Below are 114,021 nucleotides of genomic sequence, written 5' to 3'. Positions count from 1 at the left end.
ACGTCGTCGCTGTCCTCGCCGACGACGGGGATGCGCGAGAAGCCGGAGCGCAGGAAGAGCGACATCGCGCTGCGCAGGGTCTTGTCGGCGTCGAGCACGACCATGTCGGTGCGCGGCACCATGACCGCCCGCGCCAGGGTGTCGCCGAGCTCGAAGACGGAGTGGATCATCTCTCGCTCGTCGGCCTCGATGACGTCGGAGTCACCGGCCCGGTCGACGAGGTCGCGCAGCTCCGACTCGGTCTGGAACGGCCCGTCGGTGTAGCCCTTGCCCGGCGTGACGGCGTTGCCGAGCACGACGAGCAGCTTCGCGACCGGGCCGAGCACACGGCGCAGGCCGACGGCGAAGGGCGCGCTCCAGAGCGCGACGGTGTCGTAGTGCTGGCGCCCGAGCGTGCGCGGCGAGACGCCGACGACGACGAACGAGACGATCGCCATGATCGCGATGCTGAGCAGGGCGCGGCCCCACGTCGAGGTGACCTGCCCCGCGACCGCGAGGGTGACGAGCACCGCCGTCGTCGCCTCGGCGACGACGCGCAGGAACGCGATGACCGACAGGTAGGCCGGGGAGTCGCCCACGACGGTGAGGAGCGACGTCGCGCCGGATCGCCCCTCGTCGAAGAGCTCCTGCGCGCGCACGCGCGACATGCGGAAGATGGCGGCCTCGGCCGCGGAGAGCAGGAACGCCACGACGATGCTGACGAGGGCCGGGAGGACGAGCTGCGGGAGCATCGGGTCTGCCGTCCGCGCTCAGGCGCCGGGGCGGTTGCGAGTGGCGAGGAACGTCAGCAGGAGCTGGCGCTGCAGCTCGAACATCTCGCGCTCCTCGTCCGGCTCGGCGTGGTCGTAGCCGAGCAGGTGCAGGATGCCGTGCGTCGTGAGCAGCAGCATCTCCTCGATGGGGGCGTGCCCGGCCTCGACCGCCTGCTTGGTGGCGACCGACGGGCAGAGCACGATGTCGCCGAGGGTGCCCTCCTCGGGCTCCTGGCCCTCGCGCCCGGGACGCAGCTCGTCCATGGGGAAGCTCATGACGTCGGTGGGCCCGGGCAGGTCCATCCACTGCACGTGGAGCACCTCCATGGCGTCCTCGTCGACGAGCTTGATGCAGAGGTCGGCCTGGGGGTGCACGCGCATCTGCTCCATGACGTACTGCGCGCAGGCGAGCAGCTCGAGCTCGTCGACGTCCGCGTCGGTCTCGTTGAGGACGTCGATGCTCACGCCGGGTCCCCTTGTGCCACAGCGGCATCCGATCCCGTATGCCGGGGCGCGCGCTTTCCGGTGCGACCCGCGGCGGGCGGCGCCTCCTGCGACGCCTTCCGGGCCCGCTTCTGCGCCCGGTTGTCGTCGCGGTCGTACGCGTCGACGATGGCGCTGACGAGGCGGTGCCGCACGACGTCGTGCGAGGTGAGCTCGGCGAAGTGGATGTCGTCGACGTCGCCGAGGATGTCGCGCACGATCTTGAGGCCCGAGCGGGTGCCGCCGGGGAGGTCGACCTGGGTGATGTCGCCGGTGACGACCATCTTCGAGCCGAAGCCGAGGCGGGTGAGGAACATCTTCATCTGCTCGCTCGAGGTGTTCTGTGCCTCGTCGAGGATGATGAACGCGTCGTTGAGCGAGCGTCCGCGCATGTAGGCGAGCGGCGCGACCTCGATGGTGCCGGAGGCCATCAGCTTGGGGATCGTCTCGGGCGAGACCATGTCGTGGAGCGCGTCGTAGAGCGGCCGCAGGTAGGGGTCGATCTTGTCGTTGAGCGTGCCGGGCAGGAAGCCGAGGCGCTCCCCGGCCTCGACGGCGGGGCGCGTGAGGATGATCCGGTTGACCTGCTTGGCCTGCAGCGCGGCGACGGCCTTGGCCATCGCGAGGTACGTCTTGCCGGTGCCGGCCGGGCCGATGCCGAAGACGATGGTGTGCTGGTCGATGGCGTCGACGTAGCGCTTCTGGTTGAGCGTCTTGGGCCGGATCGTGCGGCCCCGGCTGCTGACGATGTTCATCGTCAGCACGTCGGCGGGGCGCTCGACGGTCTGGTTGCGCAGCATCGAGATGGATCGCTCGACGGCGTCGCGGTTGAGCGGCTGCCCGGTCTCGACGATGACGAGCAGCTCGTCGACGAGGCTGTCGATGATCTCGAGCTCGCCGGCCGGCCCGACGAACGTCATCTCGTTGCCGCGGACGTGCGTGTCGACGAGCGGGAACTGCCGCTCCATCGTGCGCAGCATCTCGTCGCGAGGGCCGAGGAGCGTCACCATCTCGATCGGCGGCGGGATCTGCCGGGTGAGCACCGGCGAACCGTCTGCGGTGTCGGGTGCTCCGTCGGCAGAGGTGCCCTCGGGGCGGTCGGACTCGGGGAGGCGAGGGTGCGCGTCATTCATCGTGGGACCGAGTCTACGTGTCGCGGCGCGCGCTCCTCACCACGAATTCCGCGAGATCCGCGCTCTGGCGCACCCGCGACGGCTCGTGGACGTACATCATGTGCCCGGCCTCGTAGTAGGCGTGCTCGATGTTGGCGACGAGCTCGTCGGGCAGCTGGAGGTGGGCGACGACGTCCTCGGCGGCGAAGTGGGGCGTCGCGCCGTCGTAGTAGCCGTAGGCGACGTGCACGCGCAGGTGCGGGTTCTGGCGCATCGCGCGCTCCAGCTTCGGCGAGACGTCGATGGGACGGCCCTCGAAGTCCTTGAAGCTCCACGGGTGCACGAGCCGCGAGATCTGCTCGTAGTGCAGGTCGCTGCGGTAGCCGAGCTCGTCGCGCACGTAGTGGTTCCAGGCCGCGGCATACGGCCCGGCGATGGCGTCGTGCGACGGGTCGGCGTCCATGTTCTCGGCGATCGCGGCGGCGGCGGGACCGGTGAAGCGCGCGTCGAGCCGCCCGACCGAGCGCCGCTCGTCACGGAGCAGCTCGGTGAAGTAGCGCCAGTGCTCGATGCGCAGGTCGGCGCGGTCGACGTAGTCCTCGGTGAGGCCCGACAGGCGCGCGAGGGTCGAGACCGCCTCGGCCCGCTCCTCCCGACCCAGCCGGGAGCCGCGGGAGAGCACCCACGGGTAGTCGCGGGCGGCATACGCCTCCGCCTCGTCGAGCACGGAACGGAGCGACCGGCGGCCGTGCTTGCCGTGGTAGTGGGCGACGGCGGCATACGTCGGCAGGTAGAGGGCGTGGGCACGGTCGTTGCGCTGGTTCTCGAAGTCGACCGAGCTGAGGTCGAGCACGCTGCTGATGAGGATGAGGCCGTTGAGGTACATCCCGTAGCGCGACTGGAGGTGCTCGGCGAGCGCCGCACCACGCAGCGTGCCGTAGGACTCGCCGGCGACGAACTTCGGCGACATCCAGCGGCCGTGGCGCGACGTCCAGAGCCGGATGAGATCGGCGACGGACTCGACGTCCTTCTGGTAGCCGTGGTACTCCCCCGGCTTGCCACCCTCGACGGCGCGCGAGTAGCCGGTCGACATCGGGTCGATGAAAACGAGGTCGCTGACGGCGAGGAGCGACTCCGGGTTGTCGACGAGGTCGTAGGGCGGCGGCACGAGGGCACCGACGTCGCCGGTGACGACGCGCCGGGGGCCGAGCAGGCCGAGGTGGAGCCACACGCTCGAGCTGCCCGGCCCGCCGTTGAAGGCGAAGGTGACCGGGCGGGTGCGCGCGTCGGCGTCGTCGAGCACGTAGCTCGTCATCGACAGCTCGGCGCGGGCCCGGTGGCCACCGAAGGTGCCCTCCGTGTGCTCCTCCTCGCGGAGCACGACGCGCCCGGTCGTCGCCGTGTAGCGCAGCCGGCGCCGACCGACCTTGAGCGTGTGCGACGTCGTCACGAGGTCGTCGGTGGGCTCGGCCCGCTCGGTGGGCTTCGCCGCGGCGGTGGACGTCTCGGCGCCGGGGGCGACCGAGGACGGGCCAGGGGCACCCGGGACGGCGGGAGCGGTCGTGGCCCCGTCGTCGGGCGTCGAGGTCGCGCTCACACCATGCTCCCCTCGGTGAAGGCGGCCCCGGCGAGCACGTGGACGTGCGCGTGGAAGACCGTCTGCCCGGCACCGGCCCCGGTGTTGACGATCATCCGGTGCGCGTCCGCGACACCCTCCTGCTCGGCCACGCGGGCGGCGAGGCGGAAGACGTCGGCGAGGTCGTCGCCGGAGGCGGCCGCGAGCGCGCCGACGGTCGGTTCGTGCCGCCGCGGCACGACGAGGACGTGGACGGGCGCCGCCGGGCTGATGTCGCGGAAGGCGACCGACCGCTCGCTCTCGGCGACGCGGTCGGAGGGGATCTCCCCCGCGACGATCTTGCAGAAGAGGCAGTCACTCGGGGTCTGCGAGGTCATGGCGCCACCCTAGGCACCGGCGGCGCCGGGCGCACGGGACGACGCGCAGCGACGCCGACCGGACGAATGCCGCACACCGTGTCAACCGCGGCGTCCCCCTGCGCGTCAGAGGTGCGTGAGAACGTTGGGTATGCCGGTCGGCCAGCGCAGCGAGCCCGACGACCCCGACGACCGGGGCGGGCTCGCCGAGCGAGCTGAGCCGGGCGGGCTCGCCGAGCAACCCGAGCGGACCGAACGGATCGAGCTGCCGAGCGACCCCGACGCCGCGGTCGCCGAGCTTTACCACGCCCACTGGCACCGACTCGTGCGCCTGGCGTGGCTGCTGCTGCGCGACCAGCTCGCCGCCGAGGACGTCGTGCAGGACGCGTTCGTCGCGACGCATCGCAGCTGGGCCTCGATCCGCGACGGCGGCCGCGTCGTGGGCTACCTGCAGACCGCCGTCGTCAACGGCTGCCGGTCCGCCCAGCGGCACGCGGTCGTCGTCGACCGGCACGCGGCCCGCGAGGCGGCCGCCGCCGACGCCCCCGGGCGGGCGAGCCACGGCAGCGCGGAGACCCAGGTCATGCGCGCGGCCGACCGCGAGGCGGTGCTCGAGGCCCTCGCGGCCCTGCCGCCCCGGCAGCGCGAGGTGCTCGTGCTGCGCTACTACTCCGACCTCTCCGAGGCCCAGATCGCCCGGGCCCTCGAGATCTCCGCGGGGGCCGTCAAGACCCACGCGCACCGCGGGCTCACCGCCCTGCGCCGCACCGTCGACCCCCTGGAGCTGACATGACCACCGACGAGACGCGCCCCGGTCGGAGCTCCGGCCGGAGCCACGGCCGCATCGACGGCCGCAGCGACGGCCGCAGCGACGGCCGCCGGGGCAGCGGGAGCAGCGAGCGGCCCGAGGCGAGCGACCGCGAGCCGGCACTCATCGGCGCGGGCCTGCGACCCGTGGAGGACCGGCTGCGCCGGGCCCTCGACGACGAGGCGCGAGCCATCGCCCCGGCCGACCGGCTGGGCGCGATCCTCGCCGACGCGAACGCACCGGGGGCCGGGGCCGGCGCCCCCGACCGTCGCGCCCGCCGCTGGCTCGTGCCGGCGGCTGCCGCGGCCCTGGCGCTGCTCGTCGCAGGCACGGCGTGGGTGGTGAGCCGCCCGGGCGCCCCGACCTCGCCCCCGGTGGCCTCGACGCCGACCGCGGCGTCGACCGCGACGGCCGGCCGCTCGTCGGGCACGCCCTCGCCCGGCCCGTCGACCAGCCCGTCGAGCGTGCCGACCCAGACCGCCACCGGCCCGACGGCACCGGCGAGCTCCGGCCCGTCGGCTCCTTCAGGCACCGCGACGAACGCGCCGCCGGCCACGACGACGGCCGTCCTGCCCGTCTACTACCTCGGCCCCCTCGTGGCCGGCTCCGACCAGGTGCGGCTGTTCCGCGAGTTCGTGCCGGCCGCGGTGGCCGCGCCCGCGACCCCCGAGTCCAAGGCCCTCGGGGCGCTGCGCCTGGCGACCGGGGCCGTCCCCGCCGGCTCGGGCTACCGCGCCGCGTGGGCGGGCGTGACCGTCGAGTCGGTCGCCGTGGGGGGCGACGTCATCACGGTGCGCCTCTCGTCGGGCACGACCGACACGTCGGGCCTCGCGGCCGAGCAGCTCGCCTGGACCGTCCAGGCGGCCCTCGGCCAGAGCCTGCCCGTCCGGTTCGAGCTCGCCGACGGCGGGTCTCTCGTCGCGCCGGGCCACCCGGTCTCGTCGACCGTCACGCGTCCGACCGACGCCCTGGCCGTGCTCGAGCAGGTCGCCCCGATCTGGGTCGACGAGCCGCGACGTGGCGCCGATGTCACGGCGGGCGCCGCCCTGCGGGTGTCGGGTGTCGCGAGCGTCTTCGAGGCGAACGTCGAGTGGGAGCTGCTGCGCGGTGGGGCGCGCGTCGACTCCGGCTTCGCGACGGCCTCGGAGGCGGCCCCGGCGCGCGGCACGTATGCCTTCCGCACCAAGGCCGTGCCGGCCGGCGACTACGTGCTGCGCGTCTTCGCGACGAGCGCCGAGAGCGGCGCCCCGATCGCCGAGCAGCGCGTGCCCGTCACCGCCCGCTGAGCGCCCCGGCGGTGTGCCGTCAGCGCCAGCGGGCGCGCGCGCTCAGCACGGCGAGCGCGGCGGGCCCGGCGGAGGAGGCGCGCAGGATCGTCGACCCCAGCCGCACCGGCCGCGCCCCCGCTTCGGTCAGCACCTCGAGCTCGTGCCCGGTGATGCCGCCCTCGGGTCCGACGACCACGAGCACGTCGCCGTCCACGGGCAGGTCGACCGCGGCGAGCGGCTCGGTGGCGTCCTCGTGGAGCACGAGCGTCAGGGCGGCCGACCTCACCCGCCCCGCGAGGGCGGTGAGGTTGACCGCGGGGGTCGTCACCGGCATTCGTGAGCGGCGCGACTGCTTCGTCGCCCGGGTCACGACGGCCGCCCACTTCGCGAGCGAGCGGGCCGCGCGGTCACCGCGCCAGACGACGACGGAGCGCTCGGCCTGCCACGGCACCACCTCGTCGACGCCGAGCTCGGTGGCCGCCTCGACGGCCTGCTCGTCGCGGTCACCCTTGGCCAGGGCCTGCACGAGCACGAAGCGGGGCGCGGGTTCCGGCTCGACGTCGACCTCGAGCACCGAGCCGCGCACCCAGCCGCGATCGACGTCGGTCGCCTCGACGAGGAGCCGGCGGCCGGCACCGTCGCCGACGTAGCAGCGCTCGCCCGGGCGCACCCGCACGACGGTCGCCGCGTGGCGTCCCTCGTCGCCCTCGAGCAGGAACGACCCGCCGACGACCGCGGCCGCCACCGCACCGGGCTCGCCGAGGAAGAGCTGGTGGGTCACCGGAGCACCCGCCGGGCCACGCGGCTCACTTCTCCTTGAAGGCGTCGCGCAGCTTGCCGAAGAGACCCTTGTTCGCCGGGGTCAGCCGGCCCTCGGGGCGCTCCTCGCCGCGCAGCGCCGCGAACTGGCGCAGCAGCTCCTGCTGCTCCTCGGTGAGGCGGGTCGGGGTCTGCACGTTCGCGTGCACGAGCAGGTCGCCGCGGCCGCCGTGCCGCAGGTGCGTCACGCCGAGGCCACGGAGCGTGAAGACGTCACCGCTCTGCGTGCCCGGCTTGATCTCGAGGTCCTCCATGCCGTCGAAGGTGGAGAGCTTGAAGCTCGTGCCGAGCGCAGCGGCCGCCATGGGCAGCTCGACGCTGCAGTGGAGGTCGTCGCCGCGACGGGTGTAGGTCTCGTGGTTGACGACGCGGATCTCGACGTAGAGGTCGGCCTGGGGCCCGTTGCCCGGGCCCACCTCGCCCTCGCCGGTCAGCTGGATGCGGGTGCCGGTGTCGACGCCCGCGGGGATCTTCAGCTTGAGCGAGCGCCGGGTGCGCACGCGGCCGTCGCCCGAGCAGTCGTGGCAGGGGTCGGTCAGCGTCGCGCCGAAGCCCTGGCAGTTGACGCAGGGCCGCGAGGTCATCACCTGGCCGAGGAAGCTGCGCTGGATCTGCTGCACCTCGCCGGCGCCGTTGCAGATCGGGCAGGTCTGCCGCCCCGTGCCGGGCTCGGCGCCGTCGCCGCCGCACCGGCCGCAGCCGACGGCGGTGTCGAGGGTCAGCTCCTCCTCGGAGCCGAAGACGGCCTTGGCCAGGTCGATGTCGAGGCGCACGAGGGCGTCCTGGCCGCGCTGCACGCGCGACCGGGGTCCGCGGGCGCCGCCCGCCTGACCGGCGCCGAAGAAGGCGTCCATGACGTCGCTGAAGGAGAAACCCTGGCCCGCACCGAAGCCGGCGCCGCCGCCGGAGGCGAACGGGTCGGCGCCCATGTCGAACGACTGGCGCTTCTGCGGGTCGGAGAGCACGTCGTAGGCCTGCGAGACCCGCTTGAACTCCTCCTCCGCCTCGGCACCCGGGTTGACGTCGGGGTGCAGCTTGCGGGCGAGCCGGCGGTAGGCCTTCTTGATCTCCTCCTGGCTCGCGTCGCGCGAGACCCCGAGGACGGCGTAGTAGTCGTTCAAGCTGGGCATCCTTCTGGTGCGTGGTGCGTTCGGTTCCGTCGGTCACGGCGTGGCGTCGTCGGCGCCGGGAACGGTGGTGGGCCGGTCGGTGGGTCCGGCCGGGTCGGGCGGGTGGTCAGGTGGCCTGGTTCGCGTCGAGGATCTCGGAGACGTAGCGGGCGACGGCGCGGACCGAGGCCATCGTCGTGGGGTAGTCCATGCGGGTCGGGCCGAGCACCCCGAGGCTCGCGACGCGCTCCGCCCCGGAGCCGTACCCCATCGAGACGAGCGAGGTCGTCTGCAGGCCGGTCACGGGGTTCTCCGAGCCGATCCGCACGGAGACGAGCTCCGGGTCGTCGCCGAGCTGGCCGAGCAGCCGCAGCAGGGTCACGTGCTCCTCGAGCGCCTCGAGGATCGGCCCGATGGTGCGCGGGAAGTCGGTGCCGGCGCGGGCGAGGTTGGCCTGGCCGGCGAGCACGACCCGCTCCTCGCGCTCCTCGACGAGGGCGTCGCCGAGCGCCGAGACGACGGCCTCCATGGCCGCCCGGTCGGTGTCGTCGGCGCCGTCGGTGCCGGCCGCAGCCGCGGCGTCGTCGACGAGGTGGCGCAGCCGGGTGGCGGCGACCGTGAAGGGCACGCCCGCGGCCACCTCGTTGAGCCGGGTGCGCATCGAGGCCACGAGCCGCTCGCCGTCGGCGTCCGCGAGCACGCGGCCGGTGTCGACGACGCGCTGCTCGACGCGTCCGGTGTTGACGATGAGCACGATCATCAGGTGGCTCGTGCCCATCGGCACGAGCTCGATGTGCCGCACCGTCGAGCGGGTCAGCGACGGGTACTGCACGACCGCGACCTGCCGGGTGAGCCCGGCGAGGAGGCGCACGGTGCGGTCGACGACGTCGTCGAGGTCGACGGCGCCCTCGAGGAACTGGCTGATGGCGCGCCGCTCCCCCGGGCCGAGCGGCTTGACCGCGCTCAGCCGGTCGACGAAGACGCGGTAGCCGGCATCGGTCGGCACGCGCCCGGCGGAGGTGTGCGGGGCGTGGATCAGCCCCTCCTCCTCGAGCAGCGCCATGTCGTTGCGCACCGTGGCGGCGCTGACGCCGAGGTGGTGTCGCTCGACGAGGGCCTTGCTGCCGACCGGCTCGGAGGTCTGGACGTAGTCCTGCACGATGGCGCGCAGCACCATCAGCCTGCGGTCCTCGCTCAACGTGTCCCTCCTTCGCAGCCCGGTCACCGCCTCGCACAGCGGTCGACGACCGACTCTGGCACTCTCGGTCGACGAGTGCCAAGTCTACGTCGTGGGCCGTGGATCTCCGACTCCACCGTATGCCGCCCGCCCGCCACCCGCGTGGCGCCGCGGCGCGAGCCGGCCGGGCCGCATACGCTCCCTTGCCGTGCCTCCCATCGACCGATACGGATCCGACGTGCTGAGCGGCGACTGGCGCGCCCCGAAGCGGGGGCGCTCGACGCCCCTGCCCGCGGAGCCCGACCTCGTCGTCGAGGAGGTCGAGACCGGCTGGGTCGGCGCCGTCGTGCGGGTCGAGAAGGCGGGCGGCATGCACGTCGTGCACCTCGAGGACCGGCGGGGGCGCACCAAGGCGTTCCCCCTCGGGCCCGGCTTCCTCGTCGACGGTGCGCCCGTGACGCTGACCCCGCCCGCGGCCGCGGCGAGCGCCCGCCTCGCCGACGCCCGGCGCGCCGAGTCCCGCACGGCGAGCGGTTCGGTCGCCGTCCAGGGCGCCCGGGCCCGGGTCGCCGGTGGCTCGCGGATCTACGTCGAGGGCCGCCACGACGCGGAGCTCGTGGAGAAGGTCTGGGGCGACGACCTGCGGGTCGAGGGCGTCGTCGTCGAGCTGATGGACGGCGTCGACGACCTCGCCGGCATCATCGCCGAGTTCGAGCCCGGGCCGGGCCGCCGGCTCGGCGTGCTCGTCGACCACCTCGTGCCGGGCACCAAGGAGGCCCGCATCGTCGAGCAGGCCCGCGCGCTGCCCGGGCTCTCGCGGCACGTCAAGGTGCTCGGCCACCCCTACGTCGACGTGTGGCAGTCGGTGCGCCCCGAGCGCCTCGGCTGGCAGCAGTGGCCCGTCATCCCCCGCGGCACCTCGTGGAAGCACGGCATCTGCGCCGAGCTCGGCTGGCCGCACGCCACCCAGGCCGACATCGCCCGGGCGTGGAAGCGGATCCTCGGCACGGTGCGCAGCTACTCCGACCTCGAGCCGACCCTCCTCGCGAGCGTCGAGGAGCTCATCGACTTCGTGACCGAGCCCGGCGCCTGACACGCACGTGGGTCCGGCACCGCTGCTGCGGCGCCGGACCCACGGCTGCCCTGACGGGCGCGAGGAGCTGAGCCCGGTCCCACCCGGCCGGCTCAGGTCCTCACTTCTTGAGGTACGCCTGCACGTCGACGACGAGGTAGGCGGACGCCGAGGTGTGGAGCGTCACGGTGCCGTCGGCCCCGACGGGCACGACGACGGTGTTGACGAGCGTCCGGCCGCTGCCGACCGTGACGTCCGCCGTCGCGGGGCGGCTCGTGCCGCCCGGGTAGGCGGTCACACCCGTCGCCGCGGTCGGCGCGATGGGTGTGACGGTGAGCGAGACGGCGCGCACGCCGACCGTCGGCACGCCGCCACGGCCGAGCACCGGGACCGTGACGGTGCGACCGGCGGCCACCCGCCCGGTCGGCGCGCCGAGGCCCGATCGCGTGTCGAGCAGGCGCGTCGGCGGGACCGGCACGAGGTCGGCGCCGACCTTGACCCAGCCGAGCACGTCGACGAGCAGGTCGGTCTGCGCGGTCGAGTGGATCGTCACGCTGCCGCCCGTGCCGAGGCGCGTCAGGACGGCGCCCGTCATGTCGACGCCCGCGTCGTAGCGCACGTGCGCGGTCGTCGGGCGCGTCGACCCGGTGGGGTATGCCGTCAGCCACCCTCCGGCGCTCGGCGTCGTGGCCGACAGGTCGAGCACCACGGCCGTGGCCCCGGTGGCCGGCACGAGGCCCCGGCCCGCGAGGGGCAGGTCGACGCTGCCGCCCGCCGGCACGCGCACCTTGGCGACGCCGGTGCCGGTGCGGGTGTCGAGCACCCGCGTGGGCGTCACGGAGACGAGGTGGCCCGTCGTCGGGTACCAGCCGACCACCGTGACGACGAGGTCGGTCGAACGCGAGGTGTAGAGCCGGACCCGGCCGTCAGCCCCGACGCGGGCGGGCACGTGCTCGCGCAGGGTCGTGCCCGCGGGGAAGGAGACGCTCCGCGAAGCCGGCTGGGCCGAGCCGGAGGGGTACGCCGTGAGGTAGCCCGCGCTCGCCGCGCCGGTCACCGTGACGTTGAGCAGGGCGGTCCCCACCCCCGAGGGGATGCCGGCCCGGCCCGCCACCGGCACGCTGACCGACGTCCCGCCGGCCACCTTGCCCGCCGCGACGCCGACACCGGTGCGCGTGTCGAGCAGGCTGACCGGCGTGACGGGCCGGTACGCGTCGACGTCGACGACCGGTGCGGCCTGGTCGCGCAGGTGGATGAAGCCGTTGGGCCAGCGACCGCCCGTGCGCGTGACCTTGCGCCAGCGGAAGTCGCCACCCCAGTTGTCCTCGGAGATGAGGATCTCGTCGGCCGAGACGACCTTCTCGACGTAGGCCACGTGGCCGGTCGAGGAGAAGGAGGTGTTCCACCAGGCCACCGCGCCGACGGCCGGGTCGTCGTTCGTCTGGCCCGGGAACGACGGGCCCCAGTTGTAGGCGTTGCCCGACAGGGTCGAGGGCTTGGTGTTCGGCAGCCCGTTGCGCACGAGCCGGTAGGCGACGTAGTTCGTGCAGTTGTGCCCGGTCGACTGGCGCCAGTAGCTGGTCGAGCGCACGGCCTGGTAGCCGGCGTTGCCGTAGCCCGCGCCCGCGCACGGGTCGTATCCCGTGCAGAGCACGACCCACTCGGACGAGCGGGCCGTGCCGGCCAGGCCGATGCCCGAGGCGACGAGCGCGATGACGGTGAGCAGCAGCGCGAGGGGGCGCGCGCGCCCGGTCCTGCGGGAGGTCGTGGCCCGCGGGGTGGGGCGGGGGCTGTCAGGGTGGTGCGGGTCCTGCGAGGCGACGCGCACGGGGGCGTGCGCGGGGGTGGGGGTCGCCAGTGGCATGGGTGCTCCCGATTCGGCAGGGGGTCGGCAGGGATCCGAGGGGGGTGGGATCCCGGGGGTGGGCGGGGGACGCTTCGCGCAATCTAGGACAATCTGTGCAAGAGGGCACTGGTTTCCCAGAAAAACCACGCGACACGCCCTTCACGTGCCTCGATCGACCCAGCGGGCATGCTAGGGCCCCGCTCGCCACCGCACCAGGGTGTCAGCGCCGGGCCGACCGCCTCCCGGGGGCGACCACGGTGTCGATGACGCGCTCCTTGAGCCGCGTGAAGGGGGGACGCACCCACGACGTCGAGTCCGGCCGGGTCGGCGTGCGCAGCACGGCCTTGGCGTGCGAGAAGAGCTCGACCGAACGACGACCGTGGTAGGCGCCGGTACCGCTCGCGCCGACGCCGCCGAACGGCAGGCCGGGCACGGCGAGGTGCGCGAGCGGGATGTTGACGCCGACGGCGCCGGACGAGGTGTCGCGCACGAACCGGCGCTGCACGTCGTCGTCCGAGGTGAAGACGTAGAGCGCGAGGGGCTTGTCCCTGCGGTTGACGAGGGCGACCGCCTCGTCGAGGCCGGCCACCTCGACGAGCGGCAGCACCGGGCCGAAGATCTCCTCCTGCATGACCGCCTCGTCGGGGTCGTCACCGTCGGCCTCGACGACCGTCGGCTCGAGGTAGCGCGCAGCCGCGTCCGACCGGCCCCCGACGACGACGCGTGAGGGGTCGATGAGCCCGGTGAGGCGCTCGAGGTGCCGCGCGCTGACGATGGTGCCGTAGTCCGCCGACACCTGCGGATCGTCACCGAAGGACTCGCGAATCGCCTTGACCAGCAAGGGTTTCAGCGCCTCGAGGGTGGCGCGGCTCGCGATGACGTAGTCCGGCGCGACGCAGGTCTGTCCGGCGTTGGTGAACTTGCCCCAGACGAGGCGACGGGCCGTGACCTCGAGGTCCGCGTCGTCGGCGACGTAGGCCGGAGACTTGCCGCCGAGCTCGAGCGTGACGGGCGTGAGGTGCACCGCGGCGGCCTGCAGCACGATGCGGCCGACGGTGCCGTTGCCGGTGTAGAAGATGTGGTCGAAGCGCTCGGCGAGCAGCGCGGTCGTCTCCGGCACGCCGCCCTCGACCACGTGCACGGCGTCCCGGTCGAGGTGCTCGCGGAGCAGCCGCGCCAGGGTTGCGGAGGTCGCCGGCGCGACCTCGCTGGGCTTGACGACCACGGCGTTGCCGGCCGCGAGCGCGCCGACGAGCGGCGCCAGGGTCAGCTGCACGGGGTAGTTCCACGGCGCGACGACGAGCACGACGCCGAGCGGCTCGAGCACGACCTCGGCGCGCGACGGCGCGAGGAAGAGCGGCACCCGCACCCGGCTCGGCGCGAGCCAGCTGCGCAGGTGGCGCAGCGTGTGGTCGATCTCGCGCACGACGAAGCCGGTCTCGGTGACCCAGGCCTCGGTCGCCCCCTTGCCGAGGTCGGTGTGCAGGGCCGCGGCGAGGTCGTCGGCGTGCTCCACGAGCAGCCGTCGCAGCGCCTGCAGCTGCGCGACGCGCCAGGCCCGGGGCTTGGTGACGCCGCGGTCGAACGTCGCCCGCGCGGTCGCGACGACGGCCCGCGCGTCCGGGACGTCCGGGACGTCCGAGGCGTCGGGGTGGCGCTCCTGCGTGGTCTGCGGCTCGGCCATCGGCTGCCTTCCTCGTCGGGGTCTAGCCCGGCGACCCCGGGGCGGCGAGGAGCCGGTGCACCACGGTGTCGGCGAGCAGGCGCCCCCGCCGGGTCAGGACCAGTCGGGCGTCGCGCACGACGGCCACACCCTCGACGAGGCCGTCGGCGATGAGGCCCGCCACGGCGGTGCGCCCCGATCCTCGCAGATCGTCGAGCGGCAGACCGTCGACGAGCCGCGATCCGAGCAGCACCCGCTCGTCGTAGCGCTGCTCGTCGGTCAGCGACTCACGCGCGTGCGCCGGCGAGAGACCGGCACCGAGCCGGGCGGCATAGGCGCTCGGGTGCTTGACGTTCCACCACCGCACCCCGCCGACGTGGCTGTGGGCGCCGGGGCCGACGCCCCACCAGTTCGTGCCGGACCAGTAGGCGACGTTGTGCCGGCAGCGGCGGCTCTCGTCGCGCGCCCAGTTGCTCACCTCGTACCACCCGAAGCCGGCGGCGCCCAGCAGCTCGTCGGCGAGCTCGTACTTGTCGGCCTCGTCGTCGTCCTCGGGCGCCGGCACGACGCCGCGACGCACCTGCGCGGCGAGCTTGGTGCCCTCCTCGACGACGAGGGCATAGGCCGACACGTGGTCGGGCCCGAGCGCGACGGCCGCCTCGAGGCTGCGTCGCCAGTCGTCGAGCGACTCCCCCGGCGTGCCGTAGATGAGGTCGACGCTCACCTGCAGGCCCGCCGCTCGCGCGGCGTCGACGGCCCGCGCGACGTTGTCGGGGTCGTGGGTGCGCTCGAGGGTGCGCAGCACGTGCGGGACGGCTGACTGCATGCCGACCGAGACCCGCGTGAAGCCACCGTCGGCGAGCTCGCGGAGCGAGTCCGGCGTCACCGAGTCGGGGTTCGCCTCCGTCGTGACCTCGGCGTCGGGCGCGAGCCCGAACCGCGCACGGATGCCGTCGACGACCTTCACGAGGTCGCCCGAGCGGAGCATCGTCGGGGTGCCTCCCCCGACGAAGACCGTCGAGACCGCCGGCACCTCGGCCGACCCGGCGCCGAGCACCGTACGGGCGAGGTCGAGCTCGCGCAGGGCCGCGTCGGCGTAGGAGTCGATGCCGATGCCCGCGCCGGGGCCACCGAGCTCGGTCAGCGTGTAGGTGTTGAAGTCGCAGTAGCCGCACCGCACGGTGCAGAACGGCACGTGGACGTAGATGCCGAGGTCGGTGGCCGCGAGGTTCGCGAGCGCCGGGGCCGGGAGCTCCCCCGACTCGGGAGCTGGGTCACCGTCGGGGAGGGCGGAGGGCGGCATACGCCCATCCTCTCAGCCGGCGCGGCAGGTCCCGTCCAGCGCCTGCGGTCGTACGCTGCTCGCATGCCCGGTCCGGCCGGGGTCTCGTGCGAACCCCCACCGCCGCCGCCCACGTCGTTCCCGACGTTCACCGCGGCGCCCGACCCGTCCGTCGCGGCGGGTGAGAGCTGGACGGCCGACATCCGTTCGACGTGCGGCGAGCTGACGCTGCGCCTCGACCCCCGGCGCGCTCCGCGGAGCCTCGCGTCCTTCGTCGCGCTGGCGCGCGCGGGCTACTGGACCGACAGCGTGTGCCACCGGCTCACGACGCCACCGGCACCGACGGCGTTCCTCCAGTGCGGCGACCCGTCCGGGCGCAGCACGGCCGAGCCCGGCTACGACCTGCCGCTGGAGAACGTCCCGGCCGACCGCACCTACCGGGTCGGCGACGTCGGGATCGCCCGGGGTGACGGGTTCCCCGGGACGGCCGGCGAGTTCTTCCTCGTGCACCGCGACTTCACGGTGCCGGCCGGTGCGCCCGTCTACTCCCTCGTCGGACGGGTCACGGCCGGCCAGCAGGTCGTCGCAAACATCGCGGGCATCGGCGGTGAGGACTTCCGCAGCGACGGGCCTCCCTTCACCTCGATCAGCGTGCTCACCGTCTCGGTGCACCCCGGTTGAGGGTCGGGTCGGACCCCGAGCGAGGGTCCGGCCTCAGCCCGAGTGGGTCGTGACGCCGTAGCGCTCGCGCGAGGCGAGTGCCCACCGGGCGGCGGGCACCGACACGAGGGCGATGACGACCATGAAGGCGGCGAGCACGAGCCAGCCCGTCTCGCCGAGGTCGACGCAGAAGTACGTGACGACCGGCGGTCCCACGACGGCGAGCACGCTGAAGCCCAGCCCGGCGAAGCCCTGGTACTGCCCCTGCCGCTCGTGCGGCGCGAGACCCATCTGCAGGCCCCACTGCCCACCCGAGCCGATCATCTCGCCGACGACGTGCACGAGCGAGCCGGCCACGAGGGCGACGATCGCGACCCACGCGGTGCCCCGCTCGGCGAGGCCGACGACCGCGAAGCCCGCGGCGATCCACCACGCACCCCGCACGAGCGCCCGCGCGCCCGCCTCGACCGAGTCGGCCCGCCGTGAGAGCCGCACCTGGAAGAGGGCGACGGCCGCCGTGTTGATGATGAGCAGCACGGCGACCATGACCGGGGGCGCCGCCGTGCGCGCCGAGATGAAGAGCGCGAGGCCGAGCTCCATGACGAAGAAGTGGAGCGAGAAGAGCCCGGTGATGATCGTGATGACGACGTAGGGCCAGTCGCGCAGCACCGCCAGGCGCGGCTCCCCCTCGGCGCGCGTGTGGGGCGGCAGCAGCGGCAGTCGCGTGGTGGTCCACGCGGCGAAGCCGGTGAACGCGGCGTTGAGGAAGAAGACGCTGACGTAGGCCCAGGGCTCGTCGATGACGAGGGCGGCGCCCCCGAAGACCGAGCCGAGGCCGAGGGCGGTGTTCGTCACCGCGCGCAGGTAGGCCTTGAACAGCACGCCCCGGCCGCCCGTCGCGAGCTGGGCGATGACGCCCTGGTTGACGGCGCCCGCGCTGCGCTCGAAGAGGGCGAGCAGCCCGAGCAGCACGGCGAGCGCCCACGGCGTGCGGGCGAAGACGGGCGGGGCGCTGAAGATCGCCGCCCCGGCCATGCAGACCGTCAGCACCTGCCGGGGTCCGCGCACGTCGCCGAGGTGACCGGCGGGCACCTGCACGACGATGCCGACGATCGCCGAGACCGACATGGCGAGCGCCACCTCGGTGGCGCTGAAGCCGACCTGCCGGGTGAAGTAGAGGGCGCTGGTGGTCAGCACCGCGCCGGCGCCGAACCGGTTCGCGAAGGAGCCGAGGGCGAGGATGCGCAGGTCCCGGTCGACCGGGACACCCCGGTGGGTCAGCGGTGTGCTCGTCGTCGCCGTCACGGCCTGCTCCTCGTCCTCCGATGTATCTCGACGTCAAGATATCTGGTCGCGGGTGGGCCGTGCACCCGGGTTTCCGGCGTCACCTAGGCTGCCACGGTGGACAGCCCCAACTGGATCGAGCTCGACGGCGTCGTCAACATGCGCGACCTCGGGGGGACGGTGACCGCCGACGGTGACGTCGTGCGCCCGCACCGCCTCCTGCGGTCCGACAACCTGCAGGACCTCTCCCCCGCCGCCGTCGAGGCCCTCGTCACGCGCTTCGGGGTCACCGACGTCGTCGACCTGCGCACGCACGTCGAGCTGGCCAAGGAGGGCGACGGCCCGCTGCGCGCCGTGGAGGGCATCACCCACCACCACCACACGCTCTATCGCGAGGACACCGACGAGTCGGGCATCCCGGCCGCCGAGCGGGCCCTGCCCTGGGAGAACGACGAGCGGCGAGAGCTGACGAAGGCCGCGGGCGACCCGGACCGCGACCGGGCGCACGACCGCTTCTGGTCGGAGCACTACCTCTCCTACCTCGCCACCCGGCCCGACTCCGTCGTCGCGGCCCTCGGCGCCATCGCCTCGAGCCGCGGCGCCGCGGTCGTGCACTGCGCGGCGGGCAAGGACCGCACCGGCACCGTCGTCGGGCTGGCGCTCAAGGTCGTCGACGTGCCGGACGAGCTCGTCATCGCCGACTTCGCGGCGTCCGCCGAACGCGTCGGGGCGATCATGGACCGGCTGCGGTCCCGACCGGCCTACGCGAACAACCTGCGCGACAAGACCGTCGCCCAGCAGTCACCGACGACCGACACGATGCGCCTGCTCCTCGGCGCCCTCGACGAGCGCCACGGCGGGGTGCACGGCTGGCTCCGCGAGCAGGGCTGGACGGCGGCCGACACCGACCGGATGCGCCGCAAGCTGCTCGCCGACTGACCGCGTGCCCGCGACCGCCCGGCGGCGGTCGGATCGCCTCCGGACCGGTCGCGAGCACGCCATGCCTTCACGGTACGACGGCGAATCGCCCTGCGGGAGCTACTTCTTCGACTTGCCCGAGTCGCCGTCGCTCGACAGGGCGGCGACGAAGGCCTCCTGCGGCACCTCGACCCGACCGACCATCTTCATCCGCTTCTTGCCCTCCTTCTGCTTCTCGAGCAGCTTGCGCTTGCGGCTGATGTCGCCGCCGTAGCACTTGGCGAGCACATCCTTGCGGATCGCGCGGATGTTCTCACGGGCGATGATGCGCGAGCCGATGGCGGCCTGGATCGGCACCTCGAACTGCTGGCGCGGGATGAGGTCCTTGAGCTTGCTCGCCATCATGACGCCGTACGCGTAGGCCTTGTCCTTGTGCACGATGGCCGAGAACGCGTCGACCGTCTCGCCCTGCAGCAGGATCTCGACCTTGACGAGGTCGGCGACCTGCTCGCCGTCGGGCTCGTAGTCGAGCGAGGCGTAGCCGCGCGTGCGCGACTTCAGCTGGTCGAAGAAGTCGAAGACGATCTCGGCGAGCGGCAGCGTGTAGCGCATCTCGACGCGGTCCTCGGAGAGGTAGTCCATGCCGCGCAGGTTGCCGCGCTTCTGCTGGCACAGCTCCATGATGGCGCCGACGAACTCGCTCGGCGCGAGGATCGTGGCCCGCACGACGGGCTCGCTCACCTCGCGGATCTTGCCGTCGGGGTACTCGCTCGGGTTCGTCACGTGGACGGCCTTGCCGTCGTCCATCGTGACGTCGTAGACGACGTTCGGCTGGGTCGAGATGAGGTCGAGCCCGAACTCGCGCTCGAGGCGCTCGCGCACGATCTCGAGGTGGAGCAGCCCGAGGAAGCCGACGCGGAAGCCGAAGCCGAGCGCAGCGGAGGTCTCCGGCTCGTAGACGAGCGCGGCGTCGTTGAGCTTGAGCTTGTCGAGCGCGTCGCGCAGGTCGGGGTAGTCGGACCCGTCGATGGGATAGAGGCCGGAGAAGACCATCGGCTTGGGGTCGCGGTAGCCGCCGAGGTCCTTCGTGGCGGGCTTGCTCGCGTTGGTCACCGTGTCACCGACGCGCGACTGGCGCACGTCCTTGACGCCGGTGATGAGGTAGCCGACCTCGCCGACGCCGAGACCCTTCGAGGGAACGGGCTCGGGGCTGATGACGCCGATCTCGAGCAGCTCGTGCGTGGCCTTCGTCGACATCATGACGATCTTCTCGCGCGGGCTGAGGTTGCCATCGACGACGCGGACGTAGGTCACGACGCCGCGGTAGGTGTCGTAGACCGAGTCGAAGATCATCGCGCGGGCCGGAGCCGAGGGGTCACCGACCGGGGCCGGCAGGTCGCGCACGATCGTGTCGAGCAGCGGCTCGACGCCCGCGCCGGTCTTGCCCGACACCTTGAGGCAGTCCTCGGGCTCGCACCCGATGAGCTTGGCCAGCTCCTCGGCATACTTCTCCGGCTGGGCGGCCGGCAGGTCGATCTTGTTGAGCACCGGCACGATGGTGAGGTCGTTCTCCATCGCGAGGTAGAGGTTCGCGAGGGTCTGGGCCTCGATGCCCTGGGCCGCGTCGACGAGCAGGACCGCGCCCTCGCACGCCGCGAGCGACCGCGACACCTCGTAGGTGAAGTCGACGTGCCCCGGGGTGTCGATCATGTTGAGGGCGTAGGTCGTGGTGGCACCGGACTCGTCCTCGAGCGCCCACGGCATGCGCACGGCCTGGCTCTTGATCGTGATGCCGCGCTCGCGCTCGATGTCCATGCGGTCGAGGTACTGCGCGCGCATGGCGCGGGAGTCGACGACCCCCGTCAGCTGGAGCATCCGGTCCGCGAGCGTCGACTTTCCGTGGTCGATGTGCGCGATGATGCAGAAGTTGCGGATCAGGTCCGGCGGCGTTGCGTTGGGTGCCAACGCGGAGCGGGCCATGGGCGACACGTGGGACGAACCTCGCAGAGTCAGGGAGACGGGGTGGCGGCGGTCTCGGCTGGGGCCGCGACAGCACAGTCTCCCATGCCGCGGCCGGTCGGCGCCCCCACCCCGGTCGCGGCCTGCCGGCGCGTGCGCCGCTCGAGGCCGGCGGACAGCAGGGCCACCCCGACCCCGAGCACCGCGAGACCCGCGCCCACGAGGCTCGGCGCACCGTAGCCCCAGCCTGCCGCGAGCACGAGGGAGCCGAGCCAGGCGCCGAGGGCGTTGGCGGTGTTGAGCGTCGAGTGGTTGAGCGCCGCCGCGAGCGACTGTCCCTCGTGCGCGACGTCCATGAGACGGGTCTGCAGCAGCGGCACGACGATCGAGGGCAGCAGTCCGAGCACGAAGACCATGAGCACGGCGAGCCACAGCACCTGCGCGGCCGTGCCGAAGACGGCGAGCAGCACGGCGATCATGCCGAGCGCCACGACGATGCCGCGCAGCACCCCGAAGCGGTTCGCGACGCGCCCGCTCAGCACCATGCCCGTCACCATGCCGACGCCGTATGCCGCCAGCACCCACGGGATGTAGCGCTCGTCGAGACCGGCGAGCTCGGTCATCGTCGGGGTGATGAAGGAGTACATCGCGAACATCCCACCGAAGCCCACGACGCCGATGAGCAGCGCGAGCCACACCTGCGGCCGTCGCAGGGCACCCACCTCGGCCCGCATCGACTCCTCGCCGCTCGGCGGCTGGTGCGGCAGGAAGACCGCGATGGCGGCGACGGTCACGACGGCCACCGCGCCGACGAGCACGTAGGGCAGGTGCCACGAGAAGCGCTGGCCCAGCAGGGTCGCGAGCGGCACGCCGACGACGTTGGCCACCCCGAGCCCGCCGAGGATCGCGGCCACGGCCGCGGTGCGCCGCTCGTGCGACACGAGCGACGCGGCGACGACCGACCCGATGCCGAAGAAGGCGCCGTGGGGCAGCCCGGCGAGGAACCGGGCGGCCATCACGGTCGGGTAGGTGTCGGCCGCGACGATGGCGAGGTGGGCGACGGCGAAGAACGCCATGAGCGCCATGAGCAGGCCCTTGCGCGGAGCCTTCGCCGCCGCGACGGCGATGAGCGGGGCCCCGACGACGACACCGAGCGCATACGCCGACACGTAGTGGCCCGCGGTCGCGATGTCGACGTTCGTGCCATCGGCGATCTGGGGCAGCAGGCCCATCGTCACGAACTCCGTCGTGCCGATGGCGAAGCCGCCCAGGGCGACGGCGAGGAGGGCGAGGGTGGTGCGGCGGCGGGCTGGGCTCACAGGGGTGTCTCCGGGTGGGCGATCGGTGAGGCGGTCGGGCGGTCGGGCGGGCTGCGAGGGCACGCCCTGACGCGGGAGGGGCGGATCGCCGTCGACCCGGTGCAGCCCAACGGTAACGGCGGCGCGGCTACGGTGATTCCCATGCCCAGCACCCTCGAGCGCCTCCTCAGCGGCCTGCGCCGCCTCGTGCGCGGCTCCACCGCCCCCACCCGCCGCCCCTCCGGGGGGTCGCGGCAACCCTCGGGGACGGCGCCCGCCCGCACGGGCGGTGGTGCGGGCGCCGCCTACCCCGGCGACGCGACGCAGCTGCCCGACACGACGTATGCGCCGCGACCGGACGGCCGCCCCGACCCGGGCGAGATCGTCTGGACCTGGGTGCCCTACGAGGAGGACCACAGCCAGGGCAAGGACCGCCCCGTGCTGCTCATCGGCCGCGACGGCGGCTGGCTCGTCGGGCTGCCCCTGACGAGCAAGGACCACGACCGCGACGAGCAGCAGGAGCGCCGCTCGGGCCGCGAGTGGGTCGACATCGGCTCCGGCGCCTGGGACGGCCGCGGACGCCCGAGCGAGGTCCGGGTCAACCGGCTCGTGCGGGTCGACCCGGCCGCCGTGCGCCGCGAGGGCGCCGTGCTGCCGCGCGAGCGCTACGACACGGTCATCGCGGCCGTGCGCGCCCGCCACCGCGGCTGAGCAGACGCCGGGCGGCGCGCCCCGGATGCAGGACGGGCCCGTCACCGTGAGGTGACGGGCCCGTCCAGGCGAGGGTGTGCGTCAGAGCGACGCGACCTTCTTGGCCATGGCCGACTTCTTGTTGGCGGCCTGGTTCTGGTGGATGACACCCTTGCTGACAGCCTTGTCGAGCTTCTTCGAGGCGGTCTTGAGGGCCTCGGCAGCGGCGTCCTTGTCACCGGAGGCGGTGGCCTCACGGACCTTGCGGACCCAGGTGCGGAGCTCGCTCTTGACGGCCTTGTTGCGCTCGGTGCGCGTCGCGTTCGTCTTGATGCGCTTGAGCTGGCTCTTGATGTTTGCCACGTTGAGAGTTTCTTTCGTTCGGTCGGATGGTTGCCGTTAGAGGGCGGCAAAGCTGCTCGGGACCGGGAGTGGGGACAACCCTGCGTGAGCAGCTCTGGATGGTGCATGCATGCGCGCACGACCTGAGCGCGCACGCAAGGGTCAAAGTTACCAGCGGGCGCGGTGCGGGCCAAACCGGCGCCGGACCGCGCGGACCGGCCGCACCGGCACGACCGCACGCGCCGGTCGTTCGGCGCCGCTCACCGGGCCGCGCGCGCCCGGGCGATGGTGAGGATGGCCCGCTCGACGGCATACACGGGGTCGCGGCCGCCGCCCTTGACCTCGAAGTCGGCAGCGGCGACCGCCTGCACGGCGACGGCGAGGCCGTCGGGGCTCCAGTGGCCGACGGCGCGGCGGGCCTTGTCGATCTGCCAGGGCGCCATGCCGAGGCTCTTCGCGAGCGACGCCGAGCTGCCCCGACCGGCCGCGCCGACCTTGATGAGCTGGCGCAGCTGTGAGGCGAGGACGGCGACGATCGGCACGGGGTCGACCCCCGTCGCGATGGCGTGGCGCAGCAGGCGCAGCGCCTCCCCCGAGTGGCCCGCGACGGCGGCGTCGGCGACCCGGAAGCCCGTCGCCTCGACCTTGCCGCCGTGGTAGGTGTCGACGACAGCGTCGTCGACGGTGCCCTCGGTGTCGGAGACGAGCTGGGAGCAGGCGGCCGCGAGCTCGCGCACGTCCTTGCCGACCGCCTCGATGAGGGCGCGCACGCCCTCGGTCGTGATCTTGCGCCGGGCGGCCGAGAACTCCTTGAGCACGAAGTCGGTCTTGTCGCGGTCGGTCTTGATCGCGGGGCACTCGACGACCCGGGCCCCGGCCTTCTTCATCGTGTCGAGGACCTTCTTGCCCTTCATCCCGCCGCCGTGCGCGACGACGAGCCCGAGGTCGGGGTCGGGCACGGCGAGGAGCGAGAGCAGGTCGAGCTGCAGCTCGTCGGGCGACTCGTGCAGGTCGCGCACGACGATCCACTTCGTGCCGCCGAAGAGCGAGGGGCTGGCGTGCATCTGCAGCGCGCCCGACTCGTAGGTGGCGGGGTCGATCCGGATGATCTCGGCGTCCGCCTCCTTGGCCGCCACGAGCACCCCGGCGACGGCACGCTCGACGAGGACGCCCTCGGGGCCGGTGACGAGCACGAAGGGGGGAACGGCCGGGTCGGTCATGGCGTCAACTGTGTCATGCGGGCCCGACAGGGGGCCCGTCCGTCCCGTCCTTCGCCCCGACCCCGTGGAGTCAACTCATGGTCGCCCTCGTCTTCGCCGTCGTCCTCGCCGCCGTCGGCCTCGTCCTGCTCCGGCTCAAGGACCACCCGAAGAAGCTGAGCCGGTACGCCGCGGTCCCCTTCGCGCTCGCCGTGATCCTCGTCGCGAGCGCCTCGTACTACCGGCTCGACGCGGGTGAGGCCGCCGTGACGAAGACCTTCGGCACGGTCGGCGACGAGGCGATCAGCGCGACGGGCATCCACCTCAAGGCCCCGTGGCAGGACCTCATCCGCTTCGACATCCGCAACCAGACGATCGCGCTCGACGAGGACGGCGGGCGCGTGTCCACGGTGACGAGCGACAACGCCACCGTCGCCTACGACGTGACGATCCGCTACTCGCTCAACCCGGGCAAGCTCTCCGAGATCGTGCGGCAGTACCCCGACCAGGACTCGTTCATCTCCCGGGCCGTGCTCCCCGGCGTCTCGTCGGTGACGCGCGACGCCCCGACGACCTTTACCGCCGCGACGGTGCGCCAGTCGCGCGCGCAGCTCGCGCTCCGCATCACCGAGGGCCTCGAGAAGCGCCTCGGTGAGGTCGGCGTCACCGTCGAGCAGGTCGACCCCCGGGCGATCACCCTCGACCAGAACGTGCAGGCGAACTACGACAAGGTGCAGAGCTCGCTCGCGAACGCCGAGGCGGCCAAGGCCGACCTCCAGACCGCGCTGGCGAACGCCGAGATCACCAAGACCGAGGCCCAGGCGACCTCCGACGCCGACCAGATCATCCGGTGCGGCGCCACCTCGACGCAGGTGCAGGAGGTCATCAACGGCAAGGAGGTGACGGCCGTCAAGGTCGTGCCGGTGCCCTCGGAGAAGTGCCAGAACCGCCTCAACGAGCAGGTCCTCATGAGCAAGTACATCGACATGCTCAAGGAGCACGGTGACTCGCTCATCGTCGTGCCGCAGGGCACGCAGAACCTGCTGCAGCTCCCCACCGCCCCCACCACCAAGTCCCAGCAGTAGCCGGCGCACCCCCGGGGTGCTTCAGTCGAAGAGGGCGCCCGTCGCGATCGTCAGGCCGAGCTGCTCGAGGCGCGCCGAGATCGACTCCTCCGGCAGCTCGAAGTGGTCGACGAGCTCCTCGAGCTGCATGCCCGACTCGGCGGCGTCGCGCAGCTCCTCGTCCTGCTCGTCGGTCCACGCGTGCCCGCCCGTGACGGCGCTGCGCGACGACGCGGGGGCCGGCGGCGGCGCGGCGACGGGCCGCGGGTGCTCGGTGCCGTCGGCATCGGCGCGCGCCCCGGTCAGCGAGCGGAGCGCCGGCTCCTCGACGGTGACGGGGGGCGGCGCCATCGCGTCGAGACGGGCGAGCGCCGCGAGCACCATGGCCTTGTCGGTCGTCGGGTAGAAGGGCGGCAGCGAGCGCTGGAGGAAGCCGGCATACCGCGCCGTCATCATCCGGGAGTCGAGGAAGGCGACGACGCCGCGGTCGTCGGCGCGGCGCACGAGGCGGCCGGCGCCCTGGGCGAGGCGCAGGGCGGCGTGCGTGGCCGACACGGCCATGAAGCCGTTGCCGCCCATCCGCGCGATGGCCTGCGAGCGCGCCGAGGCGAGCGGGTCGTCGGGCCGCGGGAACGGGATCCGGTCGATGAGCACGAGCTGGCACGACGAGCCGGGCACGTCGACGCCCTGCCACAGGGTCAGGGTGCCGAAGAGGCAGGTGCGCGGGTCGCGGGCGAACTGGCGCACGAGCGTCGTGATCTGGTCCTCGCCCTGGCAGAGCACCGGGATGTCGTCACCGAAGCGGGCCCGCATCACCTCGGCCGCGTTCTGGGCCGCGCGCATCGAGGAGAACAGCCCGAGGGTGCGTCCGCCGGCCGCGCGCACGAGCTGCTCGATCTCGTCGAGCGTGTCGTCGCCCGTGCCGTCGCGGCCCGGCGCCGGCAGGTGCGCGGCGACGTAGGCGATGGCCTGCTTCGGGTAGTCGAAGGGGCTGCCGACGTCGAGGCCCTGCCAGCTGGGGGCGCCGTTGCCGCGCAGGCCGATGGTGCCGGCGACGGCGTCGAAGGTGCCGCCGAGCTCGAGGGTCGCCGAGGTCAGCACGACGGTGCGCTCCTCGAACACCTTGTCGCGCACGAGCATCGCCACGCTCATCGGGGCGACGCGCAGCACCGGGCCGCGGCGCGGGTCGCGGTTCAGCCAGACGACGTCGAGCTCGCGCTCCTCGAGGACGCGCTCGGCGTTCTCGTGGATCTCGTCCACGGCGGCCCGGGCGATCTGGCGGGCGCCGTCGGCCTCCTGGCCGGGCGGCGGCTTGAGGTCGCTCTGCACGGTGCGGGCGGTGTCGCGCACCCGGGCCAGCGCGAGACCGACGGAGTCGGGCACGCCGAGCATCCGCCCCTCCTCGAGCGGCTCGAGGGCCTGGGCGAGCAGCTCGCCCGCCTCGTCGAGGGCCGCGGTGTTCTCCGACATCCGGCCCGCACGCTTGGCCGCGGTCATGACCATCGCGCCGGTCAGCTCGTCGGTGATCGTGGCGGTGACGCGGTCGACGAGCTCGTGGGCCTCGTCGACGACGAGGACGTCGTGCTCGGGCAGCATCTGGCGACCCTCGAAGGAGTCGATGGCCATGAAGGAGTGGTTCGTGACGATGACGTCGACGTCCTTGGCCGCCTCGCGCGCCCGCTCGACGAAGCACTCGGCGACGAGCGGGCACTTGCCGCCGAGGCACTCGTGCGCCGAGACCGAGACCTGGCGCCAGGCCCGCTCGGACACGCCGGGCACGAGCTCGTCGCGGTCGCCGGACTCGGTGCTCGAGGCCCACTCGCGCAGCCGCACGACCTCCTGGCCGAGCCGTCCGACGGACGCGTCGACCTGACCGACCGAGAGCAGCCCCTCCTCGTCGTCGGGGAAGCCACCCTCGAGCTTGTTGAGGCACACGTAGTTGCGCCGTCCCTTGACGAGCGCGTAGGTGGGCCGGCGCCCGAGCACGGGGGCGAGGGCGTCGGCCACGCGCGGCATGTCGCGGTCGACGATCTGGGCCTGCAGGGCGAGGGTGGCCGTCGCGACGACAGCGGGCTTGCCCACCTCGAAGGCGTGGGCGACCGCCGGCACGAGGTAGGCGAGCGACTTGCCGGTGCCGGTGCCGGCCTGGACGAGCAGGTGCTCGCCCGAGTCGATCGCGTGCGCCACGGCGTGGGCCATCTGCACCTGACCGGGCCGCTCGGCGCCGCCCACCCCCGACACCGCGGCGTGGAGGAGGTCGTCGAGCGCGGGGGGTCGAGGCATTGGATCAGGGTATGCCGGGGCGACGGCCGCCCGCGTCACCTGTCCCCCGGGCGTGGGACCGACGTCACGCCCCCGTCTGCGCCGTTGTCGGCCCCGGCCCCGGGGCACAGGAGTTTCATCGGGGTATGACCGCCACGAGCGAGCCCCTGCCCACCGACCTCGAGATCGCGCGCGCGGCGACCCTGCGCCCGCTCACCGACGTCGCCGCCGACCTCGGCGTCAGGCCCGAGCACCTCGAGCCCTACGGACGTGACGTCGCGAAGATCGACCTCGCGGTGCTCGACGAGCCGAGCACCCGGCATCCGTCCTCGGCGACCTACGTCGTCGTCACCGCGATGACGCCGACGCCGCTCGGTGAGGGCAAGACGACGGTGTCGGTGGGGCTCGCCCAGGCCCTGCAGCGGCTCGGGCAGCGGGCCACGGTGGCGCTGCGCCAGCCGTCGATGGGTCCGACCTTCGGCATCAAGGGCGGTGCGGCCGGGGGCGGCCACAGCCAGGTCGTGCCGATGGAGCGGCTCAACCTGCACCTCACCGGCGACTTCCACGCCGTCACCGCCGCGCACAACCTGCTCGCCGCGATGGTCGACAACCACGTCCACCACGGCAACGCCCTCGGCCTCGACGTCCGCAACATCACGTGGCGCCGCGTGCTCGACGTCAACGACCGGGCGCTGCGCAACGTCGTCGTCGGGCTCGGCGCCCGCCAGGACGGCGTGGCCCGCGAGACCGGCTTCGACATCACCGCCGCGAGCGAGGTCATGGTGCTGCTCAGCCTCGCGACCTCCCTGCGCGACCTGCGCGAGCGCCTCGGGCGGATCGTCGTCGGCTACACGACCGAGGGGCGCGGCGTCACGGCCGAGGACCTCCACGCGGCGGGCGCCATGGCCGCGCTGCTCGCCGACGCGCTCAAGCCCAACCTCCTGCAGACGCTCGAGGGCGGCCCCGCGATCATCCACTGCGGCCCGTTCGGCAACATCGCCACCGGCACGTCGTCGGTGACGGCCGACCTCGTCGCGATGCGCGGCAGCGACGTGACGATCACCGAGGCCGGCTTCGGCGCCGACATGGGCGCCGAGCGCTTCTTCGACGTCAAGTGCCGCGTCAGCGGGCTGCGCCCCGACGTCGCCGTCGTCGTCGCGACCGTGCGGGCGCTCAAGGTGCACTCGGGGGCGTATGCCGTCCGCGCGGGCACGCCCCTCCCGGAGGGCCTGCGCCGCGAGGCCCCCGACGAGGTCGAGGCGGGGCTGCCCAACCTGCGCAAGCACATCGAGATCGTGCGGCGCTTCGGCGTGCAGCCCGTCGTCGCGCTCAACGCCTTCCCCGACGACCACGAGTCCGAGCACGCGGTCGTCCGGCGGTTCTGCAACCGGCTCGGGGTGCGCTCGGCCGTGACGCGGCACGTCGCCGAGGGTGGGGCCGGCGCGCTCGAGCTCGCCCAGGTGGTCATGGAGGCCGCCCACGAGCCGTCGACCTTCGAGTTCCTCTATCCCCTCGACCTGCCCCTGGAGCAGAAGATCGAGGCGATCGCCACGCAGGTCTACGGTGCCGACGGCATCGACGTCAGCCCGGCGGCCGCCCGGGCGCTCGCCGACTACGAACGGCTCGGCTACGGCGGGCTGCCGGTCGTCATCGCCAAGACGCACCTGTCGATCAGCTCGGACCCGACGCTGCGGGGTGCGCCCCGCGGCTGGCGCCTGCCGGTGCGCGAGGTGCGGGCCGCCGTGGGGGCCGGCTACGTCTACGCGATCTGCGGCGACATGCGCACGATGCCGGGGCTGCCGTCCTCGCCCAACGCGGAACGCATCGACATCGACGAGGACGGCACCGTCACCGGCCTCTCCTGATCCGTCGTCGACAACACGCTGCGGATCAGGGCCCGCTGACCCACGTCGCCCCGCTGCGCTCCCCCGACCACTAGTCTCTGCGCAGCCGGGGCCGTTTCCGGCTGGAGCCACAGGGGAAGCAGGACACCACCATGCACGTGGGGACACGCGACAGGACGACGGCCCGGCACCGTCGGCGCCGGGGGATCGGACTCGCCACGGTGACGGCGTTGCTGGCGTCCTTCGGCGCGGGCACTGCGGGCGCGGCGGGCGCGGCGCCGACCGCCGAGGCTCCGCCTCTCGTCGGGAGCGTGCGCCTGGAGGGAACGCCCGGCATCGGCGGCACCCTGCGCGCCGTGGTCGATCCCCCGTCCGCCCCGGACAGGTACTACGGGTACGCCTGGATGGACGGCGACCAGGTCGTCAGCACCGGGGACCGGTCGATGGAGGTGAGCTGGCGGGACTTCGGTTCGAGCCTGTCGGTGCGCGTCACGACGTACGACGACGACGGGCGCCCCCAGACGGTGGAGTCAGGGCGCACGGCGCCCATCTCCGCGATCGTGGGCACGTCACCGCCTACCCTCTCGGCGTCGCCCACGGCGGTCACGGTGGCCGGGACGCCGCCGGTGCCGTCGACGAGCGTCCCGACGCGGCACGGCGACGTCTCGATCGAGCGGGTCTGGCTGCGCGACGGCACCCCGATCGCGGGGTCCGGCCAGACCGAGTCGCACACCTGGATCCGTGACGACTCACGGCACCGGTTGAGCTTCCGGCTCACCGCACGCCAGGCCTCGACCGGCCTGAAGGCGTCGGTGGCCAGCCCCAGCACTCCCGTCGTGGGCTCGATCAGCATCCTGCCGTTCCGGCTGTCGCCGACGACCGTCAAGGCCGGTGGGAGCATCGAGTTCATCCGCCCGTTGCAGACCTACACCTCGTACCCCCCGGTCGACCAGTGGTGTGACCCCAGGGATTCGTGGTACCGCGACGGCCAGCTGATCCCCGGCGAGTGGCGCAACTCGAAGACGATCTGGACGACCGACGGCGGGGCCCGCTTCTCGGCCTCGCACCGCGTCACCTGCACGAGCCGTACCGGCATCACCTTCACCCCGGCCACGCGGACGTCGACCAACAGCGTGCTCGTCTCCGGTCGGCCGTACACAATGACCCCGACCAACAACGACGGCTTTCGCGACATCATCGCGAGACGCGCGCACCAGCCCCACTACCTGGGCTTCACCGCGCGCCGCTACCCGGGGATCGCCCTCTACGACTTCTTCTACTACACGGACCTCCTCGAGTTCGACGCCATGTCCCGGGTCGTCTCCGGTGGTGACCTCAACGGTGACGGCATCGGTGACGCGCTCGCGCAGACGCGCTCCGGTGACCTCTACGCCTACGACGTCAACGGGACCGTCGAACGTCTCTGGAAGGTCGGGACGGGGTGGGGTTCCATGAGCACCCTCCTGCTGGCCGGCGACCTCGACGGGAACCACGTCGGCGACATCCTCGCCCGGCGTGCCCGGGACGGTGCGCTGGTGCTCTACAGCAGCACCGGCGTGAGCGTCCGTCAAGGTCGCGTCGTCGGGAGCGGGTTCAAGACGGCCCGGATGCTCGCCGTGAGCCCCGACGCCACCGGCGACGCAGTCCCGGACCTCTTCGCCCTGTGGCCCGACGGCAAGCTCCGGATGTACGCCGGCCGGGGCAACGGCGGCTTCAAGCCGGGTGTGGTCGTCGGGTGGAGCGGCTGGAACTCCATCGACCATTTCACCGACGGCGGGGACGCCGACCGCGACGGCAAGGCCGACTTCTACGCGGTCGACAGGACCGACCGCACGTGGGTCTACTACGGCAAGGGCAACGGCACCCTCGGGCGACGCGAGCAGATCGGCCGCGGCTGGGCTTTCACCGCCTTCGGCTGACGGTGCCCCGGACCGGTGATCGTCTGAACAGGGGCGCGCCGTCGACGCGGCGGGCCATGGCGACGTCGTCGCGGTAGTCCGTCGCGCTGAGGCGCAGGCCGCCCGGCACGCGCCCGACCTCGGTCCAGCCCGCCCCTCGGTAGAACGCGCCCAGGCCGAGGCCGCCGCGGTAGTCGAGGCGGAGCAGCTCGACGTGGGGCAGCTCGCGGCGCGCGACGCCGACCATGCCACTGAGCAGCACGCGGCCGAGGTTGCGGCCCTGCAGGCTCGGGTCGACCATGAGCCGCACGAGCCCCGCGACGTGCTCGTGGGGAAAGCCGCGCGCGTGCTCCCAGAGGCCGAGGCCCAGCAGGCTCCCGCCGTGCGCCTCGGGCGCACGCAGCAGGCAGAGCAGCGACCGCCCGTCGGCGACGTCGGCCAGGTGCCGGTCGAACGCGGCCGCGACGGCGGAGCGTGGCGCCCCGGGCAGGAAGCCGACCGCTCCCCCGGCGTCGTTGACCCGCATCCACAGGTCGACGACCTCGTCGCGCGAGGCCGCCGCCGCGTCCCGCGAGGTCACGACCACCAGCGAGGGCGCCTCGAGGTAGGTCATCGGCTCGGCATCGGGCTCGTCGCGCACCTCGCGCAGCCCGACGGGGAAGAGGCCGGCCCGCTCCGACGTGCGCAGCGACGCGGTGTTGACGCGGTCGACCATCGCGGTGACGAGTGCCTGTGGACGGTGCTCCACGGCCCACGCGACGAGCGCCCGGGCGATCTCGCGGCCCAGGCCGCCGCCCAGCCGGTCGTGCGCGAGGCGGTAGTAGAGGTTGAGCTCGGCCGGGTCGGAGTCCTTGTGCCGCAGGCCCGCCCACCCGATGACGGCACCGTCGGCGCGGTCGACGACGGCGGCATACCCGAGGTCGTCTCGCTCCCAGTCGGCGACGTCGGCGTCGAGGCGCTCGCGACAGCGTTCCGGGCCCGGCATGCTCGCGGGCGCGTGCACGTACGTCCGCGGGTCGCTGTGCAGCCGGAGGTAGTCACCGAGGTCGTCCGGGCGCGGACGGCGGAGCAGCAGCCGCGGCGTCGTCAGCCAGACCGCGGTGTCGTGGGCGGCCTCCGTCACGGCTTCGGGCGCTCCGGGGCGCGGGTCTCGCACACCGCGAGCGGGGCGCCGTCGCAGCAGGGCTCGATGTAGAGGCAGCGCGGGCAGCGGTTGTGCGCCTGCTCGGCATACATCTGCGTGCCGCAGTAGGGGCAGGGGATCTCGAGGGCCATGCGCCCATCCTCCCCGGCACCCCCGACAGCCTCGCGGCCGACATGCCGAAGGGCCCCGCGGACGGGGCCCTCCGAGCGGTCGGCGTCAGCTCGCGACGACGGCGAAGGCTGCGAGGTCGGGCTCCATCGTCGGGGTGACCTTGGCGCGCAGCCTGGTCCCCTCCGCGACGTGCTCGCTCTCGAGGATCTCGCCCTCCTCGTGCAGCCGCGAGATGAGGTCGCCGCGGTCGTAGGGCACGAGGACGTCGATCTCGATGTCGGGCTTGGGCAGCTCGTGCGCGATGAGCGCGCGCAGCTCGTCGAGCCCGGCACCGGTGCGGGCCGAGACCGTGATGCAGTGGCGCTCGTGCCGCTGCAGGCGGTCGAGCACCTCCGGGTCGGCGATGTCGGCCTTGTTGACGACGATGATCTCCTTGATCTGGTCGCCGCCGACCTCGGAGAGCACCCCGCGCACGGCGGAGATCTGACCCTCGGGGTCCGGGTGCGAGCCGTCGACGACGTGGAGGAGCAGGTCGGAGTCGCCGACCTCCTCCAGCGTCGAGCGGAACGCCTCGACGAGCTGGTGCGGCAGGCTGCGCACGAAGCCGACGGTGTCGGCGAGCGTGTAGACGCGCCCGTCCTCGGTCTCGGTGCGGCGCACCGTCGGGTCGAGGGTCGCGAAGAGCTGGTTCTCCACGAGCACGCCGGCACCGGTGAGCCGGTTGAGCAGCGAGCTCTTGCCGGCGTTGGTGTAGCCGGCGATGGCGACCGACGGGACGCCGCCCGCCTGGCGCGAGTGGCGACGCGTGTCGCGGCTCGTCTTCATGCCCTTGATGTCACGACGCAGCTTCGCGATCTTCGTGTTGATGCGGCGGCGGTCGAGCTCGATCTTCGTCTCACCGGGTCCGCGCGAGCCGATGCCCTCACCGCCCGCCACGCGGCCACCGGCCTGGCGTGACATCGACTCACCCCAGCCACGCAGGCGCGGCAGCAGGTACTGCAGCTGGGCCAGCTCGACCTGCGCCCGACCCTCACGGCTCTTCGCGTGCTGGGCGAAGATGTCGAGGATGAGGGCGGTGCGGTCGATGACCTTGATCTTGACGACGTCCTCGAGGGCACGACGCTGGCTCGGGGCGAGCTCGCCGTCGCAGATGACGGTGTCGGCGCCCTCGGCGACGACGATGTCGCGCAGCTCGATCGCCTTGCCCTTGCCGAGCCAGGTGGCCGGGTCGGGTCGCTGACGACGCTGGATGACGCCCTCGAGCACGGTCGAGCCGGCGGTCTCGGCGAGCGCCGCGAGCTCGCGCATCGAGTTCTCGGCGTCGTCGGCCGTGCCGTCGGTCCAGACGCCCGCGAGCACGACGCGCTCGAGGCGCAGCTGGCGGTACTCGACCTCGGTGATGTCCTCGAGCTCGGTCGAGAGGCCCTGCACACGGCGCAGTGCCGCGCGCTCCTCACGGTCGAGCTGGTCGCCGTCGAAGCCGTCGTATGCCGGGTCGCCGCCGCGGGTGCCCTCGGCCGCGAGCGCGTCGGCGCGGGTCGAGAAGAGGCGCCGCTCACGCGCGGACGCGGTGTCCGCGGAGCGGTCGGTGTCGGTGTCGTGGTTCACGTGGTCGTTCGTGTGGTTGCTCGTCATGTTCTCCCTATGGTCCCACCCGTCCAACGTCGTCGGCCACCAGTTTGTGCCCGACCCGTGCTCCCACCCGTGCTCCCACCCGTGCTCCCACCCGTGCTCCCACCCGTGCGCGGACGCGCGGCCGGCCTCCCGCTACGGTGAGCGGGATGAGCGAGCCGACCGACCACTACTTCACCGCCGAGCCGGCCTCGCCGGAGGAGCGGCGCACCATCGAGGTGACCCTCGAGGGGCGCTCCCTCGAGCTGCAGACCGCCAAGGGCGTCTACTCCCCCGACCGACTCGACCCGGGTACGGCCGTGCTGCTGGGCTCGGCCCCGGACCCCAGCCCGACGGGCGACCTGCTCGACATCGGCTGCGGGTGGGGGCCGATCTCGATCACCCTCGCGCTGCGCTCACCGGCCGCCCGGGTGTGGGGCGTCGACGTCAACCGCCGCTCGCTCGACCTCGCGCGCACCAACGCCGCCGCCGTCGGGGCGCTCAACACGACGTTCTGCGAGCCCGACGAGGTGCCGGGCGACGTGCGGTTCGCCACGATCTGGTCGAACCCGCCGATCCACGTCGGCAAGCCGGCCCTGCACGCCCTCCTCGAGCGGTGGCTGCCGCGCCTCGCCGACGACGGCGTGGCGCACCTCGTCGTGCAGAAGCACCTCGGCTCCGACTCCCTGCAGAAGTGGATCAACGCCCAGGACTGGGGCCTGCGGTGCACGCGGCGCTCCTCCGCGAAGGCCTTCCGCGTCCTCGAGGTGCGTCGCGCCTGAGCTCAGAGCGGGAAGTCGCCGTCGGCGACGAGGGCCGAGGGCCCGGCGAGCTCGACGCGGTGCCCCGGCAGCGGCGTCACGGTGAGGCGCCCCCCGGGCACGTCGACGGTCCAGGGCGACTCGTCCTCGACGCCCGACCAGAACCGGGTGGCGAGGGCCGCGGCCGCCGCACCGGTGCCGCACGAGCGGGTCTCGCCGACGCCGCGCTCGTGCACGCGCATCGCGAGGTGGCCCGGGCCCACCGCCTTGACGAACTCGACGTTGGCGCCGTCGGCCGGCGCCGGGTGGATCTCCGGGGCCCCCGAGAGGTCGAGCTGGTCGAGCTCGATGCCCTCGGGCAGCATGACGACGACGTGCGGGTTGCCGAGGTCGACGGAGAGCGCCGGCACGGGCTTGCCGTGCCGCGGTCGCACCATGACGTCGAAGCCGTCGCGCCGCGCGCCCTCCTCGTCGACGAGGCGCCACGGACCGAGGTCGACGGCATACCCGTCCTCGAGCACGCGCACCGTCTTGACGCCGGCGCGCGTCGCGACCGGGATGGCGTCGCCCGTCGCGAGGCCCTCGCGGCGCAGGTAGTCGGCGAAGACGCGCGTGCCGTTGCCGCACATCTCGGCGAGCGAGCCGTCGGCGTTGCGGTAGTCCATGAACCACTCCGCCTGCGCCGACTGCTCCCGCACGGCCTCGTCGGTCGAGTGCAGGGCGCGCACCACGCGGATGACGCCGTCGGCGCCGAGGCCGGCGTGCCGGTCGGCGATGCGCTGCACCTGCGCGGGGGTCAGCTCGAGGGTGCCCTCGAGGTCGGGGACGAGCACGAAGTCGTTCTCGGTGCCGTGGCCCTTCGTGAAGCGCGTCATGTCACCCATTCTCCGGTATGCCGGGTCGCGACCCGTCGTCCGCCGCGCGCACGACCGCGAGCGCCTGCTCCGTCAGGTCGGGGGCGAGGGCGTCGAGCCACACGATGCGCGGGTCGGGGCGGAACCAGGACTCCTGCCGACGGGCGTAGCGCCGCGTCGCCTGGGCGGTCTCGGCGCGGGCGTGCTCCTCGCCCATCACCCCGTCGATGACGGCGACCGCCTGGCTGTAGCCGATGGCGCGGCTCGCCGTGACACCGTCACGCAGGCCGTGGGTCAGCAGGGACTCGGTCTCGCCCCGCAACCCCTCCTCCCACATCCGGTCGACCCGGCGGTCGATGCGTTCGACGAGGAGCTCCCGGTCGACGCGGAGACCCAGCACCACTGCGGGAGCGACGAACTCACGCGTGGGCATCGAGGCACTGAACGGACGGCCGGTGAGCTCGATGACCTCGAGGGCCCGGATGACGCGTCGCCGGTTGCCGGGCAGGATCGTGGTGGCGGCCCGGCGGTCGAGGGTGAGCAGCCTCGCGTGCATCGCGTCCGCGCCGACCACCTCGGCCTCCGCCTCGAGCCGCGCGCGCACGACCGCGTCGGTGGGCGGGATCTCGAGCCGGTCGAGGGCGGCGCGGACGTAGAGTCCCGAGCCGCCCACGAGGATCGGCCGGTGGCCACGGTCACGGATGCCGGCGATCTCGGCGCGCGCCGCCGTCTGGTAGCCCGCGACGCTCGCCTCCTCGGTCACGTCCAGCACGTCGAGCTGGTGGTGGGCGATGCCGCGCCGCTCGGAGACGGGCAGCTTCGCCGTGCCGATGTCCATGCCTCGGTAGAACTGCATGGAGTCGGCGTTGACGATCTCGCCGGCGAGCCGTTCGGCGAGGTCGAGGGCCAGGTCGGACTTGCCCGTCGCCGTCGGCCCGACGACCGCGACGATCGGCTCCGGGTCCGCCGGGAGGTGGTCGGACGTCACGGCGCTGCGTGCTCAGCCGATGAGCTCGTCGGCGTGCTCGTCGGCGTCGTCCTCGTCGTGGCCGAACGGGTCGCGGTCGACACCGGGGTGCCAGGCGTTGCCGGGCTTGCCCCAGCCGTTGCGCTTGACGGCCTTGCGGGCCTTCTTGGCCTGGCGGTCGTCGAGCCGGTCGACGTAGAGGGTGCCGTTGAGGTGGTCGTACTCGTGCTGCATGCAGCGGGCGAACCAGCCGGTCGCGTCGAACTCGACCCGGTTGCCCTCGACGTCGAGGCCCACGACGTGCGCGCGGTCGGCGCGCTTGAGCGGGAAGGCCTCGCCCGGCACCGAGAGGCAGCCCTCGGTCTCCTCGTCGGGGTTGGGCCGCTCCTGCGGGATCCGCGAGGTGGTCACCGTCGGGTTGATGACGTGGCCCTGCTCCGGCACGCCGTCGTCGTTCGCCATCTTCCAGATGAACAGGCGCAGTCCGACCCCGACCTGCGGCGCGGCGAGCCCGACGCCGTTGGCGGCGACGTTCGTCTCGTACATGTCCTCGACGAGCGTGCGCAGCTCGTCGTCGAACTCCGTGACGAGGGCCGCGGCACGGTGCAGGACCGGTTCACCGGTGATGACGATGGGACGCACGCTCATGCGCCAAGTCAAGCACGAGGGGTCGGCCGGGCCCGAATCGGCTCAGCCGACGGCGCAGCCCGGCCCGGTCGGCGCGGTCGGTGCTGCTGCCGGCTTGCCCAGCGAGGGCATGCCGAGGCTGACCGCCGGCTTGCCGGCGCCCTGCGGCACGTCCTGGAGCGCGGCCCAGGCGTCGCCCCCGCGGGTGCGCCGGACGGCATACGCGCCCCCCTGCAGGCCCGAGTCGGCGACGAGGTGGTGCGGCGCGCCGTAGGTGACGTCGACGGTGACGACGTCGCCCGGGCGCGGGACCTCGGCGCCCTCGGGCACGGCGAAGTGGACGAGGCGGTTGTCGCGCGCGCGGCCCGACAGGCGCTTGGTCTCGGCGTCCTTGCGGCCCTCGGACGGTGCGACGAGCACCTCGACCCGCCGACCCTCGAGCCGGCGGTTCTCGGCCCAGCTGACCTCCTCCTGGAGCGCGATGAGACGCTCGAACCGCTCCTGGACGACCGGCTTGGGCACCTGGTCGTCCATGGTCGCGGCGGGCGTGCCCGGGCGGATCGAGTACTGGAAGGTGAAGGCGCTCGAGAAGCGCGACGCGCGCACGACGTCGAGCGTGCCCTGGAAGTCCTCCTCGGTCTCGCCGGGGAAGCCGACGATGAGGTCGGTCGTGATCGCGGCGTCGGGGATGTGCTCGCGGACCTTCTCGATGATGCCGAGGAACTTCGTGCTGCGGTAGGAGCGGCGCATGTCCTTGAGCACCTTGTCGGAGCCGGACTGCAGCGGCATGTGCAGGCTCGGCATGACGTTCGGCGTCTCGGCCATCGCGAGGATGACGTCCTCGGTGAAGGCGGCCGGGTGCGGGCTGGTGAACCGCACGCGCTCGAGCCCCTCGATCTGCCCGCACGCCCGCAGCAGCTTGCCGAAGGCGAGGCGGTCGCCGAACTCGACGCCGTAGGTGTTGACGTTCTGGCCGAGCAGCGTCACCTCGACGACGCCCTGGGCCACGAGCGCCTCGATCTCGGCGAGGATCTCGCCGGGGCGGCGGTCGGCCTCCTTGCCCCGCAGGCTCGGGACGATGCAGAAGGTGCACGTGTTGTTGCAGCCGACCGAGATGGAGACCCACGCGCTGTAGGCGGAGTCGCGCCGCGTCGGCAGCGTCGAGGGGAAGACCTCGAGGCTCTCGAGGATCTCGACCTCCGCCCGCTTGTTGTGCGCGGCTCGGTCGAGCAGGGCCGGCAGGGATCCGATGTTGTGCGTGCCGAACACGACGTCGACCCAGGGGGCGCGCGCGACGATGGTGCTGCGGTCCTTCTGCGCCATGCAGCCACCGACGGCGATCTGCATGTCCGGGTTCTTCTGCTTCGCCGGGCGCAGCTGGCCGAGGTTGCCGTAGAGCTTGTTGTCGGCGTTCTCGCGGACGGCGCACGTGTTGAAGACCACGACGTCGGCCACCTCGGGGCGTTCCCCCGCGGGCAGGCTGGCGAGGTCGACGTAGCCGGCCGTCTCGAGCAGGCCGGCCAGGCGCTCGCTGTCATGGACGTTCATCTGGCACCCGTGGGTGCGCACGTCGTAGGTCCGGCGACCGGCGGGCTGCTGCACGGCGCTCGGCGCCGTCATGTTCTCGGTTGTCATGGCACCGACAAGGGTACGTCGTGCGGCCCGGCCCGCCCGACCCGCGTGCGAACCCTGGGGGGACGCGCGGGAATAGCACGCCCGGACGCACCGTTGACGCCCTTGCTTGACACTTCAACAACTTCCCCTCATCCTAGTTGTTGAAAGTTCAATAACCTACTTCGAAGGACCTGACATGGGACTGTTCAACCGCACCAAGGACGACGCCGTCACCGAGACGCCCTCCACCGCCGTGGCCGACATCACCGGCGACTACACCCTCGACCCGAGCCACACGCGCGTCGGCTTCTCCGCGCGGCACGCCATGGTCACCAAGGTCCGCGGCCACTTCGACGAGTTCGAGGGCACCGCCCACATCGACACCGCCACGCCCGCCAACTCCTCGGTCACCGTGACCATCTCCGCGGCGAGCGTCACGACCGGCAACGAGCAGCGCGACGGCCACCTCAAGACCCCCGACTTCTTCGACATCGCGAACTACCCGCAGATCACCTTCGTCTCGACCGACGTCGAGCGCGACGGCACCGAGTGGGCCATCACCGGTGACCTCACCATCAACGGCGTGACCAAGTCCGTGACGATCCCCTTCGAGGAGACCGGTTCGGCCAAGGACCCGTTCGGCAACACCCGCGTCGGCTTCGAGGGCGAGGTCACCATCGACCGCACCGAGTGGAACCTCTCCTTCAACGCCGCCCTCGAGACCGGTGGCGTCCTCGTCAGCGAGAAGGTCAAGCTCGAGTTCGACGTGTCGGCCATCGCGAACGTGCCCGCGCAGGCCTGAGCGAGCCCAGCACCACGCCCGAGGGGTGGGAACCGGACCGGTTCCCACCCCTTCGCGCCACCCGGGCACCCTCGTCGGCACCCACCAATCGCGCTGCGGCCACTCCCGTCAGTCGCGCTCGTGCTCGGGCAGGCCGTCGAGCGCATCGCGGATGACGGGCCAGGCCGTCTCGCCGGGATAGCCCTTGCGGGCGAGCATGCCGGCGAGCCGCCGCGCCTGGACGTCAGGCGCGAGCCCGCGCATCGAGCGCAGCTTCTTCGCCACGAGCTGCTCGGCCCGGAGCCGCTCGTCGCCCGGGCCGACCTGCTCGAGGGCCTCGTCGGCGAGCTCCTGGTCGATGCCCTGCTTGCGCAGCTCGTGCGCGAGGGCCCGGCGGGCGAGCCCCCGGTCGGACTGCTTCGAGCGGACCAGCATCTGGGCGTAGGCCTCGTCGTCGACGAGGCCGACCTCGGTCATCCGGTCGAGCACGCGGGCAGCCACGTCGTCGGCGCAGCCGCGCTGGCGCAGCTTCTTCTCGAGCTGTGCGCGACTGCGCGGAGCCATGCTCAGCTGGCGCAGGACGATGGCGCGGGCCACCGAGTCGGCGTCGGCCTCAGGCAGCTGGGCCTCGGTGTCCTCGGGCGGTGGCGCCCAATCGGGCCGCTCCCCCGCCGGCGCAGAGCCCCAGGGGGCGCGGACGCCCGCGACACCCTCCGCCTCGGCGAGAGCGGCCGCGGCGCGGGCCCGGCGCTCCGCCGGGCTCGCGCCACTGCCGTGGTGTGGACCGGTCACGATCAGAAGTCGACGGGCACGTCCGCGACCTCGGCCGGCTGGTCGACGCGGGGGCCCACCCCGAGCTTCTCCTTGACCTTCTTCTCGATCTCGTCGGCGAGGTCGGGGTTGTCCTTGAGGAAGTTGCGGGCGTTCTCCTTGCCCTGGCCCAGCTGGTCGCCCTCGTAGGTGTACCAGGCACCGGCCTTGCGGACGAAGCCGTGCTCGACGCCCATGTCGATGAGCCCGCCCTCGCGGGAGATGCCGTGGCCGTAGAGGATGTCGAACTCGGCCTGCTTGAACGGCGGCGAGACCTTGTTCTTGACGACCTTGACGCGCGTGCGGTTGCCGACCGGGTCGGTGCCGTCCTTGAGCGTCTCGATGCGACGGACGTCGAGACGGACCGAGGCGTAGAACTTCAACGCCTTGCCACCCGTCGTCGTCTCGGGCGAGCCGAACATGACGCCGATCTTCTCGCGGAGCTGGTTGATGAAGATGGCGGTCGTGCCGGTGTTGTTGAGCGCACCGGTGAGCTTGCGCAGCGCCTGGCTCATGAGGCGGGCCTGCAGACCGACGTGACTGTCGCCCATCTCGCCCTCGATCTCGGCCCGCGGCACGAGCGCGGCGACCGAGTCGATGACGATGATGTCGAGGGCGCCGGACCGGATCAGCATGTCGGCGATCTCGAGCGCCTGCTCACCCGTGTCGGGCTGCGACACGAGCAGGGCGTCGGTGTCGACACCGAGCTTCTTGGCGTAGTCGGGGTCGAGGGCGTGCTCGGCGTCGATGAACGCCGCGATGCCGCCGGCCTTCTGGGCGTTCGCGACGGCATGGAGGGCGACGGTCGTCTTGCCCGAGGACTCCGGGCCGTAGATCTCGACGACACGGCCGCGCGGGAGTCCGCCGATGCCGAGCGCGACGTCGAGCGCGATCGAGCCCGTGGGGATCACCTCGATCGGCGGGCGGATGTCGTCGCCGAGGCGCATGACGGCACCCTTGCCGTAGCTCTTCTCGATCTGGCCCATCACCGAGGAGAGGGCCTTGTCCTTGTCCTTCATCTGCACCGAAGCCATGTCGGTCACCTATCTGCCGTCTGCGTTGCGGTCGTCTACCTTCGACCCGGGCCGAGGCCTCGCCGGTGCGAGATCCGCTGTCGGGTCAGACGTTAGGTGCCGGCGCCGACATCGGGGTGTTCCACGAGACGGCCTGTGGACGATGGGGGTGGTGGCGCAGGACCTGTGGAGAACACTACCGAACACGTGTTCGACCCGGAGCACGACACGCCGCGAGACGCCGTCGCGTCCTCAGCGACCCGAACGACCGCCCTCGGCCCCCCGCGCGACGCGCGTGTCACGGCCGAGGCGTCGCGCCGGCGGGACGTCCATGTCGACGCAGAGCGCCTCCCACACCGCCCGCGGGGGCTCGCCGTCGGCGAGGGCCTGCGCAGCCGTGCGGTTGCCGAGCGCCCCGATCACGTGGTCACGGGCGAGGGACCCGGCATACGCCGCGCCGAACTCGTCGTCCATCAGGGTCCAGAAGTGGCTCATCCGCACTCCTGCAGTCTGCCACTCCCCCGCCGGGAACCCCGCCGCGCGCATCCGGCGTCCGAGGGTTGCCGCAAGCGCGCACGCCCGCGTCCCGCGACCGGTATCGTCCTCATTCGCCCGTGCCCACACGGGCCCAGCGCACACGTCAGGGGAGCAACCAATGACCGAAGACCACCCGGGACCCACCGAGGGTCCCTCCGACGCGCCCGACCCGTCGGCCGCCGGCACGCCCGGCCCGGAGACCACGCAGGCCGTCCCGACCGAGCACACCGTGCCGGTGCCGCAGTACTCCTACCCCGCCGGCGCCGACGCGACGTCCGCGCACGCGCCCGCCGCGGCCGGCGTCGCGCTCGCCGACGAGGCGACGCAGCCCACCACCGGTGGTCGCCGCCGCACGGGCCTGCTCGTCGGGGCGCTCGCGACGGTGCTCGTGCTCGGTGGTGCCGGCATCGTCGCCACCACCGCGCTGAGCGGCGGTGGTGCCCAGCCCGCCGAGGTGCTGCCCGGCGACGCCTATGCCTACGTGCGGCTCGACATCGACCCGTCGGCCGGCCAGAAGATCGCTGCCGTCCGCTTCCTCGGCAAGCTGCCGCAGGTCAAGGACACCCTCGGCAGCGACGACCCGCGCAAGAAGCTCTGGGAGCTCGCGACGAAGGACTCGAGCAACGCCTGCGCGGCGAAGTTCAGCTACGACTCCGACATCGCCCCGTGGCTCGGCGACCGCGCTGGTGCCGCCTTCCGCCCGGGCGGCACGAGCGACAAGCCGAACGTCGCGATCGCCGTGCAGGTCAAGGACGAGGACGCCGCCAGGGACACGCTGACGAAGCTGCTCGCGTGCGACACCGACGGCACGGGCGCCGAGCTGCGGATGAAGGACGGCTACGCCCTCATCACGCCGAAGGGCACCGGCGACGCCACCGTCGCGGCCGTCGACCGCGGCTCGCTCGCCGACAACGCGACGTTCGCCGACGACATGGGCGCGCTCGGCGAGCAGGGCGTCATGTCGGCCTGGTTCGACGCGACCAACGGGATCAAGGAGATCTCGAAGCTCGGTGGGTCCGGCATGGACTCGACCCTGGCGACCGCCGGGGCGAAGGGACGCTTCGCCGCGGCCCTGCGCTTCGACGCCGACTACGTCGAGCTGTCGGGCGTCTTCCGCGGCGCCGACGGGACCAAGGCGGTCAAGGGTGACGGCGCGCAGCTCGTCAACCTCCCGGACAACACCGTCGCGGCCATGCACGTGGCCGGCGGCGACCAGCTCGTCGACACCGCGTGGCCGCAGGTGAAGAAGCAGCTCGACTCGCTGGGATCGGCCCAGGGCCAGAATGACCTCGTCGGCCAGCTCGAGGACCAGCTCGACGTCAAGCTGCCCGACGACCTCAAGCTGCTCCTCGGCCGGTCGTTCACCCTCGCCCTGCCCGAGCAGGACTTCCAGAGCGGGACGTTCAGCATCGGTGGCAAGGTCGTCACGAGCGACGCGAAGCGCGCCGACGAGCTGCTCGGCCGCCTCGGCGCCCTCGCGGGCGGCGGCACCGACCCGCTGACCCACTCGGTCGACGGCGACACCGTCTACGCGGCGACGACCCAGGCCTACGCCGATGCCCTCAAGGCCGGCGGCAAGCTCGGTGACAGCGACGCCTTCAAGCTGGCGGTCGGTGACGTCTCGTCGTCGACGACGGCCGTCTTCGTCGACCTCGACAAGATCGAGAAGCTCTACCTCGGCGAGATGAAGGGCGACCAGAAGTCGTTCGTCGAGTCGCTGCGCTCGGTCGGCATCAACCAGTCGAGCACGGGCGACGGCGAGGGCACGTTCTCGCTGCGTCTCGTCGGCAACTGACCGACCTCGTCCGCACGACCGAGGGCCCCGCCGGTGGCGGGGCCCTCAGTCGTCCCAGGCATCGTCGTCCCAGGCATCGTCGTCCCAGGCATCGTCGGCCCGAGGGCGCTCGGCTCAGAGGCGGCGACCGATGCCGAAACCGCCCGCCGTGGGTAGCTGGATCTCGTTGCCGGAGTAGGCGATCCCGTGCTCGACGGGGGACGCCACGGACCACCACGCCGCATCGAGGTCGCTCACCTCGGTCGTCGGCTCGGCCGCGACGAGCGCCGCCGCGGCGCCGACACCGATGTGGCTCTCCATCATCGAGCCGACGATGGTGCGCAGCCCCGCCTCGTGCGCGCGGCGCAGCAGGTCGCGACCCGTCGTCAGCGACCCGCACTTGGCGAGCTTGACGTTGACGAGATCGGCGGCACCGAGCCGGATGATCCGCTCGAGGTCGTGCGGCCCGTAGCAGGACTCGTCGGCCATGACCGGCAGCCCGACCCGCTCACGCACCCACGCGAGGCCCTCGACGTCCTCGGCGACGACGGGCTGCTCGACGAACTCGACGCCGAGGTCGGCCACCTCGAGGGCGCGGATGACCTGCACCGCCTCCTCGCGCGTCCAGCCCTGGTTGGCGTCGAGGCGGATCGCCACGTCGGCCCCCACCGCGTCACGCACCGCGGCCACCCGCTGCACGTCGGTGCCCGCGTCGGTGCCCACCTTCATCTTCAGCGTGCGGAAGCCCTCGGTGACCCGCCGTCGGGCGGTGTCGGCGAGGGCGTCGGCCGCGCCCGCCGAGAGGGTGACGTCGGTCGTCAGCCGATCACGGATGCCGTCCGGCCGGCCGGCGAGCAGGGCGGCGACGGAGGTGCCCTCCGCCTGGGCGACGAGGTCGTGCAGGGCCGCGTCGACGGCGGCCTTGGCCCCGAAGTTGCGCGCCACGGCGCGCTGCACGAGGGCGGCCGCCGCGGCGAGGTCGTCACGGTCGTCGAGCGGTCGGCCGACGACGACCGGGGCCAGCATCTGCTCGATGCAGGCCGTGGCGCCGGCGAGCGACTCCCCCGTCACCTGCCAGACCTGGGGCGCCTCGCCCCAGCCGGTGCGGCCGTCGCTGTCGGTGACCGTGACGACCACGGTGTCGGTCGTCTCGGTGCGGCGCAGCGCCGTGACGAAGGGCGTGTGCAGGCGCACCGAGGAGGGCGTCGCGATGACGCGGTCGATGGTCGTCATGCCCCCGCCCCCTCGGCGTGGGCGGCCGCCCACACGTCGCGCGCGATGCCGGCCACGAACGCCGCCGCCTCGGTCTCCTCGAGGTCGATCGTCGTGCAGACCGCGAGGACGAAGGGCTCCTCACCCGCCGGGCGCACGAGCGCCACGTCGTGCGAGACGCCCGGGATCCAGCCGGACTTGCTCGCGGTGGGCGTGCCGTCCGGCAGGCCGGCAGGCACCTGGTCGACGTGCCGCTGACGCGCCAGCAGCTCCTCGACCGGGCCGAGCACCGGCTCGCCGCCGAGAGCCTCGTCGCGCCGGCCCACGGCCGCCATGACGAGCCCGAGGTCGGAGGCCGTCACCGTGTTCGTGATGCCGGCCTCGCGGGCGGCGGCGTCCTCGATGCCCCGCCCGACGACGGTGCGGGGCGAGCACCCCACGAGGCGCAGCACCTCGGCGACCTCCTCGAGCCCGACGACGCCGAGCAGCAGGTTGGTCGCGATGTTGCTCGACTCCGTGATGGCGGCGTCGGCGAGCTCGGCCACGGTGCGGCTGCCGCCGACGGCGCCCCACGTGAGCGGGTCCTGGTCCTCGCCCTCGTCGAGCGCGAAGGGGCTGCCGTCGAGCACGGAGGCGAAGGTGCCGGTCACCGGCACGTCCGCGTGCAGGTCGAGCTCACCGCGCACGGCCCGGCGGTGCGCCGCGACCACGAGCGGCAGCTTCATCGTCGAGGCGGCGTAGTGCGGGGCCTCTGCCTCGTGCGCGTAGCGCAGGCGACCGTCGAGGTCACCGAGCCACACCGAGACCGAGGCGGGACCGCCGTCCCGGGCGCGGTGGTCGACGACGGCCCGATGCAGGCGGGAGTCCAGGTCCGAGAAGGGCGTTGGCACCCTGAAACGGTAGACGATCAGGCAGCGGAGGCCGACACCACGTCGCCGGTCGGCACCGGCAGGGTGACCGTCGTCGCCATGCCCTCGCTCTCGGCCATGCGGCTCGAGACGTCGATGAGGACCTGCGAGAGGGGCAGCTCGAGCGCCCCGCAGATGGAGGCCAGCAGCTCGGACGAGGCTTCCTTCTCGCCGCGCTCGACCTCGCTGAGGTAGCCGAGCGAGACGGATGCCGTCGCCGAGACCTCACGGAGCGTGCGGCCCTGCGCGCGACGGCGCTCACGGAGGACGTCGCCGAGCTCACGTCGCAGGAGTGTCACCATCTCGCCCTCCTTCGGGTCGCTGGGTCGGATCAGTGGGGTCGCGGTCAGCCTCCGGGCCGGTCGCTAGGGCTACCGTACCCCGTGCCTCCGCCGGTGGCGCAGGAGTTGCGCCGGTGGCGCCGGCCTGCTCGACCGCGAGCCGCAGCACGGCCTCGACCGTGCCCGCCCGGATCTGCGCCCGGCTCCCGTTCAACCGCAGGGCGCGCGTGACTGTTCCCGCCGGACCGGCCACGGCGACGTGCACGGTGCCGGCCGGCTTGCCCTCCGCGGGTCCGGGTCCCGCCACCCCGGTCGTGGCCAGCCCCCACGTCGCGCCGAGCCGGCGGCGCGCCCCCTCGGCCATGGCGAGCGCCACCTGCGGGTCGACCGTCCCCACCTGCGACACGAGCGCGGCCGGGACGTCGAGCAGCAGCGTCTTGAGCTCGGCGGCATACGCGACGACACCTCCGCGGAGCACGGCCGAGGCGCCGGGCGTGTCGGCGACGGTCGCGGCGACGAGGCCCGCCGTCAGCGACTCCGCGCACGCGAGCGTCTGCCCGGCCGCCGTCAGCAGGGCGACGAGCTCGGCACCCGCCGAGGAGGTGGGCGCAGGGGTCGGGGTGCGCTCGGCGCCGCGGTCGGCGACCACGCTCAGTTCCGCTCGGTGGTCCGCTCGGGGGCCGTGGGCTCGTGCGGCTGCGGCAGGCGTACCGGCTCCGACGCGTCGGGCGCCCCGCCCGACCGGGCAGCACCCGCGGCGGCTCGCGCGGCACGGCGCAGCCGTGTGCGCTCGCTCGTCTGGCGCAGCCGGGCCGCCTTGAAGACGTAGTCGACCCCGCTCACGACCGTCATGACGAAAGCCGCACCGAGCAGGACGTAGGCGATCGTCGTCAGCACGTCGCCGAACGGCCAGACCCAGAGGGGCAGCGTGAGCGAGCCGAGCGACAGCGTCTGCAGCATCGTCTTCAGCTTGCCGCCGCGCCCGGCCGGCATGACGCCGTGCCGGATGACGACGAAGCGCAGCACCGTGATGCCGATCTCGCGCACGAGGATGACGACGGTGACCCACCACCACACGACCCCGAGCAGCGAGAGGCCGATGAACGCCGTGCCCGTCAGCGCCTTGTCGGCGATGGGGTCCGCGACCTTGCCGAAGTTCGTGATCTCGCCACGGCGCCGCGCGAGCTTGCCGTCCACCCCGTCGGTGACCGCGGCGACCGCGAAGACCACCCAGGCCCAGAAGCGCCACCACGGCTGCTCGCCGCCGTCCTGGAAGAGCAGCACGGCGTAGACGGGCACGAGGAGGAAGCGCAGCACCGTCAGGGCGTTCGGCAGGTTCCAGTCGGTGGGTTTGGGCGACGGGCCCTCGCCCCGGTGGAGCGTCTCCTTCGTCATCGCGGCTCCGCGAGCAGGTCGATCCCCTCGGTGCCGACGACGACCGCCGCCACGAGGTCTCCGACCCGGGGCGCCGGGGCGCCCTCGGGCACGTGCACGATCGTCACGCCGTCGACGTCGGGCCCCTGGAAGTCCGCCCGGCCGATGACCGACCCGTCCTCCTCGTCGATCTCCTCGACGAGCACGACGACCCGCTCGCCGACGCGCTCCTCGGCCCGCTGGGCGTTGAGCTCCTCGACGAGGCGCGTGAAGCGGTCGAGCCGCTCGGCGACGACCTCGGGGGCGAGCTTGTCGGCATACCCCTCGGCCTCGGTGCCGTCCTCGTCGGAGTAGCCGAAGACGCCGACGACGTCGAGGCGGGCGGCGGTGAGGAACGCCTCGAGCTCGTCGAGGTCGGCCTCGGTCTCGCCGGGGAAGCCGACGATGACGTTGCACCGGATGCCGGCGTGCGGCGCGTCGGCGCGCACGCGGGCGAGCAGGTCGAGGAAGGCCTCGCGCGAGCCGAAGCGGCGCATCGAGCGCAGCAGGGGCTCCGAGGCGTGCTGGAAGGAGATGTCGTAGTAGGGCACGACGCCGGGGGTGTCGGCCATGGCCCGCAGCAGGCCGGGGCGGATCTCGGCCGGCTGGAGGTAGGAGACGCGGACGCGCTCGACGCCCTCGATGGCGGTCAGCTCGGGCAGCAGCTTCTCGAGGAGCGCGAGGTCGCCGAGGTCCTTGCCGTAGCTCGTCGAGTTCTCGGAGACGAGGAAGAGCTCCTTGACGCCCTGCTCGGCGAGCCAGCGCGCCTCGGCGACGATGTCGGCGGGACGGCGCGAGAGGAACGCCCCGCGGAACATCGGGATGGCGCAGAACGAGCACCGGCGGTCGCAGCCCGACGCGATCTTGAGCGGCGCCCACGGGCGGCCGTCGAGGCGGGCCCGGATGACGCGCGGGCCGCTAGCCGGCGTCGGCACGTCGGCGTCGGCGAGGTCGGGACGCTCGTCGCCGTGCCCGGGCAGGGCGACACCGGCCGAGCCGGCCTGGCGCTCGACGGGGGTCAGCGGCAGCAGGGTGCGGCGGTCGCCCGGCGTGTGGCTCTCGACGTGGCCGCCGGCGAGGATCGTCTGCAGGTGCGCGCTCATGTCGCGGTAGGAGTCGAAGCCGAGCACGGCGTCGGCCTCGGGCAGCTGGTCGGCGAGCTCCTTGCCGTAGCGCTCGGCGAGGCAGCCGACCGCGACGACCTTCTGGGTGCGGGCGCCGTCGCCCTTGAGGTCGGAGGCCTCGAGGAGCGCGTCGATGGAGTCCTTCTTCGCCTGCTCGACGAAGCCGCAGGTGTTGACGACGGCCACGTCGGCCTCGGACGCGTCGTCGACGAGACGCCAGCCCTCCGCGAGCAGCCGTCCGGCCAGCTCCTCGGAGTCGACCTCGTTGCGCGTGCACCCGAGGGTGACGAGTGCGACGCTCTTGTCGGCGCTCGGGTGGGGAGGGGTCATGCGTCCACTCTAGAGGCCGGGGTGTTCAATGGCCGACATGCTCGGACCCGCCCCCCACCGCCGCGACGACCTGCTGGCCCGGGCCCGCGACCTGCTGCGTGAGCACCCGCTCGTCGACGGTCACAACGACCTGCCGTGGGAGGCGCGCGTGCAGACGGGCTACGACTTCGAGGCGCTCGACCTCGCCGGCCGCGTCGCGACGACCCAGACCGACCTCCCCCGCCTCGCCGAGGGCGGCGTCGGGGCGCAGTTCTGGTCGGTCTTCGTGCCGAGCACCCTGCAGGGCGACTCGGCCGTCACCGCCACGCTCGAGCAGGTCGACGGCGTGCACCGGATGATCGGGGCGTATGCCGACCGGCTGGCGCTCGCGCGCACCGCCGACGAGGTCGAGGCCGCCACCGCGTCGGGCCGCATCGCCTCGCTCCTCGGCGCCGAGGGCGGGCACTCGATCGGGTGCTCGCTCGGCACGCTGCGCCTGCTCCACGTCCTCGGCGTGCGCTACCTCACCCTGACGCACAACGACAACACGCCCTGGGCCGACTCCGCGACCGACGTGCCCGTCGTCGGCGGGCTCAGCGAGTTCGGCCGTGAGGTCGTGCGCGAGATGAACCGGCTCGGGATGATGGTCGACCTCAGCCACGTCGCCGCGACGACGATGCGTGACGCGCTCGGGACGACCGACGCGCCCGTCGTCTTCAGCCACTCGTCGGCGCTGGCCCTCTGCGACACCCCACGCAACGTGCCCGACGACGTGCTCGCGGCGCTGCCGGCCAACGGCGGCGTCTGCATGGTGACCTTCGTGCCCGAGTTCGTCTCGCCGGCGACGGCGGCGTGGCGCGTCGAGGCGGCCGCCGCGGCGGCCGAGGTCGGGGTCGACGCCAAGGACTGGGAGGCGTTCGCGCGCTTCTCCGCGACGTGGCAGCCCGAGCACCCGAAGCCCGACGCGACGATCGAGCAGGTCGTGGCGCACGTCGAGCACGTGCGCGAGGTGGCCGGCATCGACCACGTCGGCATCGGCGGCGACTACGACGGCACCGACACCTTCCCCGTCGGGCTCGAGGACGTCAGCGGCTACCCGCGACTCGTCGCGGCGCTCCTCGAGCGGTCGTGGTCCGAGGCCGACGTCGCACAGCTCGTCCGCGGCAACACGCTCCGCGTCATGCGCGACGTCGAGGCCGTGGCCCGCGACCTGCAGGCGACCCGGGCCCCGAGCCTCGCGACGTTCGCCGCCCTCGACGGGCCGCGCTGACCGCGCTGACCGCGCTGACCGCGCCGGACGGCATACGGCCTCGGCGGGCGACGCGACCTACTGGCGGAAGCGGGCGATCGTCAGGCCGACGAGGCGGGCGACGACGAGCGCGACGTAGAGCATGCCCGCGATCTGCTGGAGCAGCACGAACGCCCGCGCGTGCGGCTCGACGGCGTAGATGTCCGACAGACCCGTCGAGGTCATCGTCGTGATGGAGAGGTAGAGCAGCTCGAACCACGTGCGCGTGCCGGGCTCGCCGGACTCGCCGTAGATTGTGAAGGAGTGCGGGTAGGCGATCTGCACCGCGAGGTAGAGGTAGGCAAAGCCCCAGGCCACGACCGTGAACGTCGCGCCCGTCGCGTAGAGCTCGTCGCGCGTGACCCAGTTGTCCGCGAACATGTAGCGCAGCAGGCCGTAGCCCGTGTAGACGTAGAACAGGGCGTGCAGGACCGAGCTCCAGAACGTCAGCGTCGTGTTGTTCGTCCAGATCGCCTCGGCGATCGTCAGGACCACGACCGGGCCACCGAGCCCGGCGGCGACCCACGTCAGCGCCGGCGTGGCCCGCACCGCCCGGACGGCGAGGAAGAGCACGACGAGCCCGATGAGCCCGAAGATCGCCCGGCCCACCTCCTGCACGTCGCCGCGCCGGGTCTCGATGAACGGGTAGGCGAGCAACGCCCCGAGCTGAACGAAGAGGAGCAGCGCGCACGGCAGCTCGGCGACCTTGCGGCGCAGGCGGTCCACCCGCGACGGCGGTCCCGTCCTTCGCGGTGATGACGGCCAGAGCTCGAGCGACGCACTCACGCCTCGGACTCTAGTGGCGGGCCCGTCAAGATCGCGTCAAGAGGCGTCAGCGCGCGGTCAACGCCGCCTTCGGGGCGTGCGGCCGAGCCTAGGAATGAGGCATGTTCTCCACCATCCTCCTGCTCGTGGTCGGGGTCGCCGTGCTGGCCTACCTCGTCCACGTCCTGCTGCACGCGGACCGCTTCTGATGAGCGACACCGCCAGCGGGCTGCTCACCATCGCCGTCCTCGTCGCCGCCCTCGCCGCCGTCCACGTGCCGCTCGGCGCGTGGATGGCCCGCGTCTTCACCGACACCAGGCACTGGCGCGTCGAGCGCCTCGTCTACCGGCTCTGCCGCGTGGACCCGTCGTCCGAGCAGCGGTGGACGACGTATGCCGTGGCCGTCGTGGGCTTCTCGCTCGTCGGCATCGTGCTGCTCTTCGCGCTCATCGCCCTGCAGGGAGTGCTCCCCCTCGCCCGCGGCGCCTCGATGCACCTCGACACCGCCCTCAACACCGCCGTCTCGTTCGTCACGAACACGAACTGGCAGTCGTACGCCGGTGAGTCGGGCACGTCGCCGCTCGTGCAGACGCTCGGCCTCACCGTCCAGAACTTCGTCTCGCCGGCCGTCGGCCTCGCGGTGGCGGTCGCCCTCGTGCGCGGCATCGCGCGCTCGAGCGGCACCGAGATCGGCAACTTCTGGGTCGACCTCGTGCGAGGCACCGTTCGGATCCTGCTGCCGCTCGCCCTCGTCGGCGCCGTCGTGCTGCTGCTCGGCGGGGTCATCCAGAACCTCACCGAGCCGACGACCGTCACGACGGTCTCGGGCGGCTCGCAGGTCATCCAGGGTGGGCTCGTCGCGTCGCAGGAGGCCATCAAGGAGCTCGGCACGAACGGCGGCGGCTACTTCAACGCCAACTCGGCCCACCCCTTCGAGAACCCCACGGCCTGGACGAACCTCGTCGAGATCTTCCTCATCCTCGTCATCCCGTTCTCGCTCCCGCGGACCTACGGCATCCTCGTCGGCGACCGCCGCCAGGGCTGGACCGTGCTCGGCTTCATGGCTGCCCTCTGGGGCCTCATGGTCGCGGCCGTCACGTGGGCCGAGGTGAACGCCGCGAGCGGTCCGCTCGGCGGCCTCGAGGGCAAGGAGGTGCGCTTCGGCATCTGGCCCTCGGCCCTCTTCGCCGCGAGCACGACCGGCACGTCGACCGGCGCCGTCAACTCGATGCACGAGAGCTACAGCCCGCTCGGTGGCGGCGGCGTGCTCTTCTCGATGCTCCTCGGCGAGGTCTCGCCCGGCGGCGTCGGCTCCGGCCTCTACGGCGCCCTGCTCCTCGCGATCCTCACGGTCTTCATCTCCGGCCTCATGGTCGGACGCACCCCGGAGCTGCTCGGCAAGCAGGTCGGCCGCCGCGAGATCACGCTGACCGCGCTCGCGCTGCTCGTCATGCCCGCGCTCGTGCTCGTCTTCACCGGCATCGGCATGGTCGCCCCCCTCGTGTCCTCCCAGATGCTCGCGTCGGGGCCGCACGGTCTCACCGAGGTGATGTACGCCTACGCCTCCGCGGCCAACAACAACGGGAGCGCGTTCGCCGGCTTCTCGGCGGACACGCCCTACACGAACCTCACGCTGGCGCTCTGCATGCTCCTCGGCCGCTTCGTGCCCGTCGTCCTCGTGCTGGCCCTTGCGGGTTCCCTTGTCGCCCAGCGGCGCCGACCTGTCAACGCCGGCACCCTGCCCACCCACACACCCACCTTCGCGGGCCTCTTCGTCGGGGTCGCGGTCATCGTGACCGGCCTGACGTTCTTCCCCGCGCTCGCTCTCGGTCCCCTCGCGGAGGCACTGTCATGACCCTGTCCCCCTCACCCGCCCCCGTCCGCACCGACGCGCCGTCGGCCGGCGGCCCGACCCCGGAGCCGGCGCCGTCCGGAACCGCGCCCGCACCGTCGTCGCTCCGGGTGCTCGCCCGCCAGCTCGTCGCGACGTTCCCCGAGGCCGTGCGCAAGCTCGACCCGCGGCACGTCTGGCGCAGCCCCGTCGTCTTCGTCGTGTGGGTCGGCTCGCTCCTCACGACCGTCGTCGCGGTCATCGACCCGACGTGGTTCGCGTGGAGCATCACGCTCTGGCTCTGGGCCACCGTCCTCTTCGCCAACATGGCCGAGGCCGTCGCCGAGGGGCGCGGCAAGGCCCAGGCCGCCACGCTGCGCGCGACGCGGACGACGACGACGGCGCAGCGCCGACGCGCCGACCGCTCGCTCGAGACCGTCGCCGCCTCGGAGCTGACGATCGGCGACGTCGTCGTCGTGCGCCCCGGCGAGGTCATCCCCGGCGACGGCGACGTCATCGAGGGCATGGCCACCGTCGACGAGTCCGCCATCACCGGCGAGTCGGCCCCCGTCATCCGCGAGTCCGGTGGTGACCGCTCGGCCGTCACCGGCGGCACGACGGTGCTGTCCGACGGCATCACGGTGCGCATCACGACGAAGCCCGGCGAGACGTTCATCGACCGGATGATCGCCCTCGTCGAGGGCGCGGCCCGGCAGAAGACGCCGAACGAGATCGCGCTGACGATCCTGCTGACGACCCTGACGATCATCTTCGTCCTCGCCGTCATGGCCATCCAGCCGCTCGCGGTCTACTCCGGCCAGGAGCAGTCGGTCGTCGTCCTCGTGGCGCTCCTCGTCTGCCTCATCCCGACGACCATCGGTGCCCTGCTCTCGGCCATCGGCATCGCCGGCATGGACCGGCTCGTCCAGCACAATGTCCTCGCCATGTCGGGCCGGGCCGTCGAGGCGGCGGGTGACGTGTCGACGCTGCTGCTCGACAAGACCGGCACCATCACCTTCGGCAACCGCCGGGCGACCGAGCTGCTCGCGGCCCCCGGCCTCGGCGACTCCGAGGTCACCGAGGCGGCATACCTCTCGTCGCTGGCCGACGAGACGCCCGAGGGCCGCTCGATCGTCGAGCTCGCCGCCGCCGACCTCTCCGACGAGACGCGGAGCCGCTTCGACGACGTGCGTCGCCAGGGCGCCACCTTCGTGGAGTTCACGGCGCAGACCCGCATGTCCGGGGTCGACCTGCCCGACGGCACGGCCGTGCGCAAGGGCGCGTCCGACGCCGTCTGCCGCTGGGTCTCCGACCACGGCGGTGACGTGCCGCAGGGAGTCCTGACCGAAGTCAACGGCATCGCGAGCGCCGGCGGCACACCCCTCGTCGTCGCGTCCGCGCCGGCCGGCGGGCAGCCGCGCGTGCTCGGGGTCGAGCACCTCAAGGACGTCGTCAAGCCGGGGATGAAGGAGCGCTTCGCGCAGCTGCGGGCCATGGGCATCCGCACCGTCATGATCACGGGCGACAACCCGCTCACGGCGAAGTCCATCGCGCAGGAGGCCGGCGTCGACGACTTCCTCGCCGAGGCGACGCCCGAGGACAAGATGGCGCTCATCAAGAAGGAGCAGGAGGGCGGCCGGCTCGTCGCCATGACGGGCGACGGCACGAACGACGCCCCTGCCCTCGCGCAGTCCGACGTCGGCGTCGCGATGAACACCGGCACGTCGGCGGCCAAGGAGGCCGCCAACATGGTCGACCTCGACTCGGACCCGACGAAGCTCATCGACATCGTGTCGATCGGCAAGCAGCTGCTCATCACGCGGGGCGCGCTGACGACCTTCTCGATCGCCAACGACATCGCGAAGTACTTCGCCATCATCCCGGCGATGTTCGTCGTGCTCTTCCCCGGCCTCGACGCGCTCAACGTCATGGGGCTCTCGACACCGCAGTCCGCGATGCTGTCGGCCGTCATCTTCAACGCGCTCATCATCGTGGCGCTGATCCCCCTGTCGCTGAGGGGTGTTCGCTACCGGCCCGCCGGCAGCACCGCCCTGCTGCGACGCAACATCCTCGTCTACGGCGTCGGCGGCGTCATCGCCCCGTTCATCGGCATCAAGCTCATCGACCTCGTCGTCAGCCACCTCCCGCTGTGAACCCCGTGAACGCCACGACCCCCGTGAACCCCGTGACCCCCGTGACCCCGGAATCGATGTGACCTCCGTGAACAACCTCCTGCGCCAGTCCCTCGCCGGCCTCCGCGCGATGCTCGTGCTCACCGTCCTGCTCGGCGTGCTCTACCCGGCGGCCGTGTGGGCCGTCGGCCAGGTCGCGGCCCGCGACCAGGCGGCCGGCTCCCTCGTCAGCGTCGACGGCGCGGTCGTCGGCTCGAGCCTCCTCGGCCAGGGCTGGACGGGGGCCGAGTGGTTCCACTCGCGCCCGTCCGCGAGCGACTACGCCGGCGACACCAGCGGCGGCACCAACCTCGGGCCGGGTCCCGACCTGCAGTCGGAGGTGCAGACGCGCGCCGAGGCCGCCGGCCTGCCGGTCGGCTCCGCGCCCGCCGACGCGCTGACCGCCTCGGGCAGCGGCCTCGACCCGAACATCACCCCGGCGTACGCCGCCGCCCAGGTCGAGCGGGTCGCCGCGGCCCGCGGGGTGGATGCCGCCCGCATCCGGCAGCTCGTCTCCGACCACACCCAGGAGCGGATGCTCGGCTTCCTCGGTCAGCCCCGCGTCGACGTGCTCGGGCTCAACCTCGCCCTCGCGCGCCTCGCGGCGCCGAGCGCGGGGTGACCTGAGAGGATCGGTCCATGGCTCGGGGCTCGCTGCGGATCTACCTCGGAGCGGCGCCCGGCGTCGGCAAGACCGTCGCCATGCTCGACGAGGCCCACCGCCGGCTCTCGCGCGGCACCGACGTCGTCGTCGGCTACGTCGAGACGCACGGACGGGCGCACACCGCCGTCATGCTCGAGGGCCTCGAGGTGCTCCCCCGCCGCGAGGTCGAGCACCGGGGCAGCCGGCTCACGGAGCTCGACGTCGCCGGTGTCCTCGCCCGCCGGCCGGAGGTCGTGCTCGTCGACGAGCTCGCCCACACCAACGTGACGCCGGACGACGCCGACACCGACGCCGGGCACGAGAAGCGGTGGCAGGACGTCGAGGAGCTGCTCGACGCCGGCATCGACGTCATCTCGACGGTCAACATCCAGCACCTCGAGTCGCTCAACGACGTCGTCGAGTCGATCACCGGCATCCGCCAGCAGGAGACGGTGCCCGACGAGGTGGTGCGCCGGGCCGAGCAGGTGCAGCTCGTCGACATGTCGCCCGAGGCGCTGCGCCGCCGGATGGCGCACGGCAACATCTACGGCCCCGACAAGGTCGACGCGGCGCTCGCCAACTACTTCCGCACCGGCAACCTGTCGGCACTGCGCGAGATCGCCCTGCTCTGGCTGGCCGATCGCGTCGACGAGGCCCTCGAGCGCTACCGCGCCGACCAGGGCATCTCGGAGCAGTGGCCGGCCCGCGAGCGCGTCGTCGTCGCCCTGACGGGCGGGCAGGGCAGCGAGACCCTGCTGCGGCGCGGTGCGCGGATCGCGTCCCGGGCGTCGGGCGGCGACCTCATCGCCTGCCACGTCCGCTCGGCCGAGGGGCTCGCCACGACCGACCCGGCCGTGCTCGCCCGGCTGCGCCGGCTGGCGGCCGACCTCGGCGCCGAGTTCCACGACGTGTCGGGTCACGACGTCGCGGACGCCATCCTCGACCACGCCCGGGGCGTCAACGCGACCCAGGTCGTCGTCGGGGTGAGCCGTCGCAGCCGCTGGCAGCAGATCCTGCGCCCGAGCATCGCCTCCGAGGTGGCCGACGGCTCCGGCGACATCGACGTCCACCTCGTGTCGCACGAGGGATCGCGCGTCGGCCACCGCCGACGCCGCACCGGCGGCCTCCCGGTGCGCCGCGTCGTCGGGGGCCTGCTCCTCGCGGTGGTCTCGCTCGCGGCCCTGACGGGGCTGCTCGTCGCGACCCGGGAGGGCCACACGCTCTCGCTCGACCTGCTCCTCTACCTCGCGCTGACGGTCGCGTGCGCCCTCGTCGGAGGCATCTGGCCGGCCCTCTTCTGCGCGGTCGTGGGCTCGCTCGTCGTCAACTGGTTCTTCACCGAGCCGCGCGGCACCCTGACCATCAGCGACCCGCCGAACGCCCTGGCCCTCGCCGTCTTCGTCCTCGTCGCGATGGCGGTCTCCTCGGTCGTCAACGTCGCGGCCCGCCGCACCGAACAGGCGGTGTCGGCCGAGCGCGAGTCGGCGGCCCTCGCGGCGATGAGCCGCGACCTGCTCGCCGAGCCGCGCCCGCTGCCCGCCCTGCTCGACCGGGCGCGCGACGACCTCGGGATGCTCCGGGCGGTGCTCGGTGAGGTTCGCCCGGACGGCCCGGCGACGGTCGTCGCCTCGACCGACCCGGCGCTGCCGGCGGGCTCTCCCCTGCCGGTCGGCACGGCGTGGGCCGTCGACGTCACCGTCGACGACGGTGTGCACCTCCTCCTCGACGGCCCGCCCGTCGCCGCCGAGGACCAGCGCGTCGTCAACGCCTACGCCGCGCACGCGGCCATCCTGCACGCGCGCGAGCAGCTCGTCCGGGCCGCGCGCGACGCCGCCGGCCTCGCTCGCGACAACGCGGCGCGCACGACGCTGCTCGCGGCCGTGTCGCACGACCTGCGCACGCCCCTCTCGAGCATCAAGGCCGGCGTCTCGACGCTGCGTCAGGCCGGTCTCGACCTCTCCGCCGAGGACGAGGCCGAGCTGCTCGAGTCGGTGGAGGAGAGCGCCGACCGCCTGGATGCCCTCATCGGCAACCTGCTCGACCTCTCGCGGCTCGAGACCGGTGCCCTGCGCGCCCACCACCACAGCGTCGACCTGCTCGACGCCGTCGTCTCCACGGTGCGCACCACCTCCGAGCCGGGCCGCGTCGAGGTCGACCTCGAGGCCGACCTCCCTCTCGTGCAGGCCGACCTCGGCCTGCTCGACCGGGTGCTGGCCAACCTCGTCGAGAACGCACTGCGGCACAGCGGCGCCGCCGAGGTGCGGCTCACGGCCGGGCGCATCGGCTCGCGCGTCGAGCTGCGGGTCGTCGACCGGGGGCCCGGTGTCGAGGACGCCGACAAGGAGCGGATCTTCGCGGCGTTCCAGCGGGTCGGCGACAGCCCCCAGGGCGACGGGCTCGGCCTCGGGCTCGCCGTCGCACGCGGCCTCACCACCGTCATGGGCGGCACGCTCGTGCCCGAGGACACCCCGGGAGGCGGCCTGACGATGGTCGTCTCGCTCCCGCTCGCCCTCGCCGACCCCGGCACGACCACCGACACCGAGGAGGACGCGTGAGCCGAGTGCTCGTCGTCGACGACGACCCCCGCCTGCAGCGCACGCTGACCATCGCCCTGCGCGCGCACGGCAACGAGGTCGTCACCGCTGCGGACGGCCGCACGGCCGTCCAGTCGGTGAGCGAGGACCTGCCGGACGTCGTCATCCTCGACCTCGGCCTGCCCGACCTCGACGGCACCGAGGTGCTGCGCCGCATCCGGGCCACGTCGGTCGTGCCCGTCATCGTGCTCTCGGCGCGGCACGAGTCCGACGACAAGATCGAGGCGCTCGACCTCGGCGCCGACGACTACGTCACCAAGCCCTTCGGGGTCGAGGAGCTGCTGGCCCGCGTGCGCGCGGCCGTGCGGCGTGGCGGCGACGTGGGGCGCCACCTCGAGCCGGTCACGACCGACCACTTCCGGCTCGACTTCGCCGAGCGCCGAGCGACGGTCGAGGGCGCGGAGGTGCGGCTCACCCCGACCGAGTGGCGGGTCCTCGAGACGCTGTGCCGCGAGCCCGGCCACCTCGTGCTGCAGCAGGACCTGCTCCGCGCCGTCTGGGGCCCGTCGTACGGCCGCGAGTCGAACTACCTGCGCGTCTACGCCAACCAGCTGCGCCGCAAGCTCGAGCCGGACCCCGCCGCGCCGCGGCACCTCGTCACCGAGCCCGGGCTCGGCTACCGCTTCAACCCCTGACCCCCACCGTCGAGAGGCCATCTTCTGCGGGCCTGCCCCCGTCGAGGGGCCAAACCTTGCGAGTCCGACCAGAACGAAAGGTCACAGTTCGCGACCTCCAGGACGTCGAGTGGCCGACCCTTGGCCCGGGCGCGTGCACACTCTGGCCTCTCGACGGGTGGGACCCGCGAACATCGGCCTTTCGACGGTTGCGGGGGGTCGGGTCAGTCGCGCTCGCGGTAGCCGCGGGCGCCGCGGTCGGTGAGGCTCCAGGCGTCCTCGGACTCCTCGTCGTCCTCCTCGACCGTCCGGGTCATGTCGCCGGGGGTCCAGCGGGCGGTCGGTGCGGGCCGCTCCTCGTCGTCGTGCTGGCGCTGCTCGCCCCGCTCCGCCACGAGGGATGCCGTGCGCTGCGCCGGCGCCGCGCCGTCGTCCCCGGACCCGTCGCGGTCGTCCAGGTCGGCGGGCGCGAACGCGGCGTCCGCCGGCTCGATGTCGACGGGCGGGGGCGCATACGGCTGCGCGGGCTCGACGACGTCGTCGAGGTCGACGGGCTCGTTGGGGTGCGGCACGTCGTCGCCGCGCAGGAGCGCGAGCGTCTGCTCGAGGTCGTCGGGGCGCACGAGCACGTCGCGCGCCTTGGAGCCCTCGCTCGGGCCGACGATGCCGCGCGACTCGAGCAGGTCCATGAGCCGGCCGGCCTTGGCGAAGCCGACACGCAGCTTGCGCTGGAGCATCGAGGTCGAGCCGAACTGCGTCGTCACGACGAGCTCGGTGGCCTGGAGCAGCACGTCGAGGTCGTCGCCGATGTCGTCGTCGATCTGCTTCTTCGGGGCCGCGACGGTGACGTCCTCGACGTAGTTCGGCTTCAGCTGGTCGGTGACGAACTTGACGACCTCGTGGATCTCCGACTCGTTGACCCAAGCGCCCTGCACGCGCATCGGCTTGCTCGCGCCCATCGGCAGGAAGAGCGCGTCGCCCTGGCCGATGAGCTTCTCGGCACCCGGCTGGTCGAGGACGACCCGGCTGTCGGCGAGCGACGAGGTGGCGAACGCCATGCGCGAGGGCACGTTGGCCTTGATGAGGCCGGTGACGACGTCGACCGACGGGCGCTGGGTCGCGAGCACGAGGTGGATGCCGGCCGCACGGGCCAGCTGGGTGATGCGCACGACCGACTCCTCGACGTCGCGCGGGGCGACCATCATGAGGTCGGCGAGCTCGTCGACGACGACGAGCAGGTAGGGGTAGGTCGTCAGCTGCCGCTGCGAGCCGGGCAGCGGCTTGACCTTGCCGGCCCGCACGGCCTTGTTGAAGTCGTCGACGTGCTTGAAGCCGAACGCCGCGAGGTCGTCGTAGCGCTGGTCCATCTCCTTGACGACCCAGGCGAGCGCCTCGGCGGCCTTCTTGGGGTTCGTGATGATCGGCGTGATGAGGTGCGGGATGCCTTCGTAGGCCGTCAGCTCGACGCGCTTGGGGTCGACGAGGATCATCCGCACCTCCTCCGGCGTCGAGCGCATGAGGATCGAGGTGATCATCGAGTTGACGAAGCTCGACTTGCCGGAGCCGGTGGCGCCCGCGACGAGCAGGTGGGGCATCTTCGCGAGGTTGGCGATGACGTAGGCGCCCTCGACGTCCTTGCCGACACCCATGACCATGGGGTGCTCGTTGCTGCGGGCCGTGTGGCTGCGCAGCACGTCGCCGAGCGCGACGTTCTCGCGGTCGAGGTTCGGGATCTCGATGCCGATGGCCGACTTGCCCGGGATGGGGCTGAGGATGCGGACGTCGGCCGAGGCCACGGCGTAGGCGATGTTCTTCGACAGGGCGGTGACGCGCTCGACCTTGGTGCCCGAGCCGAGCTCGACCTCGTAGCGCGTGACCGTCGGGCCGCGGGTGAAGCCGGTGACGGCAGCGTCGATGTCGAACTGGTCGAAGACGCCGGTGAGCGACTCGACGACGCGGTCGTTCGTCTCGCTGCGCGTCTTGTGCGGGGCGCCGGGCGTCAGCATGGCCGCGTCGGGAAGGCGGTAGGTGATGTCGCCGCCGAGGCTGAGCTGCTCGACCCGGGCCGGCAGCTCCGACATGGGCGGCGGGATGAGCTCGGCCTTGGGGCCGACCTTGCCGGTGTCGGGGGCGCCGAGGGTCTTCGGGTCGGTGGCGTCGATGACGCGCTCGACGGGCTTGTCGCCGCCCTTCTGGCCGCCCGGTCGGGGCGCGAGCACCCCGGCGGCCGTGGCCCGCTTCTCGCCCGGTCGCGGCTTGGCGGAGTCCTCGCTCGCCTTCTGCGCGGCCTGGCGGAACGCCTCGTCGCCGTCGCGCTCGGCGAGGTCGACGGGCTTGCGACGGGCCCGCTTCACGGCGGCTGCGGGGGCGTCGAGCTCGTCGGCCCCGTCGTCGCCCTCGCGGTGGATGACGAGGGCCCGCAGCTGGCGCATCCGCTCGGGGATCATGTTGACGGGCGTCGCCGTGATGACGAGCAACCCGAAGAGGCCGAGCAGCACGAGCAGGGCGAGCGCGCCGTAGGTCGACACGGCTGCCGCCAGCGGGCTCGAGGCGAGGAAGCCGAGGATGCCGCCCGCGGCGCGCATCCCGTCGGCGCCGTCGGGCGGGTTCGGGATGCCGTCGGCGAGGTGCGCCAGCCCGCAGGCGGCGAACGTCAGGGCGATGGTGCCGACGACGACGCGGTTCGTGGCCGCCTCGTCCTGGGGGGCGCGCAGCATGCGCAGGCCGAGGGCGAGCAGCACGAGCGGCACGGCGTACGCGACGCGGCCGAAGGTCCCGGCGAAGACGGCGTGCACGACCTGGCCGAAGGTGCCCGAGACACCCCACCACTCGCGGGCGGCGACGACGACCGCGAGCGCGAGCAGGGCGAAGCCCAGTCCGTCGCGGCGGTGCTCGGGCTCGAGCTCGGCCGCGCTGTGGCCGACCCGGCGCACCGCGCCGCCGGCGAGGTGCGAGACACCCATCCACGTGTTGCGCACGGCGCCGAGCGGGAAGGGGAGCCCGCCCCCGCGCGTCTTCGCCGTCTTCGGTGCCGGCTTGCGGGCCGCCGGCTTGCGCTGCGCCGGCCGCGTCGAGCGCGCTGCCGGAGGGCGGGACGAGGCGCCGCTCGAGGAACCCTTGGCGCGCGAGGTGGCTGCGCTGCTGGGTCGTTGGGTGCCGGACGGACGTGTCGCCATGCTGGCACCGTACGTGAACGCCCCTTCGAACTCACGCGTCACACGCGCAACAGCACCCGATTCCGTATGCCGTCCGCATCCCCGGCGGCCTCGGCCGGCTCCGGCGCGGGGCCCTCGACGCACGGGGCGTCTCAGATCGCGACACGGCAGGACCGAACGGTGGACAGCCCGCGAGCCGGGGCCCTAACCTCGACGGCAGGTCATGAGTGCCAGCGACAAGCCCCGGCTCGCTGGCCAGCAACCCTCCTCCGCGGTGGGGTGCTCCGGGTGACGACCAGGCCGTCCTCTGCGCGTTCGTGACGCAGAGGCCGGCAAGCGCGGACCTGCAACCGGTGGGTCCCTGGACCCAGGAGCAGTGTCATGTCGGTTCTCCCCTCCTCGCTCTGTGGCGGCGCCACCGCCCCGGTCGTGCGCACGCGCACGCTGCACGTCGTGCCGGAGGCGCACAGCCTGCCGGCCGTCGTCGGCTCGGACCTGCGCGTTCCGACGCTGCACGGCGAGGTCGCCTACGCGAACCTCGACCACGCCGCGTCGACCCCGGCGCTCGAGACGGTGCGGGAGGCCGTCGACCGGGCCCTGCGGACCTACTCGTCCGTGCACCGCGGCGCCGGTTTCGCCTCGCGGGTCACGAGCGCGTGGTTCGAGCAGGCGCGCGCCGAGGTCGCCGCCTTCGTCGGCGCCCGCGCGGACGACACCGTGATCTTCACCCGGTCGACGACCGACTCGTGGGCGCTGCTGTCCAAGGCGCTCCCCAGCCGCACGACCGTCTTCGTCTTCGGCACCGAGCACCACTCGACGCTGCTCCCGTGGGGGCGCTTCCGCACGGTGCGCCTGCCCGTTCCCCAGACGGTCGAGGACGCCCGGCAGCTGCTCGAGGAGGCGCTCGTCGACCACCCGTCGCGGCACCGCCTCGTCGTGCTCACCGCGGCCTCGAACGTCACCGGCGAGGTGTGGCCGATCGAGCGCTTCTCCGCCCTGGCGCACGAGCACGGTGCGCGCGTGGCCGTGGACGCCGCCCAGCTGTCGGCCCACCGGACCATCGACCTCGACGCCTGGGACGCCGACTACGTGGCCTTCTCGGGCCACAAGACGTACGCGCCCTACGGCGCCGGCGTGCTGGCCGGGCGCTCGGACTGGCTCGACGCGGGCAACCCCTACCTGCTCGGCGGCGGCGCGACCCGGTCGGTCACCGAGGACGGCACGACGTGGGCCACCGGCCCGGCACGGCACGAGGGCGGGAGCCCGAACGTCATCGGCGCGGTCGCGCTCGCGGCGGCCTGCGCGACGATCACGCGCCACCGCGAGGCGATCGAGGCGCACGAGGAGCAGCTGCTCGGGAGCCTGCGGGCCGGTCTCGAGGAGGTTCCCGGGGTCGAGCTGCTCTCGATCTTCGGCGACGAGCACGACCGCGTCGGCGTCGTCGCCTTCACCGTCGACGGCTGGGACTCCTCGCTCGTCTCGCAGGTGCTCTCGGTCGAGCACGGCATCGGGGTGCGCGACGGGAAGTTCTGCGCGCACCTGCTCGTCGACGAGCTGCTCGACGACCCGTGGGGCGAGCGCTCCACGACGGCCGTGCGGGCCAGCATCGGTCTCGGCAGCACGCTCGAGGGCGTCGAGCGTCTCGTCGCGGCCGTCTCCCGCCTCGTCGAGGAGGGGACCGACGCCACGTGGACCCGCACCGACGCAGGGTGGAGCATCGAGGGCGCCGACCCCCGCGACGTCGAGGTCCAGCGCCCCTGGTGACCCGGCCCGGTTGGGCTGACCCAGCGGGGTGGAGCCACGCAGCCCCTCTGCGTTGCGTCGCCACCCGACGCGCACCGACCAACCACTGGCTCGACAGCCTGCACCGGGCACCCTCCCCGCGCCTCTGCGTTGCGTCGCCACCCGACGCGCCCAGACCAGCCACCGCCTGACTGCCTCACCGCGGGCACCCACCCCCGAGTCCTCTGCATGGCGTCCCCACATGGCGTCCCCACATGGCGTCCCCACGCGACCCAGCCACGGTCTCCGTCACGCGCCGCCGTAGCTGCTGTTGGGCGGCGTCCGATGCGGCCTGCTACCGACGCGTCACCACACGACGCAACGCGCAGAGAACGCCAGCAGACCCACCGGCACCCGCCACGCCCACGCCCACAGCCCGCCCCCACCCCGTGCGTCACCACACGACGCGACGCAGAGGAAGCCACCAGACCCACCGGGACCCCACCCCCGCCCCACCGGGGCCGCTGCCATCACCGGATGCCCGGGTGGCTGCGCGCTCAGCGCGGCAGGGCGTAGGCGGCCCAGACCGCGGCGTGGTCGGCGCGGTTCATCGCCACCTGGCCGGCGGAGACGACGGTGAGCCCCCGGCTCAGCACGTGGTCGAGCTGGACGAAGGGCGGCAGCCGGTTGCCTGCGAAGGGCCACGTGCGCACCCAGCCCTGGCCGTCGGCCCGTTGGGCGTCGACGAGGCCGTCGGCCAGCTCCCGGAAGGCCGGGTGCCCGAAGGAGGCGTTGAGGTCGCCGGCGACGACGATCGGCTCGGTGCCGCCCTGGCGCGACTTCCACGTCGTCAGCGCCGCGAGCCCGGCCCGCCACGCGTCGGTCTCGCCCGAGAGCGGAGCCGTCGGGTGGGCCACCTTGAGGCGCACCGGCCCCTTCGGCGTCGTCACGACCACCTCGGGCTGGAGGCTCGCCGTCGCCTCGACGCCCTGGTCGGCGCCGCGGCTGCTCACCGTGAGCGGGAACCGCGAGAGCACCATGGTCCCGGTCGAGGCATCGGCGCGCGCAACGCCCGTACGAGTCGTGAAGTAGGAGTCCGCCCCGAGGTCGTCGATGCGGCGGACGGCGTCCGGCGTCGCCTCGGTCAGGACGAGGACGTCGACGGCGTGGAAGCGCACCGCATCCATGAGCTGGGTGGAGTTGGCCTGTCCCACCCACAGGTTCGCGGCCATCACCGTGAGGTCGGTGTCGGCCTTCGGTGAGGAGCTGGCGAGGAAGGTGGGCACCGCCAGTCCCCCAGCCACCGCGAGCGCCACCACGACGGGCCCGAGCACGCGCCAGCGGCGCAGCAGCGCCGTCGCCACCGCGAGCAGCAGGAGTCCGACGACGACGAACGGGCCCGCCGTCTGAAGCACGACGACGGCATACGCCGTGGTGTCGAACCAGCGCAGCGCGCCGACCGCCACGAGGGCGAGCAGGACGACGAGGACGGCGACGTCGAGCCGTCGCCCACGGGCAGCGGTCACCTCAGGCCTGCAGGACGACCGGGATGATCATCGGACGGCGCCTGATCTTGCCGCCGACCCACGACCCGACGGCGCGGCGGATGACCTGCTGGAGCTGCTGGTCGTCGCGCACGCCCCCGGCGACCGCCTCCTCGATGGCCCGCTCGACCTTGGGGATCACCTGCTGGAAGATCTCCTCGTCCTCGACGAAGCCGCGCGCCGTGATCTCCGGGCCGCTCGCGATCTTGCCGGTGGCGGCGTCGAGCACGACGACGCACGTGATGAAGCCCTCGTCGCGCAGGATACGGCGGTCCTTGAGCAGCGCCTCGTCGGCGCCGCCCACGCTGCTGCCGTCGACGTAGACGTAGCCGCACTCGACGACGCCGACGACGGACGCCTGCCCGTCGACGAGGTCGACGACCACGCCGTCCTCGGCGAGCACCACGTTGCCCTCGGGCACCCCGGACTGGATCGCCAGCTGGGCGTTGGCATGCATGTGCCGCCACTCGCCGTGGACCGGCAGGACGTTCGCCGGCTTGACGATGTTGTAGCAGTAGAGCAGCTCGCCCGCGCTCGCGTGGCCGGAGACGTGCACCTTGGCGTTGCCCTTGTGCACGACGTCGGCGCCGAGGCGCATCAGGCCGTTGATGATCCGGTAGACCGCGTTCTCGTTGCCCGGGATCAGGCTGCTCGCGAGCAGCACGGTGTCACCGGGGCCGACGTCGATGCGGTGCTCACGGTTGGCCATCCGCGACAGGGCCGCCATCGGCTCACCCTGCGAGCCGGTGCAGATGAGCACCAGCTCGTCGTCGCGCAGGGTGTCGATCTTCTTGATGTCGATGAGGATGCCGTCGGGCACGCGGAGGTAGCCGAGCTCGGCCGCGATGCCCATGTTGCGTACCATGGAGCGCCCCACCATGGCGACCTTGCGGCCGGCCTTCTCCGCGGCGTCGAGCACCTGCTGCACGCGGTGCACGTGGCTGCTGAAGCACGCGACGATGATGCGCCGTTGGGCATGGCGGAACACCTTGTCGATGGCGGGCGCGATCTCGAGCTCCGGCGTCGTGAAGCCGGGCACGTCGGCGTTCGTGGAGTCGGTGAGGAAGAGGTCGACCCCCTCCTCGCCGAGCCGGGCGAAGGCACGCAGGTCGGTGAGCCGCCCGTCGAGCGGCAACTGGTCCATCTTGAAGTCGCCGGTGTGCAGCAGCGTGCCGGCCTCGGTGCGCACGAAGACGGCGAGCGCGTCCGGGATCGAGTGGTTGACGGCGACGAACTCGAGGTCGAAGACGCCGAGCTTCTCGCGCTGCCCCTCCCTGACGGCCATCGTGTACGGCCGGATCCGGTGCTCCTTGAGCTTGGCCTCGATGAGCGCCAGCGTCAGCGTCGAGCCGATGATCGGGATGTCGCCCTTGAGCCTCAGCAGGTAGGGCACCGCACCGATGTGGTCCTCGTGGCCGTGGGTCAGGACGATGGCCTCGATGTCGTCGAGGCGGCCGGCGATGTAGCTGAAGTCCGGGAGGATGAGGTCGACGCCCGGGTGGTGGTCCTCGGGGAAGAGCACGCCGCAGTCGATGACGAGCAGCCTGCCCTTCGTCTCGAGGACGGCCATGTTGCGACCGACCTCGCCGAGCCCGCCGAGTGCGACGACCCGCAAGCCGTTGTCGGGGAGGGCGGGGGGTGCGGTCAGCTCGGGGTGGGGGTGGCTCACAGGTGTCCTGTCGTCTCGGTGGTGCGGCCGGGTCGCCGAGGGCGCCGGCCGGAGGTCGTGGTGGTCAGGAGACCGCCTGGAGGGCGTCGCGCACGAGCGCGGTCTGCGCGTCGTCGGCGGCGACGAGCGGGAGGCGGACCGTGGGCGACTCGATGAGCCCCTGCACGGCGAGACCGGCCTTGGCCATGATCGCGCCCTGCGTGACGTTCATGACGGCGTCGACGAGCGGCGCGAGAGCGCGGTGGACGGCACGGGCGTCGTCCCACCGGCCCTCCAGCACGGCGTCGGCCAGCCGGCGGTAGGCCTGCGGAGCCACCTGGGAGGTGACGCCGACGAACCCCACGGCGCCGTTGGCGTAGTGCGGCAGGTTCATCGCGTCGTCGCCGGAGTACCAGTCGAGCCCGGTCAGCTGCATCATCTCGCTCGCGAACCACAGGTCACCGCGCGCGTCCTTGACCGCGGCGATCCGCGGGTGCTCGGCGATGCGCAGGTAGGTCTCGCGGGCGATGGCGATGCCCGAGCGCCCCGGGATGTCGTAGACCATGACGGGCAGGTCGCTCGCGTCGGCGACCGCCGTGAAGTGCGCGACGAGCCCGGCCTGCGGGGGCTTGTTGTAGTACGGGGTCACCGCGAGCACGGCGTCGGCGCCGGCCTTCTCGGCCAGGCGCACCGACTCGACGCTCTTCGCGGTGTCGTTGCTGCCGGCCCCCGCCACGACGACGCAGCGGTCGCCGACCGCGCCGACGACGGCGCGGAGCAGCTCGTCCTTCTCCTCGGCCGAGGTCGTCGGCGACTCGCCGGTCGTGCCCGAGACGACGAGGCCGTCGTGGCCCAAGTCGACGAGGTGCGCGGCCAGGCGCTGCGCCGCGTCCAGGTCGATCGAGCCGTCGGGCCGCATGGGCGTGACCATGGCCGAGAGAACACGTCCGAGCGCGGGTGCGGCTGCCATGCGCCCAAGGTTAGCGCCCGAGGGTGGGAGCGCTGCGGGGGCGCTCAGGCGCGTCGCTCCCACGTGACCCACGCGAAGCCGTCCCGCGCGTCGCGCGCCGTCTCGACCCACACCGACGGGTCGATCTCGGGGAACGTGACCGAGCCGGCCGGGGACAGGTCGACCTCCGTCACGAGGAGGCGGGCGGCATACCTCATCGCCTGGCGGTAGATCTCACCCCCGCCGACGACGAAGACCTGCTCGGCGCCTGACACGAGGTCGAGCGCCTCGGGGAGCGAGTGCGCGACCTCGACGCCGGGCGCCGACCAGTCCCGCCGGCGCGTCACGACGACGCTGCGGCGGCCGGGCAGCGCACCCATCGAGTCGAAGGTGCGCCGACCCATGACCATGGGGTGGCCCATCGTCGTGCGCTTGAAGAACCTGAGGTCCTCGGGCAGGTGCCACGGCATCCCCAGGCCGTCGCCGATGACCCCGTTGCGGCCGACCGCCGCGATCATCGTGACGTTCGGCAGCACGGCGGACGGCTCGCTCATGCGGCAAGGCTCCCAGACGCGCCGCTCAGACGGCGATGGGGGCCTTGATGCCCGGCTCCGCGACGTAGTCGACGAGCTCGAAGTCGTCGAGGTCGAACTCGTCGATGCTCCGCTTGCCGGGCGTGATCCGCATCGTCGGGAGCGGGTGCGGCGTCCGGGTCAGCTGCAGGCGGGCCTGGTCGAGGTGGTTGAGGTAGAGGTGCGCGTCGCCGAGGGTGTGCACGAACTCGCCCGGCCCGAGGTCGGTCAGCTGGGCCACCATCTGGGTGAGCAGGGCGTAGCTCGCGATGTTGAACGGCACGCCGAGGAAGATGTCGGCGCTGCGCTGGTAGAGCTGGCAGGAGAGGCGGCGCCGGCCGTCGGGTCCGGGCGGCGAGACGTAGAACTGGAACATGGTGTGGCACGGCGGCAGCGCCATGTCGTCGACGTCCGCGACGTTCCAGGCCGACACGACGAGGCGACGGCTGTCCGGGTTGGTGCGGATCGCCTCGACGACCTTCGCGATCTGGTCCACCCGCCGGCCGTCGGGCGTAGGCCACGAGCGCCACTGGTAGCCGTAGATCGGACCGAGGTCGCCCGTCACGGGGTCGGCCCACTCGTCCCAGATGCTGATGCCACGCTCCTGCAGCCAGCGCACGTTGGTGTCGCCGCGCAGGAACCACAGCAGCTCGCCGATGATCGAGCGCAGGTGCAGCTTCTTCGTCGTCAGGGCCGGGAAGCCGTCGGCGAGGTCGAAGCGCATCTGGTGCCCGAAGACGCTGAGGGTGCCCGTGCCGGTCCGGTCGGACTTCTCCTGGCCGTGGGTCAGGACGTGGTCGAGGAGGTCGAGGTACTGCCGCACGTCCGGAAGCCTAACCCGGCGCCGTCTCAGGCGTCGTAGTCGAGGCTCACCTCGTCGGTGACGGGGTGGCTCTGGCAGGCGAGCACGATGCCGGCCGCCACCTCCTCGGGCTCGAGGGCGTAGTTGCGGTCCATCCGCACCTCGCCCGACACGAGGCGGGCGCGGCACGTGCCGCAGACGCCGCCCGTGCACGAGTAGGGAGCGTCGGGCCGGGCCCGCAGCGTCGCGTCGAGGACGGTCTCCTCGCGGCTCGGCATCGGGATCACCGTCGTGCGGCCGTCGAGGTTGACGGTGACCGTCGCCTCCGGCGGCGCACCGGTGTCGACGACGACCGGCCGCTTCGGCGCCGTGCCGTCGTCGACGTGGAAGATCTCGTGGTGGACGTGGCGGGCGTCGACGCCGCGCTCGGTGAGCAGCTCCTCGGCCCCGGTGACGAGGCCGAACGGGCCGCAGAGGTACCACTCGTCGACCGAGGCGACGGGCAGCAGGCTCGCGAAGATCGCCTCGAGCCGTTCCCGGTCGAGCCGGCCGTGGAAGAGCTCGACGTCCTGGGCCTCGCGCGAGAGCACGTTGACGAGGTGGAAGCGGCCGGGGAAGCGGTTCTTGAGGTCCTCGAGCTCCTCGAGGAACATCACCGAGCTGGTGCGCCGGTTGCCGAAGAGCAGCGTGGCGCGCGAGCCGGTCTCCTCCTCGAGCGCCGTCGTGAGGAGCGAGAGCACGGGCGTGATGCCCGAGCCCGCCGCGATCGCGACGTGGTGGCGGGTGCGGTCGGGCCGGGTCGGGCAGGTGAACGAGCCCTGCGGGGTCATCACCTCGACGACGTCCCCCGGGGCCACGACGTCGTTGAGCCACGTCGACATGCGGCCGTCGGGCACGCGGGCGGCGGCCACGCGCAGGCGGCGCCCGCCCCGCTCGGCCCGTCGTGACTGGCAGATCGAGTAGGACTGGCGGACGTCCTCGCCGCCGATGCTCGCGCGCAGCGTCAGGTGCTGCCCCGGCTCGAAGGCGAACTCCTCGACGAGCTCGTCGGGCACGGCGAAGGTCACGGCGACCGCGTCGTCGGTGAGGCGTTCGACCGCCGCGACGGTGAGCGGGTGGAAGCGGGCCCGGTGGCGTGCGGCAGCCGCGGGGGTCGAGACGTCGGTCATTCAGAGGGCCTTGAACTCGTCGAAGGGCTCGAGGCACGCGTCGCAGCGGCGCAGGGCCTTGCACGCGGTCGAGCCGAAGTGGGCGATCTCGGTGGTGTCGGTGGAGCCGCAGCGGGGGCACGCCACGAGCCGGCGGGTCAGCTGCAGGGCCACCGGGCCGTGCCTCTCCCCCGCCTGTGCGGGTCCGGGGGGTGCGATCCCGAAGCGCTGCAAGGCGGCCCGGCCGTCATCGGTCATCCAGTCGGTGGTCCACGGCGGCGACAGCTGGGTCACGACGTCGGCGGAGTACCCGAGCCGACCGGCCTCGAACGCGATCCGGGACGCGATCGCCTCCATCGCGGGGCACCCGCTGTAGGTCGGCGTGATCGTCACCGTGACGGCGTGGGCCTGCTCGTCGACCTCGACCGCGCGCAGGATGCCGAGGTCGGCGATGCTGATGACGGGGACCTCCGGGTCCGGTACACCTGAGATCGCCTCTGCCACAGCGGATCCCGCGGTCAAGACCGTCACCACGTCGCGCCGGGGTGCGAGCGCGCGATGTGCTGCATCTCGGCGAGGAGGTAGCCCATCGGCCGCGAGTGGATGCCCGACCGGCCGCCCCGCGCGTGCCACGTCGACGCCTCGGGCAGCTCGAGGGTCGCCTCGGCGACGACCGCCTCGATCCGGCGCCGCACGGCGTCGCGCAGGCTCGAGGGCAGCACCCCGACACCGGCGTCGGCCGCCGCCACGGCGGCGTCGTCGTCGAAGAGCTCGGCCAGGTAGGGCGTGACGCGCTCGAGCGCGACCTGCATGCGGCGGCGCGACTCCTCGGTGCCGTCGCCGAGGCGCACGACCCAGAGGGAGGCGTGGTCGAGGTGGTAGCGCACCTCCTTGAGCGCCTTGGCCGCGACGGCGGCCACGACCGGGTCGGCGGAGTCGGCGAGCCGCGCGTGCAGCTCGACCTGCCGGGCGGAGAACCACAGCAGGCGCGCCATCTCGTCGGCGAAGTCACCCCGCTCCTGCTCGACGAGGTGGACGTTGCGCCACTCGCGCTCGTCGCGCTGCATGGCGAAGTCGTCCTCGGAGCGGCCCGTGCCGTCGAGCGTCCCCACGTGCGGGTAGAGGGCGCGGGCCTGACCGAGCAGGTCGAGCGCGATGTTGCCGAGCGCCATGTCCTCCTCGATCTGGGGGGCGTTCGTCATCCACTCGGCGAGGCGCTGGGCGTAGACCATCGCGTCGTCGGCGATGCCGAGCAGGTATGCCGTGACGTCCGCAGTCTGGCCGGGAGAGAGGTCCCGGGGTCCCCGCGAAGCATCGGAGCGAAGCGGAGAGCTTCGTGGGGTGTCGTCGCGGGGTCCCCGCGAAGCATCGGAGCGAAGCGGAGAGCTTCGTGGGGTGTCGTCGCGGGGTCCCCGCGAAGCATCGGAGCGAAGCGGAGAGCTTCGTGGGGTGTCGTCTCGGGGTCCCCGCGAAGCATCGGAGCGAAGCGGAGAGCTTCGTGGGGTGCTCACAGGTACTCCACGTCGGCGGGGACGTCGTAGAAGGTCGGGTGCCGGTAGATCTTGTCGGCGGCGGGGTCGAAGAACGAGTCCTTCTCCGCCGGGCTGCTCGCCGTGATGTCGTCGGCGCGCACGACCCAGATCGACACGCCCTCCTGGCGGCGGGTGTAGACGTCCCGGGCGTTGCGGAGGGCCAGCTCCGGGTCGGGCGCGTGCAGCGAGCCCACATGGACGTGCGATAGCCCGCGCTTGCCCCGGACGAAGACCTCCCAGAGCGGCCAGCTCTTCTCGGCCGCAGCAGCGTTCGTGTCCGTCACGCGGCGCTCCCCTGCTGCTCGCCCGCCTGACGCTCCGCGCTGCGCGCGGCGTGCTTGCCGGCATACGCGTTCGCGGCCTCGCGCACCCAGGCGCCCTCGTCGTGCGCGCGACGGCGGTGGCTGATCCGCTCGGCGTTGCACGCGCCGTCGCCGCGGAGCACGCGCCAGAACTCGTCCCAGTCGATGGGGCCGAAGTCGTAGTGGCCGCGCTCCTCGTTCCAGCGCAGGTCGGGGTCGGGCAGCACGATGCCGAGCTTCTCGGCCTGCGGCACCATCATGTCGACGAACTTCTGGCGCAGGTCGTCGTTGCTGAAGCGCTTGATGCCCCAGGCCATCGACTGCTCCGTGTGGCCGCCCTTGGCCGCCTCGCCGGTGTCGGGCGGGCCGAACATCATCAGGGCCGGCCACCACCAGCGGTCGGCGGCGTCCTGGGCCATGGCCTGCTGCGCCTCCGTGCCGCGCATGAGGTTCCAGAGGATCTCGAAGCCCTGGCGCTGGTGGAAGCTCTCCTCCTTGCAGACACGGATCATGGCGCGCGCGTACGGCCCGTAGGAGCACCGGCAGAGGGGCACCTGGTTCATGATCGCCGCGCCGTCGACGAGCCACCCGATGGCGCCGCAGTCGGCCCACGTCAGCGTCGGGTAGTTGAAGATCGAGGAGTACTTCTGCTTGCCGTCGTGCAGGCGCTCGAGCAGCTCCTGCCGGTCGATGCCGAGCGTCTCGGCCGCGGAGTAGAGGTAGAGCCCGTGCCCCGCCTCGTCCTGCACCTTGGCGATGAGGATCGCCTTGCGGCGCAGCGACGGCGCGCGGGTGATCCAGTTGCCCTCGGGCTGCATGCCGATGATCTCGGAGTGCGCGTGCTGCGCGATCTGGCGGATCAGCGTCTCGCGGTACTTCTCCGGCATCGCGTCGCGCGGCTCGATGCGCTGGTCGGCGGCGAGCAGGGCGTCGAAGTCGCTCCCGACCCGGTCGCGCTGCTCCTCGTGGGCCGCCGCCGCGTCGTACGCGTCGGTCTCGGCCGCGTTCAGCGGTTCGCTCGGGTCGATGACGTCGTTGCCATACATACGTCCAGTATGCGAGATCGCGCGGTCAGCGCCAAAGCAGGGGCACCCCCGCGCGCCTGAGAGGATGCCGGGGTGTCCCCCGACGAGCAGCCGCACCCGCACGACCACACCCACGACCAGCACGACCACGCGCACGACCACGCGCACGAGCGCGGCCCGGTGGCCGACGCCTCGGTGCGGGTCGCGCGCGCCAGCGACGCCCCGGCCGTCGGCCTCGTCCAGGCCGTCGTCTTCCGGGAGGCGTATGCCGGCACGCTCGAGCCCGACGTGATCGCCACCTTCGAGCCCCGCGCGTTCGCGAACGCCTGGCGGGCCACCCTCGAGGGTGGCCAGGCACGCGACGGCGTGCTGCTCGTCGCGTGCGCCGGCGAGCAGGTCGTCGGCTTCGCGGCGGTCGGCGCCTCGGACGACGCGGACGCGGACACCGAGACGGCGGAGCTGCTCGTGCTCGGGGTGCACCCCGACGCGCGGCGCCAGGGGCACGGCTCTCGCCTGCTGCACGCCGTCGTCGACACCGCCCGGGCCCGTGGCCGCTCCGAGCTGGCCGCGTGGCTGCTCGCCGCCGACGACGCCACGCGCGCCTTCCTCATCGCGGCCGGCATGCTCGCCGACGGCGCGCACCGCGAGCGCGTGGTCTCCGCCGACGGAGCGACGGCCGCCGAGGTGCGCCTCTCCGCGGTGCTCGCCGAGCCGGAGGCGGACCCCGCGGGGAGCGCATGACCCCGACGACGGACCCCGTCGCCCGGCGGGCCGTCGTGCGCCAGAGCCTGTCGGTCGGGCTCGCCACCGGCGCCTACGGGATCAGCTTCGGGGCCCTGGCGGTCGCGGCGGGCCTCGACGTGTGGCAGGCCATGGCGCTCTCGCTGCTGATGTTCACCGGCGGCTCGCAGTTCGCGTTCGTCGGGATCGTCGCCAACGGGCTGTCGGCGGCCCCGGCCGCGATCGCCGCGTCGTCGATGCTCGGCATCCGCAACGGGCTCTACGCCCTCGAGCTGACCCAGCTGCTCGGCGTACGCGGCGCACGCCGGGTCGCGGCGGCGCACCTGACGATCGACGAGTCGACGGCGGTCGCGGTGTCGCAGCGCGACCCGGAGTCGTCGCGGCTGGGCTTCTGGCTGACCGGGCTCAGCGTCTTCGTCCTCTGGAACCTCACGACGCTCGCCGGCGCCCTGCTCGGCAACCTCATCGGCGACCCGCGCACCTACGGCCTCGACGCGGCCGCGTGCGCGGCGTTCACCGCCCTGCTCTGGCCGCGGCTGCGCCGCCGCGAGGCCGTGGCGATCGCGGCCGTCGGGGCCGTGGTCGCCGTCGCGCTCTCCCCCTCGGCGCCGCCCGGCATCCCGGTGGTCGCCGCCGCGGCGGCGGCCCTGCTCGCGTGGCGGACGCCACGGCGGGAGGCGGCGTCATGACGATGTGGACGGCGCTGCTGGTCGCGACGGCGATCGCCTTCGCCACCAAGCTGGCCGGCCACCTCGTGCCGGCCCACCTGCTCGAGTCGCCCCGGGTGCGCCGGGTCACCGGCGCCCTCCCCGTCGCGCTGCTCGCGGCCCTCGTGGCGACGCAGGCGTTCACCGCCCCCGGGGGCTCCCTCGTCCTCGACGCGCGCGCGGTCGCCGTCGGCGTCGCGGTCGTGGCCCTGCTGCTGCGCGCGCCGTTCCTCCTCGTCGTCGTGCTCGGCGCGGCGACGGCCGCCGTCCTGCGCGCCGTCGGCTGGGGCTGATCGCAGGGACGGCGGTCGTCGCGACGGCCTCAGTCGGTCACGGCTCCGCCGTACAGGCCCGTGACGCTCCCGAGCGGCGCGCTGTGCAGGTGGTCGACGATGTTCCGCGGGAGGTCACCCGGGTCCTTGGTGTAGGTGTACGCGGCGCTCTCGAACCCGACGTAGAGCCGCCCGCCGAGCACGGTCAGGCCCTGGTTCATCGACGGAGCCCGGAAACAGTAGGAGTTGCCGTCGGAGAGCGAGTCCTGGTTCCTCGGCATGACCCAAATGTTGCCGCGGTCCCCTCGCGTGTAGGACGTCGAGAAGATCACCCAGTCGGACGTGACGGTGACGCCCTGGGTCTTCTTGGGCGCATACACCTGCGTCGAGCCGACATAGGAGAGCGCGCCGGTCCCGCTGTCGGTCTGCACGTAACCGTTGAGGTGCTTGGCGCTGGACTCGTCGAAGTCGCCCGCCCACAGGTGGCCGTCACCGGTGCCCATGAACCCGACGACGTACGAGGAGGGCCGGTTGTAGTCGCGCGCGAAGACGTGGTCGCTGTTGGCTCCGGCGAGGGCCCCTCGCACCTTGTCCAGGCGGTAGCCGCGGATCTCGGACTCGCTCCCGACGTAGAGCCAGCCCCGGTGGACACCGATGCCGCCCACGTGACCGTTCGCCACGAGCATCCGGCCGAGTCCCGTGCCGGTGCGCGGGCCCGAGGCCACCACCCCGAAGATCGCGCTGGGGCCGTCGGGCTCCCGGTCGCCGTCGGCGTCGTGGTAGGCGGAGATGAGGATGACGTCCTCGCTCGTGCCGTTCCAGTTCGCCCACGCCGAGATGCCTTGTGGCACGTAGCGGTCGGCGTACAGCCCTGCCGGGATCTGCGGGCCCTCGTCGAACCGTCGGGTGGTCTGCGCGCCGACGTTCTGCCAGTCGTAGACCTTGCTCGCCGACGGGATCCCGTAGAACGGGGCCCGCGTGCCCTGCGTGGTGTAGCACAACGGGTCCGCGTCGTCGTCGGCGTGCGCCACCGAGGTGCCGCCCACCACGCTGCCCACCAGCATCCCTGCGACCCCGATGCCGGCCAGCAGGCGTCGTCGCATCCGTTCCATGGTTCTCCCCTGTCGTCCCGTCGCTGCACCGTTGCAGCGACCGGACTCACGCTAGCGCTGCCCTCCTCCCACGCGGGCCGAGCGCCTCAGGCGGAATGCGCGCAGCTCTCGCAGGTGCAGTCCCGGCAGGTGCACCCGTCGCACGTGCAGCCGTCCGGGCAGTTGTCGCAGGTGCAGGGTGCCTGGGGTTGGGCGCCCACCGGGTCCACCGGTGCAGCCTGTCCGCTCATGGTGGTCCTCCTCGTCGGGGTGGGAGCTCGTCGTCCCACGCCCACGACGTACCCCGCCCGGAGGCCGGCGACTCAGGCGTGGGCGTCGCAGACGGGCTGCAGGGGCCGGCCCGGGAGGTCCTCACGGTTGTGCAGCCGGCTCGTCGGCGTCCCGCACTCGTGGCAGGCCGCGAGGTCGACGGCCTCGTCGGTGAAGGCGATGCTCATCCGCTCGTCGAAGACGACGAGCCTGCCCTCCCAGAGGCCACGGTCACCGCGCTGCTCGCCGTAGCGCACGATGCCGCCGTCGAGCTGGTAGACCTCCTCGAAGCCGCGCGAGCGCATGAGGCTCGTCAGCACCTCGCACCGGATGCCGCCGGTGCAGTACGTGACGACCGGACGGCGCTTCAGCTCGTCCCACCGACCCGAGTCGAGCTCACGGACGAAGTCGCTCGTGTGCCGGACGTCCGGCACGACCGCTCCGCGGAAGCGCCCGATCTGCGCCTCGACCGCGTTGCGGCCGTCGAGGAGCACGACCTCGTCGCCCCGGGCGGCCACGAGGTCGTCGAGCTCCTGCGGGGAGAGGCGGGTCCCTCCGCCGACGACGCCGCCCTCGTCGACAACGACCTCGTCCGGCACGCCGAACGAGACGATCTCGTCGCGCACCTTGACGACGAGCCGCGGGAAGTCGAGGCTGCGCCCCTCGGCGTCGAGCGCGGTGCCGTCGCTCCACCTCACGTCGATGTCGCAGAACGCGGCGTGCTCCCGGGTCTTCCGGACGTAGGTCTTGAGCGCCGTCACGTCACCGCCGACGGTGGCGTTGATCCCGTGACGGGAGAGCAGGATCCGCCCGCGCAGGCCGAGGCTCTCGCAGAGGTCGCGCTGCCAGAGACGGATGGCGTCCGGGTCAGCGAGCGGACGGAACGCGTAGAAGAGGACGATCCTGGGGATGGCCATGACGGAACGGTCTCAGGCGATGCCGAGGTAGTGCTCGAGCCCCACCGTGACACCCGGGTGGTCGGCGACGGCACGCACCGCCGCGAGCACGCCCGGCATGAAGCTGCTGCGGTCGAACGAGTCGTGGCGCAGGGTGAGCATCTCCCCCGCGTTGCCGAGCAGCACCTCCTGGTGCGCCGTGAGGCCCCGGAGCCGCACCGAGTGCACGTTCACGCCGTCGACCCGGGCCCCCCGCGCGCCGTCGGGATCGTGGGTCGTCGCGTCGGGGACCGGCGCGCAGCCGGCCTCGCTGCGGGCGGCCCCGATCATGGCCGCCGTGCGCGCGGCGGTGCCCGACGGCGCGTCGACCTTGGCGGGGTGGTGCAGCTCGATGACCTCGACCGACTCGAAGAAGGGAGCGGCCTTGGCCGCGAACGACATCATCAGCAGCGCACCGATGGCGAAGTTCGGCGCGACGAGCACGCCGACCCCGCTGCCGCTGCGCGAGGGCGGGGCGTCGGCGAGCCTGCCCCGCAGCGCCTCGAGCCGCTCCGCGTCCCAGCCCGTCGTGCCGACGACGACGTGGACGCCCCGCTCCACGCAATGCGCGACGTTGCCCGGCGACGCGTCGGGCACCGTCAGCTCGATCGCGACGTCGGCGCCACCGAGGTCGCCGAGGTCGTCGCCGGAACCGTAGGCGCCGACGAGCGTCATCCCGTCGGCCTCCTCCACCGCGCGCACGGCCTCGGAGCCCATCCGGCCGCCGGCGCCGATGACGGCCACGAGAAGGGGGCGGGAGGTCTGGGTGCTCGTCTCGGTCACGCCGCCAGCCTATCGAGCCCCCCGGGTCGCGCCCGTGCGCGAGCCCACGACGCCACCCCTCCGCACGGACTGGTGCATCACACCCTCGCGCCGGAAGCGGCGGCCGGACGCAGACTGGAGGTGCAGAGGAAGTGGTTCGCATGTCTCCCCGTCCACGCAGCACCGTCGTCCCGGGCCGGATCCGTCGCCTGGCCCTCGTCCCACTCGCCGCCATCGGGCTCGTGCTCGCCCTCCTCGTGGCCCCCGTCGCACAGGCGGCCGTCCTCGTCGGCAACGACGTCTCGTGGCCGCAGTGCCCCGCCTCCTTCCCTCCCACCACGAGCCAGTTCCTCGTCGTGGGCCTCACCAACGGGCTCCCCTTCACCCGGAACCCTTGTGTGGCGACGCAGGTCGAGTGGGCGGCCGACCACGCCAAACCGACCCAGGCCTACACGATGGCCGGCTTCCCGACGAGCGCGCAGCTGACGGCATACGGCTCAGCGGGGCCGTGGTCGGCGACGACGCGGGGCGGGCGCCTCTCGAACGTCGGCTACGCCGAGGGGACGTATGCCGCGGCCACGATCCGCTCGGTCAGTGGGTGGTCACCCCGGATGGTCTGGATCGACGTCGAGCCCCGGCCCGCACAGCCCTGGCCCACCGGCACCGCGCTGAGACGCGCCGAGAACCGTGACGTCGTCGAGGGCCTGATGCGCGGGCTGCGCGACGCCGGCCGCTCCTACGGCCTCTACTCCTACAACTCGGGCTGGCAGGAGATCGTCGGTTCGTGGCGCCTGCCCGGCGTGCCGGTGTGGGCCGCCTCGGGGCGGCTCGACTACCCGGACGAGGCCCTCGACAAGTGCACCCAGCCGAGCTTCTCGGGTGGCCCGGTGCGGCTGTCGCAGTGGGTGAACGACGCGGGCACCCTCGACTACGACCGCACCTGCGAGCCGTACGCCTTCACGACCCTCCCCGTGCCGGCCGCGACGTTGTCGAACAGCACGGCCGACTTCGACGGCGACTGGCGCAACGACGTCGTCGCGCGCTGGGCCGCCACCGGGCAGCTCAAGCTCTACTCCGGCACCGGCACCGGCAGCCTCGCGCTCGGGCGCACGATCGGCACGGGCTGGGGCGGCATGTCGGCGCTCGAGACCCCCGGCGACCTGAACGGTGACGGCGCCGCCGACGTGCTCGCCCGCGAGGCCTCCACCGCCTACCTCTGGCTCTATCCCGGCAACGGCACGGGCGGCTGGCGACTCCCCCGCGTGCGCGTGGGCACCGCATGGAACGGCATGAGCGCCATCGTCGGCGTCGGTGACCTGAGCGGCGACGGACGACCCGACATCGTCGCGCGGCGGGCCTCGGACGGCACCCTGTTCCTCTACCCGGGCACGGGATCGTCCGGCTGGCAACCGCGTTCGAGCATCGGCACGGGCTGGAACCGCTACAGCGCGATCCTCGGCGCGGGCGACGTCGACGGCAACGGCACGGCCGACCTGCTCGCCCGCGAGAGTGCGACGGGCTACCTGTGGCTCGTGCCCGGCACGGGCACGGGCTCGCTCGGGACGCGCGTGCGCGTCGGCACGGGGTGGAACGGCATGACCGCCCTCGTCGCCGCCGGTGACCTCGACGGCAACCGGACGGCAGACCTGCTGGCCCGCGACGCGTCCGGCAGGCTCTGGCTCTACCCCCGCACCGAGACGGGCGGGTGGGCCCCCCGGGTGCTCGTCAGCACGGGCTGGAACATCGTGAACGCGCTCTTCTGAGGCCGCCCGGGACGGCGAGCGGCCCGCCACCCCAGCAGGGGTGACGGGCCGCTCGTGATCCGGACGGTGCCGAGCCGGTCAGGCCTCGGCCGGCGCCTCGGGGGCGTCGGCGGCGGAGTCGCCGCTCTCGCCCTCGGGCAGCACCGCGGCGAGGCTGAGCTTGCCGCGCGGGTCGATCTCCTTGAGCTCGACCTGGATCTTCTGCCCGATCTTGACGACGTCGTCGACGTTGTCGATGCGCTTGCCGCCGACGAGCTTGCGCACCTCGGAGATGTGCAGCAGGCCGTCCTTGCCGGGCAGCAGCGAGACGAACGCACCGAAGGTGGTCGTCTTGACGACCGTGCCGAGGAAGCGCTCGCCGACCTCGGGCATCGTCGGGTTCGCGATGGCGTTGACCGCCGCGCGAGCCGCCTCGGCCGAGGGGCCGTCGACCGCACCGATGAACACGGTGCCGTCGTCCTCGATCGAGATGTCGGCGCCCGTGTCGTCCTGGATCTGGTTGATCATCTTGCCCTTCGGGCCGATGACCTCACCGATCTTGTCGACGGGGACCTTCACCGTGATGATGCGCGGGGCGTACGGGCTCATCTCGTCGGGCACGTCGATGGCCTCGGCCATGACGTCGAGGATGTGCAGACGCGCGTCGCGGGCCTGGGTCAGCGCGCCGGCGAGGACCGAGGCGGGGATGCCGTCGAGCTTCGTGTCGAGCTGGATGGCCGTGACGAACTCCTTGGTGCCGGCGACCTTGAAGTCCATGTCGCCGAAGGCGTCCTCGGCACCGAGGATGTCGGTGAGCGCGGCGTACTGCGTCTCACCGTCGACGGTGTCGGACACGAGGCCCATCGCGATGCCGGCGACCGGGGCGCGCAGCGGCACACCGGCGTTGAGCAGCGACAGGGTCGAGGCACAGACCGAGCCCATCGACGTCGAGCCGTTGGAGCTGAGGGCCTCGGACACCTGGCGGATCGCGTAGGGGAACTCCTCGCGGGTCGGCAGGACCGGCATGAGCGCACGCTCGGCCAGGGCGCCGTGACCGATCTCGCGGCGCTTCGGCGAACCGACGCGGCCGGTCTCACCGGTGCTGTAGGGCGGGAAGTTGTAGTTGTGCATGTAGCGACGGCGCGTGACGGGCGACAGGGTGTCGACCATCTGCTCCATCTTCAGCATGTTGAGCGTCGTGACACCCATGATCTGGGTCTCGCCACGCTCGAAGATGGCCGAGCCGTGCACGCGCGGCAGCACCTCGACCTCGGCGCCCAGGGCGCGGATGTCGGCGAGGCCACGGCCGTCGATGCGCACCTTGTCGCGCAGGATGCGCTGACGGATGAGCTTCTTCTGCACGGAGCGGAAGGCGGCGGAGATCTCCTTGTCGCGCCCCTCGAACTGCCCGGCGAGCTGCGCCTTGACGGCGGCCTTGATCTCGTCGAGGCGGTCCTCGCGCTCCTGCTTGCCGGCGATCGTCAGCGCGGCGGTCGTGTCGGCGGCCGTGGCAGCCTCGACGGCGGCGTAGACGTCGTCCTCGTAGTCGAGGAAGACCGGGAAGTCCTGGACCGGCTTGGCGGCCTGGGCAGCGAGCTGGGCCTGGGCGTCGCAGAGCTGCTTGATGAACTTCTTCGAGGCCTCGAGGCCCTCGGCCACGACCTCCTCGGTCGGCGCCTGCTTGCCCTGGTTCTTGACGAGGTCCCACGTCGACTCGGTCGACTCGGCCTCGACCATCATGATGGCGACGTCGTCGCCCACCACACGACCGGCCACGACCATGTCGAAGACCGAGCGCTCGATGTCGGAGTAGTTCGGGAAGGCGACCCACTGGCCGTCGATGAGCGAGACGCGCACGCCACCGATGGGACCCGAGAAGGGCAGGCCGGAGATCTGCGTCGAGGCGCTGGCCGCGTTGATGGCGAGCACGTCGTACTGGTGGTCGGGGTTCAGCGAGAACACCGAGATGACGACCTGGACCTCGTTGCGCAGACCCTTCTTGAAGGTCGGGCGCAGCGGGCGGTCGATGAGGCGGCAGGTGAGGATGGCCTCGGTCGACGGGCGACCCTCACGACGGAAGAAGCTGCCCGGGATCTTGCCGATGGCGTACATGCGCTCTTCGACGTCGACGGTCAGCGGGAAGAAGTCGAACTGGTCCTTCGGCTGCTTGCCGGCGGACGTCGTCGACAGGAGCATCGTGTCGTCGTCGAGGTAGGCCGTGACGGCGCCGCCGGCCTGCTTGGCCAGGCGCCCGGTCTCGAAGCGGACGGTGCGGGTGCCGAAGCTGCCGTTGTCGATGACGGCTTCGGCGAAGGTGATGTCTGGACCCTCCATGTGGGCCCTCGCTTTCTTTTTCTCAAGTGCCCGCGCACATCGTCGTTGTGTGCGTGGTGTGCAACGGCGCGGCGGTCCGTCGCGGACCGGGCGCACCTACGACGAAAGGCGGTCACCGCAGGGAGCGGGACCGCCTTTCGTCACGTGTTCATCGACGCAGACCGAGTCGCTTGATCAGCGAGCGGTAGCGCTCGATGTCGGTCGCCTCGAGGTAGCGCAGCATGCGCTTGCGGCGGCCGACCAGCAGGAGGAGCCCACGACGGCTGTGGTGGTCGTGCTTGTGGGCCCGCGAGTGCTCGGTGAGGTCCTTGATGCGCTGGGTCAGCATCGCGATCTGGACCTCGGGGGAACCGGTGTCGCCCTCGACGGTGGCGTACTCAGTCATGATCTGCTTCTTCACGTCAGCGTCCAAAGGCATGGATGACCGACTCCTTCTTCTCTCGTTGCGCGGTGCTCCAGGGCATGTCCACCTGGGCGCTATCGGTCCGCGGCCGTTCGACGGCGTCTCCAAGGGTAACAGCGTGCACAGGCCCGCCCTAATCGGGGCAGTTCACCTGCGATGGCCTCCACTGGCGTGCGGCAGGCACCGGACGTTACCTGTGAGGCATCGGTGGGTACGGAGGCTCGTGCTCGGGGTCCACCACTCAAGGGAGAACACGACCACCATGATCGTTCTCGGCATCATCCTGCTGCTGATCGGGCTTCTCGTGAAGTCGCTCAGCATCCTCGTCACCATCGGCGCGATCCTGCTCGTCGTCGGCCTCGTGCTCTACGTGCTCGGCGCGACCGGTCGGGCCATCGGCGGTCGGAAGCACTGGTACTGACCGGTCGCGCCACCGTCGAACAACCGGACGCCCCCGCGGATTTCGCGGGGGCGTCCTTGCGTGTGCGTGTGCGTGAGCTCGGCCGAGGCCGCCGTCAGAAGTTGATCATGTGGCCGGCGATGCCGTGGACGGCCTCCTTGACCGCCTCGCCGAGCGTCGGGTGCGCGAAGACGGTGCGCGAGACCTCGTCGGCCGTGAGGTCCCAGGTCTGCGCGAGGTTGAGCACCGGCAGCAGCTCCGTGACGTCGGGGCCGATGAGCGCGGCGCCGAGGATCTCGTTGTGCTCGGCGTCGGCGATCACCTTGACGAAGCCGACCGGCTCGCCCAGGCCCATGGCCTTGCCGTTCGCCGAGAACGGGAACGTCGCCGTCTTGACGTCGTGGCCCGCCTCCCTGGCCTGGGCCTCCGACAGGCCCATCGAGCCGATCTGCGGCTGGCAGTAGGTCGCCCGCGGGATGAAGCGGAAGTCGATGGCCATCGTCTCGACGCCGGCGATCGTCTCGGCGGCCACGATGCCCATGGCCTCGGCGACGTGCGCGAGCATGAGCTTGGCGGTGACGTCGCCGATCGCGTAGACGTTCGGCACGTTGGTGCGGCCGAACTCGTCGATGGCGATGGCGCCGCGCTCGGTGAGCTCGACTCCGGTGGCCTCGAGCCCGAAGCCCTCGGTGCGCGGGGCGAAGCCGATGGCCGAGAGCAGCCGGTCGGCCTCGAGCACCTGCTGGTCGCCGCCGGCTGCCGGGCTGACCGTCACCCTGACGCCCGAGCCGGTGTCCTCGACCGACTCGACCTTGGTGCCGAGCATGACCTTCACGCCGAGCTTCTTGTAGTGCTTGAGCAGCTCCTTGGACACGTCGGCGTCCTCGGTCGGCACCATGCGGTCGAGGAACTCGACGATCGTCACGTCGACGCCGAAGTTCTTCATGACGTAGGCGAACTCGACGCCGATGGCGCCGGAGCCGGCGATGATGATCGAGCCGGGCAGCTCGGGGTCGAGGATCTGCTCCTCGTAGGTGACGACGTTCTTGCTCACCTCGACGCCGGGGATCATCCGCGTCACCGAGCCGGTCGCGAGGATGAGGTTGTCGAAGGTGATGGAGCGCTTCTCGCCGGAGTTGAGGGCGACGTCCATCGAGGAGGCGGAGGTCAGGGTGCCCCACCCGTCGATCTCCTCGATCTTGTTCTTCTTCATGAGGAAGTGGACGCCCTTGACGATGCCCTCGGAGACCTTGCGGCTCCGGGCGTGCGTCGGGCCGAAGCTCATCGTGGCATCGCCCTCGATGCCGTACTTCGCCTTCTCGTGGGTCAGCGTGTGGGAGAGCTCGGCGTTCTTCAGCAGCGCCTTGCTCGGGATGCAGCCGACGTTGAGGCACACCCCGCCCCAGTACTGCTTCTCGACCACGGCGACCTTCTTGCCGAGCTGCGACGCGCGGATCGCCGCGACGTAGCCTCCGGGTCCGGCACCGAGCACAACGACATCGAAATCAGCCATGCGGACAGCCTATCCGGGCCCTCGGGCCCACTGGGACCGCGCCCACGCCAGTGGTGGGACGGCACGCGCAACATCACGATCAGTGACGCAGTCGACAAAACGCCGGGGCGCAGCGGCCACATTCCCCCCGCGCGGGAGTAAGTTCCGCGACGCACGGCCCACCCACCCATCCGGCCCGACCAACGGAGGTCACTGCGTGAGCACCACCCCGCACCGTCACGAGGCGCCCCCGGCGAACAAGGGCCTGCTGGCTCTCGCGGGCGTGCTCCTCGCCATCCCCATCGTCGCGCTCATGCTCGTCGGCACGTATGCCATGGACGAGCCACGCCTGCTCGGGTTCCCCTTCTTCATCTGGTACCAGTTCCTCTGGGTCGTGCTCTGCTCGGCCCTGACCTACAGCGCCTACCGCATCGTGCTCAAGGCCCGCCCGCACGTCCCGATGACGTCTACCGGCGACGCCTTCGGCACTGACGACGACACCGACGGCAACGGCGGCACCGACGCCCGAGAGGCTGGCACCCCATGAGCACGATCGCACCGGCCCTCGCACCGGCCCTCTCCCCCGCCCTCGTGCCCGCTGCGGCGCCCGAGGGTGTCAACGGCGTCGCGCTCGCCGTCCTCATCTTCTTCTTCGTCGTCGTCGCAGTGGCGGGCTTCTGGGCCGCGCGCTGGCGCCGGCCGCAGAGCATGGAGAGCCTCGAGGAGTGGGGCCTCGGCGGCCGCTCCTTCGGCACGTGGATCACGTGGTTCCTGCTCGGCGGCGACCTCTACACGGCCTACACGTTCGTCGCCGTGCCGGCAGCGATGTTCGCGTTCGGCGCGGTCAACGGCTTCTTCGCCGTGCCGTACACGATCGTGCTCTACCCGATCATCTTCGTGTTCATGTCGCGGCTGTGGTCGGTCTCGCACCGCCACGGCTACGTGACGCCGGCCGACTTCGTGCAGGGCCGCTCCGGCTCGCGCGGGCTCTCGCTCGCGGTCGCCGTCACCGGCTTCCTCGCGACGATGCCCTACATCGCCCTCCAGCTCGTCGGCATCCAGGCGGTGCTCGAGGTCGTCGGCATCGGTGGCGGCGGCAACTGGGTCGCCAAGGACCTCCCGCTCTTCATCGCCTTCCTCGTGCTCGCGCTCTACACCTACACCTCGGGGCTGCGCGCACCGGCGATCATCGCGTTCGTCAAGGACATCCTCATCTACCTCGTCATCATCGTCGCGGTCATCTACCTGCCCTCGAAGGTCGGTGGCTGGAACCACATCTTCGACGCGGCCAAGGAGAAGATGGCGACGACGAACCCGGCGACGGGCAAGGCCAACGGCGTCTTCATCCCCGCGTCGGCGCAGTACTGGGCCTACGCCACCCTGGCCCTGGGCTCGGCCATGGCGCTGTTCATGTACCCGCACTCGATCACGGCCACGCTGTCGGCCAAGAGCCGCAACACGATCCGCAAGAACGCCTCGATCCTGCCCGCGTACTCGTTCCTGCTCGGGCTGCTCGCGCTCCTCGGCTGGGTCGCGATCGCCGCCGGCACCAAGCCGATCGGCCTCGACGGCAAGCCGAACGCGCAGCTCGTCGTGCCGCAGCTCTTCGAGGACTTCTTCCCACCGTGGTTCGCCGGGGTCGCCTTCGCGGCCATCGCCATCGGCGCGCTCGTGCCCGCGGCCATCATGTCGATCGCGGCGGCGAACACCTTCACCCGCAACATCTACAAGGCCTGGATCAAGCCGGACGCGACGACGGCGCAGGAGGCCAAGGTCAGCAAGCTGACGTCGCTCGTCGTCAAGGGCTTCGCGCTGATCTTCGTGCTGACGCTCGACAAGAGCAACGCGATCAACTTCCAGCTCCTCGGCGGCATCTGGATCCTCCAGACCTTCCCCGCGGTCGTCTTCTACCTCTACACCCGCTGGTTCCACCGGTGGGCGCTGCTCGCCGGCTGGGCGGTCGGCATGGTCTACGGCACGATCAGCGCCTACAACGTCATCAACCCGGTGACGAAGGCGAACTTCGGCGGCTCGGTGGCGAGCATCCCCGTCATCGGCCAGATGGGCTACATCGCGGTCACGGCCTTCGCGATCAACCTCGTCGTCGCGGCCATCGGCACGCTGGTGCTGCGGTATGCCGTCAAGGCACCGGAGGGCAAGGACGAGACGATCCCCGCCGACTACTTCGCCGACGCCGGTGACCCGCGCGTCGAGAAGCTCCAGGTCGGCCCGCACGAGATGACCCCGTCCGCCTGAGCCACGGACCGTCGTCGAGTGCCCGGTCCCCCGCTGGGGGCCGGGCACTCGTGCGTCCGGCTCAGCGGGTGAGCGGGTCAGCAGCTCAGCGGGTCAGCAGCTCAGGCGTCGCGGGGTCGCTCGCGCGGGACGGCGGCGACGGCCTGGTCGACGTCGAGACCGGTGAGCTGGAGCAGGTCGACGACCGTGGAGCGGATCTGCGCGAGCACCGTCTCGGTCGCGAGGCTCTCGGTGCGCGGCACCCTGGCCGTGTCGGCGGCGACCGCCAGCAGGGCCGTCCGGCCGATCTCCGGCGAGGCGTTCTCCGAGAGCGCCCGCGCGATGACGTCGGTCGCCCCGGCGAGCTCGAGGAGCAGCTCCTCGTAGCCGGGTGGCAACGGCTCGCCGCGCCCGACGGCGATCGTCACGCGGCGCACGAGCACCCGGGTGCTGCGCATGGCCCGGTCGAGAGGCTCGACGAGGTCGACCATCTTGCGCACGCCGGCCGCGTGCTGGCGCTTGAACGGCGAGGAGGTCAGCACCGACAGGCCCTCGTCGGCCGCGGAGCTCAGCTCGCGCAGGAGCGACTCCGTGCCGCGCGCGGATGCCAGCACCTCGGCCGCGCCCTCGACGTCACCGTCGTGCGCGCTCGCCGCCGCACGGCGCAGCAGCTCGCCGATCTTGCGCACCGCCTCCGCGGCCGCCACGCGGGGCCGGCGCAGCGGTGCCTGCGGCACCACCGTCGCGGCGACGAGGGCCACGGCGCCGCCGAGCAGCGCGTCGGTCCACCGGTTGAGCGCCTGCCCCGGGCTCGCGACGAGCGCAGCGATGACGATGCCCTGCACCGCCGACTGCGTGACGACCACCGGCCCACCGTCGAGCAGGGTCGCGAGCGCCATCGAGACGAGCACGACCGCCGCGATCTGCCACGGGCCGCTCCCGGCGAGGTGGACGAAGACGTCGGCCGTGAAGACCCCGACGGCCACCCCGACGGCGACCTCGAAGACGCGCCGGAGCCGCTGGCCGTAGGACATGCCGAGGCAGACGACGGCGACGATCGGCGCGAAGAACGGCTGCGGGTGGCCCACGACGTCGGTCGCGAGCCACCACGCGACGCCCGCCGACACGGCGCACTGCACGAGCAGGAAGCCCCGGGAGCGCACCCTCGACAGGCGCGTGCGCACGCTGAGCCGGCTCCGGTCCCAGGCGCGGTCGAGCGCCTCGACGACGGGGGCGTCGCTCCTCAGGTAGTCGTCCACGACTCTCACCTCTCGGTCGGGCGGCCTACAGCTTCAGGGCAAGGATGGCATCGAAGATCGTCCGCACCGCAGGGGCCGCCACCTTCGAGCCCGAGCCACCCTGCCCGACGACGACCACGACGGCGTACTTCGGCCGTGTCGTCGGCCCGTACGCCGCGAACCAGGCCGTCGCCTTCTTGCCGAAGACCTCGCCCGTGCCGGTCTTGCCCGCCACCGGGTAGCGGTCCTGCGGGAACCCGGTGAAGGCGCTGCCGGCCGACCCGCCGGGGCGCGTCACGTCGCCGAGCGCCGAGCGGACGTAGGCGAGCACGTCACGGCGCAGCGGCACCGTGGCGACGCGGCGGGGCGCGACCGGCGTCGTGACCCCGGCCGGGGTGCGGTAGGCGGCGGCCAGCTGCGGCTGCCAGAGCGTGCCGCCGTTCGCGATGGCCGCGTAGACCCCGGCCATCTGGAGGATCGTGGTGGCGGTGTCGCCCTGGCCGATCGAGAAGTTCACGGCGTCACCCGCCCGGAACTGGTAGCCCGCGGTGCAGTTCTCCTTCGCGAGACGCGTGAGGTAGGCCGCACGCGTCGGGTCGGTGCGCGCGACCTCGGGGTAGCCCGTGCCCGCCCGGCGGCACGTGTCGGCCCGGGTGGCGAGCCAGTACTGCTCCTTCCACGCCCGGTCGGGCACGCGCCCGGCGCTCTCCCCCGGCAGGTCGACGCCGGTGCGCCGGCCGAGCCCGAAGGCCCGGGCCATCGAGACGAACGGGTCGGGGGCCGCGACGGGGGCGGCGAGGCCGCCCTGCTCCAGCCAGGCGGCATACGCGAGGCGGTAGAAGACGGTGTCGCACGAGACGACGAGGGCGCGGTGGAAGTCGATGGGGCCGTAGCCGCGGGACTCGAAGTTGTTGAAGACCCGGCCGCCCACGGTGACGCTCGGCGAGCAGTCGTAGGTGCCGTCGAGGCGCGCCCCGGCGTTGACGGCCGCAGGCACCGAGACGACCTTGAACGTGGAGGCGGGTGGGAAGGTCTCGGCCGTGAGGCGCGAGCGCAGCGGCGTGCCGGCGCCCTCGTCGGTGAGGCGGGCGAGCTCGGCCGAGGTGATGCCGCCGGAGAAGACCGAGGGGTCGTAGGTCGGGTAGCTGGCCGCGGCGACGAGGGCGCCGTTCGTCACGTCGAGCACGACGGCCGCCCCCGTGTCGGCGGGCAGGCGCTGTGAGCGCGCCGAGGCCACCGCCGACGCGAGGGCGGCCTCCGTGCGGGCCTGCAGGCGCGCGTCGAGGTGGGTCACGACGTCGCGCCCGGGCACGGCCGGAGTCGTCCCGACGGTCCGCGTCACGATGCCGCGCGGGTCGACCGCCACGACCGTGCTGCCGTTGGTGCCGCGCAGCACCGCGTCGTACTGCTCCTCGAGGCCCGACCGGCCGACGACGTCGTCGGCGTCGATGCGCCCCCCGCTGGCCGCCACGTCGTCGGCGCTCGCCCGGGCCACCCAGCCGAGCACGTGCGGCGACCGCGCGCCCGACGGCTCGGGGTAGGCCCGCACCGGACGGCTCGTCACGCCGACGCCGGGGTAGCGCTCGGGGCGCTCGAGCAGGCTGAGGGCACGCTTCGCGTCGACGCCCGTGGCGAGCGGGATCGGCACGTAGGGCGAGCCGTTGAAGCAGGCGGGCGCGCGGGGCGCCCCGGCCGTGCCGCAGAGCTTCGTCTTGTCCCACAGCCGCGCGAACGGCAGCCCGAGGGCGGTGGCCACGGAGCGCACGAGCGCCTGGCCGCCGTCCGCCGAGGCGACCAGCGACGACCGCTCCACCGTGACGACGGTGTCGAAGGTGTCGCGCACGAGGGGCGTGCCGGTGCGGTCGAGGATACGTCCGCGCAACGCGTGGTCGGTGACGGTCCGGGTGTTGGCGGCCGCCGCCGCACGCGCCTGCTGCGGCCCCTCGACGAGCTGGAGCTGCCCGAGCCGGCCGAGCAGCAGACCGAAGAGCGTCAGCAGGAGCACGAGCACCACGCCGGCGACCCCGACGCGGCGGCGGGCCCTCACCCGAGCCTCCGGCGCACGAGGGCCCGGTCGATGCCGAGCAGCGCCGGCAGCAGCGCCGCCCCGACGACGACGGTGGCGAGGAGCCGGGTCAGGTCGTCAGCGGGCTCGAGCCTCCCCTGCGCGAGGACCCCCACGACGACGTGCGCGGCGAGCACGACGGCCGCGGCGGCGACCAGGGCGAGGGGCGCGCGCCACCGCGACCGGGACGAGCCGCGCCGGAGCAGACCGGCGGCGAGCCCCGCGAGCATCATGGTCAGGGGCGTCAGCCCGACCGGGCCGGAGACGGGCGGCACGAGCTCGACGACCCAGCCCGCGAGCAGCCCGGTCAGGGCGCCGTGCACGGGGCCGCGCAGCACGGCCGTCGCGACGACGCCGACGAGCACGAGGTCGGGCACCCACGGCGCGGGCACGCCGAGGCGCGGCAGCACCGTGGCCGTCACGAGCGCGGCGACGACGACGTATGCCGTCCGCAGCACTCCCAGCAGCGTCGGCCTCACCGCGCCCCTCCCCCGCCCGCTACGGGGCCTGTGCTGGAGCCGGCACCGGAGCCCGCGCCACCCGACGTGGCGGCGCGCGGTGCGCGGCGGGCCTGCGGCACGACGATCCCGACGACGTCGAGCGCGTCGACGTCGACGGCCGGGCGCACGGTCGCGGTGCGGGTGGGCTGCCCGAGGTCGGGGTCGACGTCGGTCACGGTGCCGACGACGATGCCGGCGGCATACGGGACGTCGTCGACGCTGCCGAGCGTGCGCACGGTGTCACCGACGACGGGCGCCCCCGGGGCGATGACCGACAGCGTCAGCGCTCCGCGCGGGCGGGGCTCGGCGTCACCCGGCGCGGGGGCGGCCGCGGTACCCAGGGTGCCCGCGGGGCCGGTGCGCACGGCGACGACGGAGCCGGCGCTGCCGACCACCTGCACGTCGCTCGTCCACGGCGAGACCGACACGATGCGGCCGACGAGGCCGTCGGCGGCGACGACGGTCGAGTCCGCGCGCACGCCGTCGCGCGAGCCGGCGTCGACGGTGACGCTCCGGCCACCGAGGGGCGCCACCGTGGTCGCGACGACGCGGGCGCCCACGAGCCGCTGGCCGGCCGCCGGGCCCGACCCGAGCAGGGTGGCGAGCCGGGCGGCCGCCTCGAGCCGCTCCTGCTGGTCGGCCGCGAGCGCACGCAGCCGCACGTTCTCGCGCTCGAGGTCGGCGAGCTCGTCGCGCGGGGCCGCGGCCAGCACCCGCTGCACGGGCCCGAGCAGCACCCCACCGGCCCTTCGCACCCCGTCCGCCACCCCGGCCCCGGCGAGGTCGGCGAGCAGGAGCGCGAGGGTGAGCGTGGCGAGGACGACGAGCAGGCGCCGACGCGCGAGCTGACCCATGGGCTAGAGGCGGTGCTCGCCGACGAGCACGCGCTCGAGGCCGGCGAAGTCGTCGACGCAGCGGCCGGCGCCGCGCACCACGGCGCGGATGGGGTCCTCGGCCACGCGGACGGGCACCCCCAGCTCGTGGCGCATCCGCTCGTCGAGCCCGCGCAGCAGCGCGCCGCCGCCCGTCAGGGTGATGCCTCGGTCGAGGATGTCGCCCGCCAGCTCGGGCGGGCACACGTCGAGGGTGGCCCGCACGAGCTCGATGATCTGGAGCACGGGAGGCTCGATGGCCCGGCGCACCTCGGCCGAGCCGACCTGGACCGTCTTGGGCAGGCCCGTCACGAGGTCGCGCCCGCGCAGCCGCGTCGTCAGCTCCTCGCGGAGCGGGAACACCGAGCCGACGGCGACCTTGATGTCCTCGGCGCTGCGCTCGCCGACGAGCAGCGAGTACTCGCTCTTGACGTGGCTGATCAACGCCTCGTCGATCTCGTCTCCGGCGATCCGCAGCGAGGTCGACGTCACGATGCCGCCGAGGCTGATGACCGCGACGTCGGTCGTGCCCCCGCCGATGTCGACGACCATGCTCGCGGCCGTCTCGTAGACGGGCAGCCCGGCGCCGATGGCCGCCGCCATGGGCTCCTCGATCATGTAGACGCGACGGGCGCCGCAGCGGGTGGCGGCGTCCTCGAGGGCGCGGCGCTCGACGCCCGTCACCTCGCTCGGGACGCAGAGCACCATCCGCGGTCGCACGAGCCGTGAGGTGCGCACCTGGTCGATGAACCAGCGCAGCATCCGCTCGGTCTCGTCGGCGTCGGAGACGACGCCGTCGCGGAGCGGCCGCACCGCGCGGATCGTGCCCGGCGCGCGCCCGAGCATCTCCTTGGCGCGCGAGCCGGCCGCGACGAGCCGGCCGGTGCCGACCTCGACGGCGACGACGGAGGGCTCCTCGACGACGACGCCCTGCCCACGCACGTGGATCAGGGTGTTCGCCGTGCCGAGGTCGATCGCGAGGTCACGCCCGAGGGGCCGCAGCCACGGTCGGGTGGTCATCGGTGAGGTGCCGGTCAGGCGCCGAGGTGCGGGAACCAGATCGCGATCTCGCGCGCGGCGGAGTCGGCGGAGTCCGAGCCGTGCACGATGTTCTGCTGCACCTTGGTGCCCCAGTCGCGACCGAGGTCGCCGCGGATGCTGCCGGGAGCGGCCTCGGTGGGGTTCGTGGCACCGGCGAGCGAGCGAAAGCCGCGCACGCAGTCCTGGCCCTCGATGACGACCGCGGCCACCGGGCCGGAGCTCATGAACTCGACGAGGGGCTCGTAGAACGGCTTGCCCTCGTGCTCGGCGTAGTGCGCGGCGAGCTGCTCGCGGGTCGGCGTGACGACGGCGAGGGCGGCGAGCGTGTAGCCCTTGCCTTCGATCCGGCGCAGCACCTCCCCGGTGAGGCCGCGCTTGAATCCGTCGGGCTTGACGAGGACGAGGGAACGTTCGGTGGTCACCCGTCCACCCTATCGGCCGCCGGGTCGGCCTCCGCCGCGGCTCGGCGCGCCATCTCGCCGTCGATCTGGGTGCCCTTGACGAGGCAGGTGATCCACAGCGCGAGGAAGAAGAGGCCGACGACGAGCATCATCGGCACGACGAGCGCGCTGAGCAGCGTCAGCGCGTGCACGACCCAGCCGAGGGTGACGCCCCACGGTCGGCGCAGCGTGCCGGCAGCCACGACGCAGAGCGCGCCGAGCCCGAAGCCCACGACGAGGTATGCCGTGCCGCGGGCTCCCGCGTCGCCGCTGGCCGCCACGCCACGGGCCACCAGGGCGCCGAGCAGGATGCAGATCGACTGCCCGCCGAGCACCGTGGCGAGCATGCGCCAGGTGAACTTGCCGGTCTGGCCGAAGAAGATGATGGAACGCATTGGTGGTGCCCTCGTCCGGTGGTGGTCAGTAGTCCTGGGTCGTGTCCCAGGTGCGGATGATGGCCTGCGCCTCGGTGGGGCTCGCGCCCGTCGCCTCCGCGTAGAGGCTCATCGCGTCCTCGCGGCGCCCGGCGAGGATGAGCTCGCTGATGCGCGCCCGCGCCGTCTCGGTCAGGCGTCCTTCGCCGAACGCGACCGCGGCGTCGCGCACACCGGGCCCCTGGCCGGGCACGAACCAGGCGTCGACCGCCCGCTTGGCGTCGGCCAGGGGCGCCCCGGTCGCGTCGCGGTAGAGCTTGATCGCGTTGATCTTGTGGCCGGCGCTCAGCTCGCGGCTGATCCGGGCCCGCACACCGTCGGTGAGGCCGACGAGGCTGCGGTCGGGGTCCTTGCGCCCCATGACGCGCCCCCAGACCACGACGACCACGGCGACGACGACGAGGATGAGGACGAGCTTCATCAGGGGGTGCATGGTTCCAGCCTAGGTGCGGTGGCGGTCGGGAGGGCCGGGGCTCAGACGTCCGTGCGGCCGAGGAGCATCCGCACCTCGCCCGCCGTGATGACCGAGCCCGTCGCGATGACGCCCCCGCCCATGCCGTCGGCCTCCGCGAGCGTCACGGCCTGCTCGAGCGCGTCGGGCAGGTCACGCACGACGGTCACCCGCGACTCGCCGAAGATCTCGACCGCGAGCTCGCCCAGCTTCTCGGGGGCGAGCGCCCGCGGCGACGAGCTGCGCGTCACGACGATGTGGTCGAGGGCCGGCTCGAGCACCTCGAGCATGCCGGCGGCGTCCTTGTCGGCCACGATGCCGACGAGGCCGACGAGCGTCGTGAAGGCGAACGCCTCACCCATCGCCGTGACGAGCGAGCGCGCTCCGTGCGGGTTGTGGGCCGCGTCGACGAGGACGGTCGGCGAGCGGCGCACGATCTCGAGGCGTCCGGGCGAGGTCATGGCCGCGCACGCAGCGGTGAGCACCTCCGCCTCGATGGCCTGCGTGCCACCGCCGACGAAGGACTCGACCGCGGCGACCGCGGTCGCGAGGTTGCTCGCCTGGTGCGCGCCGTGGAGCGGCAGGAACAGGTCGGTGTACTCACCCGCCAGACCGCGCAGCGAGACCTGCTGGCCGCCGATGGCGACCTCGCGCGCGAGCACGCCGAAGTCGGTGCCCTCGAAGACGATGCGGGCTCCACCGACCTCCTCGACGCGGTCGAGGAGCACGCGCGCGACGTCCTCGTCCTGCACGCCGCTCACGGTGACGGAGTCGGCCTTGATGATGCCGCTCTTCTCCTCGGCGATCGACACGACGTCGTCGCCGAGCAGGTGCGTGTGGTCGAGGTCGACCGGGGTGATGACGGCGACCTGCGCGTCGACGACGTTCGTCGCGTCCCACGAGCCGCCGAGACCGACCTCGATGATCGCCACGTCGACGGGAGCGTCCGCGAAGGCGGCGTACGCCAGGGCGACGAGCACCTCGAAGAAGTTCATGCGACGGCTGCCGGACTCGAGCGACCGCGCATCGACGAGCTCGACGAGGGGGGCGATCTCGTCGTAGGCCGCGATGAACTTGTCGCGCGGGATCGGCTTGCCCGACAGGCTGATCCGCTCGCGGATGTCGTGCAGGTGCGGCGAGGTGAAGCGGCCGGTCGACAGGCCGCTCTCGCGCAGGATCGTGTCGATCATCCGGCTCGTCGACGTCTTGCCGTTCGTGCCGGTGAGGTGGATCGAGGGATAGTTGCGCTGGGGGTCCCCGGCGAGCTCCATCACCGCCCGGATGCGCTCGAGCGACGGGCCGATGTCGTTCTCGGGGGCCCGGGCGAGGATCTCCTCCTCGATCTCGCGCACGCGCTTCATCTTGTCGAGGTTGCGGGCGGCCTCCTGGGCTGCCTCGTCGGGCCGACCACTCATGACTGCTCCCTCTCTCCCAGCTCGCGGGCCATCCACACGCTCTCGGGCAGGCCCGATCCCGGCGTCTCGCGGTGCGTCTCCGTGAACCCGTGCCGTGCGTAGAACCGGGCGGCCTGCTCGTTGCCCTCGAGGTAGGAGAGCGTGATCCGGTCGTGCCCGCTCTCACGGGCCTGCACGACGACCTCGTCCATGAGGCGCGAGCCGATGCCCAGGCCGTGGTGGCCGGGCAGGACGTAGAGCTTCCACAGCACGACGGCGTCGTCCTGCGGGCCGAAGGTGGCGACCCCGACGACCTCGTCGCCGAGGACGGCCACGAGCGTGCGGCCCTTGCGGATCGCATCGGTGACGACGTCGCTCGTCCACCACTTGGCCAGGCCCATCGCGACGTACTCGGGCCCGGCGATGGGCTCGTAGGTCGCGAGCCAGGTGCGGTGCCCCACCGACAGGATGCCGGCGAGGTCGTCACCGACGGCGCCGCGCACGACGACCTGGTCGTCGACGGCGCCGCGCTCGAGGTCGCCGTTCGTGGCGATCATCGCTTCACCACCAGGATCGAGGCCGGGTGGTTGTCGCCGACCACCACCGCGGCGGGGCTCAGGCCGGCGGGCAGCGGGTGCTCGGGTCCGGCCGACGCGAACTGCGTGGCGAGCGTCTCGCCGACGATGAGGTCGCGGTGGGTGACCGTGGCCTCGAAGACCTCCGGGCCACCCTGGATCGTCAGGCTGATCCGGTCGCTGACGTGCAGGCCGGTGTCGCGCCGCGCCTGCTGCACGGCGCGCACGAGGTCACGGGCCACGCCCTCCGTGGCCAGCGCCGGCGTCACGTCGGTGTCGAGCACGACGAAGCCACCCGAGGCCAGCATGGCCGTGGCGCCGTGGTCCGCGGCGTCACCGGCCACGACCGTCTCGAGGGTGAACTCGCCGTCGGCGAGCTCGAGGCCGCCGGCGGTGACGGTGCCGTCGTCGGCGACCGACCAGTCGCCCGACTTGCTGCCCTTGATGGCGCGCTGCACGTCCTTGCCGAGGCGGGGGCCCGCCGCGCGGGCGTTGACCGTGAGGCGCTGGCTCACGCCGAAGTCGGCCTCGCTCGCCGAGGCGAGCTCGACGAGGGTGAGCGCCTTGACGTTCAGCTCGTCCTGGATGAGCGCCCGGAACGGCTCGAGGCTCGCCGGGTCGGCCGTCACGACCGTCAGCTCGGCGAGCGGCAGGCGCGCCCGCAGGCCGCGGGCCTTGCGCAGGCTCGACCCGACGGAGCAGACCTCGCGAGCCCGGTCCATGGCCACGACGAGCTCGTGGTCGGTGGGCAGCTCCGCAGCCGTGGGGTAGTCGGCCAGGTGCACCGACCGGCCGCCGGTCAGGCCGCGCCAGATCTCCTCCGAGACGAGCGGCAGCAGCGGCGCGATGGCGCGCGTCACCGTCTCGAGGGTCGTCCACAGCGTGTCGAACGCCGCGAGGGACTCCTCGGACTCGCCACCCCAGAAGCGGTCGCGCGAGCGGCGGATGTACCAGTTGGTGAGCACGTCGAGGAAGCTGCGCATCGTGTCGCAGGCGGCAGCGATCTCGTAGTCGTCGAGCTGCTCGGTCATGTCGCCGACGAACTCGCCCAGCTTGGCGAGCAGGTAGCGGTCGAGCACGTCGGTCGAGGCGGTCGAGCGCTTCGCCTCGTAGCCCGCGCCGTCGCGCGCCGTGTTGGCGTAGAGCGCGAAGAACGACCACGCGTTCCACAGCGGGATGAGCACCTGGCGCACCCCGTCGCGGATGCCCTGCTCCGTGACGACGAGGTTGCCGCCGCGCAGGATCGGGCTGCTCATCAGGAACCAGCGCATGGCGTCCGCACCGTCGCGGTCGAAGACCTCGCGCACGTCGGGGTAGTTGCGCAGCGACTTGCTCATCTTCTGGCCGTCGGAGCCGAGCACGATGCCGTGGCTGACGCACGACTTGAACGCGGGACGGTCGAACAGGGCGGTCGCGAGGATGTGCAGCGTGTAGAACCAGCCGCGGGTCTGCCCGATGTACTCGACGATGAAGTCACCCGGGAAGTGGTGCTCGAACCATTCGGCGTTCTCGAACGGGTAGTGCACCTGCGCGAAGCTCATCGACCCGGAGTCGAACCACACGTCGAGCACGTCCTCGACGCGGCGCATCGTCGACCGGCCCGACGGGTCGTCGGGGTTGGGCCGGGTCAGGCTGTCGATGAAGGGACGGTGCAGGTCGGTGACCTCCACGCCGAAGTCACGCTCGAGCTCCTCGAAGGAGCCGTAGACGTCGAGGCGCGGGAACTCCGGGTTGTCGGACTTCCACACGGGGATCGGGCTGCCCCAGAAGCGGTTTCGCGAGATCGACCAGTCGCGCGCGTTGGCGAGCCACTTGCCGAACTGGCCGTCCTGGATGTGCGACGGCGTCCACTCGATCTCCTGGTTGAGCTCGAGCATCCGCTCCTTGATCTTCGTCACCTCGACGAACCACGACGAGACGGCCATGTAGATGAGGGGCTCGCGGCAGCGCCAGCAGTGCGGGTAGCTGTGGTCGTAGGTCTCACGGCGCAGCAGCACCGTGCCCGGCGTCACCGAGCCCGTCTCGCCCTCGCCCCGGGTCGCGGCCTTGAGGTGGTCGATGATGTGGGCGTTCGCGTCGAAGACGTGCATGCCCTCGTAGTCGGTGACGGGCCAGAGGAAGCGGCCGTCCGAGCCGACCGGCACGACGGGCTCGATGCCGGCCGCGTCGGTGACGATCTTGTCCTCCTCACCGAACGCGCCTGCGGTGTGGACCAGCCCGGTGCCGTCCTCCGTGGTGACGAAGTCGGCCGGGAAGACGCGGTGCGCGCGCTCGTGGCCCCGGTAGTAGCCGAACGGCGGGGTGAACGAGCGCCCGAGCAGGTCGGCGCCCGTGAGCCGCTCGACGACGCGCTCGTCGAGCGAGCCGAGGTCGACGTCGCCGCCGAAGAGGTCCTTGGCGTAGGCCGCGAGCCGCGCGGCGCCGATGACGTAGCGCTCGGTCGTACCGGTCACGTCCGACTCGACGACGACGTAGTCGATGTCGGGGCCGACCATGATGCCGAGGTTCGCCGGCAGGGTCCACGGCGTCGTCGTCCAGACGAGCGCGAGCTCGCCGGTCTCGAGGCGCAGGCCGATCGTGACGGCCGGGTCCTGGCGCATCTTGTAGACGTCGTCGTCCATGCGCAGCTCGTGGTTGGACAGGGGCGTCTGGTCGTTCCAGCAGTAGGGCAGCACGCGGAAGCCCTCGTAGACGAGGCCCTTGTCGTGCAGCTGCTTGAAGGCCCAGATGACCGACTCCATGTAGCCGGGCTCGAGCGTCTTGTAGTCGTGGTCGAAGTCGACCCAGCGGGCCTGGCGCGTCACGTAGTCGCGCCACTCGCCCGTGTACTTGAGCACCGAGCTGCGGCACGCGTCGTTGAAGCGGTCGATGCCGAGCTCGACGATGTCCTGCTTGGTCTTGAGCCCGAGCTGGCGCTGCGCCTCGAGCTCGGCCGGCAGGCCGTGGGTGTCCCAGCCGAAGCGGCGCTCGACGCGCTTGCCGCGCATCGTCTGGTAGCGCGGCACGATGTCCTTGACGTAGCCGGTCAGCAGGTGGCCGTAGTGCGGCAGGCCGTTGGCGAAGGGCGGACCGTCGTAGAAGACGAACTCGTTGTCGCCGTCGGTGCCGGCGTCGCGAGCCTCGACCGAGGCGGTGAACGTGCCGTCCGCGTCCCAGTAGCGCAGCACGCGCTCCTCGATCTCGGGGAAGCGCGGGTTGGACGGCACGCCGGCGTTCGTCGCGCTCGTGGCGCCGTCGTCGTTCGTGGTGACCTTGGGGTAGGTCATGCTCGTGGTCTCCTGCGGTCGCGTCGGGTGTCGCTCGGTCCTGACACGAGGACGACTGCCTGGCTCGGCTGCCGCGGTACCACCCCGCTTGCCGCACCGCACCGCCCGAGGGAGGCACCGCGTACGACCGCTCTTGTCCCGGGCTCTGACGGGCCCACCCGTCCGGTTCTACTGGGACCCCGTGCGTGACGGAACCCGTTCTTCCGGAGGCTCGCCGCTGATGACGGCTCGAACGCCTGTGCCCCGAGTCTAACGTGTCGCGCGGGCAGGTCGGCCCGAGCGGCGGCCCGGATGCGGCGCCGTCGTGAGCGGGGGGCGGGCGGGGTCGCGGGTGAGCGTGGTCGATGGCCTCCCGCCGTGGCGTGGGCCTGGTTCCGGTCGGTGAACCGACCGCGCCGACTCGCGTGGACCCCGGCGGCATACGGCCTGCCGGTTTTGACAGGATGGGTGCATGAACGAGACCGAGACGACGGGCGCCTGGCTGAGCCGCGAGGACCTCGAGGACGCCCGCGACCGGCTGCCCATGCTCTACGTGCACGCCGTGCCGGTGCGCGTCGACGACCGCGGCCAGGTGACGCACGTCGGTCTGCTGCTGCGCGCCGACAGCGACGGCGGCATCGGGCAGGAGGTCGTCGGCGGCCGGGTCCTCTACCACGAGCGCATCCGCGACGCCCTGCTCCGGCACGTCGAGGCCGACCTCGGTCCGATGGCGCTGCCCCGCATCCCGCTCTCGCCGCAGCCGTTCACCGTGGCCGAGTTCTTCCCGACGCCCGGGGTGACGCCGTTCCACGACTCGCGCCAGCACGCGGTCTCGCTCGCCTTCGTCGTGGCCGTCACGGGCGACTGCCGCCCGCAGCAGGACGCGCTCGACCTGTCGTGGGTCACCCCCGAGGAGGCCGCGTCGCTCGCGGCCCGTGGCGAGATGCCCGGCTCGCACGGCGTGCTCGTGCGGCAGGCGCTCGCGCACGTCGGCTACCCCGTCTGAGTCGGCCTGGCTCCGAGGGCGCACGGGTCGGTGGTCGAGGACGTCGCACCCCTGACGGTCGCGAGGTAGACGAACCAGCGGCCGTCGTGGCTGGCAGCCAGCCGACACCGGGACGGCCAGCCGGTGGCCTCGAAGACCGGTGAGCCGGCGGGCACGAAGCCGGCCGAGTGCTCGGTCTCGGGCGGGAGCTCCGACCGGGTCAGCTCGGCCAGGGCCTGGAAGGTGCAGGTGACCCGGAAGACCTCGCGGCCCCGGCGCGGCTCCGCGTCGGCCGGTGCCTGCAGGTCGGCCTGGTACTCGACGCCCTCGTGGATCAGGAAGTCGGTGTAGTCCGTGATGACGGAGCGTCCCGGCACGATCGTCACGGCCGGGCAGCCCGGCACGACGGTCGTGCTCGGCCCCTCCACCGGCGCGACGCGGGCCTCCGGTGCCACGCACGCGCCCGCGGCGGCGGCCACCAGCACGAGGGCTGCGGCCGGTCCCAGCGAGCGACGGATCATGCTCCGAGAGTAGGGGCCGGTGGCGGCGAGGTGGCGGTTCCTCCCCCGGTTCGATGTATCCCGCGGTCACGGGTGACCGCTGGATACATCGAACCGCGGGCGGGTGGGGCGGTGGGCGGCGCGGGGCGGGGTCCGCGTTGTCGGTGCGGACCCCGCCCCTTCTGGTGGTGCTCAGCTGCCGGACGACTCGGTGCCCGTCCCCGGGGCCGTCGGGGCGGCGGGCGCGGCCGGACGGCTGCCCTGCGTGCCGTCCTGCGTCGTGCCCTGACCGCCCTGCGCCGAGCCCGGGCCGCCCTGGGGGCCACCGGCAGGAGGCATGGGCGCCTGGTCACCCGTCGGCGGGGCGGGCGGGGTCGGCGCCTGGTCGCCGGTGCGCGGCTGGGGCGCCTCACCACCGGTGGGCGGGGTCGGCGGCTGGGGCGCCTGGTCGCCCGTCGGCGGCTGGGGCGCCTTGTCACCGGCCCTGTCACCGGGCTTCGGTCCGGCCTTCGGTCCGGCCTTGTCACCGGCCTTCGGTCCGGCCGGGCCGGCGGCGGGCCCGCAGCCGGGGCCACCGGCCGGCGGGGCGGGCGGCGTCGCAGCGGCGCTGCCGTCACCGGACGGGCCGCCCGCGCCGGGCGCCGCAGGGGCGCTGCCGGTACCGGTCCCGGCACCCGAGTCGGTGGTCGAGCCGGAGCCCGAGCCGCTGCCCGTGCCGGTGCCGGTGCCGGTGCCGGAGTCGGTGGTCGAGCCGGAGCCCGAGCCGCTGTCCGTGCCGGTGCCGGTGTCGCCCCCGGCCACGAGCGAGGCGGCGGCCGGGCTCGAGGCGCTCGACTGGGGCGCGGAGCCCTGCGAGGCGATGGCGGGAACGGCGATGGCGACCGCGATGCCGGCGACGCCGCCGATCGCGAGGCCGCGCCACAGGCCGCCGGAACGGGCGCTGCGCCCGCTCGGTGACGCCGGCGAGAAGGCGGAGACGGGCTGGGTGTCCTGCTCCCGCTCACGGGCCCGGCGCTCGGCCATCTTGCGCAGCTGCTCCCTGGGGTCCTCGGTGCTGGTCATGGGTCTACCTCCGTCGATGGTGCCAAGTCGGCACGGTCTGTGCCTCCACACACCGTCGGCGGCCCGACTCAAGACGACCTCAAGCACAGGTGGGTCACGGCTGGTTCTTGAGGAACTCTTGAGGTGCGCACGATGACATGGGCGGATGGGACGAGCACGGATCCTCCTCGTGGAGGACGACGACAGCATCCGCACCGCCGTGGGGGCCGCCCTGCGCGACGTCGGCCTCGACGTCGAGACCATGCCCTCGGGGCACGGCCTCGAGCAACGGCTGGCCGCCTGGCGACCCTCCCTCGTCGTGCTCGACTGGATGCTGCCGGGTCGCGACGGGCCGGAGCTGGCGCGGGTGATCCGCTCGGCGGGCACGGCCGGCATCATCATGCTGACGGCGCGCGAGGGCATCGACGACCGGCTGCACGGCTTCGCCACGGGCGTCGACGACTACGTGGCCAAGCCCTTCGTCATGGCCGAGCTCGTCGCCCGCGTGCGCGCCCTGCTGCACCGGCTCGGCGCCGTGCCGGCCACGGTCGAGGTGGCCGACCTCGTCGTCGACGAGGTCGGCGGCACGGCCCGCCGCGGGCCCTCTGGGCTGACGCTGACCGCCACCGAGTTCCGGCTGCTCGCCTACCTCGCCGAGAACCGGGGTCGGGTGCTCTCGGGCACCCAGATCCTCACCCAGGTGTGGGGCTACGACGACTACTCCGACAACCTCGTGCAGACCCACGTCAGCTCGTTGCGGCGCAAGATGGAGGAGCACGGTCCGCGCCTCGTGCACACGGTGCGCGGGCTCGGCTACGTGCTGCGGGAGACGGCGCCGTGAGGACCCCGTCGCTGCGGCGCCGCGTCACCGTCGTCGTGCTCGTGCTCGTCGCCCTCATGCTCGGGGTGCTGACGGTGACGACCGACGTCGTGCTCCGCTCGCGCCTCGAGTCCCAGCTCGAGCAGCGCCTCGTCGACCGCGCCACGGTCGGGGCCTCCCTCGCCGACCAGCTCTCCCCGGCCGAGCTCGCCAAACGCCTCGAGGGCAACGGCATCTCGGTGCTCGTCGTCGACAAGGACGGCCAGGCCTACACCGAGGGGCCCCCGCCGGGCTCCGCCGACGGAGGGCCGGCCAGGCCCCCGGGGAAGCCCGCGCCCCCGACGGCCGACGCCGCCGCCACCCCGGTGCAGCGCTCGGGCGACATGCTCGAGGTGACCCGGGCCGTCGGTGACGGCGCGACGCTCGTGCTCACCGCCGACGCCGGCGACGTGCGACGGGTGGTCGACCAGACCCGGATCGCACTGCTCGTCGGCGCGCTCGCCGTGCTCGCGCTCGCGGCCCTGCTCGTGCGTCCGGTCGTCGCGCGCACCCTGCACCCGCTCGACCGCATGACCTCGCTCGCCCGGGGCATCCGGGCGGGCGACCGCGGTGCCCGCTTGAAGCCCGACCGGCCGGGCACCGAGCTGGGCTCCACCGCGCACGCCTTCGACGAGATGCTCGACGCCGTCGAAGGCGCCGAGCAGCACGCCATCGAAGCCGAGCAGCGCCTGCGCCACTTCCTCTCCGACGCCGCCCACGAGCTGCGGACGCCGATCGCGGGCGTGCAGGCCGCGAGCGAGCACCTGCTGCGCGCCGATCCCCCGCGCGAGGAGCGCGAGCAGACCCTGAGGACCCTGGTGCGCGAGGCGCGCCGCGCGGGACGGCTCGTCGACGACATGCTGCTCATGGCGCGCATCGACCGCGGGCTCGAGCTGCGCCCCGTGCCGGTGGACCTCACGTCGCTCGTGCACTCCGCGGTCGAGCCACGTCGGCTGCGCCACCCCGCGGCCACGCTGACGGTCGAGGGGCCGCCGCTCGTCGTCACGGCCGATCCCGACCGCATCGCGCAGGTCGTCGGCAACCTCGTCGACAACGCCGTGCGCGCCGCCGGCCCGACGGGCCGGGTGCACGTCGCCGTCCGCCCGGGAGGCACCGCACCCGGCACCGCACCCGCGAGCGCCACCAGCGGCACGACCAGGGGAACGAGCACGGATGCCGTCGTCACCGTCGAGGACGACGGGCCCGGCATCCCCGCCGCCGACCGCGAGCGCGTCTTCGAGCGGCTCGTGCGCCTCGACGACGCGCGCGCCCGCTCGGCCGACGCGACCTCAGGGGTCGGCGCCGGCCTGGGCCTGACCATCGCGCGCGGCATCGCTCGCGCCCACGGCGGCGACCTCGTCGCGACGGCGCCGACGGGCGGGGCGGGCGCCTGCCTGCGGCTGCGCCTGCCCCTCCGCCTGCCCCTCCGCCTGCCCGTCAGTGCTGGTGCTCGAGGAGCTCCTGCCGGCCCGATCCCAGAACCGTGAGCGGCAGCAGCGTCTTGCCGGTCGGGCCGATCTCGATCTCGGTGCCCATCTGGGGGCAGACCCCGCAGTCGAAGCACGGGGTCCAGCGGCAGTCGTCGACCTCGGTCTCGTCGAGGGCGTCCTGCCAGTCCTCCCAGAGCCAGTCCTTGTCGAGGCCCGAGTCGAGGTGGTCCCAGGGCAGCACCTCGGTCTCGCCGCGCTCACGCGTGGTGTACCAGGCGAGGTCGACGTCCCACGGCATGGCCGCGAACTGCTCGTCCGCGCAGCGCATCCAGCGCTCGTACGAGAAGTGCTCGCTCCAGCCGTCGAACCGGCCGCCGTCGCGCCACACGGCCTCGATGACCCGGCCCACGCGGCGGTCGCCGCGCGAGAGCAGGCCCTCGACGATGCCGGGCTGGCCGTCGTGGTAGCGGAAGCCGATCGAGCTGCCGTAGCGCTTGTCGGCCCGGATCGCCTCGCGCAGCTTGAGCAGCCGGGCGTCGGTCTCCTCGACGCCGAGCTGCCCGCACCACTGGAACGGCGTGTGCGGCTTCGGCACGAACCCGCCGATGGAGACGGTGCAGCGGATGTCGCGGCGGCCCGAGACCTGGCGCCCGGTCTCGATGACCCGCTTGGCCAGCTCGGCGATCTGCAGCACGTCCTCGTCGGTCTCGGTCGGCAGGCCGCACATGAAGTAGAGCTTCACCTGGCGCCAGCCGGCGCCGTAGGCGGCCGCGACGGTCTTGATGAGGTCCTCCTCGGACACCATCTTGTTGATCACCTTGCGGATGCGCTCGGAGCCGCCCTCGGGCGCGAAGGTCAGGCCGGAGCGGCGTCCGTTGCGGGTCAGCTCGTTCGCGAGGTCGATGTTGAAGGCGTCGACGCGCGTCGACGGCAGCGACAGGCCGGTCTGGGTGCCCTCGTAGCGGTCGGCGAGGCCCTTCGTCAGGTCGGCGATCTCCGAGTGGTCGGCCGAGCTCAGCGAGAGCAGGCCCACCTCCTCGAAGCCGGTCGCCGCGAGGCCGCGCTCGACCATCTCGCCGATGCCGGTGATCGAGCGCTCGCGCACGGGGCGGGTGATCATGCCGGCCTGGCAGAACCGGCAGCCGCGCGTGCAGCCGCGGAAGATCTCGACCGACATGCGCTCGTGCACCGACTCCGCGAGCGGCACGAGCGGCTGCTTCGGGTACGGCCACGCGTCGAGGTCCATGACGGTGTGCTTGGCGACCCGCCACGGCACGCCCGGCGCGTCGGTGGCCGGGGCCACGCGCTGGATGCGCCCGTCGGGCAGGTAGGACACGTCGTAGAAGGCCGGGACGTAGACGCCGCCGGTGCGGGCCAGACGCAGCAGCACCTCGCGACGCCCGCCGGGGCGGCCCTGCGCCTTCCACTCCCCCACGATGTCGGTGACGGTGAGCACGGCCTGCTCGCCGTCGCCGACGATGGCGGCGTCGATGAAGTCGGCCACCGGCTCCGGGTTGAAGGCGGCGTGCCCGCCCGCGACGACGATCGGGTCGTCGACGTCACGGTCGACGGAGTGCAGCGGGATGCCGGCGAGGTCGAGCGCCGTCAGCATGTTCGTGTAGCCGAGCTCGGTGCTGAAGCTGAGCCCGAAGAGGTCGAAGTCGCGCACCGCACGGTGCCCGTCGACGGTGAACTGCGGCAGGCCCGCCTCCCGCAGCTGCGCCTCCATGTCGGGCCACACGGCATACGTCCGCTCGGCGAGCGCGTCGGCACGCTCGTTGAGGACCTCGTAGAGGATCATGACGCCCTGGTTGGGCACCCCGACCTCGTAGGCGTCGGGGTACATGAGCGCCCACCGCGTCGTCAGCTCCTCGCCGCCGGGGCCGTGGCCGCCGACGTGCCAGTCCTTGACCGTGGAGTTGAGCTCGCCCCCGACGTACTGGATCGGCTTGTTGACCCGTTCCAGCAGGGGCTCGAGGGCGTTGAACAGCGACTCTCCGGGCATCCCGCCATGGTACGTGCGTCGGGCGCCGCACCGAAAACGCCGGCCACGCTGCATACGGGCGTATGCGGTGTGGCCGGCGTCCGCGGGAGGGCCCGGCGCGCCCTCGGCGAGCGCTCAGGCGCCGTCGTACATCGCGTCGAGCTCGGCGCGGTGCTTCTCCGTCACGGCCTTGCGGCGCAGCTTCATGCTCGGCGTGAGGTCGCCACCCTCGATCGTGAGGTCCTGGTCGAGGATGGTGAACTTCTTGATCGTCTCCCAGCGGTTGAGCCCGGCGTTGAGCTGGTCGACGTACTGCTGCACGAGGGCGTGGGCCTGCGGCGAGGCCACCACCTCGCCATAGGGTCGACCCTCGAGGCCGACCGTGGGGGCCCAGCCCGCCATCGCGTCGGGGTCGAGCGTCACGAGCGCCGTGGCGTAGTGGTGCCCCGCGCCGTGCACGAGGAACTGGCTGACGAACGGGCACAGTCCCTTGAAGCGCGCCTCGATCTCGGCCGGCGCGATGTACTTGCCGCCCGAGGTCTTGAAGACGTCCTTCTTGCGGTCGGTGACGTGCAGGAACCCCCGCTCGTCGATGCGGCCGATGTCGCCCGTGTGGAACCAGCCGTCCTCGGTCAGCACCTCGGCCGTCGCCTCGGGGTTGTTGTGGTAGCCGCGCATGACGCCGGGACCGCGGACGAGGATCTCGCCGTCCTCCTCGGCGATGCGCACCTCGGTGCCGGGCATCGGCCAGCCGACCGAGCCGTACTGGTACGACCCGTGGTCGGGCGAGTTGACGGTCGTGCCCGACGACGTCTCGGTGAGGCCGTAGCCCTCCTGCACGAGCAGCCCGACGGAGCCGAACCAGCGCGCCACGTCGGCGTTGAGCGGCGCGGAGCCGCTGATCATGAAGCGGACGCGGCCGCCGAAGCGCTCCTGCACCTTGTGCAGCACGAGCTTCGTGGCGAGCGCGTGCCGGCGGCGCAGGCCGGCCGAGGGCTGCTCGCCGGCGGCCAGCACGTCGCGCATCTCGCCGCCGACCCCGAGGGCCCAGTCGATGAGCTTCTTCTTGACGCCCGTCTCGCCGGCGAACATCAGCGCGATGCGCCCGTGGGCCTTCTCGAAGATGCGCGGCGGCCCGGCCATGAAGGTCGGCTTGATGACGGCCATGTGGTCGACGATCTTCTCGACCCGCCCGTCGACGGCCGTCGGGAAGCCGATCTGCAGGCCGGTCGCGAGGAGCATCTTGCCGAAGACGTGCGAGAGCGGCAGCCAGAGGAACTGGAGGTCGTCGACGGTGAAGGTGCCCATCGCGTCGATGACGGCGCCCTCGTAGACGACGCTGTCGTGCACGAGCCGCACGCCCTTGGGCCGACCGGTGGTTCCCGAGGTGTAGATGACGACGGCGAGGTGCTCCGGGCCGAGCTGGTCGATGCGCGCGTCGACGAGGTCGGGCGTGGCGGCCAGCCACTCGCGACCGCGCGCGGCGAGCTCGTCGCTCGTGATGACCCAGCCGTCGTCGCTGCCGGGGCCGGTCAGGGCGACGACCTGGCGCACGTTCGGGATCTCGGAGCGCACCTGCTGCAGCTTGGCGACCTGCGCCTCGTCCTCCGCGAAGACGATGCCGCTGCCGGAGTCGCCGAGGATGTAGGCGACGTCCTCGGCGATCGTCGTCGGGTAGACGGTCGTCGTCGCGCCACCCGCACAGATGACGGCGAGGTCGGCGAGCACCCACTCGACGCGGGTCGTCGCCGCGATGGCGACGCGGTCCTCGAGCTCGACGCCGAGGCTGATGAGTCCGGCGGCCCACTCGCGCACGATCTCGTGCACCCCGGCCCACGTCAGCGTCGTCAGCTCGGTGCTGCCCGGTGCGAAGTAGAGGTAGGCCGGGGCGTCGGGCGTGGCCCGGACCCGGTTGCGGAAGAGCGCACCCACGCTCGGGGCTCGGTCGTCGAGCACGTCCTGGTCGACGGCTCTGTCGGCAAGGGCCTGCAGGGGCATGGGAGGACTCCTTCGTCGCGCGGCCGCCCGTCATCGGCGTCTGCGGGCCGCCGCCATGCCCGGATGATGTCAACAATCCGGGCGCAGGTCACGCATCCGTCGGACTTCCTTCTCGAACCGTGACCACGCGCCGGGTCCGCACGGTCAGCGCCGCGCACCCGCCGCGACGTTGCCGACGAGCCCCAGGGCGAGCCACGAGGCGATGAGCGAGGAGCCCCCGCTCGAGACGAACGGCAGCGGCAGTCCGGTCACCGGCATGAGCCCGAGGTTCATCCCGATGTTCTCGAAGGCCTGCACGCCGAACCACACCCCGACCCCGACGGCCACGAGCCGCCCGAAGGCGTCGGCCCGCCGCGCGACGAGGAGGCAGCGCACGACGACGAAGCCGAGGATGACGACGAGGCCCGCCGCGCCGAGGAAGCCCAGCTCCTCCCCCGTCACCGAGAAGACGAAGTCGGTCTCCTGGAATGGGATGAAGCCCCCCTGGGTCTGCCGGCCGGCGAAGAGGCCCTGGCCGTCGAGGCCGCCCGAGCCGATCGCGAGGCGCACCTGGCGGGTCTGGTAGCCGATGCCCTGCGGGTCGAGCGAGGGGTCGAGGAAGGCGCGCAGCCGGTTGCGCTGGTAGCCCGAGAGCACCGGGGTGAGGAACGCGGCGGCCACCGCCCCGGTGCCCGCCACGAGCACGCCCACCGTCCACACGGCCGGGGCGCCGGCGGCCGCGATGACGACGACCGACATCGCGACGAGCACGAGCGCCGAGCCGAGGTCGGGCTGGAGCAGCACGAGGAGCACGGGGATGCCGGCGACGACCCAGGCGAGCACGACGTCGAGGTGGCGCTGGCGCAGCCCCCGCTCGGCCCGGTCTGCGAGGAGCATCGCGAGCCCGATGGCGAGCGCGACCTTCATCAGCTCCGACGGCTGCAGGCTGAAGCCCCCCGGCAGGCGCAGCCACGACCGCGAGCCGTTGACCGTGACGCCGAGGGGCGAGACCACGGCCGCCAGGCCGAGCACCGCGACGACGTAGACGACCGGCGCCGCGGCCCGGATGCTGCGCACGTCGACGCGCGTCAGGGCGGCCGCCCCGGCCACGCCCACCCCGAGGGCCACGAGCTGCCGGAGGGCGGCCGAGCTGCCCACCGACGCGCGTGTGGCCGACCAGACGAGCACGACCCCGAGGAGCGAGAGGCCGAGCGCGCCGATGAGCAGGCCGAGGTCGAGCCGCAGCCAGCCGGCCGAGCCGTTCGGGCGCGAGCCGTGGGGGCGCGCGAGGAACCCCGACCCGTGCGGGACCCGCGACCCCCGCGCGGTCAGGAGGGGACGATCGCCGAGAGGATCTCGCGACACCGGTCCACGTCCTGCGCCATCTGCTCGACGAGCGCCTCGATGGAGTCGAACCGCAGCGTCGGCCGCAGGAGCGAGACGAACTCGACGGCCACGCGCTCGCCGTAGAGGTCGAGGTCGGTGCGGTCGAGCACGTAGGCCTCGACCCGCCGCTGCTGCCCGTCGAAGGTGGGGTTCGTGCCGACGGAGACGGCGGCGGGCAGGGCCCGGTCGGTCGCGCTCGTGTCGAGGTCGAGGCGCACGAGCCACCCGGCGTACACGCCGTCGGCCGGCACGAGGCCCTCGTGGTCCTGCGAGAGGTTCGCGGTCGGGTAGCCGAGCTCGCGGCCCCGGTGGTCGCCGTGGACGACGGTGCCGCTGACGCGGTGCGGCCGTCCGAGGATCTGCGCTGCGTGGCCGACCTTGCCGGCGAGCAGCTCGGCGCGCAGCTGCGTCGAGCTCCAGCGGGCGCCCTCGACCTCCGCCTCACCGATGTCGTCGAGCGCCACGACGCCGAAGCCGTGGAGCGCACCGAGCGCCCGCAGCGTCTCGACGTCGCCGGAGTTGCGCACGCCGAAGCGGGTGTCCTTGCCGACGACGACCGCGGTCGCGTGCAGGGCGTCGACGAACGTCGCGCGCACGAAGTCCTCGGGCGTCTGCTGGGCGAACTCGGTGGTGAAGCGCAGCACGAGGACGGCGCCGACACCGACGGAGGCCAGCGCGTCGAGCCGCTGCTCGAGCGACATCACCGCGGCCGGCGCACGGTCGGGGTAGAGCACGGCGACCGGGTGCGGCTCGAAGGTGACCGCCACCGGGACGGCTCCCCGCTCGGCGGCCTCGCGCACGACGCGCGTCAGCACCTCGCGGTGCCCGCGGTGCACCCCGTCGAAGTTACCGAGGGTGACGACGGTGGGGCCGAGGTCGGCCGGGATGTCGTCGAGTCCGTACCAGCGCTGCACGGCGACCACTGTAGTGGCCCCCTCGTCGGGGTCGCGCACGCCGGGTCAGCCCTTCGCGCCCGCGGGCGCGAAGACGACCTTCGCCCGCGCCGTCGCCCGGGTCTCGTCGAGCACCGCGACGAGACGACCGTCGGGGTCGAGGGCCGCGACCGCCTCCTCGCCGACGACCGCGCTCGCGATCCGCTGCCCGTGCCCGAGGCGCACCGCCTCGGCGGCCGTGATCTCGTGCACCGGCAGCTGCGCGCGCGCCGCCTCGGCGATCGGGAGCAGGGGTATGCCGGCAGCACCCTTCGCCGGTGCGTCGCCCGTCACGTCCCCGGCCGCGTCCTCGCCGGCCGCCTTCTCGCCGGCCGGGTTCTCGCGTGGGGCGACCTCGCCGGCCAGCGCCTCGAGCTCCTCGAGGGAGTGCGCGCCGTCGAGGCCGAACCGGCCGACGCGCGTGCGGCGCAGCGCGGTGAGGTGTCCACCGACGCCGAGGGCGGCGCCCAGGTCGCGCGCGAGCGCGCGCACGTAGGTGCCCGACGACACGTCGACGACGACGTCCACGTCGACGACCTCGAGGGGGGCGCCGTCGGCATCCGGCGTCGTCGACCGGCGCACGGCGAGCACGTCGAAGCGGCTGACCGTGACGGGCCGGGGCGGGAGGTCGACGGTGTCGCCCTGGCGCACGCGGGTGTAGCTGCGCACGCCCTTGACCTTGATCGCGCTGACGGCGCTCGGCACCTGCTCGATGGCACCGGTGAGCGCCGCCACCGCGGCCGGGAGGGCCGCCTCGAGCGCTGCGGCGTCGGCGACCCCCGTCGTGGCGGTCGCCTCACCCTCGGCGTCGTCGGTGAGGGTCGCGACCCCGAGGCGGACCGTCGCCTCGTACGACTTGTCGCAGCCCACGAGGAAGGTGAGCAGCTTGGTGCCCCGGTCGACGCCGAGCACGAGCACGCCCGTGGCCATCGGGTCGAGCGTGCCCGCGTGGCCGACCCGGCGCGTCCGGCAGAGCCGGCGCGCGCGGGCGACGACGTCGTGGCTCGTCCAGCCGGCGGGCTTGTCGACGACGAGCAGGCCGCCCGGGGCGGCGTCGCTCATCGGGCGTCGACGTCCTGGCCGCGCGCGGCATCACCGTCGACGGCGGTGGCTGCCTCGTCGTCGTCAGCCGCGATGTCGTCGGCGTCGTGGTCGACGGGCTTGCGGTACGGGTCGGCGTCACCGGCGTGCTTGGCGTTCGCGGCCGCCCGGGCGAGCTCCTCGTCGCGCAGGCGCGTCTGGGCGAGCAGGTCCTCGAGGTGCGCGGCGCCCTCGGGCAGCGCGTCGGCGATGAACTCGAGCGAGGGCGTCAGGCGGATGCCGATGCCCTTGCCGACCGCCGAGCGGATGCGGCCGCGGTTGGCCTCGAGGATCTCGGCCGTGGCCGCGCGCTCCTCGTCGGAGCCGAAGACGGTGTAGAAGACCGAGGCGTGCTGCAGGTCGCCGGTGACGCGCGCGTCGGTGATGGTGACGAAGCCGAGGCGCTCGTCCTTGATCCGGTGCTCGAGGTACTCGGCCACGATGACCTTGATGCGGTCTGCGACCTTGCGGGCGCGGGGGTGGTCAACCATGACGACCTCTCTCTCATCGATGTGGTGCGCCGGTCCCGGGACCGACTGACCAACCCTAACGGCGCGGACGGGGTGCCCCCGACACCCGTCCGCGCCACCCGGCACACGGCGACGGCGCCGACCCCCCGAGGGGACCGGCGCCGTCGCGCTGTCGTGCTGGTCGTGCTGGTCGTGCGTCTGGCGTCAGGACGTCAGGCGCGCGGCTTCTCGCGCATCTCGTAGGTGGCGATGAGGTCACCGAGCTGCAGGTCGTTGTACGACCCGAGGTTGATACCGCACTCGAAGCCGTCGCGGACCTCCGTGACGTCGTCCTTGAAGCGGCGCAGACCGGCCACCTCGACGTTCTCGGACACCACGACACCGTTGCGGGTGATGCGGGCCTTCGAGCCACGCTTGATCTCGCCGCTGCGCACGATCGAGCCGGCGATGTTGCCGAACTTGCTCGAACGGAAGATCTCGCGGATCTCCGCCGTGCCGAGCTCGACCTCCTCGAACTCCGGCTTGAGCATGCCCTTGAGCGCCGCCTCGACCTCGTCGATGGCCTGGTAGATCACCGAGTAGTAGCGGATCTCGACGCCCTCGCGCTCGGCGTAGTCAGCGTTCTGGCCCTCGGCCCGGACGTTGTAGCCGATGATGATGGCGTTCGAGGCCATCGCGAGGTTGATGTTGTTCATCGTGATCGCGCCGACACCACGGTCGATGATGCGCAGGTCCACGTCGTCGCCGACGTCGATCTTGAGCAGCGCGTCCTCGAGCGCCTCGACCGAGCCCGACACGTCACCCTTGAGGATGAGGTTGAGGGTCTCGACCTTGCCCGCCGCGAGAGCCTCGTTGAGGTCCTCGAGCGAGATGCGCTTGCGGGCCTTGGCGAGCACGGCCTGGCGGTCGGCTGCCTCACGCCGCTCGGCGATCTGGCGGGCCGTGCGGTCGTCCGGTGCCACGACGAACGTGTCACCGGCGCGCGGCACCGAGCTGAGACCGAGCACCTGCACCGGGCGGGACGGGCCCGCCTCGTCGACGTTGTTGCCGTGCTCGTCGAGCATGGCACGCACGCGGCCGTAGGCGGAGCCGGTGACGATCGAGTCGCCGACGTGCAGGGTTCCGGTCTGCACGAGCACCGTCGCGGTCGCACCACGGCCACGGTCGAGGTTCGCCTCGATCGCGACACCGCGGGCCTCCTTCTCCGGGTTGGCCCGGAGGTCGAGGGCCGCGTCTGCCGTGAGGAGGACCGCCTCGAGGAGGCTGTCGATGTTCTGACCCTGACGGGCGGAGACGTCGACGAACATCGTCTCGCCGCCGTACTCCTCCGCGACGAGGTTGTACTCGGTCAGCTGCTGGCGCACCTTGGCCGGGTTGGCACCCTCGACGTCGATCTTGTTGACGGCCACCACGATCGGCACGTCGGCCGCCTGCATGTGGTTGAGCGCCTCGATCGTCTGCGGCATGACGCCGTCGTCGGCGGCGACCACGAGGATCGCGATGTCGGTCACCTTGGCACCACGGGCACGCATGGCCGTGAAGGCCTCGTGACCGGGGGTGTCGATGAAGGTGATCGCGCGCTCGACGCCCTCGTGCTCACGGTGCACCTGGTAGGCACCGATGTGCTGCGTGATGCCGCCGGCCTCGCCTGCGACGACGTCCTCGTTGCGGATCGCGTCGAGCAGTCGCGTCTTGCCGTGGTCGACGTGGCCGACGACGGTGACGACGGGCGGGCGGGCCTCGAGGTCGTCGTCGTCCTCGCCCTCGATGCCGGTCTCGAGGTCGATGTTGAAGGAGTCGAAGAGCTCCTTCTCCTCCTCCTCCGGGGAGACGACCTGGATGTCGTAGCCGAGCTCGGCGCCGAGCACCTTGAAGGTGTCCTCGTCGAGCGACTGCGTCGCCGTGGCCATCTCACCGAGGTGGAAGAGCACGGTGACGAGGGCACCGGGGTTGGCGTTGATCTTGTCGGCGAAGTCGCTGAGCGACGAGCCGCGACGCACGCGGACGACGGTCGAGCCGTTGCCGCGGGGGACGCTGACGCCACCCAGGCTCGGCGCCTGCATCTGCTCGAACTCCTGGCGCTTCGCGCGCTTGGACTTGCGGCCTCGCACCGGACGACCGCCACCGCGGCCGAAGGCACCTGCCGTCGAGCCACGACCGCCACCGCCACCGCGGGGACCGCCGAAGCCGCCGGGACGACCGGGGGCGCCACCGGGGCCACCACCGAAGCCGCCACGACCACCGGCGCCGCCGGGGCCACCACGGCCCGGGCCGCCGGCCGGGCGCTGGCCCGGACGACCGACGGTGCTGCGCTCCGGCATCATGCCGGGGCTGGGGCGCGGACCGCCGGGACGCGGGGCGCCACCAGCAGCACCACCGGGACGACCGCCCGCGGGCGCACCGGGACGCGGGGCGCCACCGGGTGCACCGGGGCGCTGGCCACCGGGACCGCCCTGGCCGCCGGGACGCTGCTGCGGACGCGGCATGCCCTGGCTCGGGCTGAACGGGTTGTTGCCCGGACGCGGAGCGGCCTCGCCACCGGGGCGCGGGGCACGGGTCTGGCCCATGCCCTGGCTCGGCGCGAACGGGTTGTTGCCCGGACGCGGCTGGCCCGGACGGGGAGCCGGACGCGGCGAGGACGGCACGCCGGAGGTCTGCTGACCACCGTCGCGGCTGGACTGCACCCGGCCGGGAGCCGACGCCGCCGGGGCGGCGGGGGCGGCCGGAGCCGGCGCGGCCGGAGCCGGCGCCTTGGGTGCCGGGGCAGCCGGGGTCGCCCGGGTGCCGGACGCCGCAGGGGCGGCCGCGGGAGCTGCCGGGGCCGCGGTGTCACGCGCGGCC

101 protein-coding genes and 1 riboswitch (1 of these 102 only partly in view) are annotated in these 114,021 nt (G+C 72.9%); of the genes, 30 read left to right on the top strand and 71 right to left on the bottom strand.

The features are described from left to right. The 5 genes in view from ABD979_RS07455 to ABD979_RS07435 are tightly spaced (at most 18 nt apart) and all read right to left on the bottom strand, a layout consistent with a single transcriptional unit that may run on beyond the window. On the bottom strand, positions 1-731 hold the 5' portion of the coding sequence (locus tag ABD979_RS07455) for a hemolysin family protein (RefSeq protein WP_345506828.1). It extends 619 nt beyond the left edge of the window; 731 of the gene's 1,350 nt are visible here — the first part of the coding sequence; the start codon lies at positions 729-731; its stop codon lies beyond the left edge, outside the window. Between the two features lie 18 nt (positions 732-749). Further along, the gene (ybeY, locus tag ABD979_RS07450) at positions 750-1,217 is read right to left on the bottom strand and encodes an rRNA maturation RNase YbeY (protein ID WP_345506827.1); all 468 of its coding nucleotides are present in this window, start codon (positions 1,215-1,217) and stop codon (positions 750-752) included. Continuing rightward, positions 1,214-2,368: a PhoH family protein gene (locus tag ABD979_RS07445; protein WP_425583936.1), complete on the bottom strand. Its 1,155-nt coding sequence runs from the start codon at positions 2,366-2,368 to the stop codon at positions 1,214-1,216. The genes ybeY and ABD979_RS07445 overlap by 4 nt, the downstream gene beginning before the upstream one ends. Positions 2,369-2,381: 13 nt before the next feature. Further along, a complete protein-coding gene (locus tag ABD979_RS07440; RefSeq protein ID WP_425583935.1) occupies positions 2,382-3,944 on the bottom strand; it encodes a S10 family peptidase in 1,563 nt (520 codons plus the stop codon). After that, the gene (locus tag ABD979_RS07435; RefSeq protein ID WP_345506826.1) at positions 3,941-4,300 is read right to left on the bottom strand and encodes a histidine triad nucleotide-binding protein; all 360 of its coding nucleotides are present in this window, start codon (positions 4,298-4,300) and stop codon (positions 3,941-3,943) included. Before ABD979_RS07435 ends, ABD979_RS07440 begins: the two co-directional genes overlap by 4 nt. Positions 4,301-4,430: 130 nt before the next feature. Here ABD979_RS07435 and ABD979_RS07430 point away from each other — a divergent pair, with 130 nt between their 5' ends. Continuing rightward, positions 4,431-5,072: an RNA polymerase sigma factor gene (locus ABD979_RS07430; protein ID WP_345506825.1), complete on the top strand. Its 642-nt coding sequence runs from the start codon at positions 4,431-4,433 to the stop codon at positions 5,070-5,072. After that, positions 5,069-6,373 (top strand): Gmad2 immunoglobulin-like domain-containing protein, encoded by a 1,305-nt coding sequence (locus ABD979_RS07425; RefSeq protein WP_345506824.1) that lies wholly within the window; start codon positions 5,069-5,071, stop codon positions 6,371-6,373. Before ABD979_RS07430 ends, ABD979_RS07425 begins: the two co-directional genes overlap by 4 nt. A 19-nt stretch (positions 6,374-6,392) precedes the next feature. Here the strand turns inward: ABD979_RS07425 and ABD979_RS07420 are convergent, their stop codons facing one another. The 3 genes from ABD979_RS07420 to hrcA all read right to left on the bottom strand — a co-directional run bounded on the left by ABD979_RS07420 (position 6,393) and on the right by hrcA (position 9,481). Beyond that, the gene (locus ABD979_RS07420) at positions 6,393-7,136 is read right to left on the bottom strand and encodes a 16S rRNA (uracil(1498)-N(3))-methyltransferase (RefSeq protein WP_345506823.1); all 744 of its coding nucleotides are present in this window, start codon (positions 7,134-7,136) and stop codon (positions 6,393-6,395) included. A gap of 25 nt (positions 7,137-7,161) precedes the next feature. Beyond that, positions 7,162-8,295, bottom strand: a complete 1,134-nt coding sequence (dnaJ, locus tag ABD979_RS07415; protein WP_345506822.1) for a molecular chaperone DnaJ — start codon at positions 8,293-8,295, stop codon at positions 7,162-7,164. 115 nt (positions 8,296-8,410) lie between these two features. Next, positions 8,411-9,481 carry a heat-inducible transcriptional repressor HrcA gene (gene hrcA, locus ABD979_RS07410; protein WP_345506821.1) on the bottom strand — a complete coding sequence of 357 codons (1,071 nt, stop codon included), beginning with the start codon at positions 9,479-9,481 and terminating at the stop codon, positions 8,411-8,413. Positions 9,482-9,668: 187 nt separating this feature from the next. Here hrcA and ABD979_RS07405 point away from each other — a divergent pair, with 187 nt between their 5' ends. Further along, positions 9,669-10,553: a DUF3097 domain-containing protein gene (locus ABD979_RS07405; RefSeq protein ID WP_345506820.1), complete on the top strand. Its 885-nt coding sequence runs from the start codon at positions 9,669-9,671 to the stop codon at positions 10,551-10,553. 100 nt (positions 10,554-10,653) lie between these two features. Here ABD979_RS07405 and ABD979_RS07400 read toward each other — a convergent pair whose 3' ends face one another. The 3 genes from ABD979_RS07400 to hemW all read right to left on the bottom strand — a co-directional run bounded on the left by ABD979_RS07400 (position 10,654) and on the right by hemW (position 15,344). Next, positions 10,654-12,396: a CHAP domain-containing protein gene (locus tag ABD979_RS07400; RefSeq protein WP_345506819.1), complete on the bottom strand. Its 1,743-nt coding sequence runs from the start codon at positions 12,394-12,396 to the stop codon at positions 10,654-10,656. Positions 12,397-12,598: 202 nt separating this feature from the next. Continuing rightward, positions 12,599-14,062: an aldehyde dehydrogenase family protein gene (locus ABD979_RS07395; RefSeq protein WP_345506818.1), complete on the bottom strand. Its 1,464-nt coding sequence runs from the start codon at positions 14,060-14,062 to the stop codon at positions 12,599-12,601. Positions 14,063-14,084: 22 nt separating this feature from the next. Beyond that, the gene (hemW, locus tag ABD979_RS07390; protein WP_345506817.1) at positions 14,085-15,344 is read right to left on the bottom strand and encodes a radical SAM family heme chaperone HemW; all 1,260 of its coding nucleotides are present in this window, start codon (positions 15,342-15,344) and stop codon (positions 14,085-14,087) included. A 63-nt stretch (positions 15,345-15,407) separates the two neighbouring features. Here hemW and ABD979_RS07385 point away from each other — a divergent pair, with 63 nt between their 5' ends. Further along, positions 15,408-16,004, top strand: coding sequence for a peptidylprolyl isomerase (locus ABD979_RS07385; protein ID WP_345506816.1), 597 nt, complete (start codon positions 15,408-15,410; stop codon positions 16,002-16,004). Between the two features lie 33 nt (positions 16,005-16,037). On the opposite strand, the gene ABD979_RS07380 is transcribed toward ABD979_RS07385, so the two are convergent. Beyond that, positions 16,038-17,288 carry an MFS transporter gene (locus tag ABD979_RS07380; protein WP_345506815.1) on the bottom strand — a complete coding sequence of 417 codons (1,251 nt, stop codon included), beginning with the start codon at positions 17,286-17,288 and terminating at the stop codon, positions 16,038-16,040. A 96-nt stretch (positions 17,289-17,384) separates the two neighbouring features. Between ABD979_RS07380 and ABD979_RS07375 the strand changes: the two genes are divergently transcribed. After that, complete coding sequence (locus ABD979_RS07375) at positions 17,385-18,206, top strand: tyrosine-protein phosphatase (protein ID WP_345506814.1); 822 nt, start codon at positions 17,385-17,387, stop codon at positions 18,204-18,206. Between the two features lie 99 nt (positions 18,207-18,305). On the opposite strand, the gene lepA is transcribed toward ABD979_RS07375, so the two are convergent. After that, positions 18,306-20,165 (bottom strand): translation elongation factor 4, encoded by a 1,860-nt coding sequence (gene lepA, locus ABD979_RS07370; RefSeq protein WP_345506915.1) that lies wholly within the window; start codon positions 20,163-20,165, stop codon positions 18,306-18,308. A gap of 29 nt (positions 20,166-20,194) precedes the next feature. Next, the gene (locus ABD979_RS07365) at positions 20,195-21,463 is read right to left on the bottom strand and encodes an MFS transporter (protein ID WP_345506813.1); all 1,269 of its coding nucleotides are present in this window, start codon (positions 21,461-21,463) and stop codon (positions 20,195-20,197) included. A gap of 141 nt (positions 21,464-21,604) precedes the next feature. Here ABD979_RS07365 and ABD979_RS07360 point away from each other — a divergent pair, with 141 nt between their 5' ends. Further along, positions 21,605-22,153: a type II toxin-antitoxin system PemK/MazF family toxin gene (locus ABD979_RS07360; protein WP_345506812.1), complete on the top strand. Its 549-nt coding sequence runs from the start codon at positions 21,605-21,607 to the stop codon at positions 22,151-22,153. Between the two features lie 81 nt (positions 22,154-22,234). Here ABD979_RS07360 and rpsT read toward each other — a convergent pair whose 3' ends face one another. Continuing rightward, positions 22,235-22,495, bottom strand: a complete 261-nt coding sequence (gene rpsT / locus ABD979_RS07355) for a 30S ribosomal protein S20 (RefSeq protein WP_030146502.1) — start codon at positions 22,493-22,495, stop codon at positions 22,235-22,237. Between the two features lie 239 nt (positions 22,496-22,734). Next, the gene (holA, locus tag ABD979_RS07350) at positions 22,735-23,694 is read right to left on the bottom strand and encodes a DNA polymerase III subunit delta (protein ID WP_345506811.1); all 960 of its coding nucleotides are present in this window, start codon (positions 23,692-23,694) and stop codon (positions 22,735-22,737) included. Between the two features lie 77 nt (positions 23,695-23,771). On the opposite strand from holA, the gene ABD979_RS07345 reads away from it, so the two are divergent. Further along, entirely contained in the window at positions 23,772-24,758 is a 987-nt protein-coding gene (locus ABD979_RS07345; protein ID WP_345506810.1) for a prohibitin family protein, read from the top strand. A 21-nt stretch (positions 24,759-24,779) separates the two neighbouring features. Here ABD979_RS07345 and ABD979_RS07340 read toward each other — a convergent pair whose 3' ends face one another. Next, positions 24,780-27,020, bottom strand: coding sequence for an ATP-dependent DNA helicase (locus tag ABD979_RS07340; protein WP_345506809.1), 2,241 nt, complete (start codon positions 27,018-27,020; stop codon positions 24,780-24,782). A gap of 125 nt (positions 27,021-27,145) precedes the next feature. On the opposite strand from ABD979_RS07340, the gene ABD979_RS07335 reads away from it, so the two are divergent. Next, positions 27,146-28,864, top strand: coding sequence for a formate--tetrahydrofolate ligase (locus tag ABD979_RS07335; protein WP_345506808.1), 1,719 nt, complete (start codon positions 27,146-27,148; stop codon positions 28,862-28,864). A gap of 290 nt (positions 28,865-29,154) precedes the next feature. Further along, on the top strand, positions 29,155-30,762 hold the full coding sequence (locus ABD979_RS07330) for an FG-GAP repeat domain-containing protein (RefSeq protein ID WP_345506807.1): 1,608 nt from the start codon (positions 29,155-29,157) through the stop codon (positions 30,760-30,762). Here the strand turns inward: ABD979_RS07330 and ABD979_RS07325 are convergent. The 3 genes from ABD979_RS07325 to hflX form a co-directional block, all read right to left on the bottom strand. Continuing rightward, entirely contained in the window at positions 30,746-31,864 is a 1,119-nt protein-coding gene (locus ABD979_RS07325) for a GNAT family N-acetyltransferase (protein ID WP_345506806.1), read from the bottom strand. The genes ABD979_RS07330 and ABD979_RS07325 overlap by 17 nt on opposite strands. Continuing rightward, entirely contained in the window at positions 31,861-32,016 is a 156-nt protein-coding gene (locus ABD979_RS07320) for a hypothetical protein (RefSeq protein ID WP_345506805.1), read from the bottom strand. The genes ABD979_RS07325 and ABD979_RS07320 overlap by 4 nt, the downstream gene beginning before the upstream one ends. 85 nt (positions 32,017-32,101) lie before the next feature. Beyond that, positions 32,102-33,631, bottom strand: coding sequence for a GTPase HflX (gene hflX / locus ABD979_RS07315; RefSeq protein ID WP_345506804.1), 1,530 nt, complete (start codon positions 33,629-33,631; stop codon positions 32,102-32,104). A 146-nt stretch (positions 33,632-33,777) separates the two neighbouring features. On the opposite strand from hflX, the gene ABD979_RS07310 reads away from it, so the two are divergent. Continuing rightward, a complete protein-coding gene (locus ABD979_RS07310) occupies positions 33,778-34,389 on the top strand; it encodes a class I SAM-dependent methyltransferase (RefSeq protein ID WP_345506803.1) in 612 nt (203 codons plus the stop codon). A gap of 2 nt (positions 34,390-34,391) precedes the next feature. On the opposite strand, the gene dapF is transcribed toward ABD979_RS07310, so the two are convergent. The 4 genes from dapF to miaB are packed head-to-tail and all read right to left on the bottom strand — an operon-like array spanning position 34,392 to position 38,451. Next, positions 34,392-35,243, bottom strand: a complete 852-nt coding sequence (gene dapF, locus ABD979_RS07305; RefSeq protein WP_345506802.1) for a diaminopimelate epimerase — start codon at positions 35,241-35,243, stop codon at positions 34,392-34,394. A gap of 1 nt (position 35,244) precedes the next feature. Beyond that, on the bottom strand, positions 35,245-36,210 hold the full coding sequence (miaA, locus tag ABD979_RS07300; protein WP_345506801.1) for a tRNA (adenosine(37)-N6)-dimethylallyltransferase MiaA: 966 nt from the start codon (positions 36,208-36,210) through the stop codon (positions 35,245-35,247). A 12-nt stretch (positions 36,211-36,222) separates the two neighbouring features. After that, complete coding sequence (gene def, locus ABD979_RS07295; protein WP_345506800.1) at positions 36,223-36,837, bottom strand: peptide deformylase; 615 nt, start codon at positions 36,835-36,837, stop codon at positions 36,223-36,225. A 42-nt stretch (positions 36,838-36,879) separates the two neighbouring features. Continuing rightward, positions 36,880-38,451, bottom strand: a complete 1,572-nt coding sequence (miaB, locus tag ABD979_RS07290; protein WP_345506799.1) for a tRNA (N6-isopentenyl adenosine(37)-C2)-methylthiotransferase MiaB — start codon at positions 38,449-38,451, stop codon at positions 36,880-36,882. A gap of 175 nt (positions 38,452-38,626) precedes the next feature. Here miaB and ABD979_RS07285 point away from each other — a divergent pair, with 175 nt between their 5' ends. Beyond that, entirely contained in the window at positions 38,627-39,232 is a 606-nt protein-coding gene (locus ABD979_RS07285) for a YceI family protein (protein WP_345506798.1), read from the top strand. Positions 39,233-39,340: 108 nt separating this feature from the next. Here ABD979_RS07285 and ABD979_RS07280 read toward each other — a convergent pair whose 3' ends face one another. The 3 genes from ABD979_RS07280 to ABD979_RS07270 form a co-directional block, all read right to left on the bottom strand. Continuing rightward, positions 39,341-40,003 carry a regulatory protein RecX gene (locus ABD979_RS07280; RefSeq protein WP_345506797.1) on the bottom strand — a complete coding sequence of 221 codons (663 nt, stop codon included), beginning with the start codon at positions 40,001-40,003 and terminating at the stop codon, positions 39,341-39,343. A 2-nt stretch (positions 40,004-40,005) separates the two neighbouring features. Further along, complete coding sequence (gene recA / locus ABD979_RS07275; RefSeq protein ID WP_425583934.1) at positions 40,006-41,055, bottom strand: recombinase RecA; 1,050 nt, start codon at positions 41,053-41,055, stop codon at positions 40,006-40,008. Positions 41,056-41,286: 231 nt separating this feature from the next. Continuing rightward, complete coding sequence (locus ABD979_RS07270) at positions 41,287-41,529, bottom strand: DUF3046 domain-containing protein (protein ID WP_345506796.1); 243 nt, start codon at positions 41,527-41,529, stop codon at positions 41,287-41,289. 160 nt (positions 41,530-41,689) lie between these two features. On the opposite strand from ABD979_RS07270, the gene ABD979_RS07265 reads away from it, so the two are divergent. Beyond that, entirely contained in the window at positions 41,690-43,366 is a 1,677-nt protein-coding gene (locus tag ABD979_RS07265) for a DUF3352 domain-containing protein (RefSeq protein WP_345506795.1), read from the top strand. A 114-nt stretch (positions 43,367-43,480) separates the two neighbouring features. On the opposite strand, the gene ABD979_RS07260 is transcribed toward ABD979_RS07265, so the two are convergent. The 6 genes from ABD979_RS07260 to rimO are packed head-to-tail and all read right to left on the bottom strand — an operon-like array spanning position 43,481 to position 48,613. Further along, positions 43,481-44,578, bottom strand: a complete 1,098-nt coding sequence (locus tag ABD979_RS07260; protein ID WP_345506794.1) for a mandelate racemase/muconate lactonizing enzyme family protein — start codon at positions 44,576-44,578, stop codon at positions 43,481-43,483. Beyond that, positions 44,575-45,447, bottom strand: coding sequence for a serine hydrolase (locus ABD979_RS07255; RefSeq protein ID WP_345506793.1), 873 nt, complete (start codon positions 45,445-45,447; stop codon positions 44,575-44,577). The genes ABD979_RS07260 and ABD979_RS07255 overlap by 4 nt, the downstream gene beginning before the upstream one ends. A gap of 17 nt (positions 45,448-45,464) precedes the next feature. Continuing rightward, positions 45,465-45,767, bottom strand: coding sequence for a helix-turn-helix domain-containing protein (locus ABD979_RS07250; RefSeq protein WP_345506792.1), 303 nt, complete (start codon positions 45,765-45,767; stop codon positions 45,465-45,467). Continuing rightward, positions 45,745-46,395 carry a CinA family protein gene (locus ABD979_RS07245; RefSeq protein WP_345506791.1) on the bottom strand — a complete coding sequence of 217 codons (651 nt, stop codon included), beginning with the start codon at positions 46,393-46,395 and terminating at the stop codon, positions 45,745-45,747. Before ABD979_RS07245 ends, ABD979_RS07250 begins: the two co-directional genes overlap by 23 nt. Positions 46,396-46,397: 2 nt before the next feature. Beyond that, on the bottom strand, positions 46,398-47,141 hold the full coding sequence (gene pgsA / locus ABD979_RS07240) for a CDP-diacylglycerol--glycerol-3-phosphate 3-phosphatidyltransferase (protein ID WP_345506790.1): 744 nt from the start codon (positions 47,139-47,141) through the stop codon (positions 46,398-46,400). Continuing rightward, positions 47,138-48,613, bottom strand: coding sequence for a 30S ribosomal protein S12 methylthiotransferase RimO (rimO, locus tag ABD979_RS07235; RefSeq protein ID WP_345506789.1), 1,476 nt, complete (start codon positions 48,611-48,613; stop codon positions 47,138-47,140). Before rimO ends, pgsA begins: the two co-directional genes overlap by 4 nt. 28 nt (positions 48,614-48,641) lie before the next feature. Between rimO and ABD979_RS07230 the strand changes: the two genes are divergently transcribed. Continuing rightward, positions 48,642-49,862: a dipeptidase gene (locus tag ABD979_RS07230; RefSeq protein ID WP_425583933.1), complete on the top strand. Its 1,221-nt coding sequence runs from the start codon at positions 48,642-48,644 to the stop codon at positions 49,860-49,862. 57 nt (positions 49,863-49,919) lie between these two features. Here ABD979_RS07230 and ABD979_RS07225 read toward each other — a convergent pair whose 3' ends face one another. Beyond that, a complete protein-coding gene (locus tag ABD979_RS07225) occupies positions 49,920-50,666 on the bottom strand; it encodes an ion channel (RefSeq protein WP_345506787.1) in 747 nt (248 codons plus the stop codon). A 101-nt stretch (positions 50,667-50,767) separates the two neighbouring features. Between ABD979_RS07225 and ABD979_RS20080 the strand changes: the two genes are divergently transcribed. Genes ABD979_RS20080 through ABD979_RS07200 form a run of 6 tightly spaced genes read left to right on the top strand, consistent with a single transcriptional unit; the run spans position 50,768 to position 58,519 of the window. Beyond that, positions 50,768-50,854, top strand: coding sequence for a potassium-transporting ATPase subunit F (locus tag ABD979_RS20080; protein WP_425583938.1), 87 nt, complete (start codon positions 50,768-50,770; stop codon positions 50,852-50,854). Then, positions 50,854-52,500, top strand: a complete 1,647-nt coding sequence (gene kdpA / locus ABD979_RS07220) for a potassium-transporting ATPase subunit KdpA (RefSeq protein WP_345506786.1) — start codon at positions 50,854-50,856, stop codon at positions 52,498-52,500. The genes ABD979_RS20080 and kdpA overlap by 1 nt, the downstream gene beginning before the upstream one ends. Continuing rightward, entirely contained in the window at positions 52,497-54,629 is a 2,133-nt protein-coding gene (gene kdpB / locus ABD979_RS07215) for a potassium-transporting ATPase subunit KdpB (RefSeq protein ID WP_345506785.1), read from the top strand. The genes kdpA and kdpB overlap by 4 nt, the downstream gene beginning before the upstream one ends. Positions 54,630-54,687: 58 nt before the next feature. Beyond that, on the top strand, positions 54,688-55,269 hold the full coding sequence (gene kdpC, locus ABD979_RS07210) for a potassium-transporting ATPase subunit KdpC (RefSeq protein WP_425583931.1): 582 nt from the start codon (positions 54,688-54,690) through the stop codon (positions 55,267-55,269). 17 nt (positions 55,270-55,286) lie between these two features. Then, positions 55,287-57,845 carry a DUF4118 domain-containing protein gene (locus tag ABD979_RS07205; RefSeq protein WP_345506783.1) on the top strand — a complete coding sequence of 853 codons (2,559 nt, stop codon included), beginning with the start codon at positions 55,287-55,289 and terminating at the stop codon, positions 57,843-57,845. Then, positions 57,842-58,519 (top strand): response regulator transcription factor, encoded by a 678-nt coding sequence (locus ABD979_RS07200; RefSeq protein ID WP_345506782.1) that lies wholly within the window; start codon positions 57,842-57,844, stop codon positions 58,517-58,519. Before ABD979_RS07205 ends, ABD979_RS07200 begins: the two co-directional genes overlap by 4 nt. A 203-nt stretch (positions 58,520-58,722) precedes the next feature. Here the strand turns inward: ABD979_RS07200 and ABD979_RS07195 are convergent, their stop codons facing one another. After that, a complete protein-coding gene (locus tag ABD979_RS07195) occupies positions 58,723-61,674 on the bottom strand; it encodes an FtsK/SpoIIIE family DNA translocase (protein WP_345506781.1) in 2,952 nt (983 codons plus the stop codon). A 198-nt stretch (positions 61,675-61,872) separates the two neighbouring features. Then, positions 61,873-61,998, top strand: a riboswitch (SAM riboswitch). Between the two features lie 36 nt (positions 61,999-62,034). Between ABD979_RS07195 and ABD979_RS07190 the strand changes: the two genes are divergently transcribed. Next, positions 62,035-63,417, top strand: a complete 1,383-nt coding sequence (locus ABD979_RS07190) for an aminotransferase class V-fold PLP-dependent enzyme (protein WP_345506780.1) — start codon at positions 62,035-62,037, stop codon at positions 63,415-63,417. A gap of 515 nt (positions 63,418-63,932) precedes the next feature. Here ABD979_RS07190 and ABD979_RS07185 read toward each other — a convergent pair. The 10 genes from ABD979_RS07185 to paaA form a co-directional block, all read right to left on the bottom strand. Next, complete coding sequence (locus ABD979_RS07185; RefSeq protein WP_345506779.1) at positions 63,933-64,901, bottom strand: endonuclease/exonuclease/phosphatase family protein; 969 nt, start codon at positions 64,899-64,901, stop codon at positions 63,933-63,935. A gap of 1 nt (position 64,902) precedes the next feature. Continuing rightward, positions 64,903-66,588, bottom strand: coding sequence for a ribonuclease J (locus ABD979_RS07180; protein ID WP_345506778.1), 1,686 nt, complete (start codon positions 66,586-66,588; stop codon positions 64,903-64,905). A 64-nt stretch (positions 66,589-66,652) separates the two neighbouring features. Continuing rightward, positions 66,653-67,537 (bottom strand): 4-hydroxy-tetrahydrodipicolinate synthase, encoded by an 885-nt coding sequence (gene dapA, locus ABD979_RS07175; RefSeq protein WP_345506777.1) that lies wholly within the window; start codon positions 67,535-67,537, stop codon positions 66,653-66,655. 44 nt (positions 67,538-67,581) lie between these two features. Next, positions 67,582-68,070, bottom strand: a complete 489-nt coding sequence (locus ABD979_RS07170) for a dihydrofolate reductase (RefSeq protein WP_345506776.1) — start codon at positions 68,068-68,070, stop codon at positions 67,582-67,584. Positions 68,071-68,095: 25 nt separating this feature from the next. Further along, a complete protein-coding gene (locus tag ABD979_RS07165; protein WP_345506775.1) occupies positions 68,096-68,911 on the bottom strand; it encodes a thymidylate synthase in 816 nt (271 codons plus the stop codon). A gap of 26 nt (positions 68,912-68,937) precedes the next feature. After that, a complete protein-coding gene (paaE, locus tag ABD979_RS07160) occupies positions 68,938-70,059 on the bottom strand; it encodes a 1,2-phenylacetyl-CoA epoxidase subunit PaaE (RefSeq protein WP_345506774.1) in 1,122 nt (373 codons plus the stop codon). Further along, positions 70,060-70,542 (bottom strand): 1,2-phenylacetyl-CoA epoxidase subunit PaaD, encoded by a 483-nt coding sequence (paaD, locus tag ABD979_RS07155; RefSeq protein ID WP_345506773.1) that lies wholly within the window; start codon positions 70,540-70,542, stop codon positions 70,060-70,062. Between the two features lie 23 nt (positions 70,543-70,565). Continuing rightward, positions 70,566-71,270, bottom strand: a complete 705-nt coding sequence (gene paaC, locus ABD979_RS07150) for a 1,2-phenylacetyl-CoA epoxidase subunit PaaC (RefSeq protein ID WP_425583929.1) — start codon at positions 71,268-71,270, stop codon at positions 70,566-70,568. Positions 71,271-71,545: 275 nt separating this feature from the next. After that, positions 71,546-71,854 (bottom strand): 1,2-phenylacetyl-CoA epoxidase subunit PaaB, encoded by a 309-nt coding sequence (paaB, locus tag ABD979_RS07145; RefSeq protein ID WP_345506771.1) that lies wholly within the window; start codon positions 71,852-71,854, stop codon positions 71,546-71,548. After that, positions 71,851-72,918, bottom strand: a complete 1,068-nt coding sequence (gene paaA / locus ABD979_RS07140) for a 1,2-phenylacetyl-CoA epoxidase subunit PaaA (RefSeq protein WP_345506770.1) — start codon at positions 72,916-72,918, stop codon at positions 71,851-71,853. The genes paaB and paaA overlap by 4 nt, the downstream gene beginning before the upstream one ends. 72 nt (positions 72,919-72,990) lie before the next feature. Here paaA and ABD979_RS07135 point away from each other — a divergent pair, with 72 nt between their 5' ends. The 3 genes from ABD979_RS07135 to ABD979_RS07125 are packed head-to-tail and all read left to right on the top strand — an operon-like array spanning position 72,991 to position 74,638. Continuing rightward, the gene (locus ABD979_RS07135; RefSeq protein ID WP_345506769.1) at positions 72,991-73,638 is read left to right on the top strand and encodes a GNAT family N-acetyltransferase; all 648 of its coding nucleotides are present in this window, start codon (positions 72,991-72,993) and stop codon (positions 73,636-73,638) included. Next, positions 73,635-74,327 carry an AzlC family ABC transporter permease gene (locus ABD979_RS07130; RefSeq protein ID WP_345506768.1) on the top strand — a complete coding sequence of 231 codons (693 nt, stop codon included), beginning with the start codon at positions 73,635-73,637 and terminating at the stop codon, positions 74,325-74,327. Before ABD979_RS07135 ends, ABD979_RS07130 begins: the two co-directional genes overlap by 4 nt. Continuing rightward, complete coding sequence (locus ABD979_RS07125) at positions 74,324-74,638, top strand: AzlD domain-containing protein (protein WP_345506767.1); 315 nt, start codon at positions 74,324-74,326, stop codon at positions 74,636-74,638. Before ABD979_RS07130 ends, ABD979_RS07125 begins: the two co-directional genes overlap by 4 nt. 29 nt (positions 74,639-74,667) lie before the next feature. Here the strand turns inward: ABD979_RS07125 and ABD979_RS07120 are convergent, their stop codons facing one another. The 3 genes from ABD979_RS07120 to dapB form a co-directional block, all read right to left on the bottom strand. Beyond that, the gene (locus tag ABD979_RS07120) at positions 74,668-75,720 is read right to left on the bottom strand and encodes a hypothetical protein (protein WP_345506766.1); all 1,053 of its coding nucleotides are present in this window, start codon (positions 75,718-75,720) and stop codon (positions 74,668-74,670) included. A gap of 311 nt (positions 75,721-76,031) precedes the next feature. Beyond that, complete coding sequence (gene trhO / locus ABD979_RS07115; RefSeq protein WP_345506765.1) at positions 76,032-76,895, bottom strand: oxygen-dependent tRNA uridine(34) hydroxylase TrhO; 864 nt, start codon at positions 76,893-76,895, stop codon at positions 76,032-76,034. Positions 76,896-76,907: 12 nt separating this feature from the next. Further along, positions 76,908-77,696, bottom strand: a complete 789-nt coding sequence (gene dapB / locus ABD979_RS07110) for a 4-hydroxy-tetrahydrodipicolinate reductase (RefSeq protein ID WP_345506764.1) — start codon at positions 77,694-77,696, stop codon at positions 76,908-76,910. Between the two features lie 140 nt (positions 77,697-77,836). Between dapB and ABD979_RS07105 the strand changes: the two genes are divergently transcribed. Beyond that, positions 77,837-79,438, top strand: coding sequence for an FG-GAP-like repeat-containing protein (locus ABD979_RS07105; protein WP_345506763.1), 1,602 nt, complete (start codon positions 77,837-77,839; stop codon positions 79,436-79,438). Positions 79,439-79,516: 78 nt separating this feature from the next. Here ABD979_RS07105 and ABD979_RS07100 read toward each other — a convergent pair whose 3' ends face one another. Continuing rightward, on the bottom strand, positions 79,517-81,751 hold the full coding sequence (locus tag ABD979_RS07100) for a polyribonucleotide nucleotidyltransferase (protein WP_345506762.1): 2,235 nt from the start codon (positions 81,749-81,751) through the stop codon (positions 79,517-79,519). 148 nt (positions 81,752-81,899) lie between these two features. Continuing rightward, entirely contained in the window at positions 81,900-82,169 is a 270-nt protein-coding gene (rpsO, locus tag ABD979_RS07095) for a 30S ribosomal protein S15 (protein WP_030146552.1), read from the bottom strand. Positions 82,170-82,416: 247 nt separating this feature from the next. Between rpsO and ABD979_RS07090 the strand changes: the two genes are divergently transcribed. Continuing rightward, positions 82,417-82,575, top strand: a complete 159-nt coding sequence (locus ABD979_RS07090; protein WP_345506761.1) for a DUF6131 family protein — start codon at positions 82,417-82,419, stop codon at positions 82,573-82,575. 94 nt (positions 82,576-82,669) lie between these two features. On the opposite strand, the gene lpdA is transcribed toward ABD979_RS07090, so the two are convergent. Continuing rightward, the gene (gene lpdA, locus ABD979_RS07085; protein WP_345506760.1) at positions 82,670-84,067 is read right to left on the bottom strand and encodes a dihydrolipoyl dehydrogenase; all 1,398 of its coding nucleotides are present in this window, start codon (positions 84,065-84,067) and stop codon (positions 82,670-82,672) included. Between the two features lie 196 nt (positions 84,068-84,263). On the opposite strand from lpdA, the gene ABD979_RS07080 reads away from it, so the two are divergent. Continuing rightward, positions 84,264-84,593: a DUF3311 domain-containing protein gene (locus ABD979_RS07080; RefSeq protein ID WP_345506759.1), complete on the top strand. Its 330-nt coding sequence runs from the start codon at positions 84,264-84,266 to the stop codon at positions 84,591-84,593. Continuing rightward, complete coding sequence (mctP, locus tag ABD979_RS07075) at positions 84,590-86,302, top strand: monocarboxylate uptake permease MctP (RefSeq protein WP_345506758.1); 1,713 nt, start codon at positions 84,590-84,592, stop codon at positions 86,300-86,302. The genes ABD979_RS07080 and mctP overlap by 4 nt, the downstream gene beginning before the upstream one ends. A gap of 101 nt (positions 86,303-86,403) precedes the next feature. Here mctP and ABD979_RS07070 read toward each other — a convergent pair whose 3' ends face one another. The 11 genes from ABD979_RS07070 to ileS are packed head-to-tail and all read right to left on the bottom strand — an operon-like array spanning position 86,404 to position 98,557. Then, positions 86,404-87,540 (bottom strand): FUSC family protein, encoded by a 1,137-nt coding sequence (locus ABD979_RS07070; RefSeq protein ID WP_345506757.1) that lies wholly within the window; start codon positions 87,538-87,540, stop codon positions 86,404-86,406. Positions 87,541-87,565: 25 nt separating this feature from the next. Further along, the gene (mrdA, locus tag ABD979_RS07065; RefSeq protein WP_345506756.1) at positions 87,566-89,566 is read right to left on the bottom strand and encodes a penicillin-binding protein 2; all 2,001 of its coding nucleotides are present in this window, start codon (positions 89,564-89,566) and stop codon (positions 87,566-87,568) included. Continuing rightward, positions 89,563-90,063, bottom strand: coding sequence for a rod shape-determining protein MreD (locus ABD979_RS07060; RefSeq protein ID WP_345506755.1), 501 nt, complete (start codon positions 90,061-90,063; stop codon positions 89,563-89,565). The genes mrdA and ABD979_RS07060 overlap by 4 nt, the downstream gene beginning before the upstream one ends. Next, entirely contained in the window at positions 90,060-90,938 is an 879-nt protein-coding gene (mreC, locus tag ABD979_RS07055) for a rod shape-determining protein MreC (protein WP_345506754.1), read from the bottom strand. The genes ABD979_RS07060 and mreC overlap by 4 nt, the downstream gene beginning before the upstream one ends. A gap of 3 nt (positions 90,939-90,941) precedes the next feature. After that, positions 90,942-91,976: a rod shape-determining protein gene (mreB, locus tag ABD979_RS07050; RefSeq protein ID WP_425583928.1), complete on the bottom strand. Its 1,035-nt coding sequence runs from the start codon at positions 91,974-91,976 to the stop codon at positions 90,942-90,944. Between the two features lie 14 nt (positions 91,977-91,990). Further along, positions 91,991-92,419 (bottom strand): nucleoside-diphosphate kinase, encoded by a 429-nt coding sequence (ndk, locus tag ABD979_RS07045; protein ID WP_345506753.1) that lies wholly within the window; start codon positions 92,417-92,419, stop codon positions 91,991-91,993. Then, a complete protein-coding gene (locus tag ABD979_RS07040) occupies positions 92,416-92,832 on the bottom strand; it encodes a DUF4233 domain-containing protein (protein ID WP_345506752.1) in 417 nt (138 codons plus the stop codon). Before ABD979_RS07040 ends, ndk begins: the two co-directional genes overlap by 4 nt. Before the next feature lie 25 nt (positions 92,833-92,857). After that, a complete protein-coding gene (locus ABD979_RS07035) occupies positions 92,858-93,304 on the bottom strand; it encodes a hypothetical protein (RefSeq protein ID WP_345506751.1) in 447 nt (148 codons plus the stop codon). Between the two features lie 41 nt (positions 93,305-93,345). Then, positions 93,346-94,737, bottom strand: a complete 1,392-nt coding sequence (locus ABD979_RS07030; RefSeq protein WP_345506750.1) for a bifunctional folylpolyglutamate synthase/dihydrofolate synthase — start codon at positions 94,735-94,737, stop codon at positions 93,346-93,348. Beyond that, complete coding sequence (locus tag ABD979_RS07025) at positions 94,734-95,273, bottom strand: GNAT family N-acetyltransferase (RefSeq protein WP_345506749.1); 540 nt, start codon at positions 95,271-95,273, stop codon at positions 94,734-94,736. The genes ABD979_RS07030 and ABD979_RS07025 overlap by 4 nt, the downstream gene beginning before the upstream one ends. Next, positions 95,270-98,557 carry an isoleucine--tRNA ligase gene (ileS, locus tag ABD979_RS07020; RefSeq protein ID WP_345506748.1) on the bottom strand — a complete coding sequence of 1,096 codons (3,288 nt, stop codon included), beginning with the start codon at positions 98,555-98,557 and terminating at the stop codon, positions 95,270-95,272. Before ileS ends, ABD979_RS07025 begins: the two co-directional genes overlap by 4 nt. Before the next feature lie 451 nt (positions 98,558-99,008). Here ileS and ABD979_RS07015 point away from each other — a divergent pair, with 451 nt between their 5' ends. Further along, entirely contained in the window at positions 99,009-99,542 is a 534-nt protein-coding gene (locus ABD979_RS07015) for an NUDIX hydrolase family protein (protein ID WP_345506747.1), read from the top strand. On the opposite strand, the gene ABD979_RS07010 is transcribed toward ABD979_RS07015, so the two are convergent. Further along, positions 99,530-100,042 carry a hypothetical protein gene (locus tag ABD979_RS07010; protein ID WP_345506746.1) on the bottom strand — a complete coding sequence of 171 codons (513 nt, stop codon included), beginning with the start codon at positions 100,040-100,042 and terminating at the stop codon, positions 99,530-99,532. The genes ABD979_RS07015 and ABD979_RS07010 overlap by 13 nt on opposite strands. A gap of 171 nt (positions 100,043-100,213) precedes the next feature. Further along, positions 100,214-101,083, bottom strand: a complete 870-nt coding sequence (locus ABD979_RS07005; protein ID WP_345506745.1) for a hypothetical protein — start codon at positions 101,081-101,083, stop codon at positions 100,214-100,216. A gap of 145 nt (positions 101,084-101,228) precedes the next feature. Between ABD979_RS07005 and ABD979_RS07000 the strand changes: the two genes are divergently transcribed. Both ABD979_RS07000 and ABD979_RS06995 read left to right on the top strand, forming a co-directional pair. After that, positions 101,229-101,903, top strand: coding sequence for a response regulator transcription factor (locus ABD979_RS07000; RefSeq protein WP_345506744.1), 675 nt, complete (start codon positions 101,229-101,231; stop codon positions 101,901-101,903). Continuing rightward, entirely contained in the window at positions 101,900-103,408 is a 1,509-nt protein-coding gene (locus tag ABD979_RS06995) for a sensor histidine kinase (RefSeq protein ID WP_345506743.1), read from the top strand. The genes ABD979_RS07000 and ABD979_RS06995 overlap by 4 nt, the downstream gene beginning before the upstream one ends. Here ABD979_RS06995 and ABD979_RS06990 read toward each other — a convergent pair. The 7 genes from ABD979_RS06990 to infB form a co-directional block, all read right to left on the bottom strand. Next, positions 103,359-105,356, bottom strand: a complete 1,998-nt coding sequence (locus tag ABD979_RS06990; protein WP_345506742.1) for a TIGR03960 family B12-binding radical SAM protein — start codon at positions 105,354-105,356, stop codon at positions 103,359-103,361. The two genes, ABD979_RS06995 and ABD979_RS06990, sit on opposite strands and share 50 nt — an antisense overlap. Before the next feature lie 114 nt (positions 105,357-105,470). Continuing rightward, positions 105,471-107,333, bottom strand: coding sequence for an AMP-dependent synthetase/ligase (locus ABD979_RS06985; RefSeq protein WP_345506741.1), 1,863 nt, complete (start codon positions 107,331-107,333; stop codon positions 105,471-105,473). Between the two features lie 144 nt (positions 107,334-107,477). Further along, positions 107,478-108,677 (bottom strand): FtsW/RodA/SpoVE family cell cycle protein, encoded by a 1,200-nt coding sequence (locus ABD979_RS06980; RefSeq protein ID WP_345506740.1) that lies wholly within the window; start codon positions 108,675-108,677, stop codon positions 107,478-107,480. After that, on the bottom strand, positions 108,641-109,612 hold the full coding sequence (locus tag ABD979_RS06975) for a bifunctional riboflavin kinase/FAD synthetase (protein ID WP_345506739.1): 972 nt from the start codon (positions 109,610-109,612) through the stop codon (positions 108,641-108,643). Before ABD979_RS06975 ends, ABD979_RS06980 begins: the two co-directional genes overlap by 37 nt. Before the next feature lie 45 nt (positions 109,613-109,657). Further along, entirely contained in the window at positions 109,658-110,692 is a 1,035-nt protein-coding gene (truB, locus tag ABD979_RS06970) for a tRNA pseudouridine(55) synthase TruB (protein ID WP_345506738.1), read from the bottom strand. Beyond that, the gene (gene rbfA / locus ABD979_RS06965) at positions 110,689-111,201 is read right to left on the bottom strand and encodes a 30S ribosome-binding factor RbfA (RefSeq protein WP_345506737.1); all 513 of its coding nucleotides are present in this window, start codon (positions 111,199-111,201) and stop codon (positions 110,689-110,691) included. The genes truB and rbfA overlap by 4 nt, the downstream gene beginning before the upstream one ends. Before the next feature lie 191 nt (positions 111,202-111,392). Beyond that, positions 111,393-114,021: translation initiation factor IF-2 (gene infB / locus ABD979_RS06960; RefSeq protein ID WP_345506736.1), on the bottom strand; the 2,629-nt coding region annotated here is incomplete at its 5' end.

This window comes from Terrabacter aeriphilus, from assembly GCF_039542985.1.
GTDB lineage: Bacteria > Actinomycetota > Actinomycetes > Actinomycetales > Dermatophilaceae > Terrabacter > Terrabacter aeriphilus.
Note: the sequence above shows the minus strand (reverse complement) of the source record. Positions and strands in the feature narration are given on the sequence as shown.

Coding starts and splice junctions, on each gene's coding strand:
- ABD979_RS07445 (WP_425583936.1), bottom strand. CDS start 2,368: ATGAATGACGCGCACCCTCGCCTCCCCGAGTCCGACCGCCCCGAGGGC.
- ABD979_RS07435 (WP_345506826.1), bottom strand. CDS start 4,300: ATGACCTCGCAGACCCCGAGTGACTGCCTCTTCTGCAAGATCGTCGCG.
- ABD979_RS07430 (WP_345506825.1), top strand. CDS start 4,431: ATGCCGGTCGGCCAGCGCAGCGAGCCCGACGACCCCGACGACCGGGGC.
- ABD979_RS07425 (WP_345506824.1), top strand. CDS start 5,069: ATGACCACCGACGAGACGCGCCCCGGTCGGAGCTCCGGCCGGAGCCAC.
- ABD979_RS07400 (WP_345506819.1), bottom strand. CDS start 12,396: ATGCCACTGGCGACCCCCACCCCCGCGCACGCCCCCGTGCGCGTCGCC.
- ABD979_RS07395 (WP_345506818.1), bottom strand. CDS start 14,062: ATGGCCGAGCCGCAGACCACGCAGGAGCGCCACCCCGACGCCTCGGAC.
- hemW (WP_345506817.1), bottom strand. CDS start 15,344: ATGCCGCCCTCCGCCCTCCCCGACGGTGACCCAGCTCCCGAGTCGGGG.
- ABD979_RS07385 (WP_345506816.1), top strand. CDS start 15,408: ATGCCCGGTCCGGCCGGGGTCTCGTGCGAACCCCCACCGCCGCCGCCC.
- lepA (WP_345506915.1), bottom strand. CDS start 20,165: ATGGCCCGCTCCGCGTTGGCACCCAACGCAACGCCGCCGGACCTGATC.
- ABD979_RS07360 (WP_345506812.1), top strand. CDS start 21,605: ATGCCCAGCACCCTCGAGCGCCTCCTCAGCGGCCTGCGCCGCCTCGTG.
- holA (WP_345506811.1), bottom strand. CDS start 23,694: ATGACCGACCCGGCCGTTCCCCCCTTCGTGCTCGTCACCGGCCCCGAG.
- ABD979_RS07345 (WP_345506810.1), top strand. CDS start 23,772: ATGGTCGCCCTCGTCTTCGCCGTCGTCCTCGCCGCCGTCGGCCTCGTC.
- ABD979_RS07340 (WP_345506809.1), bottom strand. CDS start 27,020: ATGCCTCGACCCCCCGCGCTCGACGACCTCCTCCACGCCGCGGTGTCG.
- ABD979_RS07335 (WP_345506808.1), top strand. CDS start 27,146: ATGACCGCCACGAGCGAGCCCCTGCCCACCGACCTCGAGATCGCGCGC.
- ABD979_RS07320 (WP_345506805.1), bottom strand. CDS start 32,016: ATGGCCCTCGAGATCCCCTGCCCCTACTGCGGCACGCAGATGTATGCC.
- hflX (WP_345506804.1), bottom strand. CDS start 33,631: ATGACGAGCAACCACACGAACGACCACGTGAACCACGACACCGACACC.
- ABD979_RS07310 (WP_345506803.1), top strand. CDS start 33,778: ATGAGCGAGCCGACCGACCACTACTTCACCGCCGAGCCGGCCTCGCCG.
- dapF (WP_345506802.1), bottom strand. CDS start 35,243: ATGACGCGCTTCACGAAGGGCCACGGCACCGAGAACGACTTCGTGCTC.
- def (WP_345506800.1), bottom strand. CDS start 36,837: ATGAGCGTGCGTCCCATCGTCATCACCGGTGAACCGGTCCTGCACCGT.
- miaB (WP_345506799.1), bottom strand. CDS start 38,451: ATGACAACCGAGAACATGACGGCGCCGAGCGCCGTGCAGCAGCCCGCC.
- ABD979_RS07285 (WP_345506798.1), top strand. CDS start 38,627: ATGGGACTGTTCAACCGCACCAAGGACGACGCCGTCACCGAGACGCCC.
- recA (WP_425583934.1), bottom strand. CDS start 41,055: ATGGCTTCGGTGCAGATGAAGGACAAGGACAAGGCCCTCTCCTCGGTG.
- ABD979_RS07270 (WP_345506796.1), bottom strand. CDS start 41,529: ATGAGCCACTTCTGGACCCTGATGGACGACGAGTTCGGCGCGGCGTAT.
- ABD979_RS07265 (WP_345506795.1), top strand. CDS start 41,690: ATGACCGAAGACCACCCGGGACCCACCGAGGGTCCCTCCGACGCGCCC.
- ABD979_RS07260 (WP_345506794.1), bottom strand. CDS start 44,578: ATGACGACCATCGACCGCGTCATCGCGACGCCCTCCTCGGTGCGCCTG.
- ABD979_RS07250 (WP_345506792.1), bottom strand. CDS start 45,767: ATGGTGACACTCCTGCGACGTGAGCTCGGCGACGTCCTCCGTGAGCGC.
- pgsA (WP_345506790.1), bottom strand. CDS start 47,141: ATGACGAAGGAGACGCTCCACCGGGGCGAGGGCCCGTCGCCCAAACCC.
- rimO (WP_345506789.1), bottom strand. CDS start 48,613: ATGACCCCTCCCCACCCGAGCGCCGACAAGAGCGTCGCACTCGTCACC.
- ABD979_RS07230 (WP_425583933.1), top strand. CDS start 48,642: ATGGCCGACATGCTCGGACCCGCCCCCCACCGCCGCGACGACCTGCTG.
- ABD979_RS20080 (WP_425583938.1), top strand. CDS start 50,768: ATGTTCTCCACCATCCTCCTGCTCGTGGTCGGGGTCGCCGTGCTGGCC.
- kdpA (WP_345506786.1), top strand. CDS start 50,854: ATGAGCGACACCGCCAGCGGGCTGCTCACCATCGCCGTCCTCGTCGCC.
- kdpB (WP_345506785.1), top strand. CDS start 52,497: ATGACCCTGTCCCCCTCACCCGCCCCCGTCCGCACCGACGCGCCGTCG.
- ABD979_RS07205 (WP_345506783.1), top strand. CDS start 55,287: ATGGCTCGGGGCTCGCTGCGGATCTACCTCGGAGCGGCGCCCGGCGTC.
- ABD979_RS07195 (WP_345506781.1), bottom strand. CDS start 61,674: ATGGCGACACGTCCGTCCGGCACCCAACGACCCAGCAGCGCAGCCACC.
- ABD979_RS07190 (WP_345506780.1), top strand. CDS start 62,035: ATGTCGGTTCTCCCCTCCTCGCTCTGTGGCGGCGCCACCGCCCCGGTC.
- dapA (WP_345506777.1), bottom strand. CDS start 67,537: ATGGCAGCCGCACCCGCGCTCGGACGTGTTCTCTCGGCCATGGTCACG.
- ABD979_RS07170 (WP_345506776.1), bottom strand. CDS start 68,070: ATGAGCGAGCCGTCCGCCGTGCTGCCGAACGTCACGATGATCGCGGCG.
- paaE (WP_345506774.1), bottom strand. CDS start 70,059: ATGACCGACGTCTCGACCCCCGCGGCTGCCGCACGCCACCGGGCCCGC.
- paaC (WP_425583929.1), bottom strand. CDS start 71,270: ATGGTCTACGCCCAGCGCCTCGCCGAGTGGATGACGAACGCCCCCCAG.
- paaA (WP_345506770.1), bottom strand. CDS start 72,918: ATGTATGGCAACGACGTCATCGACCCGAGCGAACCGCTGAACGCGGCC.
- ABD979_RS07130 (WP_345506768.1), top strand. CDS start 73,635: ATGACCCCGACGACGGACCCCGTCGCCCGGCGGGCCGTCGTGCGCCAG.
- ABD979_RS07125 (WP_345506767.1), top strand. CDS start 74,324: ATGACGATGTGGACGGCGCTGCTGGTCGCGACGGCGATCGCCTTCGCC.
- ABD979_RS07120 (WP_345506766.1), bottom strand. CDS start 75,720: ATGCGACGACGCCTGCTGGCCGGCATCGGGGTCGCAGGGATGCTGGTG.
- trhO (WP_345506765.1), bottom strand. CDS start 76,895: ATGGCCATCCCCAGGATCGTCCTCTTCTACGCGTTCCGTCCGCTCGCT.
- ABD979_RS07105 (WP_345506763.1), top strand. CDS start 77,837: ATGTCTCCCCGTCCACGCAGCACCGTCGTCCCGGGCCGGATCCGTCGC.
- ABD979_RS07100 (WP_345506762.1), bottom strand. CDS start 81,751: ATGGAGGGTCCAGACATCACCTTCGCCGAAGCCGTCATCGACAACGGC.
- rpsO (WP_030146552.1), bottom strand. CDS start 82,169: ATGCCTTTGGACGCTGACGTGAAGAAGCAGATCATGACTGAGTACGCC.
- ABD979_RS07090 (WP_345506761.1), top strand. CDS start 82,417: ATGATCGTTCTCGGCATCATCCTGCTGCTGATCGGGCTTCTCGTGAAG.
- lpdA (WP_345506760.1), bottom strand. CDS start 84,067: ATGGCTGATTTCGATGTCGTTGTGCTCGGTGCCGGACCCGGAGGCTAC.
- mctP (WP_345506758.1), top strand. CDS start 84,590: ATGAGCACGATCGCACCGGCCCTCGCACCGGCCCTCTCCCCCGCCCTC.
- mreC (WP_345506754.1), bottom strand. CDS start 90,938: ATGGGTCAGCTCGCGCGTCGGCGCCTGCTCGTCGTCCTCGCCACGCTC.
- mreB (WP_425583928.1), bottom strand. CDS start 91,976: ATGACCACCCGACCGTGGCTGCGGCCCCTCGGGCGTGACCTCGCGATC.
- ABD979_RS07040 (WP_345506752.1), bottom strand. CDS start 92,832: ATGCGTTCCATCATCTTCTTCGGCCAGACCGGCAAGTTCACCTGGCGC.
- ABD979_RS07035 (WP_345506751.1), bottom strand. CDS start 93,304: ATGCACCCCCTGATGAAGCTCGTCCTCATCCTCGTCGTCGTCGCCGTG.
- ABD979_RS07030 (WP_345506750.1), bottom strand. CDS start 94,737: ATGAGTGGTCGGCCCGACGAGGCAGCCCAGGAGGCCGCCCGCAACCTC.
- ABD979_RS07025 (WP_345506749.1), bottom strand. CDS start 95,273: ATGATCGCCACGAACGGCGACCTCGAGCGCGGCGCCGTCGACGACCAG.
- ileS (WP_345506748.1), bottom strand. CDS start 98,557: ATGACCTACCCCAAGGTCACCACGAACGACGACGGCGCCACGAGCGCG.
- ABD979_RS07015 (WP_345506747.1), top strand. CDS start 99,009: ATGAACGAGACCGAGACGACGGGCGCCTGGCTGAGCCGCGAGGACCTC.
- ABD979_RS07010 (WP_345506746.1), bottom strand. CDS start 100,042: ATGATCCGTCGCTCGCTGGGACCGGCCGCAGCCCTCGTGCTGGTGGCC.
- ABD979_RS07005 (WP_345506745.1), bottom strand. CDS start 101,083: ATGACCAGCACCGAGGACCCCAGGGAGCAGCTGCGCAAGATGGCCGAG.
- ABD979_RS07000 (WP_345506744.1), top strand. CDS start 101,229: ATGGGACGAGCACGGATCCTCCTCGTGGAGGACGACGACAGCATCCGC.
- ABD979_RS06990 (WP_345506742.1), bottom strand. CDS start 105,356: ATGCCCGGAGAGTCGCTGTTCAACGCCCTCGAGCCCCTGCTGGAACGG.
- ABD979_RS06985 (WP_345506741.1), bottom strand. CDS start 107,333: ATGCCCCTGCAGGCCCTTGCCGACAGAGCCGTCGACCAGGACGTGCTC.
- truB (WP_345506738.1), bottom strand. CDS start 110,692: ATGAGCGACGCCGCCCCGGGCGGCCTGCTCGTCGTCGACAAGCCCGCC.
- rbfA (WP_345506737.1), bottom strand. CDS start 111,201: ATGGTTGACCACCCCCGCGCCCGCAAGGTCGCAGACCGCATCAAGGTC.